The sequence below is a fragment of the Stenotrophomonas sp. YJH_SMC_54 genome (assembly GCF_059368435.1).
The window spans coordinates 1-113,879 of sequence record NZ_JCAFRS010000010.1; the positions used below are offsets into that span (position 1 = coordinate 1).

At 67.0% G+C, this 113,879-nt stretch carries 94 protein-coding genes, 1 tRNA gene, 1 other RNA gene, 4 pseudogenes and 2 riboswitches (1 of these 102 running past the window's edge); of the genes and pseudogenes, 34 read left to right on the forward strand and 66 right to left on the reverse strand.

Going from position 1 to position 113,879, the window contains the following annotated elements; translation table 11 throughout:
• Positions 1-122: pseudogene (locus AC5P5S_RS12630) on the forward strand (IS110 family transposase); the annotation flags it as partial.
• An 11-nt stretch (positions 123-133) separates the two neighbouring features.
• Here AC5P5S_RS12630 and AC5P5S_RS12635 read toward each other — a convergent pair.
• The 5 genes from AC5P5S_RS12635 to AC5P5S_RS12655 all read right to left on the reverse strand — a co-directional run bounded on the left by AC5P5S_RS12635 (position 134) and on the right by AC5P5S_RS12655 (position 5,604).
• Positions 134-1,060, reverse strand: a complete 927-nt coding sequence (locus AC5P5S_RS12635) for a DUF6607 family protein (RefSeq protein WP_062607785.1) — start codon at positions 1,058-1,060, stop codon at positions 134-136.
• Between the two features lie 73 nt (positions 1,061-1,133).
• Positions 1,134-1,733 carry a Hemin transport protein gene (locus AC5P5S_RS12640; RefSeq protein WP_495276321.1) on the reverse strand — a complete coding sequence of 200 codons (600 nt, stop codon included), beginning with the start codon at positions 1,731-1,733 and terminating at the stop codon, positions 1,134-1,136.
• 4 nt (positions 1,734-1,737) lie between these two features.
• A complete protein-coding gene (locus AC5P5S_RS12645) occupies positions 1,738-3,981 on the reverse strand; it encodes a TonB-dependent hemoglobin/transferrin/lactoferrin family receptor (protein WP_425528519.1) in 2,244 nt (747 codons plus the stop codon).
• 153 nt (positions 3,982-4,134) lie between these two features.
• Entirely contained in the window at positions 4,135-4,329 is a 195-nt protein-coding gene (gene hemP / locus AC5P5S_RS12650) for a hemin uptake protein HemP (RefSeq protein WP_005412278.1), read from the reverse strand.
• A gap of 303 nt (positions 4,330-4,632) precedes the next feature.
• Complete coding sequence (locus tag AC5P5S_RS12655; RefSeq protein ID WP_062607870.1) at positions 4,633-5,604, reverse strand: aldo/keto reductase; 972 nt, start codon at positions 5,602-5,604, stop codon at positions 4,633-4,635.
• Positions 5,605-5,797: 193 nt separating this feature from the next.
• Here AC5P5S_RS12655 and AC5P5S_RS12660 point away from each other — a divergent pair, with 193 nt between their 5' ends.
• Both AC5P5S_RS12660 and AC5P5S_RS12665 read left to right on the forward strand, forming a co-directional pair.
• The gene (locus tag AC5P5S_RS12660) at positions 5,798-7,096 is read left to right on the forward strand and encodes a NupC/NupG family nucleoside CNT transporter (protein WP_005408115.1); all 1,299 of its coding nucleotides are present in this window, start codon (positions 5,798-5,800) and stop codon (positions 7,094-7,096) included.
• A 25-nt stretch (positions 7,097-7,121) separates the two neighbouring features.
• Positions 7,122-8,087, forward strand: coding sequence for a ribokinase (locus AC5P5S_RS12665; protein WP_005408114.1), 966 nt, complete (start codon positions 7,122-7,124; stop codon positions 8,085-8,087).
• A gap of 65 nt (positions 8,088-8,152) precedes the next feature.
• Here AC5P5S_RS12665 and AC5P5S_RS12670 read toward each other — a convergent pair whose 3' ends face one another.
• Entirely contained in the window at positions 8,153-9,373 is a 1,221-nt protein-coding gene (locus AC5P5S_RS12670) for an MFS transporter (protein WP_049397448.1), read from the reverse strand.
• 92 nt (positions 9,374-9,465) lie between these two features.
• Between AC5P5S_RS12670 and AC5P5S_RS12675 the strand changes: the two genes are divergently transcribed.
• The 6 genes from AC5P5S_RS12675 to AC5P5S_RS12700 all read left to right on the forward strand — a co-directional run bounded on the left by AC5P5S_RS12675 (position 9,466) and on the right by AC5P5S_RS12700 (position 15,948).
• Positions 9,466-10,383: a LysR family transcriptional regulator gene (locus AC5P5S_RS12675; protein WP_049397460.1), complete on the forward strand. Its 918-nt coding sequence runs from the start codon at positions 9,466-9,468 to the stop codon at positions 10,381-10,383.
• 109 nt (positions 10,384-10,492) lie between these two features.
• On the forward strand, positions 10,493-10,924 hold the full coding sequence (locus AC5P5S_RS12680; RefSeq protein WP_005408111.1) for a hypothetical protein: 432 nt from the start codon (positions 10,493-10,495) through the stop codon (positions 10,922-10,924).
• A gap of 147 nt (positions 10,925-11,071) precedes the next feature.
• Positions 11,072-12,067 (forward strand): tRNA dihydrouridine synthase DusB, encoded by a 996-nt coding sequence (gene dusB, locus AC5P5S_RS12685; protein ID WP_012479176.1) that lies wholly within the window; start codon positions 11,072-11,074, stop codon positions 12,065-12,067.
• 57 nt (positions 12,068-12,124) lie between these two features.
• Positions 12,125-12,952, forward strand: coding sequence for a class I SAM-dependent methyltransferase (locus AC5P5S_RS12690; protein WP_043035378.1), 828 nt, complete (start codon positions 12,125-12,127; stop codon positions 12,950-12,952).
• A 255-nt stretch (positions 12,953-13,207) separates the two neighbouring features.
• A complete protein-coding gene (locus tag AC5P5S_RS12695) occupies positions 13,208-14,941 on the forward strand; it encodes a DUF3292 domain-containing protein (protein WP_223846472.1) in 1,734 nt (577 codons plus the stop codon).
• On the forward strand, positions 14,938-15,948 hold the full coding sequence (locus tag AC5P5S_RS12700; protein ID WP_049459457.1) for a glycosyltransferase family 2 protein: 1,011 nt from the start codon (positions 14,938-14,940) through the stop codon (positions 15,946-15,948). Before AC5P5S_RS12695 ends, AC5P5S_RS12700 begins: the two co-directional genes overlap by 4 nt.
• 50 nt (positions 15,949-15,998) lie before the next feature.
• Here AC5P5S_RS12700 and AC5P5S_RS12705 read toward each other — a convergent pair whose 3' ends face one another.
• From AC5P5S_RS12705 to AC5P5S_RS12715, 3 genes and pseudogenes are all read right to left on the reverse strand, one after another.
• Entirely contained in the window at positions 15,999-17,057 is a 1,059-nt protein-coding gene (locus AC5P5S_RS12705; protein ID WP_062607791.1) for a metal-dependent hydrolase, read from the reverse strand.
• 150 nt (positions 17,058-17,207) lie between these two features.
• A pseudogene (locus AC5P5S_RS12710) lies at positions 17,208-17,684 on the reverse strand (UDP-2,3-diacylglucosamine diphosphatase); the annotation flags it as partial.
• Positions 17,678-18,565, reverse strand: a pseudogene (locus tag AC5P5S_RS12715) (1-acyl-sn-glycerol-3-phosphate acyltransferase); the annotation flags it as partial. The pseudogenes AC5P5S_RS12715 and AC5P5S_RS12710, both read right to left, overlap by 7 nt.
• Before the next feature lie 323 nt (positions 18,566-18,888).
• On the opposite strand from AC5P5S_RS12715, the gene metK reads away from it, so the two are divergent.
• Complete coding sequence (metK, locus tag AC5P5S_RS12720) at positions 18,889-20,100, forward strand: methionine adenosyltransferase (protein WP_005408103.1); 1,212 nt, start codon at positions 18,889-18,891, stop codon at positions 20,098-20,100.
• 163 nt (positions 20,101-20,263) lie between these two features.
• Positions 20,264-20,770, forward strand: a complete 507-nt coding sequence (locus AC5P5S_RS12725) for an acyl-CoA thioesterase (RefSeq protein ID WP_005415314.1) — start codon at positions 20,264-20,266, stop codon at positions 20,768-20,770.
• 30 nt (positions 20,771-20,800) lie between these two features.
• Here AC5P5S_RS12725 and AC5P5S_RS12730 read toward each other — a convergent pair whose 3' ends face one another.
• From AC5P5S_RS12730 to AC5P5S_RS12750, 5 genes are all read right to left on the reverse strand, one after another.
• Positions 20,801-21,169 (reverse strand): hypothetical protein, encoded by a 369-nt coding sequence (locus tag AC5P5S_RS12730; RefSeq protein WP_140416085.1) that lies wholly within the window; start codon positions 21,167-21,169, stop codon positions 20,801-20,803.
• Between the two features lie 99 nt (positions 21,170-21,268).
• The gene (locus AC5P5S_RS12735; RefSeq protein ID WP_049419127.1) at positions 21,269-23,554 is read right to left on the reverse strand and encodes a hypothetical protein; all 2,286 of its coding nucleotides are present in this window, start codon (positions 23,552-23,554) and stop codon (positions 21,269-21,271) included.
• Positions 23,555-23,573: 19 nt separating this feature from the next.
• Positions 23,574-23,645, reverse strand: a tRNA-Lys gene (locus AC5P5S_RS12740).
• Between the two features lie 83 nt (positions 23,646-23,728).
• Positions 23,729-26,440, reverse strand: coding sequence for a phosphoenolpyruvate carboxylase (ppc, locus tag AC5P5S_RS12745; RefSeq protein WP_062607793.1), 2,712 nt, complete (start codon positions 26,438-26,440; stop codon positions 23,729-23,731).
• A 172-nt stretch (positions 26,441-26,612) separates the two neighbouring features.
• The gene (locus AC5P5S_RS12750; RefSeq protein ID WP_062607795.1) at positions 26,613-29,129 is read right to left on the reverse strand and encodes a S9 family peptidase; all 2,517 of its coding nucleotides are present in this window, start codon (positions 29,127-29,129) and stop codon (positions 26,613-26,615) included.
• 120 nt (positions 29,130-29,249) lie between these two features.
• Positions 29,250-29,333: riboswitch (S-adenosyl-L-homocysteine riboswitch) on the forward strand.
• A 36-nt stretch (positions 29,334-29,369) separates the two neighbouring features.
• Between AC5P5S_RS12750 and ahcY the strand changes: the two genes are divergently transcribed.
• From ahcY to AC5P5S_RS12765, 3 genes are all read left to right on the forward strand, one after another.
• Positions 29,370-30,815: an adenosylhomocysteinase gene (gene ahcY / locus AC5P5S_RS12755; protein ID WP_024957291.1), complete on the forward strand. Its 1,446-nt coding sequence runs from the start codon at positions 29,370-29,372 to the stop codon at positions 30,813-30,815.
• Positions 30,816-31,016: 201 nt separating this feature from the next.
• A complete protein-coding gene (gene ybaK, locus AC5P5S_RS12760) occupies positions 31,017-31,490 on the forward strand; it encodes a Cys-tRNA(Pro) deacylase (RefSeq protein ID WP_012479168.1) in 474 nt (157 codons plus the stop codon).
• A complete protein-coding gene (locus AC5P5S_RS12765; RefSeq protein WP_012479167.1) occupies positions 31,490-31,975 on the forward strand; it encodes a hypothetical protein in 486 nt (161 codons plus the stop codon). The genes ybaK and AC5P5S_RS12765 overlap by 1 nt, the downstream gene beginning before the upstream one ends.
• Before the next feature lie 75 nt (positions 31,976-32,050).
• On the opposite strand, the gene AC5P5S_RS12770 is transcribed toward AC5P5S_RS12765, so the two are convergent.
• On the reverse strand, positions 32,051-32,608 hold the full coding sequence (locus AC5P5S_RS12770) for a DUF3228 family protein (protein WP_049433190.1): 558 nt from the start codon (positions 32,606-32,608) through the stop codon (positions 32,051-32,053).
• Positions 32,609-32,745: 137 nt separating this feature from the next.
• On the opposite strand from AC5P5S_RS12770, the gene AC5P5S_RS12775 reads away from it, so the two are divergent.
• Positions 32,746-34,263 carry an amidohydrolase family protein gene (locus tag AC5P5S_RS12775; RefSeq protein WP_062607800.1) on the forward strand — a complete coding sequence of 506 codons (1,518 nt, stop codon included), beginning with the start codon at positions 32,746-32,748 and terminating at the stop codon, positions 34,261-34,263.
• A 6-nt stretch (positions 34,264-34,269) separates the two neighbouring features.
• Here the strand turns inward: AC5P5S_RS12775 and AC5P5S_RS12780 are convergent, their stop codons facing one another.
• Genes AC5P5S_RS12780 through AC5P5S_RS12790 form a run of 3 tightly spaced genes read right to left on the reverse strand, consistent with a single transcriptional unit; the run spans position 34,270 to position 36,995 of the window.
• Entirely contained in the window at positions 34,270-35,001 is a 732-nt protein-coding gene (locus AC5P5S_RS12780) for a LytR/AlgR family response regulator transcription factor (protein ID WP_062607802.1), read from the reverse strand.
• Complete coding sequence (locus AC5P5S_RS12785; RefSeq protein WP_062607872.1) at positions 34,998-36,044, reverse strand: sensor histidine kinase; 1,047 nt, start codon at positions 36,042-36,044, stop codon at positions 34,998-35,000. The genes AC5P5S_RS12780 and AC5P5S_RS12785 overlap by 4 nt, the downstream gene beginning before the upstream one ends.
• Before the next feature lie 24 nt (positions 36,045-36,068).
• Positions 36,069-36,995: an alpha/beta fold hydrolase gene (locus AC5P5S_RS12790; RefSeq protein ID WP_062607804.1), complete on the reverse strand. Its 927-nt coding sequence runs from the start codon at positions 36,993-36,995 to the stop codon at positions 36,069-36,071.
• A gap of 203 nt (positions 36,996-37,198) precedes the next feature.
• Between AC5P5S_RS12790 and metF the strand changes: the two genes are divergently transcribed.
• Together metF and AC5P5S_RS12800 are read left to right on the forward strand one after the other, a co-directional pair.
• A complete protein-coding gene (gene metF / locus AC5P5S_RS12795; protein WP_033834442.1) occupies positions 37,199-38,026 on the forward strand; it encodes a methylenetetrahydrofolate reductase [NAD(P)H] in 828 nt (275 codons plus the stop codon).
• 40 nt (positions 38,027-38,066) lie between these two features.
• Positions 38,067-38,651 (forward strand): DUF4124 domain-containing protein, encoded by a 585-nt coding sequence (locus AC5P5S_RS12800; RefSeq protein WP_005408090.1) that lies wholly within the window; start codon positions 38,067-38,069, stop codon positions 38,649-38,651.
• Between the two features lie 51 nt (positions 38,652-38,702).
• On the opposite strand, the gene AC5P5S_RS12805 is transcribed toward AC5P5S_RS12800, so the two are convergent.
• The 3 genes from AC5P5S_RS12805 to AC5P5S_RS12815 all read right to left on the reverse strand — a co-directional run bounded on the left by AC5P5S_RS12805 (position 38,703) and on the right by AC5P5S_RS12815 (position 43,729).
• Positions 38,703-39,659, reverse strand: a complete 957-nt coding sequence (locus AC5P5S_RS12805; protein ID WP_062607806.1) for a Nudix family hydrolase — start codon at positions 39,657-39,659, stop codon at positions 38,703-38,705.
• A 102-nt stretch (positions 39,660-39,761) separates the two neighbouring features.
• Positions 39,762-42,494, reverse strand: a complete 2,733-nt coding sequence (secA, locus tag AC5P5S_RS12810; protein WP_005408088.1) for a preprotein translocase subunit SecA — start codon at positions 42,492-42,494, stop codon at positions 39,762-39,764.
• 278 nt (positions 42,495-42,772) lie between these two features.
• A complete protein-coding gene (locus AC5P5S_RS12815) occupies positions 42,773-43,729 on the reverse strand; it encodes a M23 family metallopeptidase (RefSeq protein ID WP_005408087.1) in 957 nt (318 codons plus the stop codon).
• Between the two features lie 12 nt (positions 43,730-43,741).
• On the opposite strand from AC5P5S_RS12815, the gene AC5P5S_RS12820 reads away from it, so the two are divergent.
• On the forward strand, positions 43,742-44,191 hold the full coding sequence (locus tag AC5P5S_RS12820) for a DciA family protein (RefSeq protein WP_005408086.1): 450 nt from the start codon (positions 43,742-43,744) through the stop codon (positions 44,189-44,191).
• 282 nt (positions 44,192-44,473) lie between these two features.
• Here the strand turns inward: AC5P5S_RS12820 and lpxC are convergent, their stop codons facing one another.
• The 15 genes and pseudogenes from lpxC to mraZ all read right to left on the reverse strand — a co-directional run bounded on the left by lpxC (position 44,474) and on the right by mraZ (position 61,304).
• Positions 44,474-45,385, reverse strand: coding sequence for a UDP-3-O-acyl-N-acetylglucosamine deacetylase (lpxC, locus tag AC5P5S_RS12825; protein WP_005408085.1), 912 nt, complete (start codon positions 45,383-45,385; stop codon positions 44,474-44,476).
• Between the two features lie 192 nt (positions 45,386-45,577).
• The gene (gene ftsZ, locus AC5P5S_RS12830) at positions 45,578-46,813 is read right to left on the reverse strand and encodes a cell division protein FtsZ (RefSeq protein ID WP_005408084.1); all 1,236 of its coding nucleotides are present in this window, start codon (positions 46,811-46,813) and stop codon (positions 45,578-45,580) included.
• A 169-nt stretch (positions 46,814-46,982) separates the two neighbouring features.
• Positions 46,983-48,218, reverse strand: coding sequence for a cell division protein FtsA (ftsA, locus tag AC5P5S_RS12835; RefSeq protein WP_005408083.1), 1,236 nt, complete (start codon positions 48,216-48,218; stop codon positions 46,983-46,985).
• Positions 48,219-48,286: 68 nt separating this feature from the next.
• Positions 48,287-48,964, reverse strand: a pseudogene (locus tag AC5P5S_RS12840) (cell division protein FtsQ/DivIB); the annotation flags it as partial.
• Positions 48,961-49,923: a D-alanine--D-alanine ligase gene (locus AC5P5S_RS12845; protein ID WP_049397425.1), complete on the reverse strand. Its 963-nt coding sequence runs from the start codon at positions 49,921-49,923 to the stop codon at positions 48,961-48,963. The pseudogene AC5P5S_RS12840 and the gene AC5P5S_RS12845, both read right to left, overlap by 4 nt.
• Positions 49,920-51,356 carry a UDP-N-acetylmuramate--L-alanine ligase gene (gene murC, locus AC5P5S_RS12850; protein WP_005408080.1) on the reverse strand — a complete coding sequence of 479 codons (1,437 nt, stop codon included), beginning with the start codon at positions 51,354-51,356 and terminating at the stop codon, positions 49,920-49,922. The genes AC5P5S_RS12845 and murC overlap by 4 nt, the downstream gene beginning before the upstream one ends.
• 40 nt (positions 51,357-51,396) lie before the next feature.
• Entirely contained in the window at positions 51,397-52,485 is a 1,089-nt protein-coding gene (murG, locus tag AC5P5S_RS12855) for an undecaprenyldiphospho-muramoylpentapeptide beta-N-acetylglucosaminyltransferase (protein WP_005412247.1), read from the reverse strand.
• Complete coding sequence (gene ftsW, locus AC5P5S_RS12860; RefSeq protein ID WP_005408078.1) at positions 52,482-53,801, reverse strand: putative lipid II flippase FtsW; 1,320 nt, start codon at positions 53,799-53,801, stop codon at positions 52,482-52,484. Before ftsW ends, murG begins: the two co-directional genes overlap by 4 nt.
• Before the next feature lies 1 nt (position 53,802).
• Positions 53,803-54,888 (reverse strand): phospho-N-acetylmuramoyl-pentapeptide-transferase, encoded by a 1,086-nt coding sequence (gene mraY, locus AC5P5S_RS12865; RefSeq protein WP_004154219.1) that lies wholly within the window; start codon positions 54,886-54,888, stop codon positions 53,803-53,805.
• Positions 54,878-56,272, reverse strand: coding sequence for a UDP-N-acetylmuramoyl-tripeptide--D-alanyl-D-alanine ligase (locus tag AC5P5S_RS12870; RefSeq protein ID WP_231336764.1), 1,395 nt, complete (start codon positions 56,270-56,272; stop codon positions 54,878-54,880). The genes mraY and AC5P5S_RS12870 overlap by 11 nt, the downstream gene beginning before the upstream one ends.
• Positions 56,269-57,777, reverse strand: coding sequence for a UDP-N-acetylmuramoyl-L-alanyl-D-glutamate--2,6-diaminopimelate ligase (locus AC5P5S_RS12875; RefSeq protein ID WP_062607811.1), 1,509 nt, complete (start codon positions 57,775-57,777; stop codon positions 56,269-56,271). The genes AC5P5S_RS12870 and AC5P5S_RS12875 overlap by 4 nt, the downstream gene beginning before the upstream one ends.
• Positions 57,774-59,618 carry a peptidoglycan D,D-transpeptidase FtsI family protein gene (locus AC5P5S_RS12880; RefSeq protein ID WP_005412243.1) on the reverse strand — a complete coding sequence of 615 codons (1,845 nt, stop codon included), beginning with the start codon at positions 59,616-59,618 and terminating at the stop codon, positions 57,774-57,776. Before AC5P5S_RS12880 ends, AC5P5S_RS12875 begins: the two co-directional genes overlap by 4 nt.
• On the reverse strand, positions 59,615-59,878 hold the full coding sequence (ftsL, locus tag AC5P5S_RS12885; protein ID WP_005412242.1) for a cell division protein FtsL: 264 nt from the start codon (positions 59,876-59,878) through the stop codon (positions 59,615-59,617). Before ftsL ends, AC5P5S_RS12880 begins: the two co-directional genes overlap by 4 nt.
• Positions 59,875-60,843: a 16S rRNA (cytosine(1402)-N(4))-methyltransferase RsmH gene (rsmH, locus tag AC5P5S_RS12890; protein ID WP_231336763.1), complete on the reverse strand. Its 969-nt coding sequence runs from the start codon at positions 60,841-60,843 to the stop codon at positions 59,875-59,877. The genes ftsL and rsmH overlap by 4 nt, the downstream gene beginning before the upstream one ends.
• A 14-nt stretch (positions 60,844-60,857) precedes the next feature.
• Positions 60,858-61,304 carry a division/cell wall cluster transcriptional repressor MraZ gene (gene mraZ / locus AC5P5S_RS12895; RefSeq protein WP_004143635.1) on the reverse strand — a complete coding sequence of 149 codons (447 nt, stop codon included), beginning with the start codon at positions 61,302-61,304 and terminating at the stop codon, positions 60,858-60,860.
• A 323-nt stretch (positions 61,305-61,627) separates the two neighbouring features.
• On the opposite strand from mraZ, the gene AC5P5S_RS12900 reads away from it, so the two are divergent.
• Positions 61,628-62,404, forward strand: coding sequence for an NRDE family protein (locus tag AC5P5S_RS12900; RefSeq protein ID WP_062607874.1), 777 nt, complete (start codon positions 61,628-61,630; stop codon positions 62,402-62,404).
• A gap of 101 nt (positions 62,405-62,505) precedes the next feature.
• The gene (locus AC5P5S_RS12905; protein ID WP_049397418.1) at positions 62,506-62,976 is read left to right on the forward strand and encodes a DM13 domain-containing protein; all 471 of its coding nucleotides are present in this window, start codon (positions 62,506-62,508) and stop codon (positions 62,974-62,976) included.
• Positions 62,977-63,114: 138 nt separating this feature from the next.
• Here the strand turns inward: AC5P5S_RS12905 and rnpB are convergent.
• Together rnpB and rsmI are read right to left on the reverse strand one after the other, a co-directional pair.
• Positions 63,115-63,466, reverse strand: an RNA gene (gene rnpB / locus AC5P5S_RS12910) — RNase P RNA component class A.
• Positions 63,467-63,621: 155 nt separating this feature from the next.
• On the reverse strand, positions 63,622-64,440 hold the full coding sequence (gene rsmI / locus AC5P5S_RS12915) for a 16S rRNA (cytidine(1402)-2'-O)-methyltransferase (RefSeq protein WP_005408070.1): 819 nt from the start codon (positions 64,438-64,440) through the stop codon (positions 63,622-63,624).
• 81 nt (positions 64,441-64,521) lie between these two features.
• Between rsmI and AC5P5S_RS12920 the strand changes: the two genes are divergently transcribed.
• The 4 genes from AC5P5S_RS12920 (at position 64,522) to AC5P5S_RS12935 (ending at position 68,672) form a co-directional block, all read left to right on the forward strand.
• Positions 64,522-66,243: a penicillin-binding protein activator gene (locus AC5P5S_RS12920; protein ID WP_049459446.1), complete on the forward strand. Its 1,722-nt coding sequence runs from the start codon at positions 64,522-64,524 to the stop codon at positions 66,241-66,243.
• The gene (locus AC5P5S_RS12925) at positions 66,233-66,601 is read left to right on the forward strand and encodes a YraN family protein (protein WP_012479149.1); all 369 of its coding nucleotides are present in this window, start codon (positions 66,233-66,235) and stop codon (positions 66,599-66,601) included. The genes AC5P5S_RS12920 and AC5P5S_RS12925 overlap by 11 nt, the downstream gene beginning before the upstream one ends.
• Positions 66,602-66,711: 110 nt before the next feature.
• Entirely contained in the window at positions 66,712-67,290 is a 579-nt protein-coding gene (locus tag AC5P5S_RS12930; RefSeq protein ID WP_012479148.1) for a metal-dependent hydrolase, read from the forward strand.
• Entirely contained in the window at positions 67,287-68,672 is a 1,386-nt protein-coding gene (locus AC5P5S_RS12935) for an FAD-binding oxidoreductase (RefSeq protein ID WP_012479147.1), read from the forward strand. Before AC5P5S_RS12930 ends, AC5P5S_RS12935 begins: the two co-directional genes overlap by 4 nt.
• A gap of 102 nt (positions 68,673-68,774) precedes the next feature.
• Here AC5P5S_RS12935 and AC5P5S_RS12940 read toward each other — a convergent pair whose 3' ends face one another.
• From AC5P5S_RS12940 to AC5P5S_RS12955, 4 genes are all read right to left on the reverse strand, one after another.
• The gene (locus AC5P5S_RS12940) at positions 68,775-70,775 is read right to left on the reverse strand and encodes an acyltransferase family protein (RefSeq protein ID WP_087802842.1); all 2,001 of its coding nucleotides are present in this window, start codon (positions 70,773-70,775) and stop codon (positions 68,775-68,777) included.
• Between the two features lie 271 nt (positions 70,776-71,046).
• Positions 71,047-71,550 (reverse strand): fimbrial protein, encoded by a 504-nt coding sequence (locus tag AC5P5S_RS12945; protein ID WP_012479145.1) that lies wholly within the window; start codon positions 71,548-71,550, stop codon positions 71,047-71,049.
• On the reverse strand, positions 71,547-74,033 hold the full coding sequence (locus tag AC5P5S_RS12950) for a fimbria/pilus outer membrane usher protein (RefSeq protein WP_495276322.1): 2,487 nt from the start codon (positions 74,031-74,033) through the stop codon (positions 71,547-71,549). The genes AC5P5S_RS12945 and AC5P5S_RS12950 overlap by 4 nt, the downstream gene beginning before the upstream one ends.
• An 86-nt stretch (positions 74,034-74,119) precedes the next feature.
• On the reverse strand, positions 74,120-75,094 hold the full coding sequence (locus tag AC5P5S_RS12955; protein WP_158230231.1) for a fimbrial protein: 975 nt from the start codon (positions 75,092-75,094) through the stop codon (positions 74,120-74,122).
• Positions 75,095-75,289: 195 nt separating this feature from the next.
• Between AC5P5S_RS12955 and AC5P5S_RS12960 the strand changes: the two genes are divergently transcribed.
• Entirely contained in the window at positions 75,290-75,805 is a 516-nt protein-coding gene (locus tag AC5P5S_RS12960) for a fimbrial protein (RefSeq protein WP_043033817.1), read from the forward strand.
• 56 nt (positions 75,806-75,861) lie between these two features.
• Positions 75,862-76,584, forward strand: coding sequence for a fimbrial biogenesis chaperone (locus AC5P5S_RS12965; RefSeq protein ID WP_012479141.1), 723 nt, complete (start codon positions 75,862-75,864; stop codon positions 76,582-76,584).
• Positions 76,585-76,697: 113 nt separating this feature from the next.
• Here the strand turns inward: AC5P5S_RS12965 and thiL are convergent, their stop codons facing one another.
• The 5 genes from thiL to AC5P5S_RS12990 form a co-directional block, all read right to left on the reverse strand.
• Positions 76,698-77,660, reverse strand: coding sequence for a thiamine-phosphate kinase (gene thiL / locus AC5P5S_RS12970; protein WP_080334762.1), 963 nt, complete (start codon positions 77,658-77,660; stop codon positions 76,698-76,700).
• A gap of 202 nt (positions 77,661-77,862) precedes the next feature.
• Positions 77,863-78,342, reverse strand: a complete 480-nt coding sequence (gene nusB / locus AC5P5S_RS12975) for a transcription antitermination factor NusB (RefSeq protein WP_012479139.1) — start codon at positions 78,340-78,342, stop codon at positions 77,863-77,865.
• Positions 78,339-78,806: a 6,7-dimethyl-8-ribityllumazine synthase gene (ribH, locus tag AC5P5S_RS12980; RefSeq protein ID WP_012479138.1), complete on the reverse strand. Its 468-nt coding sequence runs from the start codon at positions 78,804-78,806 to the stop codon at positions 78,339-78,341. The genes nusB and ribH overlap by 4 nt, the downstream gene beginning before the upstream one ends.
• A 183-nt stretch (positions 78,807-78,989) precedes the next feature.
• Positions 78,990-80,090, reverse strand: a complete 1,101-nt coding sequence (ribB, locus tag AC5P5S_RS12985; protein WP_049397407.1) for a 3,4-dihydroxy-2-butanone-4-phosphate synthase — start codon at positions 80,088-80,090, stop codon at positions 78,990-78,992.
• Complete coding sequence (locus tag AC5P5S_RS12990) at positions 80,087-80,713, reverse strand: riboflavin synthase (protein WP_049397406.1); 627 nt, start codon at positions 80,711-80,713, stop codon at positions 80,087-80,089. Before AC5P5S_RS12990 ends, ribB begins: the two co-directional genes overlap by 4 nt.
• A gap of 74 nt (positions 80,714-80,787) precedes the next feature.
• Positions 80,788-80,933, reverse strand: a riboswitch (FMN riboswitch).
• 187 nt (positions 80,934-81,120) lie between these two features.
• Here AC5P5S_RS12990 and AC5P5S_RS12995 point away from each other — a divergent pair.
• From AC5P5S_RS12995 to AC5P5S_RS13010, 4 genes are all read left to right on the forward strand, one after another.
• Complete coding sequence (locus AC5P5S_RS12995; RefSeq protein WP_049397405.1) at positions 81,121-81,741, forward strand: hypothetical protein; 621 nt, start codon at positions 81,121-81,123, stop codon at positions 81,739-81,741.
• Positions 81,742-81,894: 153 nt separating this feature from the next.
• Positions 81,895-82,779 carry a hypothetical protein gene (locus AC5P5S_RS13000; protein ID WP_049397403.1) on the forward strand — a complete coding sequence of 295 codons (885 nt, stop codon included), beginning with the start codon at positions 81,895-81,897 and terminating at the stop codon, positions 82,777-82,779.
• A 129-nt stretch (positions 82,780-82,908) separates the two neighbouring features.
• Complete coding sequence (locus tag AC5P5S_RS13005; protein ID WP_133050600.1) at positions 82,909-83,820, forward strand: hypothetical protein; 912 nt, start codon at positions 82,909-82,911, stop codon at positions 83,818-83,820.
• 55 nt (positions 83,821-83,875) lie between these two features.
• Positions 83,876-84,289, forward strand: coding sequence for a hypothetical protein (locus AC5P5S_RS13010; protein WP_223846467.1), 414 nt, complete (start codon positions 83,876-83,878; stop codon positions 84,287-84,289).
• Between the two features lie 25 nt (positions 84,290-84,314).
• On the opposite strand, the gene ribD is transcribed toward AC5P5S_RS13010, so the two are convergent.
• The 7 genes from ribD to AC5P5S_RS13045 form a co-directional block, all read right to left on the reverse strand.
• Positions 84,315-85,400 carry a bifunctional diaminohydroxyphosphoribosylaminopyrimidine deaminase/5-amino-6-(5-phosphoribosylamino)uracil reductase RibD gene (gene ribD, locus AC5P5S_RS13015; RefSeq protein WP_049397401.1) on the reverse strand — a complete coding sequence of 362 codons (1,086 nt, stop codon included), beginning with the start codon at positions 85,398-85,400 and terminating at the stop codon, positions 84,315-84,317.
• Between the two features lie 78 nt (positions 85,401-85,478).
• The gene (nrdR, locus tag AC5P5S_RS13020; protein ID WP_049397400.1) at positions 85,479-86,000 is read right to left on the reverse strand and encodes a transcriptional regulator NrdR; all 522 of its coding nucleotides are present in this window, start codon (positions 85,998-86,000) and stop codon (positions 85,479-85,481) included.
• A gap of 136 nt (positions 86,001-86,136) precedes the next feature.
• Complete coding sequence (locus AC5P5S_RS13025; RefSeq protein WP_049397456.1) at positions 86,137-86,586, reverse strand: hypothetical protein; 450 nt, start codon at positions 86,584-86,586, stop codon at positions 86,137-86,139.
• 27 nt (positions 86,587-86,613) lie between these two features.
• Positions 86,614-87,030, reverse strand: coding sequence for a hypothetical protein (locus AC5P5S_RS13030; RefSeq protein ID WP_049397398.1), 417 nt, complete (start codon positions 87,028-87,030; stop codon positions 86,614-86,616).
• 6 nt (positions 87,031-87,036) lie between these two features.
• Positions 87,037-87,510, reverse strand: coding sequence for a hypothetical protein (locus tag AC5P5S_RS13035; RefSeq protein WP_049397397.1), 474 nt, complete (start codon positions 87,508-87,510; stop codon positions 87,037-87,039).
• Positions 87,511-87,576: 66 nt separating this feature from the next.
• The gene (gene glyA, locus AC5P5S_RS13040) at positions 87,577-88,830 is read right to left on the reverse strand and encodes a serine hydroxymethyltransferase (protein ID WP_062607814.1); all 1,254 of its coding nucleotides are present in this window, start codon (positions 88,828-88,830) and stop codon (positions 87,577-87,579) included.
• 187 nt (positions 88,831-89,017) lie between these two features.
• Positions 89,018-89,491 (reverse strand): RcnB family protein, encoded by a 474-nt coding sequence (locus AC5P5S_RS13045; protein ID WP_033834700.1) that lies wholly within the window; start codon positions 89,489-89,491, stop codon positions 89,018-89,020.
• 252 nt (positions 89,492-89,743) lie between these two features.
• Here AC5P5S_RS13045 and ettA point away from each other — a divergent pair, with 252 nt between their 5' ends.
• From ettA to AC5P5S_RS13060, 3 genes are all read left to right on the forward strand, one after another.
• On the forward strand, positions 89,744-91,408 hold the full coding sequence (gene ettA, locus AC5P5S_RS13050; RefSeq protein ID WP_005408049.1) for an energy-dependent translational throttle protein EttA: 1,665 nt from the start codon (positions 89,744-89,746) through the stop codon (positions 91,406-91,408).
• Between the two features lie 101 nt (positions 91,409-91,509).
• Positions 91,510-92,826, forward strand: coding sequence for an NCS2 family permease (locus AC5P5S_RS13055; RefSeq protein ID WP_024957255.1), 1,317 nt, complete (start codon positions 91,510-91,512; stop codon positions 92,824-92,826).
• A gap of 139 nt (positions 92,827-92,965) precedes the next feature.
• A complete protein-coding gene (locus AC5P5S_RS13060; RefSeq protein ID WP_062607816.1) occupies positions 92,966-93,970 on the forward strand; it encodes a DUF4434 domain-containing protein in 1,005 nt (334 codons plus the stop codon).
• Here the strand turns inward: AC5P5S_RS13060 and AC5P5S_RS13065 are convergent.
• From AC5P5S_RS13065 to AC5P5S_RS13100, 8 genes are all read right to left on the reverse strand, one after another.
• Positions 93,964-96,783 (reverse strand): NfrA family protein, encoded by a 2,820-nt coding sequence (locus tag AC5P5S_RS13065; protein ID WP_062607818.1) that lies wholly within the window; start codon positions 96,781-96,783, stop codon positions 93,964-93,966. The genes AC5P5S_RS13060 and AC5P5S_RS13065 overlap by 7 nt on opposite strands.
• Positions 96,780-98,927, reverse strand: a complete 2,148-nt coding sequence (locus tag AC5P5S_RS13070) for a glycosyl transferase family protein (protein WP_049461019.1) — start codon at positions 98,925-98,927, stop codon at positions 96,780-96,782. The genes AC5P5S_RS13065 and AC5P5S_RS13070 overlap by 4 nt, the downstream gene beginning before the upstream one ends.
• 6 nt (positions 98,928-98,933) lie before the next feature.
• Entirely contained in the window at positions 98,934-101,135 is a 2,202-nt protein-coding gene (locus tag AC5P5S_RS13075; protein WP_062607822.1) for a hypothetical protein, read from the reverse strand.
• Positions 101,132-102,316: a non-hydrolyzing UDP-N-acetylglucosamine 2-epimerase gene (wecB, locus tag AC5P5S_RS13080; RefSeq protein ID WP_005408042.1), complete on the reverse strand. Its 1,185-nt coding sequence runs from the start codon at positions 102,314-102,316 to the stop codon at positions 101,132-101,134. The genes AC5P5S_RS13075 and wecB overlap by 4 nt, the downstream gene beginning before the upstream one ends.
• A 267-nt stretch (positions 102,317-102,583) precedes the next feature.
• Positions 102,584-103,618, reverse strand: coding sequence for a fimbrial protein (locus AC5P5S_RS13085; RefSeq protein WP_005408041.1), 1,035 nt, complete (start codon positions 103,616-103,618; stop codon positions 102,584-102,586).
• Positions 103,609-106,173, reverse strand: a complete 2,565-nt coding sequence (locus AC5P5S_RS13090) for a fimbria/pilus outer membrane usher protein (protein ID WP_005412212.1) — start codon at positions 106,171-106,173, stop codon at positions 103,609-103,611. Before AC5P5S_RS13090 ends, AC5P5S_RS13085 begins: the two co-directional genes overlap by 10 nt.
• Before the next feature lie 92 nt (positions 106,174-106,265).
• Positions 106,266-106,994 carry a fimbrial biogenesis chaperone gene (locus tag AC5P5S_RS13095; RefSeq protein WP_231336761.1) on the reverse strand — a complete coding sequence of 243 codons (729 nt, stop codon included), beginning with the start codon at positions 106,992-106,994 and terminating at the stop codon, positions 106,266-106,268.
• A gap of 85 nt (positions 106,995-107,079) precedes the next feature.
• On the reverse strand, positions 107,080-107,619 hold the full coding sequence (locus AC5P5S_RS13100) for a fimbrial protein (protein ID WP_005408038.1): 540 nt from the start codon (positions 107,617-107,619) through the stop codon (positions 107,080-107,082).
• A 459-nt stretch (positions 107,620-108,078) separates the two neighbouring features.
• On the opposite strand from AC5P5S_RS13100, the gene AC5P5S_RS13105 reads away from it, so the two are divergent.
• Entirely contained in the window at positions 108,079-108,444 is a 366-nt protein-coding gene (locus tag AC5P5S_RS13105) for a hypothetical protein (RefSeq protein WP_005408037.1), read from the forward strand.
• 10 nt (positions 108,445-108,454) lie between these two features.
• On the opposite strand, the gene pncB is transcribed toward AC5P5S_RS13105, so the two are convergent.
• The 4 genes from pncB to gspD form a co-directional block, all read right to left on the reverse strand.
• The gene (gene pncB, locus AC5P5S_RS13110) at positions 108,455-109,633 is read right to left on the reverse strand and encodes a nicotinate phosphoribosyltransferase (protein ID WP_005412211.1); all 1,179 of its coding nucleotides are present in this window, start codon (positions 109,631-109,633) and stop codon (positions 108,455-108,457) included.
• Positions 109,634-109,742: 109 nt separating this feature from the next.
• The gene (locus tag AC5P5S_RS13115; RefSeq protein WP_062607824.1) at positions 109,743-110,582 is read right to left on the reverse strand and encodes a glycosyltransferase family 2 protein; all 840 of its coding nucleotides are present in this window, start codon (positions 110,580-110,582) and stop codon (positions 109,743-109,745) included.
• On the reverse strand, positions 110,579-111,430 hold the full coding sequence (locus AC5P5S_RS13120; protein WP_495276323.1) for a glycosyltransferase family 2 protein: 852 nt from the start codon (positions 111,428-111,430) through the stop codon (positions 110,579-110,581). The genes AC5P5S_RS13115 and AC5P5S_RS13120 overlap by 4 nt, the downstream gene beginning before the upstream one ends.
• A 338-nt stretch (positions 111,431-111,768) precedes the next feature.
• Positions 111,769-113,879: the 3' portion of a type II secretion system secretin GspD gene (gspD, locus tag AC5P5S_RS13125; RefSeq protein ID WP_033834384.1), read on the reverse strand. Its footprint extends 91 nt past the window's final position; 2,111 of the gene's 2,202 nt are visible here — the last part of the coding sequence; its start codon lies off the right edge, out of view — the gene reads right to left on this strand; its stop codon occupies positions 111,769-111,771.

The following is a 113,879-nucleotide window of genomic DNA, read 5'->3' on the forward strand; positions in this document are numbered from 1 at the left end:
ACGCTGGCCTGAAGGCCAAGGGCAAAGCGAGCAAGGTGGCGCTCGTGGCGGTCATGCGCAAAATGCTGGTGATCCTCAACGCCCGTAAGCGAGACGCCGAGGTGGCCCTCGGCTGCCCCTGACAAGACAGTTGCTACTGGGCCTTTTCCACGTACTTGGCGAACACTTCGTCGATCTGCGTGTCCTTCACCTTCTTGCCGGACTGGATCGCTTCGGCCTGGGTGAACAGCGGAATGATCATCGCCATGCCGTCGATCCTGGTCTTCAGGTGCACGCCCGGGGCCTGGGTCAGGAAACCGTCCCAGCGCTGGCGCACCTTGGCCCAGTAACCGGCGGTGGCCTTCCAGTAGTTGCGCGCCGGGGTGAAGTCGACCTCGGTGGTCTTCACGTAGTCGTTGAAGCCGAACTCGCGTGCGATCTCCACCTGGCTGCCATCGGCGTTGCGCTGCACCTTGGTGTTGAACTGTTCGTGGGTCCAGCCGTTCGGGGTCAGCGTATGGCGGTTGACCACAGCCAGCGCGTTGTAGTCGCTGCGCTTGGTGTACTCACGGCGCGGCAGCGGGCGCCAGCTCAGATCGCTGGTCCAGCTCGGCACGTTGTTGGTGTAGGTCCAGGTGCCGGTGCCGCAGTAGCGCGGTGCGTCGCTCACTTCGTACACGCACTGGGTCCAGGCGCCCTGGTTCACCGCCGACGGAATACTGCGCACCTTCCAGGTCTGGTCGGCGCTGAACTCGAAACGGTTCGGTGCTTCGTACACCCAGTCCTGGCGCCAGTGCTTGGTGATGTGGCCGCTCTTTTCATCCAGCAGCAGGTGCTGCAGCACGATGCGCTTCGGGGTGTCCTCAACCACGATGACCACTTCGCTGCCGCCGCTGCGCATCGCCGGTGCACGCTCGTAGCCCGGCTTCAGCAGCACGGTCTCGTCGAAGGCGAAGTCCACGGTGTACTCACCCTGCATGGCGAGGATGCTGTCGTGGTCGCGGGCGATATCGGAGGGCTGCGCGCTGGCCACGCCGCTGGCGGCGAGCAGCAGCATGGCGCTGGCTGTCTGGAGCTTCATCGGGGTCTTCCTTCGGGGTTGCAGATTCATTGAGGGGCCATCCGTGGCCAACGGGCGTTCCATCAGGAGAGGGTCACAGGCGGATCAGCGGCAGGTCGCCGGGAATCTGGGGCGCCGGACGCCGGGCGGCGTCGGCACAGCAGCAGTCGTCGATCGCCAGCTCGCCTTCAGCACCTTCCAGGCGTGCGATGCGGCGCGCGGTGGCCGCGCCCAGCGAGGACAGGGTCGACAGACTGGCGGCCAGCGTGCGTCCGGCGTCGGCGGCATGCAGGCGCAGCGCGCACAGGCGCCAGCGCTGGCCGCCAAGATGGCCGGCCAAACGCCGCCACAGGCGTTCGCCAACGCTCGCCTCGCTATCGTGTTCCGGTCCCGGCGGCAGCGCCGCGACCAGACGGTCCCAGGCCAGGAAATCGCTGTCGGGCAGCAGGTACAGGCGCCACACGCAGCGGCCGCGGCCATCAAGGAAGCACAGGCTTTCGCGCAGGCCCTCGCTGTCCACGCCCTGACAGGCGTGTACGCGTACGGCCTGGCGCCAGCCGCCCAGCTCGTTGCCGTCGGCGTGGTACAGGCACAACACGGTGCCGAGCGTGGCCAGCTGTGCCGGGGTCGGCCAGGCCGCGCTGTTCGGCGCGGCGATGGAGTCATTCCTGCGTGCGGACAGTGCTCGGCTCATGAGGTCACCAGGAAACGGCAAGGCTGGCGGAGAAGGTGCGGCCCGGGCTGCTGAAACGATCGCTCAGTGCGCGATCGCTGATCAGGCTCGGGGTGATCGACGACCATTCGATGTAGCGCTTGTCGGCCAGGTTGAACACGCCGACATTGAAGGTGGCACCCGGCGCGAAGTTCCAGTGCGCCATCAGGTCCAGCACGCCGTAGCCGGCCGGCTGGTAGACGAACGGCGCCGGTGCGTTCGGATTGGTCTGCGCCGCAGGCGGCGGCAGGCGCTTCTTGCGCTGCACGAAGGTACCGGCCAGTTCGACGCCCCAGGTATCGGTGTCGTACATCAGGCCCAGCGTGCCACGCAGCGGATCGACCGAGGCCAGCGGTTCGTCATCGGTCCGGTTGTCACCACGCGACCATGCCAACGCACTGCGCAGCGCCCAGCCCTTCAGCGCCGGGCTGAGTTCGCCGAACTCGATGCCGGCCTTCATTTCCGCGCCATAGATGCGCGCGTCGGCGATGTTCTGCGACTGGAACACGGTCAGACCCTGTGCGTTGCGACCGGTATCGACGTTGGACTGGATGAAATCCTTGTAATCGTTGTAGTAGCCGCTGACGCTGACGTACGCCGCCGGCGCGATGAAGCGCAGGCCCATTTCGTAACCGTCGCTGGTTTCCGGCTTCAGATCCGGGTTGGCGATGGCGGTATAGCGGAAGGCGACGTTGGTCAGGCCGATGTTGACGTCGTTGTACGGCGGCGAACGGAAGCCACGCGCATAACCGGCGAACAGCGACCATTCGTCGGTGAAGCGCCAGACCATGCCCAGCTTCGGCGACACGCTGGTCTTCTTCAGCTGCGCCACGGCCGTGGTCGGGTTGTCTTCGGCGAAGATGCTGTCCACTTCCGGCTTCAGCTCGTAGCGGTCCACGCGCACGCCCGGCACCAGCGACAGCCGGCCATCGGCAAAGCGCATCTCATCCTGTGCATACAGGCCCAGCTCGGTGGTCTTGCTGATCGGGAAGTCACGCACCGGGAAGGTGTCCGGCAGCACCGTGTTGCTGACCACGCCAGCCTTGCTGACCTGATAGCCGTCGCGCTTCTGGCGGATCTCGGTACGGGTGCCTTCGAAACCGTAGGTCAATGCGTGCTCGACGCTGCCGGTGGTGAACGCCTTGTTGAGCTGCGCCTGCAGGCCATAGGCATGCTGGTCGAAGGAGAACACGCGGTGGCGGCGGGTGCCGTCGGTGCGGGTCTCGTCGGTCTGCTGCCGGGTTTCGCTGTTCTGCGCGTACACCTGCCAATGCAGGCTGTCGGCGAACGGCTGGTCCAGCGCATCCATCTCGTGGGCGAAGGACACGCGGTTGCGCTTCTGGGTGTCGTGGGACTTCATGCCAGTGGCCACAGCCATCGCGCCGGGGCGCGGTGCAACGCTGGCAATCGCCGACAACACATTGGTATCGGTGGTGTCTTCGTTGCCTTCCACGGTCAGGCGGAAGCGCTGGTCCTCGCTGGGTGCATAGACCAGCTTGCTGAGCAGGCTGCGGCCGTCGCGATCCTGCGGATTGGCCGCGGTGCGGGTGTCGTTGTCGCTGCGTACCGTGCCCTTGTTGTCCGTTTCCTGGCCCTGATGGTGGTTGACGTTGACCAGGCCGCTCCAGTGGTCGCCACCGAAGGCGGCGGTGGCACCGCCGAGCAGGCCCTTCCACTCACCGTCGTAGCCGAACTTCAGGCCGAAGTAGCTGTTCTTGCCGTCCTTGAGGTAGTCGGCCGGGTCCTTGGTCACGAACGCGACCACGCCACCGAGTGCGTCGGAGCCGTACAGCGAGCTGGCCGGTCCACGCACGATCTCGACGCGCTTGAGCGTATCGAGGTCGGTGAAGTTGCGGTTGGAACTGGCGAACGAACCGATGTCGAACCGGGTCGGCATGACGATGCCGTCGGTCTGGATGCGCACGCGGTTGCCGTCCAGGCCACGGATGCGGAAACCATCCAGGCCGAAGCGGGTCGCGCTGCGGGTGACCGACAGGCCCGGCTCGTAGCGCACCAGATCCTTGATGTCCTGCACCAGGTGCCGGTCCATCTGCTCACGGTCGATGACATCCACCGTGGCCGCCACGTCGCTCACCGCCCGCTCGGTGCGGGTGGCGGTGACCTGCACCCGATCGAATTCGCGCGCATCGGGGGCAGCAGTGGCAGCAGCGTGGGCGGACAGCGGCAGCGCCATCCAGACAGCAAGGCAAAGGGCGGTATGGCGGGTCATCGGGTTCGTTCGGTCAGGCAGGGGAACCCCCGGTTACCGGCGCACCCGGAAGGTGCACGCGGTAGACCGAGGGGGAGAGAGCGGGAGCGGACGGGTCGCCCACCCTGTCGGCGCTGCCGGCAGGAGGGAGGGAGGCGGGCGACCAGACCGCGATTACTTGGTCAGGATCAGCTTGTCGTTGCTGGTGTGCCGCAGGCGATAGAAGCGGTCGCCGTGCTGGATCAGGATTTCACGACGGCCCTTGAGCAGGGCTTCGCTGTCGATGACCTCTTCCGGCGGAACGACGCGGACCGGACGATCGCGGAGGGTCAGTGTTTCGGGGCGCAGCAGTACAGGTTGAGCATTCATGAGCATCTGGACTCGTGCGAGGGACGAGTTAAATGATAATGATTCTCAGTTGACAATCAACAACCATTCTCAATTTGATTGATGGGATTAATGATCGAATTCCGTAATCCGATAGATCGCATCAATTAAATGGCGACGCAGGTGTGTAGAGTCGACTGTTGGTCGACTGCTGTTGCTCGAAGCAGTCGGTTATTCGAAGCAGTCGACTGACAGGCGACTCTACCGTTCCCGTTCGCGTTCCCGTCCCGTTCCCTCGGCCGAGCCGGCCCGACCGAGGCCCCCAGGCCCGGTCGGCCCCGGGGTTCAGGCGAAGACGGCTTCGACCTCGGCCCAGCCGGCCGCATCGACCTGCTCCAGCACTTCCAACGCCTGCAGGTTCTGCAGCAGCTGGCTGACCCGGCTGGCGCCGAGGATCACGCTGGAAACGTTCGGGTTGCGCAGGCACCAGGCGATGGCCAGCGTGGCCGGGGCGTGGCCCAGCGCGCGTGCCACCTCGCTGAAGCGCCGCACCTGGCCCAGGCGGGCCCCGGCGTCGGCCCCCAGCACCAGGTCCTGCAACCACTCCATGCCTTCCCGCCCCAGCCGTGCATCGGCCGGAATGCCCTGGTCGTACTTGCCGGTGAGCAGGCCCGACGCCAGCGGCGAGAAGATGGTGGTACCCAGGCCGGCACCGGCATACAGCGGCGCGTACTCGACCTCGACCCGCTCGCGGTGCAGCAGGTTGTACTGCGGCTGCTCCATCGACGGGCCCTGCAGGTTGCGCGCCTCGGCGATGTCCAGCGCCTGCTGGATCTGCGCCGCCGACCACTCCGAGGTGCCCCAGTAGAGGATCTTGCCCTGCCGCACCAGGGTGTCCATCGCATGCACGGTCTCGGCGATCGGCGCGTCCGGATCCGGGCGGTGGCAGTAGTAAAGGTCCAGGTAGTCCACCCGCAGGCGCTTGAGTGCAGCGTGGCAGGCGTCGGTCACGTGCTTGCGCGACAGCCCGCGCTGGGTCGGCCGCGGGTCCTTGGCGCTGCCGAAAAACACCTTGCTGGACACGCAGAAACCGTCGCGCGGCAGGCGCAGGTCGGCGATCACGTCACCCATGACCTGTTCGGCACGGCCGTTGGCATAGCCCTCGGCGTTGTCGAAGAAGTTGACACCATGATCCCAAGCGGCGGCCATCAGGTTGCGCGCCTCATCACGCGGGATCTGGTCACCGAAGGTCACCCAGGCGCCGAAGGAAAGGGCGGAAATCGGCAGGCCGGTGGAGCCCAGGCGACGGTATTGCATGCGAATCTCCTGCTGCGGGCCCGCATCCGGGCCGGGATCGACCCCCATTCTACCTGCCGCCGCCAGCCGCAAGCCCTTGCCGTTGCTGGCCTGATCGGTACCGTTGGCCGCGCGCACGCTGCTTTTTCTTGCCCCGGCCCCTGCCCTGCACTAGGCTTCCCGTTTTTCGCGACGCCCCAGGGGAGTCACTCACATGGTCGAAGGTTTGGGCAGGATCGGCTTCGGCCTGTTCGGGTTGGCGGTGCTGATCGGCATCACCTGGTTGTTTTCCAATAACAAGCGCGCGGTTGACTGGAAGCTGGTTGCCACCGGTATCACCCTGCAGATCGCCTTCGCGGCGCTGGTGATCCTGGTGCCGGGCGGGCGCGACGTGTTCGACGCGCTGGGCCACGGCTTCGTCAAGGTGCTGAGCTTCGTCAACGAGGGTTCCGGTTTCATCTTCGGCTCGTTGATGGACACCAAGAATTACGGCTTCATCTTCGCCTTCCAGGTGCTGCCGACCATCATCTTCTTCTCGGCGCTGATGGGGGTGATGTACCACCTGAACATCATGCAGGCGATCGTGCGCGTGATGGCGTGGGCGATCACCAAGGTCATGCGTGTGTCCGGTGCGGAAACCACCAGCGTCTGCGCCAGCGTCTTCATCGGCCAGACCGAGGCGCCGCTGACCGTGCGCCCGTACATCGCCAGGATGACCCAGTCCGAGCTGCTGACCATGATGATCGGCGGCATGGCACACATCGCCGGCGGCGTGCTGGCGGCCTACGTGGGCATGCTTGGCGGCGGCGACCCAGCGCAGCAGGCCTTCTACGCCAAGCATCTGCTGGCGGCCAGCATCATGGCCGCGCCGGCCACCCTGGTCGTGGCCAAGCTGCTGATCCCGGAAACCGGCACCCCGCTCACCCGCGGCACGGTGAAGATGGAAGTCGAAAAGACCTCCAGCAACATCATCGACGCGGCTGCGGCCGGCGCCGGCGACGGCCTGAAGCTGGCGCTGAACATCGGCGCGATGCTGCTGGCCTTCATCGCCCTGATCGCGCTGCTGAACGCCCCGCTGACCTGGATCGGTGAAGTGACCGGCCTGGCTGCGCAGATCGGCAAGCCGACCAACCTGTCGACCATCTTCGGCTACCTGCTGGCCCCGATCGCCTGGGTGATCGGTACGCCGTGGGCCGATGCCACCACCGTCGGTTCGCTGATCGGCCAGAAGGTCGTGATCAACGAGTTCGTGGCCTACACCGAGTTGTCGCAGATCGTGAACGGCCAGGTGGCTGGCGTCAGCCTGTCCAGCGAAGGTCGCCTGATCGCGACCTACGCGCTGTGCGGCTTCGCCAACTTCAGCTCGATCGCGATCCAGATCGGCGGCATCGGTGGCCTGGCTCCGGAACGTCGCCACGACCTGGCCAAGTTCGGCCTGCGCGCGGTGCTGGGCGGTACCATTGCCACCTTCATGACGGCGACCATCGCCGGCGTGCTGACGCACTTCAGTTGAACCCTTGGTTGAGAAAAGATTCCCTATGAGCAGCAGTGTCGTTGTCGTCGGTTCCTTCAATGTCGATCACGTGTGGCGGTGCGAGTCGCTGCCGGCACCGGGCGCGACCATTGCCGGCCGCTACAGCACCGGCCCCGGTGGCAAGGGCTTCAACCAGGCCGTGGCGGCCTGCCGCGCCGGTGCCGAGACGCACTTCGTGTGCGCGCTGGGCGACGACGCCGGTGGCGCCACCGCGCGCGAACTGGCGGCGCAGGATGGTTTCGGCCTCATCGCCGAAGCCAGCAGCGAACCGACCGGCACCGCCGGCATCTACGTCGATGCCCGTGGCCGCAACACCATCGTGATCGGCCCGGGTGCCAACGCTGCGCTGAGCACCGACTTCCTGCAACAGCAGCAGGCCCTGCTGACCGGCGCCAGGGTGGTGCTGGTGCAGCTGGAATCGCCGGTGCAGACCATCGAAGCGGCACTGGCCACGGCCCGCGAGGCCGGCGTCACCACCGTGCTCAACACCGCACCGGCCGATGCCCCCTCGACCATCGGCCTGCTCAAGCTGGCCGATGTGATCACCCCGAACGAGACCGAGTTCGCTGCCCTGCTCGGCCGCCATGTCGGTGAGCGCGTGGATGCCAACGACGTCGCCGCGCTGGATGGCGCCAGCCTGCACGCGCTGTGCCGCAAGCTGGTCGGCAACGGTACCGTGGTGGTCACCCTGGGCTCGGTGGGCGTGTTCGTGTCGCATGCCGACGAGAACCTGCGCGGCGATACCCAGCCGTACTACCGCGTGGGCGCCGAACAGGTACAGGCCATCGACACCACCGGTGCCGGTGACGCCTTCAACGGTGCGCTGGCCGCGTCGCTGGCGCAGGTGGCCGACGCCCCGTTCGCCCGCCACGTGCGCTTCGCCAACCAGTTCGCCGGTCGTTCGACCGAGAAGGAAGGTGCTGCAGCGGCGATGCCGCGCTTCACCCCGGCCGACGCCGAAGCAAAGTAGATCCACGCCATGCGTGGATGAAGAAGCCCGGGTGTGCAGACACCCGGGCTTTTTTTGTTTGCCTTTCAATGAGGCAGATCCACGCCATGCGTGGATGAGCGAGACCGGGCAAGCTGCCGCAGCAGCAGGCCCGCGACGATTGCCAGCAGCGCCACGGCAGCGGCCACCACGCCCAGCGAGGCAAGCCCGAAGCGTTCGATGGCCCCACCTCCCAGCAGCGCGCCGAGGCCGATTCCGGCGTTGGCCGCGGACACATTCAAGGTTCCCGCCAGCGCCTGCGCCTGGGGCGCCGCACGCATCACCCGCACCTGGCACAGCGGGAACAATGCCGTATGCGCCACACCCCACAGGGCCAGTGCGATCAGCACGAACGTGCCGTGGCCGGCCAGCCCGACACTGGCCAGCATGCCCAGCGCCAGCACCGCGCAGAACACCAGGGTCGCGCCCAGCGGCGCACGATCGACCCAGCGCCCACCCAGTGCATTGCCGATCAACCCGACAGCTCCGAAGCCCATCAGCCACCAACCCACCTGTGCCGCCGGTACCTGCATCAGCCGCTCCAGCACATCGGCCAGGTAGGTATAGGCAGCAAACATCGCGGTGAACACCAGCACGGACAGCAACACATCGCCCAGCAACTGCGGCTGGCGCAGCACTCGTGCCTGTTCGCCCAGCGCGCGCCGCGGTCCGGCCACGGTGTCCGGCATCCACACCGCCAGCGCGCCGGCCATCAACAGCGACAGGGCCGCCAACAGCCAGAAGCTGCCGCGCCAACCGAGGGCGTCGGCGGCCAACGTACCCAGTGGGATACCGAACAGCATTGCGGCGGTGATACCCAGGTAGACCCGCGCGACCGCACGACCGCCCTGCCCTGCAGGGGCCAGCTGCGCAGCAGTCTCACTGGCGGTGCCCCAGAACACCGGCAGGGCCAGTGCCGGCAGCACCCGCGCCAGCGCCAGCAGCCACGGCTGCGTGGCCATCGCGGCCAGCGCGTTGGAACCCGCGAACAACAGCAGGATGGCCACGAACAGGCGGCGCCGGCTGACGTGTGACAGCAGCGCGGTCAACGGTGGCCCGGCCAGCATCACGGTGAACGCGAACAAGGTGACCAGCTGCCCGGCGCGGGCGATGCCCAGGCCAAGGTCGCACGCCAGCGCCGGCAACAGGCCAACGATCAGGAACTCGGTGGTGACGATGACGAAGGCGGACACCGCCAGCAGGACAACCGAAAGGCGTGCGCGGCCGTTTGCGTGGACAGCGGCCGCGGCGGAATCGAGGGAGGACATGGGCAGGCATCAGAACAGGGGCCGCCAGCCTATTTCCTCCCCGGATTCCGATTTCTGCTATGTTTTCCATCGATTCCGGACAGAAATTCCCCATGCTTCCCACCGAGCGCCTGCGCGGCATCGAGGCCTTCGTCGCCACCGCCGATGCCGGCAGCTTCACCGCCGCCGCCGAACGCCTGCACCTGACCAGTTCGGCGGTGGGCAAGACCATCGCGCGGCTGGAGGCACGCCTGGGCGCGCGGTTGTTCGAACGCAGCACGCGCCGCCTTCGCCTGACCGAGGCTGGTGAGGGCTTCTATCGCACCTGCGTGCGGGTGCTGGGCGAGCTGGCCGATGCCGAGTCGGTGCTGGTCTCGCACGCAGACGCGCCCGTGGGCCGCCTGCGGGTGGATGCGCCGGCCACCTTCGGGCGCCTCAAAGCCTGGCCGTTGCTGCTGCAGCTGGCCGCCGAGTTTCCACAGTTGCATCCGCAGGTGACCTTCAGCGACCGCTTCAGCGACCTCGCCGAGGACGGCGTCGACCTCGCCGTACGCATCGGCGGTCCCGAGCCGCTGCCCGCCACGCTGGGCAGCCGCCTGCTCGGTTACGAATGCCTGCGCTTCTGCGCCTCCCCGGCCTATCTGCTTCGGCATGGCCAGCCCCGCTCGGCCGCCGAGCTGGCCGGGCATGACGGTGTGCTGTTCGGACGCGCGGACGGCAGCATCGGGCCGTGGCTGGTGGCCGATGGCAGGCAGCGCAGTACACCGCTGCAGGCCCGCGCGCGCCTGGTGGTTGGCAGCGCCGAGGCCCAGGTGGCGGCGGTCGAGGCCGGCTTCGGCATCGCGCAGCTGGCCACCTGGCTGGTCGATGACGCGCTGGCGCGCGGCAGCCTGGTCTCGATCCTGCCATCGCTGGACTGCCGCGGCCTGCCGCTGCGCCTGCTGTGGCCGCAGGGCCGGCAACGGCTGCCACGCGTGGACGTGGCCCTGGACCGTCTTGGCGCCGGGTTGCAGATCGATCCGCCGCGCTGAGCGAAGCGCCATCGGCGGCGGTCGCATCGAACAGCTGCGACTGCCGGTCGCATTGCCCGCATCCCGCCCCTCACCCACCATCCGCGCAGCGTTTCAGCGTGGGCAGGACATGGACGGATTCCCCTGGTTGCTGGTTGCCGCCGCCGGTAGTGCCATCGCAGCCTTGCTGCATATCGGCTGCATTGCCTTCGGCGCCGCGTGGTACAGGTACTTCGGTGCTGGCCAGCGCATGGTCCGGCTGGCACAGGCCGGGCATTGGTGGCCACCGCTGATGACCGCCGGCATCACTGCCGTGCTGGTGGCCTGGACGCTGTACGCACTGGCAGCCGCGGGCTGGCATTCGCCGCTGCCGGCCAGCCGTCTGGTCCTGTCGGGTATCGCCCTGCTGTTGCTGCTGCGCGCGGCGATGGGCTTCGGGTTGGCCCTGCTCCGGCCCGGCTACAACGGCCGGCGCTTCTGGGTGGTCAGTTCAGTGGTCTGCCTCAGCCTGGGGCTGGCCTTCGCGCTGGGTACCGGCCAGGCCTGGCAGAGCCTGGGGTAGCCGCCCACCATCGCCCGTCCGTGGGGGCGGCGGAAGCAACCGTCAAGCATCTGCTGATGCCGGTACGGCATGAGGTCGGTGCCGATCGGCCTGAACCGGACCGCGCCCGACGCGGCCGTACCGCCGCGCGCGCCCTACAATGGGCGCATGCAGATCGGCCCGTACACCATTGCCCCCAACGTCGTGCTGGCGCCCATGGCCGGCGTCACCGACAAGCCCTTCCGCCTGCTGTGCAAACGGCTGGGCGCGGGTCTGGCCGCCTCGGAAATGACCATCAGTGATCCGCGCTTCTGGAACACGCGCAAGTCGATCCACCGCATGGACCATGACGGCGAACCGGCCCCGATCAGCGTGCAGATCGCCGGCACCGAGCCGCAGCAGCTGGCCGAGGCCGCACGCTACAACGTCGACCACGGCGCGCAGATCATCGACATCAACATGGGCTGCCCGGCCAAGAAGGTCTGCAACGCCTGGGCCGGTTCGGCACTGATGCGCGACGAGCAGCTGGTGGCGCGCATCCTCGAGGCCGTGGTCAACGCGGTGGACGTGCCGGTCACGCTGAAGATCCGCACCGGTTGGGACTGCGACCATCGCAATGGCCCGCTGATCGCACGCATCGCCGAGGACAGCGGTATCGCGGCACTGGCGGTGCACGGCCGTACCCGCGACCAGCACTACACCGGCCAGGCGGAGTACGCCACGATCGGCGAGATCAAGGCCGCGCTGCGCATTCCGGTGATCGCCAACGGCGATATCGATTCGCCGCAGAAGGCCGCCTACGTCCTGAAGGAAACCGGCGTGGATGCGGTGATGATCGGTCGCTCGGCGCAGGGCCGGCCGTGGATCTTCCGCGAAGTGGCGCACTACCTGGCCACCGGCGAGGAACTGCCACCGCCATCACTGGCGGAAGTGCGCGACATCCTGCTTGGCCACCTGCACGCGCTGCATGCGTTCTATGGCGAGCCGCAGGGCGTGCGCATCGCGCGCAAGCACCTGGGCTGGTATGCCAAGGACCGGCCGGAGAATGCCGCTTTCCGCGCGGTGGTCAACCGTGCCGAGGATCCGGCCAGCCAGATCGCATTGACCACCGAATACTTCGACCGCCTGATCGCCGGGGAACCGGCGCTGCCTTCGGCGGCCTGAGCCACCAGCCCCGCGTTTGCGAACAGTCGAGCCAGCTCGACGCTACAAGAGCCCACCATGACCCCGCCGATTTCCTCCCCGACCTATCTGCACGGGTTTTCCGGCACCGAGCAGCAGCGCCTGATGACCCAGGCCCGGCTGCTGGAATCGAGCATCTTCGGCCAGATCGACTACAGCGGCGCGCGGCGCCTGCTGGAAGTCGGCAGCGGCGTGGGCGCACAGACCGAGATCCTGCTGCGCCGCTTCCCCGAGCTGCACGTGACCGGCGTGGACCTGAGCGAAACGCAGCTGGCCACCGCGCGCGAGAACCTGGCGCGCACGCCGTGGTGCAGCGACCGCTATACCCTGCAGCAGGCCGATGCCAGTGAGCTGCCGTTCGAGGCACGCAGCTTCGACGCGGCGTTCCTGTGCTGGGTGCTGGAGCACGTGCCGTCACCCGCACGTGTGCTGAGCGAAGTGCGCCGGGTGCTGGCACCGGGTTCGCCGGTGTACATCACCGAAGTGATGAATGCCTCGTTCTTGCTCGATCCGTATTCGCCGCACATCTGGCGCTACTGGATGGCCTTCAACGATTTCCAGTACGACCACGGGGGCGACCCGTTCGTCGGCGCCAAGCTGGGCAACCTGCTGCTGGCCGGCGGCTTCCGCGACGTGCACACCGAGATCAAGACCATCCACCTGGACAACCGCGAGCCGGCGCGTCGCAAGACGATGATCGCGTTCTGGGAACAGCTGCTGCTGTCGGCCGCCGACCAGCTGCTGCAGGCCGGCTCGGTGGACGAGGAAACCGTGGAAGGCATGCGCCGCGAGTTCCGCCTGGTGCAGAACGACCCGAACGCGGTGTTCTTCTACTCGTTCGTGCAGGGCCGCGCGACGGTGTATTGAGGCCTATCCTCGCCACAGGATGGCCTGCGGCTCCGGCGGCAACCGGCTAGAATCCCGCAGTCCCGGCCTCGGAACGGCGCGTGCCGGGATCCCCCTCTATTGCCCTCAGGCATCGGTGTGCGGGTACGTCGCGCATGGATGGACCTTACCTGCGAGCGCATGATGAGTGACAGCGGCCGAACGCCTTTCCCTGCCCAGGACCCGGGCCAGACGGGCGGACTTCGCCCTGGCCAGGTTCGCCTGCTTGCCGGGATCATGGCGCTGCTGTGCATCCTGTATGTCGCGCTCGCACTGACGCCTTCTTCCTACTCGCTGGCCTACGAGTACCTCGGCCTGACCCCGCAGCAGCCGCTGCTCGGTACCGCCCGCTACATCCGCACCGACGAATGGATGGTGTTCACGCCGTACATCCAGATCGCGGTCAACAACGACTTCGGGCAGTTCAATGCGCACTCGGCATACCACGAGTCACTGCGCACCTTCCAGGCGCTGCCGCTGCAGGACTGGGGGCTGCTGTTCAAGCCGTACCACTGGGCGTTCTTCATGCTGCCTGCAGCGAACGCCTATTCATTCTTCTTCATGTTCATGGCCATGGCCTTCCTGAGCGGATGGGCCCTGCTCCTGCGCCAACTGCGGATGCCGGCACTAGCCGCAGTACTGGTTTCGACCACGCTGTTCTTCGCGCCGTTCGTGCAGGTCTGGTGGACCAGTAATGCCGGTGCCTTCGCGCTGGCACCCTGGGCTGCGGTGGCATGGCTGGGCATCGGCCATCGCGCGCTGCGCATCGTGGCCTGCGCCTATGCACTGGCGGCATGGCTGATCGCGGTGTCCTACCCACCTTTCATCATTTCCTCGGTGCTGGCCCTGGCGGTGCTGGTGCTGGCGGTCCGGCGCGATGCCATCACCGTTGTACGTCTGGTCGATGCCGCCATCGCAGGCGCGATCGCACTGGCGGTGTTCGTCGGCTACTTCCACGACATCATCCCGATCGTGCGCAACACGGTGTACCCCGGCCAGCGCCAGAGCGCCGGTGGCGGTGTCGGCCTGACCAGCCTGCTCGCGCACCTCTTCCCGAACCTGATGACCTACCGGTTCGCACCGCTGCCGTTGTTCAAGGCATCCAACGATTGCGAAATCGCGGTGCTGGGCAGCCTGCTGCCACTGTTCACGCTGGTGCTGGCCGATGGCGCACGGCTGCGTGAATGGGCGAAAAGCCATCGCAGCTCCCTGCTGATCCTCGCCGCCGGCCTGCTGTTCATCGCCTGCTGGATCTTCCTGCCTGTGCCTGCCGTGGTTGGCAAACTGACCACCCTGTCGATGGTGCCCCCCGCTCGCGCACTGCTGGCCTTCGGCCTGTTGCTCAACATCGCCTGCGCGATGATCCTGGTGCACTGCGGCGTGCGCCTGCAGCGCTGGCGCCTGCTGCTTCTGGCGGCGTTGCTGATGGTCGGCAGCCTGGCCAAGTTCCTGTTCGGTGAAGGCCAGTTCAGTCGCCTGCACAGCGCTGCCGATGCCATTCCCTACCTGTGCCTGGCCGCACTCGCCGTCGCCGCGCGGCGCCCGCAGTTGTCGGTTCACGCCGCGAGCCTGGTGCTGGCCACGGCCGCGCTGGCCAACCTGCTGGGCAACGGCCTGTTCAATCCCGTGCAGCCGGCCGGCCCGATCTTCGCAATGGACCGCACTGCCGTCCTGCACTCCCTGCAGGCCCGCGGCTCAGCCACCACGACCGAAGGCGCGCTGGTGGCTCCCGGTGGGTTCGGGGCCCTCCTGCCGGGTGTTGGCATTCCCGCCGTGAACCATGTGCTGTACCTGCCACAGATGGATTACTTCCGCCGCTACTTCCCATCCCTGCCCGACGAGCAGTTCGACTTCACCTTCAACCGCTACCACCACATCACCGTAGCGCCTGAGGGCGACGCACCACGGGTGCTGCAGGGGGATCTGGTGGAACTGCCGGCAAAACCCCTGCTGGCCCACCCAGCCCCATGAATCCGATGACCACCACTTCGCCCTCCGCATCCACGCCGGCTCGGATCGCCGTGATCATCCCCTGCTACAAAGTGACCCGCCACGTGCTGTCCGTGCTGGCGGCGATCGATGATGCGGTAACGGCGATCTACTGCGTGGACGATGCGTGCCCCGACGGCAGCGGCCGCCTGATCCAGGCCGAAGCCAACGACCCGCGCATCACCGTGCTGTTCCATCAGCACAACCTCGGCGTCGGCGGCGCGATCAAGACCGGGTACCGCGCGGCCATCGCCGATGGCATGGACATTCTGGTCAAGGTCGATGGCGATGGGCAGATGGACCCGGCGCTGCTGATGGACTTCGTCGCGCCGATCGCCGACGGCCATGCCGACTACACCAAGGGCAACCGATTCTGGAACCTGACCCACATCCGCCGCATGCCCCCGGTGCGGCGCCTGGGCAACCTGCTGCTGTCCTTCATGACCAAGGCTTCGTCCGGGTACTGGCAGGTGTTCGATCCGACCAACGGCTACACCGCCATCCATGCCAAGGTCGCCAGCCACCTGAAACTCGAGGCGGTCAGCGACCGCTATTTCTTCGAGACCGACATGCTGTTCCGACTGAACACCGTGCGCGCGGTCGTGCAGGATGTGGCAATGGATGCCCACTACGGCGACGAAACCAGCAACCTGCGCATTGGTCGCATCCTGGGTGAGTTCACCTTCAAGCACCTGCGCAACACGCTCAAGCGCATTGCCTACAACTATTTCCTGCGCGACCTCAGCATCGCGTCGCTGGAGCTGATCGCCGGCAGCAGCCTGCTCGCCTTCGGGGGGCTGTTCGGGCTGTACCACTGGGTACGGTCGGCCCAGGCCGATGTCGCCACGCCGGTGGGTACCATCATGATCGCCATGGTCGCGCTGATCTCCGGGCTGCAGTTCCTGCTGGCGTTCGTTGGCTTTGACATCGCCAACGTGCCGCGCCAGGTGCTGAACCGTTCGATCAAGCTCAACCGCCAGCCGCAGTAGAGCCACGCCCTGCGTGGCTGTTGTTCGCGCCATCCACGCATGGCGTGGATCTACGGGTGCGCAGCGCCGGTCGCGGATGCTGCCGGCTCGTGCCAGATGCGTTGCCACATCGCGGCCAGCCGGCGCCCGGCGTCGGCGCGTGCTGCCGGGCTGCTGTAGTCCACGCGCAGCTGTTCGGGCACGATCGGCCGCCACTGCCCGCCCACCTGTTCGGCCACGGCGAAGTTGAAGGTGTAATCCGGTTCCAGGCCCATGCGCAGATCACTCAGCACCAGGCGCCCGTCAACGACCTGCGCACGCATGAAGCCGCGGTTGAACCACTGCAGTCGCTGCACCGCCGGAATCGCCTGCGCCTCGCGCAGTGCCTGCACGTTGGAGGGATGGCCTTCGAACTGCATCGGCCCATGATCGGCGACCAGCGAGCGGTCTCCGACCACGTAGCCATTGGGCGTCATCGCCACTACCCGCCATAGCAGCGTGTTGAACGGCATCGGTACCGAGAAGCGCGGCGCATCGGCCAGGCCCATCGCGGCCAGGCTCTGCTGCGCGACGCGGTCGACCTGCGCCTTGGCGATCAGGCCCCAGCCCAGGTATGCGCTGCTGACCAGCAGTGACACGCCCAGCACCTTGCCGACCCAGGGGCGCGCACGACCGAACCAGGCCACTACGCAGCCCAGCAGCAGCCACACAGTGTATGCAGGGTCGATGATGAAGACGCTGGAGCCCATGGTTGGATGTGGCCGCAGCGGCCACCACAACTGGGTGCCATAGACAGTGAACGCATCCAGCACCGGGTGGGTCACCAGCGCCAGCTGGATCGCCCAGAACCAGCGCACCGGTGACTGCGCGACCCGGCCATTTCCAAAGCGCTTGAACAACCACCAGATCAGCGCCGCCACCCACGGCAGCACCAGCAACGAATGGCTGAAGCTGCGGTGCTCGACCATGCTCGCTACCGGGTCGGTGGCGGTGAAGCCGAGCCACAGCGCGTCGAGGTCCGGCAGAGTACCGAGCGCGGCACCGGCCAGCAGTGCCGCACGGCGATGGCCGGGCGGAGCAATGGCAGCGGCGACGGCGCCACCAAGTACGATCTGGGTCAGGGAATCCATGGGCCGATGCTAACGGCTTACGGGCGTGCCGTCTCACTCCCGGACACCGTTTCTGTAGAGTCGACTGTTAGTCGACTGCTCTTCCATCAGGCTGCGGACACCGCGCGCTGCGCGCGATAGTCGACTAACAGTCGACTCTACGGAAACGGGTTACGCCGCCTGTGACAAGCGCGCGCCCGGTAGCTCCACCAAGGTCTGCCCGTTGTGGTCCAGCAGGCGCAGCGCGCCGTCGTGGTCTTCGACCAGCGCGGTCAGGCTTTCCACCCAGTCACCATCGTTCGCATAGACCAGGCCGTCGCGTTCGACCAGCGCGGCGCGGTGGATATGGCCACAGACGATGCCATCCAGGCCACGCCGGCGCACGTCGTCCAGCCCGGCCTGCACGAAGCGCTCGATGTAGCGTTCGGCCGCACCACTGCGCTTTTTCAGGAACTCCGACAGCGACCAGTAGCGCATGCCCAGCCGGCGCCGCACTGCATTCAGCGCCTGGTTGCCGGTGAGGATGCGGTAGTACAGCCAGTCACCGAACTTTTCCTGCAGGCCGCCGAAGTGGGTCACGCCGTCGTAGTCGTCGCCATGCGCGACCAGCAGCCGGCGGCCATCGGCGGTCACGTGGATGGCGCGGCGGCAATCCCAGCGGCGACCTGCGAGGGTGGCACCGGCGCCGCCAGCGGCTCGGGGCCTGCGAAGGCAGCGGCATTGCCGGCCGCGCCATTGCGGCCCAGCGCATACAGCGCGCGGCGTACCGACAGCAGCTGCGCGCCCGGGTCACCGCCCTTGCCCAGCTGCATCGGCTCACCGATGCTCAGGCGCAGCGGGCGGCCGCGGCGGGTGAACATCTCGCGCGCCAGCAGCGCGGTGCCGGCCGGCTTGAACAGGGTCGAGGCGCCGTAGAACAGCGCCGAGTTGCGCGCTTCCACCCGTACCGGCAGCACCGGCGCGCCGGCGGCACGGGCAAAGCGGACGAAACCGCGCTGCCAGCGACCATCGCGGATGCCTCGCAGCGAGAGGCGCGAGACCTCGCCGGCCGGGAACACGATCACGCACTGCTCGGCGGCCAACGCCTCCTCCACAGCGTGCAGGCTGCCACGCTGGGCCTTGCCACCAAGGATGCGCACCGGCAACAGCAGGTCCTGCAGTGGCGCAATCGCCCCCAGCAGGTCGTTGGCCACGATCCGCACATCGCGGCGGATGCGGCCGACCGCGTCCAGCAGGGCCAGCGCGTCCAGTGCGCCGGACGGGTGGTTGGCGACGATCAGCAAGCGACCGGTGGCCGGGATCTTCGCCAACGCGGCCGGATCCACCTGGTACTGGCCATCGATGAACTCCAGCCCGGCGGCGACGAAGCCGAATCCGCGCAATCCTGCACTGCGCTGCAGGAACGCTTCGATCTGGTCCAACCGCGACCAGCGCCCGACGCTGCGAAGCAATGGCCGCGCCAGTTGGCCACGACGGCCATGGAACCAATCGGGAAAGCGTTGCTGGAGACGCTGTTCAAGTTCCTGCATGGCGGATCCACTCATGCCCGGCGGCCGTATTGGCCGACAGCCTGCGCCCGGCAGGCGGCAGCCAGATGGCGGTTTCGGGGCAGAACGATGACGGTCGTCCCCGGCCGGAGGGGCCGCAACCGCCCCCCTCGCCACCCGGCCCGCCGTCACACTGGTGGAACACTGGGCCTCGAGGCCGGGGCCCAATCCCGTCAGGACGGCCCTTGCCGGGCCTACGCGGGCTTAACCACCGGCAACCGGTACAGGTTCACAATGCACAGGCGGCGCACCCCGTGTATCATGCGCGCCCATCTTTCCATCCGAATCAAGGGATATTACGCCTGATGTCCAGCTATCTCTTCACCTCCGAGTCGGTCTCCGAAGGCCATCCGGACAAGGTTGCCGACCAGATCTCCGATGCGGTGCTGGACGCGATCCTGACCCAGGACCAGCGCGCCCGCGTGGCCTGCGAGACCATGGTCAAGACCGGCGTTGCCATCGTGGCCGGTGAAATCACCACCAGCGCCTGGATCGACCTGGAAGCCCTGACCCGCAAGGTCATCACGGACATCGGCTATGACAGCTCCGACGTCGGCTTCGACGGCGCCACCTGCGGCGTGCTGAACCTGATCGGCAAGCAGTCGCCGCACATCGCCCAGGGCGTGGATCGCAAGAAGCCGGAAGAAATGGGCGCTGGCGACCAGGGCCTGATGTTCGGCTATGCCACCAACGAGACCGACAGCTACATGCCGGCCGCGATCCACCTGTCGCACCGCCTGGTCGAGCAGCAGGCCAAGATCCGCAAGAAGAAGAACTCGCCGCTGTCGTGGCTGCGTCCGGACGCCAAGAGCCAGGTCACCCTGCGCTATGAAAACGGCGTGGTCTCGGCCATCGACGCCGTGGTGCTGTCGACCCAGCATGCCCCGGGCATCAAGCAGAAGGACCTCATCGAGGCCGTCCGCGAAGAGATCATCAAGCCGGTGCTGCCGGCCAAGTGGCTGCACAAGGGCACCAAGTTCCACATCAACCCGACCGGCAAGTTCGAGATCGGCGGCCCGGTGGGCGACTGCGGCCTGACCGGCCGCAAGATCATCGTCGACACCTACGGCGGCTGGGCCCGTCACGGTGGTGGCGCCTTCTCCGGCAAGGATCCGTCCAAGGTCGATCGTTCGGCGGCCTACGCGGCCCGCTACGTCGCCAAGAACGTGGTTGCCGCCGGCCTGGCCGACCGTTGCGAAGTGCAGGTCTCCTACGCCATCGGCGTGGCTGAGCCGACCTCGATCTCGGTCACCACCTTCGGCACCGGCAAGATCAGCGACGACAAGATCGAGAAGCTGATCCGCAAGCACTTCGACCTGCGCCCGTACGGCATCATCAAGATGCTGGACCTGATCCACCCGATGTACCAGCAGACCGCGGCCTATGGCCACTTCGGCCGCAAGCCGAAGGAGTTCAGCTACCTCAACGGCGAAGGCGAGACCGTCAACGCCACGGCCTTCTCCTGGGAGAAGACCGACCGCGCCGCCGCCCTGCGCGCCGATGCGAAGCTGAAGTAAAACCGGCTGGTAGAGCCGACCGGTAGAGCCGACTGTTAGTAGTCGGCTGACCTTGAAGAAGGGCCGCGCAAGCGGCCCTTCTGCTTTCTGGTAGAGCCGGCCGCTGGCCGGCTTTTTCATGGCCTCCGGAAACAATCGCGCGGTTGCCGATACAATCCGCCGCATGTCGACCGAACTGAAAACCCACCAGCTGTCCATGACCGTGCTGATGTCGCCGGAAATGGCCAATTTCTCCGGCAAGGTCCACGGTGGTGCGATCCTGCGCCTGCTCGACCAGGTCGCCTACGCCTGCGCCAGTCGTTACGCCGGCAGCTACGTAGTCACCCTGTCGGTGGACCAGGTGATGTTCCGCCAGCCCATCGCGGTGGGCGAGCTGGTCACCTTCCTGGCCTCGGTGAACTACACGGGCACCTCGTCGATGGAGATCGGCATCAAGGTGGTGGCCGAGGACATCCTCAAGCGCAGCGTGCGCCACGCCAACAGCTGCTTCTTCACGATGGTGGCGGTGGACGAGGAAGGCCGGCCGACGCCGGTGCCGCCCCTGCAGCCGGCCACATCCGACGAGAAGCGCCGCCAGGCCGCCGCACAGATCCGCCGCCAGCTGCGCCAGGAAATGGAACAGCGCCATCTGGAACTGCTGGCGTCGAACCCGCCTTCGCCTGAAGAGTGATCGAGTGGCAGCGGTGCTCACTGCACGCCGCTACTCCTCTTCCTCCCGCAGATAGGGCGAACGGTAGCGCTGGATGTTCAACAGCGGATCGGCCTCCGCCAGCGCAGACTCAGCATCCACCGACGACACCAGGTACATGTAGTAGTCGTAACCGAAGTGAACTTCGGCGGTCTCGCTCACCAGCTTGCACCAGATGACGTTGCGCAGCGCATCGCGCGCCACCCGCTCGATGCCGTCCAGATCCAGCGGCTGGCCCTCGTGGTAGTCGCGTGACTCACGCCGTTCAAGTGAATGGATACGCAGCGAATCCACGCCAGCTGCCACGCAGAATCGCCGGATGGCATCGAGATAGGCGTTCTCCACGACCTGGTAATCCTCGAGGGTTACCAACCTGCCCACGTCGCAGAATTCGGTCCATTCAGAGGGAGGGGAGGACAGGTACCCCTCCGGCGTGTACTGCCAGTATTTTGTAATGCGCCAGGAATGAACGAGTTCCACTCAGTGCTCCATTGTCGCCGGCCGCAGCCAGGACTGCGGACTCCAGCCGAGCAGTACCTGCGCCGGCTGCCCGCCCTGGGACGCGACCACCAGGCCGTCCATCGCGGGCGCGAAACGCCGCTGGAAACCGGAGGGTTGTGCGGCGAACAGTGACCTCAGCGTCGCCATGGATTGCGCCAGGCCAGCGTCATCGAGGCGCGAGAGGAAGAACACCATCTGCCGCCACGCATAGGCACCACGCTTGCGGGCCGTCAGCCATGCATGCCAATGCGGAGCAACCTGCTGCAGGTCGGTACAGACCGCAGAAAAACCACGCTGGATCATGTCCGGCAGTTCCTCGGCCAGCACCGCGTCGAGCTGGAAACGGTCGAACAGGACCGCCAGGTTGTGGGTGGTCAGGATCTGCACCTGTTCGATCACTGCACCATTCGCAGCGGGCCCTGCCTGGCCCGGCGCAAGGTCTGCCCGAGCCAGGCACAGGCCCGCCAGATCGTCTACCCGATGCTGCGACCGTCGGCCCGTTCGGGGCCTCGGTTCGCCAAGCCGCTCGAGCAACATGCTGTCGATACCGTAGTAACGGGCGTACAGACTGCCTGCGGTGAACCGTCCGGCATGCCGTGCCGCTGCCGCGAAGCCGGGGGCGAACGCGCCCATGAAAATATCTGCGGCCAGCTCTTCCACCAGGGGCAGATCAGCACCAGCACTGTCCGCCAGGCTCCGCAGCTGCCGCAGCAGGGGGTTTGGCAAGGGGGTTTCCGGGTAGTGGCGCAAGGCAAGCGCTACGATGTCGGCCAGCATCCGCCGGGCCGCAGGCGTCCCGCGCTGCCGTTCGCTTTCCAGTCCAGCAGCCCATGGCAACTCCGCCATGCGCACCTGCGACTGCAGGTTCAACAGCAACAGTGAACGACGTGCATCGAAAGCGGTCCGGCAGGCGGCATAGAGACGACCATGCGCCGGATCGGTGAAGCCGCGCTCGGCAACCCGCGCACCCAACTGCGGAAGCAGCAGCGCGAGCGACTCGAGCGAAGGAACCAGGCCGGCTTCGATAAGCTGTTCAACGGTGCCCTGCTGGCACCGGGCCACATGCTGCCGCAGCGTGCGGGGCAGAACGCTACCCGCCGCAACCAGGGAAGTCGCTTCATCCGGCTGCACGTCCCGTTGCAGGGACGCAACATCCACGACACCGGCATCGGCAGGGAACAGGCGCAGGCGATTGGCGGCGATGCGTGCGAGCGCAGCATGCGGGGGTGCAGCAACACTTTCCTGCTCGAAGCGCATGCGTGCCGCGTAGGTGTCCGAGTCAGGCACGCCATGCTTGCCTACGTGATCGTTCACGATCTGGCCCACGCGTGACCTCTGGTGTGGCGTCAGCACCGCACCATCTACGCACAACGCCAGGTACTCCAGCAGTTCAACATCACGATGCCGGCTCGCCTTGCGCCCAGGTGATTGCCTGCGCAACGTGCGGAACGTGGCCACGGCCTGCTTCGCATCCGGCAACCAGTCCTGCGGGAACTGCATGCAGGGCTGGCCATCGCGCCAGGTCTGCAGGAACACCCCCACAGCGGTCGCGTACAACGGGCGCCATTGCATCAGCACGTGATGCTGCGTCTTCACCCGTGCCGAACTCGTACGCCGCTGCAACTGCGCAACGACGGCGCCGGCGGTCTCCACGAAGAGGGTGAAGTCTCCCCCGGCCGGCAGCTTTTCAGTCCCGGCCGCCAACGGTACCGGCTCCGGATAGAAGCGAAGGCTCGGGAACCAGCCGACGATGGCGGCCAGAATCGCTCCCACCTGCGCATGCGCCCCCTGCTGCAGGAGCCAGGCCACGGTGAGCAGCGCCGACTCTTCCGGTACGCCGACGCGATAGTCGCCCTGCTGCAACCGCGCGTGCAGCCAGGCCATGCCCTCATCGCCCAGGCACCATGCGTTCAGGCGCTGCCGCTCATTGCCGGTGCCCGTGTCCAGCACCTGGGCCGCAAGGTGCCTTTCCCAATCCAGCAGGGGCCCACCGGCCAACAGCGCACCGGTGGCGAAGCCGCCGGTAACCACTTCCGGCGTTGCCCATGCGGGCGCCCCCTCGATGGGCGTTCGAGAGCCGTGCTGCAGCAGGTCAAGCGCCTTGCCGTCGAGCAGCCGGCTCCAGCGATCGACACGTGCCTGTGCGGACTGGCGCTGCTGTCGATTGGCAGCCTCCTGCAACGCGCGCAAAGCCCGCGTCATCTGGGCGCCAATGTAGCCGCTCCCTATCGTAGGCGGAGCATCGCGTTCGTCGTCCTTGGCCATCGCTGCTGGAATCCGTGTGGTCCGGGGGCTGGAATCGAACCAGCGCCCACCCGGTTAAGAGCCAGGTGTTCTACCACTGAACTACCCCGGAGTAGAGCCCGCATGCTGCCCAATCGCAGACCGCAGGGCAAGCGATGGACGGCAGACGGGGATTCCCCGCCCCAGGAAAGTGGATCACCCCGTGTTCTGCACGCCCTGCGAAACACCGTTCACGCACGCAACCAGCGCGCGCAGCAGGTCGTCGTCCTCGCGGCCGCTGGCCCGCCAGCGCTGCAGCAGATCCACCTGCAGCACGCTGATCGGATCGACATAGGGATTGCGCAGGCGGATCGACAGCGCCAGTCGCGCATCGTGGTCCAGCAGCGTCTGCTGGTCCATCAATGCCAGCAGCCAGTGCCGGGTGAGTTCCAGTTCGCGCTGCACCTGCGGGAAGAAGCGCCCGTGCAACTCGCCGGACAGCTGCGAGAACTGCTCGGCGATGGTGATATCGCCCTTGGACAGCACCATCGCGATATCGTCCAGGAACGTACGGAAAAACGGCCAGTCGCGCGCCATATCGCGCAGGGTCTGTTCGTGGCCGGCATCCACCGCCGCCTGCAGGCCACTGCCCACGCCATACCAACCGGGAATCACCGCGCGTGCCTGGCTCCAGGCGAATACCCACGGAATCGCACGCAGGTTGCCCAGTGCTGCGTCCTGGCCGAGCCGGCGCGAAGGACGCGAGCCCAGCGTCATCCGTTCGATCACATCGATCGGCGTGGCGGTACGGAAGTAATCCATGAAGCCGGCCTGGCCAACGAACGCGCGATACACCTCGCTGCTGGCCGATGACACTGCATCCATCACCGGTCGCCACTCATCCTCGCGCGGCTCGGCAGCGCGCGGGCGCAGGCTGGCGCGCAGCACCGCGCCGGTGGCCTGTTCCAGCGAGCGCAAAGCCAGCGCGCGGATACCGTACTTGCGATGGATCACCTCGCCCTGCTCGGTCACCCGCAGGCGACCATCGATGCTGCCGCGCGGCGACGCATCGACCGCATGCGTGGTCTTGCCACCGCCGCGACTGATCGAGCCGCCCCGGCCATGGAAGAAGGTCAGTCGGATGCCGGCCTCGGCCGCCACTTCCAGCAGTTCCACCTGTGCACGCTGCAGGCCCCAGCGCGAGGCCGCGATACCGCCGTCCTTGCTGCTGTCCGAATAGCCCAGCATCACCATCTGCACGTCGTCGCGTGCTTCCAGGTGCGCGCGATAGATCGGGTCGGCCAGCAGGTCACGCAGGGTCGCGGTGCCGCGCTTGAGATCATCCACCGTCTCGAACAGCGGTGCGATATCCAGCGGTACTGATCCGTTCTCTTCCACCAGGCCGCCACGGCGTGCCAGCGCCAGCACCGCCAGCACGTCGCTGCGGTCGTGCGCCATCGAGATGATGTAGCTGCCCAGCGCATCGCTGCCATGCCGCGCACGCGCATCGGCCAGCGCGGCGAACACCGCATCCAGCCGCTGGTTGCCTTCGTCGTCGCCGTTGGGCAATGCCGTTTCACCGCTGGCATGCGGGCTCAGCAGCCGCGCACGGCCCGCCGCATCCAGCGCCTGCCAGGCCTTTTCGCCACCCAGCACGGCGGCCAGCGCGCGCGCGTGCACGCTCGACTCCTGGCGCACATCCAACCGCGCCAGGTGGAAGCCGAACGTCTTCACCCGCCACAGCAGGCGCTGCACGGCAAAGCCGCCGGCATGTTCGCCGCGATTGGCGCGCAGGCTGTCGAGGATCAGCTGCAGGTCGTCGATCAGTTCGGCGGGGCCGGCGTAGGCGCCCCCGCCATCGTCCAGCGTCGCCTGCAAGCGTGCGCGCATGCGGTCGTTGAGCAGGCGGTACGGCATATCGGCGTGGCGCGGGCGCGACTGCACCTGCGGCAGCAGCTGCTGGTACTGCGCCACGCGCGCCTGCAGCGCATCGCTCACCCCTACCCGCTCGGTGGACTGGCTGAGCAGGCTGGCCAGCTGCAGCAGTTCCTTCTGGTAGCGCCCGAGCACCGCCTGCCGCTGCGCATCCAGCGTATTGCGGATGGTGTGGGCATCCACGTTCGGGTTGCCGTCCATGTCGCCGCCCACCCACGTGCCGAAGCGCAGCAGGCGCGGAAGCGGCAGTTCTTCGCCGTACGTATCGCGCAGCGCCTGCTGCAGCGATTCGTACAGCACCGGGATCACCCGGTACAGCACCTGCACCAGATAGAAGCCCACATGCTCGCGCTCGTCATCGACGGTCGGCCGCACCGGTGAAGAATCGGTGGTCTGCCACGACGCGGTGAGCGCCATGCGGAAGCGCGCGGCATCGGCGGCAGCCTCACCCGGCGTGCGCTGGCCGTCGAGGTTGTCGACCAGGCTGGCCACCATCAGCTGCTCCTTCTCCAGCAGCGCGCGGCGCACTGCTTCGGTCGGATGCGCGGTGAACACCGGTTCGATGTCGATGCGCGGGAGCCACTGCGCCAGTTCGTCCAGGCCCACGCCCTGCGCCTTCAGGTGCTGCAGTGCATCCTGCAGGCCATCCGGCTGCGCACCCGCGGTACCGGCGCGCTGGTAGTCACGGCGGCGGCGGATGCGATGCACGCGCTCGGCGATGTTGACCACCTGGAAGTAGGTGCTGAACGCCCGCACCATGGTCTCGGCCTGCTGCGGCGTGCGCCCGGCCAGGCCATCGGCCAGCTCCGACAGCGGCGCCTGGTTCTCGCGGCGGGCGATGGCACGGGTACGCACGTCCTCGACGTCATCAAGAAACGCGGCCGACACCTGTTCGACCAGCAGGTCGCCGACCAGTGCGCCAAGCCGGCGCACATCATCGCGAAGCGGAAGATCGGGAGAAGCAAACTCGATGCTGCTGCGGTACTCGTTCATCGGCGACGCACAGGCCTCGGTCAACGGATCCAGGCCCCAAGCCTATCCCAGATCGGGCGTCGTGCTGCGATGCAAAAATGGTTTCATCTGGTAGTGCCGGCCGCTGGCCGGCAACCTCAGGTTGCACGTCTCCATGAGGTTGCCGGCCAGCGGCCGGCACTACCAGGCCCGGTCAGCGCTTCTTCTTCGCCTTGCCCTGCTCGGCCGGGCCGATGGTCTGCTCCAGCCAGCGCTCGCTTTCGGCCAGCATGGTCATGATCGATTCGCGTGCGCGGTAGGCGTGCGATTCGTTCGGCAGCATCACCAGCCGCGCGGTGCCACCCAGGCCCTTCACCGCAGCAAACATGCGCTCGCTCTGGATCGGGAAGGTGCCGGAGTTGTTGTCGTCCACGCCGTGGATGAAGAGGATCGGGTCCTTGATCCTGTCGGCGTAGTTGAACGGCGCCATCTTCTGGTAGACGTCCTGCGCCTGCCAGTAGTTGCGCTCCTCGGCCTGGAAGCCGAACGGCGTGAGTGTGCGGTTGTAGGCGCCGCTGCGCGCGATACCCGCCTTGAACAGGCGCGTATGCGCCAGCAGGTTGGCGGTCATGAACGCACCGTAGGAATGGCCGCCGATGGCGATGTGGTCGCGATCGGTCACGCCACGGCGCACCACTTCATCCACCGCTGCCTGCGCGTTGGCCACCAGCTGTTCGATGTAGGTGTCGTTCGGCTCCTTGTCGCCCTCGCCGATGATCGGCATCGACGGGCTGGCCAGCACCACGTAGCCCTTGGCCAGGAACGCCTGCGGGCCCCAGTAGCTGACCGCGTTGAAGCGGTACGGCGAATCGGTCACCTGGCTGGCCGCGGCTGCGCTCTTGAACTCACCCGGGTAGGCCCACATCAGCAGCGGGCGCGGGCCGTCGCGCTTCGGGTCGTAGCCCGGCGGCAGCAGCAGGGTCGCGGTCAGGTCGACGCCGTCCTTGCGCTTGTAGCGGATCTGCTCCTTCTGCACGCCCTTCAGCTGCGGCAGCGGATGGGCGAAGTGGGTCAGCGCGCGCGGTGCGCTCCCAGCATCGGCCAGCGACTGCACGTAGAAGTTGGCCGGCTCGTCCGGGCTCTCGCGGCTCAGCAGCAGCGAACTGCCCTGGTTGTCCAGCAATGCCACCGGCAGCGAATAGCTCGGCGCCTGCGAGTGGAACAGGCGGGTTGCCTTGCCCGTGGCGATGTCGAAGCGGTCCACGAACGGACGATCGCCTTCCGGCGATGCACCGGCACCGGCCAGATACAGGCTGCTGCCATCGGCGCTGGTCTGCAGCAGCGAGCGCCCGCGGTCGTCGCTGGACAACAGCGGCCGGCCCGGATCGGCATAGCGGTCCTGCGCATCGCGGTCCCACAGCAGGCGCGGCTCGGCACCGGCGTTGTCCGGGGCGATCAACCAGGTCTTGGTCCTGCGGGTCTTCCACCACGATTCGGTCAGCAGGACCAGGTCACCGCGGCCCCAGCTGATGCCGGCCAGGCGGCTGCCAAGCTGGGCCAGGGTGACCGGCGGTTTGTCGAACGGCGCGGCCTGCATCAGCACCGCATCGCGTACCTTGGCGTCCCTGTTCGGGTCGCCGCCGTCCTGCGCTTCGGCCCAGACCAGGGTGGCGTCGGCATCACCGCGCCAGCGGATGTCGCGCACGCCGGTCACTTCGGCGTCGTTGCCGGTCGGCAGCCCTTCCACCAGCGGGCGCACGGCCACGGTGTGCACCAGCTTGCCGCTGGCACGGTCGATCACTTCAATGCGGCGCGGGAAGCTGTCCACCGGCACCACGTACGAATACGGGCGCTGTACCGGCTGGCGCAGCACGAAGCGGCCATCCGGCGACACCGAGAAGCCCATGAAGATGCCTGCCGCGCCGATCGCGCGGGTACTGCCATCCAGGCTGACTTCCATCGGCTGGGTGGTCGCGTAGTAATCGAACTGGCGCGCATCGGCCTCGTTCTTCAACAGGTCCTGGTAGGTACGGATCGACACCACCCCGCCGCCCTGGCTGGTCTGCTGCACGGCCGGGCCGGTCGGAATGCCGTCGGCGGCCGGGGCCGCACCGAGGTTGGCCGGGCGGGTGAACACCACCAGTCCGCGGCTGTCCGGCAGCCACTGGTAGCCGCTGCCGATCACCGTGTTCAGGCCGGCAACCAGGCGGCGGGCACTGCCACCGGCCACGTCCACCAGCCACAGTTCATTGGCGCCACTGCCGGCGTCGACCTGGTTGAAGGCCAGCCACTTCTGGTCCGGCGACCACGTCACACTGGCGATCGACAGCTTGGCCGGCAGGCCGCTGATCTGCCGTTCCTTGCCATCGGCCACGTTCATCAGCCACAGCTTCTCGCCGAAGCTGAAGCGGCTGTCGGAGAACGTGCGCGGGTTGATGCGCAGGCCGGCCAGCTTCAGTTCCGGCTGCGCCACCACCTGGATCGACGGCAGCGACGGCATCTGCATCATCGCGGCCACGTCGCGGCGCGGCGACAGGTACAACGAGGGCGCACGGGGCGCGTCCACCACCGCCTGCAGCGCGGCCGACGGCAGTTCGTAGCCGTTGACGCCCTGGGCCTGTGCGGCCGCGGGCTGCGGCGCTGCCGCCCAGGCCAGTGGGGCCACTGCCAGCAGTCCCATCGACAGGACCAGGCCGGTCCAGCGCCGTGTGCGGCGCGCGTGCATGCTCATCGTTCCACCTGTGTGATACGTGAAAACACCGACCTTAACAGGCCGTGCACGCGGCCCCATCTGCCGATGGTTGGGTCATCCGGATGTCACGCCGGGGCCGCGATATAATGGGGGTTCTCCCCTGCCGAGGGGCGCTGCGACCGGATCCCACGAGGCCCGGCCAGGCTCGGTAAGGTGGCTTTGTAACAACGGCGCCCGGCTAGATGCGAGCATCCGCTCGTCCACAACCGGAGCACACGAATGAACGCTGTTGCCAAGACCTTCTCCACCGAAGGTGACTACAAGATCCGCGATATCACGCTGGCCGACTGGGGCCGCAAGGAACTGGACATCGCCGAGCACGAAATGCCGGGCCTGATGTCGATCCGCCGCAAGTACCAGGCCGAGCTGCCGCTGAAGGGCGTGCGCGTGACCGGCTCGCTGCACATGACCATCCAGACCGCGGTGCTGATCGAGACCCTGAAGGACATCGGCGCCGACGTGCGCTGGGCCTCGTGCAACATCTTCTCGACCCAGGACCACGCCGCTGCCGCCATCGCCGCCACCGGCACCCCGGTGTTCGCCTGGAAGGGCGAGACCCTGGAAGAGTACTGGGACTGCACCCTGGACGCGCTGACCTTCACCCTGGCCGATGGCACCCTGACCGGCCCGGAGCTGGTGGTGGACGACGGCGGCGACGTGACCCTGCTGATCCACAAGGGCTACGAACTGGAAAACGGCAGCGACTGGGTCAACACCCCCTCTGCCTCGCACGAAGAACAGGTCATCAAGAACCTGCTCAAGCGCGTCGCCAAGGAGCGCCCGGGTTACTGGGGCCGCGTGGTCAAGGACTGGAAGGGCGTCTCCGAAGAGACCACCACCGGCGTGCACCGCCTGTACCAGCTGGCCCAGGCCGGCACCCTGCTGATCCCGGCGATCAACGTCAACGACTCGGTCACCAAGAGCAAGTTCGACAACCTGTACGGCTGCCGCGAGTCGCTGGCCGACGGCCTGAAGCGCGCGATGGACGTGATGCTGGCCGGCAAGGTGGCCGTGGTCTGCGGTTACGGCGACGTCGGCAAGGGCTGCGCCGCCTCGCTGCGTGCCTACGGCGCGCGCGTGATCGTCACCGAAATCGACCCGATCTGCGCCCTGCAGGCGGCGATGGAAGGCTATGAAGTCAACACCATCGAATCGACCCTGGGCCGTGCCGACCTGTACGTCACCACCACCGGCAACAAGGACATCATCCGCATCGAGCACCTGAGCGCGATGAAGGACCAGGCCATCGTCTGCAACATCGGCCACTTCGACAACGAGATCCAGGTCGATGCGCTGGTGTCGTTCGCCGGCATCAAGCACGTCAACATCAAGCCGCAGGTGGACAAGTACATCTTCCCGAACGGCAACGCGATCTTCCTGCTGGCCGAAGGCCGCCTGGTGAACCTGGGCTGCGCCACCGGCCACCCGAGCTTCGTGATGTCCAACAGCTTCGCCAACCAGACCCTGGCACAGATCGACCTGTGGGCGAACAAGGACAGCTACGAGAAGAAGGTCTACCTGCTGCCGAAGAAGCTGGACGAGGAAGTGGCCCGCCTGCACCTGGAAAAGATCGGCGTGAAGCTGACCACCCTGAGCCAGGAACAGGCCGACTACATCGGCGTGCCGGTGGAAGGCCCGTTCAAGCCGGACCACTACCGCTACTGATGCCTGCGGGGTGCCGGCCAGCGGCCGGCACTACCTGTGCATGCAACACCACGGAACGGGCGCCTTCGGGCGTCCGTTCTGCGTTTGCGTGTGGTCGTACACCCCGCATCCAGTCCCCACTGGTAGATCCACGCCATGCGTGGATGCTCCGGCAGTAGCTTCGGTCAAGGCAACGCGCCCAGCGCGCGCTACGATGCAGCCATGACCCCGGCCATCAACCTGCTCAAGCGCGAGAAAATCGCCCACACCGTGCGCAGCTACGTGCACGACGCCCACGCCGAATCCTATGGCGGCGAAGCCGTGGACAAGCTCGGCCTCGATCCGGCCCAGGTGTTCAAGACCCTGCTGGCCAGCACCGAGACACACGAACTGCTGGTGGCGATCGTGCCGGTGGCCGGCCAGCTGGACCTGAAGGCACTGGCCGAAGCCGCCGGCTGCAAGAAGTGCGAGATGGCCGCCGCCGATGCCGCGCAGCGCGCGACCGGTTACCTGGTCGGTGGCATCAGCCCGCTCGGGCAGAAGAAGCGCCTGCGCACCTTCCTGGACGCCAGCGCCGAAGCGCTGCCCAGCCTGCATGTCAGCGCCGGTCGCCGTGGCCTGGAAGTGGAACTGGCGCCGGCCGATCTGCTGCGCCTGACAACCGGCAACTACGCTGCCATCGGCAAGTCACGCTGATGCGCTGGCCGTGGTCTGCAGCGCCGATACCCCGGCTCGACGATGCACAGGCCGATGTGCTGCTGCAGGACCTGTTGTCGCGCGACGCAACGCGCATCACCGATGCCGCCCGCGTCGTCGCACGACTGTTCAGTGCCTCATCGTTGGACGCGTTGAGCGCACATGTGGATCTGATCGAACAACGCTGCCAGGGCATCGCGCTTGGCGGCATGCTGATCAGCAACCAGGCGTATCTGAAGGCCGCCCTGCGTCGGCTGCGTTACTGGCGTGCACGCGAGGGTTGCCTGTGCGCGCTCAACCCCGGCTACCCGTTCTTCGATCCCCGTCGCCTGATTGAACAAGGACAGATGCAGCTGCTCTCGGTGGAAGAGGCTGAGGGCTGCTGGGGCGACTGCCACGCCGTTGCCTGCACGCAATGCGGCCAGCATTGGCAGGCCATCGACCGCGAGTACCATTACCCGTGGTGGGAATGGAAAGCTGCCTGAAGGCCAAGCGGCCACGCATGGCGTGGCTCTACTGCGGTCCGCACATTCACGCGATGCGTGGATGACAAATGTTGCTCACGGCCGCCAGTTCGCGTTGTTCTCCCAGAACTCGACGGAACGCCGGTAGGCTTCGCGGTCCAGCGGCACGCCGGATCCGCCCTCGTCCACGCCCAGCGCATTGCGCATCATCGTGATCGGTGCCATCGGTACCTCTTCCGGTTCGGCGGTGTAGATGCAGCCGACGATGCCCCAGTCGGCCTCGATCGGCGAGCCTTCCCTGGCCAGCTGCCCGGCGCTGTACAGGATCACCACCAGGTAGCTCGCACGCGGTGATTCCACGCCCTCGAACCAGCGCACCAGCACCGGTAGTTCCTCGCGGTTGCGCGCTTCGTAACCACTGCGCAGCAGGTGGCGGTTGGCCTCGGTGATCGGTACGGTCAGGCAGCGCGTGCTGGTCCAGTTCTCGTAGACGAACAGCTTGCAGAACGGCGCGTAGCCATCCAGCACCTTCAGCGGCGCATGCGCATTGAGGTGTGCCTCGAACTGCTCGGCGGTGCAGTCCTGGATGGTGTTGCCACGCGGCACGCGCGGGAACAGGCGGGGACGGGCGAAATCGGTGAGGACGATGGACATGGCGCGGGTGTGATCAGGAGTTCTGCTGCACAGGGTAACCGCCCCGGAGGCAGACAGGGCCGGATGCCGATGGTCACTGGCGCCCGCGTCCGGCTTGCAGCACTCTGCGGGCGACCCAATGCAAGGATCGCAGGCTCATGGATGCAGCACGCGCGTTGTCCCGTTCCGCCCGCCGTCGGCGATGGCCGATCGTCCTGGCCACCCTCCTGCTGGCGCCGCCATTGCTGTTCGCCGCCGCACTGCTCTGGCCGCTGTCGGCACCTCCGTTGCCCGAGCCGGGCAACAGCCGCGTGATCGTCAACGCGCGGGTGGTGGACGTGGCGCGCGGCCAGGTCAGCGAACCCACCACCGTGACAGTGCGCCACGGCACCATCACTGCCATTGGGGAAGATCCGCAGGACGCGCGGCTTCCCGTGCTCGACGCCGGCGGCCGCTGGCTGCTGCCCGGTTTCTGGGACATGCACACCCATGCACTGCAATTGTCGCCGCAGCTGCAGTTCCCGCTGATGCTGGCCAACGGCATCACCGGCACCCGCGACATGATGGACTGCCCGCAGACCACCGATCCGCTGATCGCCTGCGTGGCCGACAAGCGCCACTGGACCGCACAGGCCATTGCCGGGCAGCAGGTTGCACCGCGCTTCGTACAGATCGCCAGTTTCTACTTCGAAGATCCGTCACTCACGCCGGAGGCCGCCGCTGCGCGTGCACGGACGTACAGCGCGCGCGGGGTCGACGCGTTGAAGGTCTACAACCGGCTGCGTGCGGACACCTATCAGCGGCTGGCCACCGAGGCGCAGCAGCTGCGCCGTCCGTTGGTCGGCCACCTGCCCAAGGCGGTGCCTCTGGACGACGCGGTGCAGGCGGGCCAGCGCAGCTTCGAGCACGCCCATCTGTTCGTGCGCCACTGCTTCGACAACGCGGCGGCATGGCGGGGTGGCACGCTCGACGGCGAAGACCCGATCGTATTGGCCGAACGCATGGTTGCCAGCTATCAGCCCACGCTCTGCAACAAGGCGTTCGCTTTGATGCAGGCCAGCGGTGCCGCGTTCGTACCGACCCATGTCACCCGCGAAGAAGATGCGCGCGCAAGCGACCCCGCCTTCGTCGACGATCCGCGCCTGGCCTATCTGGACCCGCTTTCACGCTGGGCGTGGCGTGATGACCTGCAGGCCACCGCAGCGCGCTATCCCGGCCGACGCGGCCAAGACGCACTGAAGACCTACTTCGAGCATGGCCTGGCTCTCACCGGTGCGGCCCATCGTGCCGGCGTCACCGTGCTGGTCGGCACCGATACCGGATTGGGCGGCTTCCGCTACCACGATGAACTGCAGTGGCTGCGACAGGCCGGCCTGAGCCAGGCCGACGTGCTGCGCGCAGCTACGCTGCAGGCCGCACGTCATCTGCAACGGCAGGCATCGCATGGAAGCGTCGAGGTCGGCAAAGCCGCAGACCTGGTGCTGCTTGATGGCAACCCGCTGCACGACATCGCCAATACCCGCCGCGTGCATGCCGTGCTGCTGGCCGGCCACCTCTATGACCGCCCGCGGCTGGATGCGCTACAGACTTATGCGCGCAGGCAGGCACGCTCGCCCGCAGTGATGGCACGCCTGCTGTGGGGATTCATCACCAGCCCGGTCAGTGCCGAGCTGTAGCGGCAGCTACAACGCCATCCGCTCGCGCAGTTCACGTGCCTGCCGCCGCGATACCTCCACCTCGCTGCCGTCGTCCAGCGCCAGATCGTAGCCATCTGCAATGTTGGGCGTCACGCCACGAATGCGGCGCAGGTTGACCAGCGTGTTGCGGTTGGCGCGGAAGAACAACTCCGGCGGCAGGCGTGCTTCCAGCGCGCTCAGGCTGCGGGTCAGCAGGGCGTTCTCGTCGCGGAACCACAGTCGCGTGTAGTTGCCATCCACCACCAGCCGACGGATCTCCGAGACCGCGACGAACCAGCAGCGTTCGCCCTCGCGCACGAACACCTGGTCCTGCGCGCCCAGCGTGCTGCGCGGCTCCGGCGTTTCGCCCGCCACCACCTCGCGCTGGCGCGCCCGCTGCAACGCTTCCAGCAAGCGCGGCGCCTCGACCGGCTTCACCAGATAGTCCAGCGCGTTGGCCTGGAAGGCGCGCACTGCGTAGGTGTCGTAGGCAGTAACGAAGACCACCGCCGGCACCGTCTCCAGCCCATCCAGCACATCGAAGCCGCTGCCGGAGGGCATCTGCACATCCAGCAGCACCAGGTCCGGCGCCAGTGTGGCGATCGCCTCGCGTGCAGCGGGCACATCGTCGGCCTCGCCCACGCACTGCACCCAAGGCAGCGCCGACAACAGCGTGCGCAGCTCCTGGCGCGCCAGCCGTGCATCATCAACGATCAACACACGCAGCACGCCACTCATTGCGGAATCTCCAGCAGGGCCTGCATGCGGTCGCCGACCGGCTGCAGCATGAAACTCCCCTGCGTGCCAAGCTGCGCACGCAGGTAGGCAAGGCCGACGCCATGGCCATGGGCAGGCTCGCTGGCGCCGCCCAGCGGATTGTCGACCTGCAGACGCAGCACATCATTGTCCAGCGTGGCACGGATCTGCACCTCACCGCCGCCCGGGCGGCTGGCGATGCCATGCTTGATCGCGTTTTCCACCAGCAGCTGCAGCGCCATCGCCGGCAGTTGTGCCTGCAGGGCGTCGGCATCGATCTGCCGGTTCACCTGCAGGCGCTGTTCGAAGTGGACTGCCTCGATGGCCAGGTAGTCGTCCACTACCGCCAGTTCCTCGGCCAGCGTGACCTGCTCGCTGCGGTTGTGTGCCAGCGCCTGGCGCAGCGTGCGCGACAGGTGGGTGACCATGTCGCGCGCACGCTCCGGGTCTTCCAGGATCAGCGCGCGCAGGTTGTTCAGCGCATTGAACATGAAATGCGGGTTGAGCCGTGCACGCAGTGCATCGCGCTCCAGCGCGCTGCGCTCGGCCTCGGCACGCAGGCGGGCCAGTTCCGCACTGCGTATCCGGCGCAGGCTGTGCAGGCCTGCCCAGAGCGCTGCCCACAGGGCCAGCATCACCGCAGTGGTGTACCAGTAGAGCAGCAGCGCCTTGGGGCTGAAGTCGGCCGTCTGCCGCCCCAGGCTCACCCAGTTCCAGGCCAGCGCCGAGTGCAGCGCGATGTTCACCAGCAGCTGCGCCACTGCCGCGCCCAATGCCACCGACAGCGCCAGCCGCAGCAACAGCCCGGCCGTGCCGCGCGCCCACCACTCGGCACGCAGCGCCAGCGCGCGGATGGCACCGCTGCACCCGAACAGGGCCAACGCCAGGCCCAGCGTGATCAACACGCCTGCGCTTCCGGCATCGCTGAAATAGGCCTGGCGCAGGCCGATTCCGGCAACGCCATAGAGCGCCCACACCAGCGCATTGAGCAGCCAGAAGCGTACCGTCGAGGAGGAATCCGGCATGTCCATTCCGAGGCGTGTTGAAACTCAGTGGTGGTGGTCGAGGAAGGCCTGCACCTGACCGCGCAGCCAGCGCGGATCATCCCACATCAGGAAGTGGAAACCCTGCGCGCTCATCGCGATCTGCACGCCCTGCAGTTTCGCGTACTGCGCCTGGAACACCGCGCGCGTGCTGTCCTCGGTGCCGCCCATCGGCTGGTAGCCGGCCCAGCTGCCCAGCACCAGCGTCGGTGCGGTGATCGAGGCGATGCTGTCACGCAAGTCGGTGGTCATCACCGCATGCATGGCGTCAGCGGTGGTCTGGCGGTCGCTGGCTTCGCCCCAGCGGCCCAGTTCGGCCTGCCGTTGCGGATCGCGGGTCATGCCCGGCAGGCCGGCTTTCAGCTGCGCCTGCCACTGCGCGGCATCGGCGGCGAGCATGCCCTTGCGCAGCTGGTCGGCCATCGGCAGCACGCTGTCTGCGGTGGCGTTCGGGTCACGCGCCGCCGGCAGGAACGGCAATGCGTCGACCACCACCAGCGCACTGACTGCCTTCGGCTCGGCCTGCGCCATCTGCAGCCCCAGCAGGCCGCCAAGACTGTGGCCGATCACCACCACCGGGCCCAGCTGTTGGTCATGCAGGTAGGCAAGCAGCTGCCCGCGCATGGCCGGCAGGAATTCGGCCGGGCGCGGGTCGGCTGGCGCAGCGCCGGCAAAGCCCGGCAGCTGCACCAGATGGCACTGCACGTCCTTCAGCGCCAGGCAGGTCTCGCGCCAGACCTCGGCGCTGCTGTTCAGGCCGGGGATCATCAGCAGCGGACGGCCCTTGCCGACCACCTCGACCTGCACCTTGCCGGTGCCGGTGGCCGCCGCCGCATGCGCCGAGCCGGAACCGAGCACGGCCATCGCCATGCCGATCATCGCCAGCCGGGCCAGGGCCTTCATTGCGTACCAGAGTGCCAGGAAGATCTTCATCGTCTGCTCCTTCATTGGGTGGGTGGTGCCGGGATGGGAGCAGCGTGGGCCTGGCGGAGGCACCCCGGTTGCGATTTCGGAGCAGCGGCCGCACGGCGGGGCGAACGGTCGCGGGCTGGGGACGACGGGCTCTCACGCAATCATCATGCATCCATCTTGATGAAGAGATATACTGTTCCGCACCGACCGCCGCCATCCGCGCCATGACCGCCATCAGCTTCGAGTTCTATCCGCCCAAGACCGACGAACAGCGCAGCCAGCTGGACCGTGCTGCGGCCAAGCTGAAGGACTACGCCCCCGAATACGTGTCGTGTACCTTCGGCGCCGGTGGCTCGACCCTGAGCTATACCTCCGAGACCGTGCGCCACCTCAACCAGCACCATGGGTTCGATGCCGCGCCGCACCTGTCGTGCGTGGGCGGCACCCGCCAGGAGATCCGCGAACTGCTCAAGCTGTACCGCGCCATCGGCTGCCGTCGCCTGGTCGCGCTGCGCGGTGACCTTCCCTCGGGCATGGGCTTCCCCGGCGACATGCGCTACGCCGCCGAGCTGATCGACTTCATCCGCACCGAGCACGGCGATGCGTTCCACATCGAAGTGGGCGCGTATCCGGAAACGCATCCGCAGGCGACCGATGCGCTGGCTGACCTGAAGCACTTCAAGGCCAAGATCGATGCCGGTGCCGATGCGGCGATCACCCAGTACTTCTTCAACCCGGACGCCTACTTCCACTTCGTCGATGAAGTGCGCCGGCTCGGCGTGCAGGTGCCGATCACGCCCGGCATCATGCCGATCGCCAACTTCAGCCAGTTGCGCCGCTTCTCCGAGCAGTGTGGTGCGGAGATTCCGCGCTGGATCGGCCGCAAGATGCAGGCCTACGGCGATGACGCCGAGTCGGTACGTGCATTCGGCACGGAAGTGGTGGCCCGGCTGTGCCAGCGCCTGATCGAAGGCGGCGCGCCCGGCCTGCACTTCTACACCTTGAACCTGGCCAAGCCGACCACCTCGGTGCTGAAGCTGCTGCAGGGCTGAAAGCACGCCATGCGGACCGGATCGGCGCTACCCTGCGAGGATGATCCGGCTTTCCTTCCTGCTGTTGCTGCTGCCGCTATGCGTACTGTCGAGCGTCGCCCACGCACAGTCCACGCGCCTGAACCGCTGCACCGATGCGCAGGGCCAGAGCGTGTATACCGACCGGCCCTGCGACAGCGTGGGTGCACGGTCACGGCTGCCGCCGCCCTCCCCGACCGGCAATACCGCAGCGCGCGACACGCTGGGTGCACGCTGCCCGCGCCGGCTGAGCGAGCTCGTGGACGCATTGCGCAACGGCATCCTCAGCAACGACGTCAATCGGCTGTCTTCACTGTACCTGTGGGGTTCGGTGTCCGACGCGGGCGCGCAGCGCATTCTCGGCCAACTGGAATCGTTGGCGCGGCGGCCGCTGGTGGACGTGGTGCCGGTGTATCCGCGGCAGGACCAGGTCGCAGTGCCGGAGGAGGGTCAGAGCCCTGCTGCGCAGGGGTCCGACCCTGAGCCGCCGGCCGTGCGGCATCCGGTCGGCCTGCGCCTGGAGCAGACCTTGCCGGGCAGCGTGGCGCGCGCTTCGACGGTGCTTGGGCTGCGGCGGCAGTATGGGTGTTTCTGGATCACGCTGTGATCGGGAGGGGTCAGAGCCCTGCTGCGCAGGGATCTGACCCCGCATGCCGGCTCACTCCGGCCACAGCCCGCGAATGGCGGCGATGCCCTGCCCGCCATGGCGACGCGCTTCGGCGACGTGACCGCGGCCCATGCCGCCCAGCGCATAGATCGGCAGTGACACCTGCGCCCGCAGCTCGGCGAACGCGTCCCAGCCCAGCGGCACCGCGTCCGGATGGCTGGCCGTGGCCTGCACCGGGCCCAGCACGGCGAAGTCGCAGCCCAGCTGCTGTGCGGCCTGCAGCTGCTGCAGGTCGTGGCAGGACGCGGCCACCAGCTTGCCCTCGGGCAGCGGGCGCTGCGACAGCTGCAGCAGCTGTTCGCTGCCCAGATGCACACCCACGCCCAATGCGCGTGCCAGTTCGATATCGCGATTGAGCAGCCACTGCACCCCGCTGCGACGATGCGCGCGCACGGCCTGTTCGACCATCGCCTGCCGCTGCGGATGCGCCGTCGGCAACCGCAGCTGGATGCGCTGCTGGCCCGCGGCCACCACGCGCTGCAGCTGTTCATGCCAATCCTGCAAGCCGCCCTCATCATCGGCCGGCGCCGGGGTGATCAGGTAGCTGTCGGGCTGGCGCAGGGCAGCCACCACCGGCAGGTCGGCCGGTGGCATTGAATAGCGGCCCAGCTTGTCCGGCGCCACCCAGGTGATTGCCTGGCCCTCCCGCCCGCGCGGCGTCCCCTTCCAGCTGCGCACATGGCGCACCTCCAGGGTCAGGTGCTTGTCCGGATAGCGCTGCGGCACATCCATCAGCCACTCGCCGACATCGGCCTCGATGCCCAGTTCCTCGCGCAGCTCGCGCACCAGCGCCTGTTCGGAGGTCTCGCCGGATTCGCGTTTGCCGCCGGGAAACTCCCACAGGCCGGCCATGTCGCGGTTCTCGGTACGGCGGTTGAGCAGCACGCGGCCACGGGCGTCGGTGATGACGGCGGCCACGACATGGATCGATCGGGTGGGGGAAGGCATGGGGGGAAGCATGCCCAGAACAGGGCGGCCGGCGCAATCACGGATCCGCTGCAACTCCCCTGCCACAAACGAAAAGCCCCGCTTTCGCGGGGCTCTTCGGCATCAGCTCAGCTGGCCGTGGCAGTGCTTGTACTTCTTGCCACTGCCGCACGGGCACGGATCGTTGCGGCCGATCTTCGGCTCGTCGCGCTGCATCTGCGCCACGCCCTGCTGGGCAGCCTGCACCTGCGCGGCTTCCTCGTCGGCGCTGTAGCCGCCCACGTCCTGGTGCTGGAACTGCGACTGGCTCAGGCGGGCTTCGGCCTGCTGGCGTTCGGCCGCTTCCAGCGCCTGCACTTCCTCGTCGCTGCGGATGCGCACGCGCGACAGCAGGGTCACCACTTCGCGCTTGACGTTTTCCAGCATGTCCGAGAACAGCTCGAAGGCTTCCTTCTTGTATTCCTGCTTGGGCTGCTTCTGCGCGTAACCACGCAGGTAGATGCCCTGGCGCAGGTAATCCATGCGCGCCAGGTGCTCCTTCCAGCTCTGGTCCAGCACGGTCAGCATCACGTGTTTCTCCAGCGCGCGCATGGTCTCTTCGCCCACGCCGGCTTCCTTCTCGGCGAAGTGCTGGTTGACGCGTTCCTGCACCTTGGCGGCAATCGCCTCGGCGTCCAGCTCCTCGTGTTCCTTGACCAGGTCGGTCAGCGACATCTGCAGGCCGAAGTCCGACTCGAGGGTCGCTTCCAGGCCACGCAGGTCCCACTGCTCGTCGATCGAGTTCGGCGGCACGAAGCGGGCCACCACGTCGAAGATCACATCGTCGCGGATGCCGTCGACGTTGTCCTTCACCGACTCGGCGTCCAGCAGTTCGTCGCGCTGGGCGTAGATCACCTTGCGCTGGTCGTTGTTGACGTCGTCGAAGTCCAGCAGGTTCTTGCGGATGTCGAAGTTGTGGGCCTCGACCTTGCGCTGCGCCTTCTCGATCTGGCGGCTGACCAGGCGGTCTTCGATGACGTCGTCTTCCTTCATGCCCATCATGCGCATGGCCTTCTGCACCCAGTCGGAGGCGAAGATGCGCATCAGGTTGTCTTCCAGCGACAGGTAGAAGCGGGACGAACCCGGGTCACCCTGGCGGCCCGAACGGCCACGCAACTGGTTGTCGATACGGCGCGACTCATGGCGCTCGGTGCCGACGATGTGCAGGCCGCCCGCCGCCTTCACTGCCTCGTGGCGCTTCTGCCAGTCGGCCTTGACCGCGGCCTTCTGCTCGTCGGTCGCGTCCTCGCCCAGCGCGTGGAGCTCTGCTTCCAACGAACCGCCCAGCACGATGTCGGTACCACGGCCGGCCATGTTGGTGGCGATGGTCACCGCGCCCGGACGGCCGGCGTTGGCGACGATGGTCGCTTCGCGGTCGTGCTGCTTGGCATTGAGCACTTCGTGCTTCACACCGGCCTTGCTCAGGTGCTCGGACAGCATTTCCGAAGTTTCAATCGAGGTGGTACCGACCAGCACCGGCTGGCCGCGCTTGGCGCACTCTTCGATGTCGGCCAGCACCGCATTGAACTTGCCCTTGCGGTTGAGGAACACCTGGTCCGGGCTGTCCTTGCGGATGGTCGGGCGGTTGGTCGGGATCACCACCACTTCCAGGCCGTAGATGCTCTGGAACTCGAAGGCTTCGGTATCGGCCGTGCCGGTCATGCCGGACAGCTTCTTGTACATGCGGAACAGGTTCTGGAAGGTGATGCTCGCCAGCGTCTGGTTCTCGCGCTGGACCGGCACGCCTTCCTTCGCTTCCACCGCCTGGTGCAGGCCATCGGACCAGCGGCGGCCGGCCAGGGTACGGCCGGTGAACTCGTCGACGATGACCACTTCGCCGTCGCGCACGATGTAGTCAACGTCACGCTGGTAGATCGCGTGCGCGCGCAGGGCGGCGTTGAGATGGTGGACCACGGTCAGGTTCTGCGCCGCGTACAGGCCTTCGGTTTCGCCGTTGAGGATGCCGGCTTCCACCAGCAGCTGCTCGGCGTGCTCCATGCCCGCTTCGGACAGGTGCACCTGCTTGCCCTTCTCGTCGACCCAGAAGTCGCCTTCGCCGTCTTCCGCTTCCTGCTTGACCAGGTGCGGCACGACGCGGTTGACACGGATGTACAGCTCCGGGGAATCATCGGCCGGGCCGGAGATGATCAGCGGGGTACGCGCTTCGTCGATCAGGATGGAGTCGACTTCGTCGACGATGGCGTAGTGCAGGCCGCGCTGGTAGCGGTCGGCCTTGGACAGCGCCATGTTGTCGCGCAGGTAATCGAAACCGAATTCGTTGTTGGTGCCGTAGGTGATGTCGGCGGCGTAGGCTTCGCGCTTGTCGCTGTGCGGCATGCCCGGGTAGACCACGCCCACGCTCAGGCCCAGCCAGTTGTACAGCTTGCCCATCTGCGCGGCGTCGCGGCGGGCCAGGTAGTCGTTCACGGTGACCACGTGCACGCCCTTGCCTTCCAGCGCGTTGAGGTACACCGGCAGGGTCGCCACCAGGGTCTTGCCTTCACCGGTGCGCATTTCTGCGATCTTGCCCAGGTGAAGCACCATGCCGCCGATCAGCTGCACGTCGTAGTGGCGCATGCCCAGCACGCGGCGGCCGGCTTCACGGCAGACCGCGAAGGCTTCCGGCAGCACCTTGTCCAGGGCTTCACCATCGGCGATGCGCTGCTTGAACTCCGGCGTCTTGGCCTGAAGCTGCTCGTCGGAAAGCTTCTCGATCTCCGGCTCCAGCGCATTGATCTTGGCGACGATGCGGTTGAGCTGGCGCAGCTGTCGTTCGTTACGACTGCCAAATACGCGGGTAAGCAGGCTGTTGATCATTGAAGGAACCGGGTTGGATGGACACGACGCCCGGCCTCCCCCTTGGGATCCGTCCGCCGCAAACGAAACAGGGCGCCTGGCGCCCTGTCGATGGCAACACCCATTGTAGCTTGGGACGGGCGGCTGAGGTTTCAACCCCGAGAGGTAGTGCCGGCCGCTGGCCGGTGATCCGCGATGCTGCCGAAGATCATGAGGTTGCCGGCCAGCGGCCGGCACTACCAGATCAACCGCATCGGGTCAGAGCCCTACCGCGGCGCGGAAGGGATCCGACCCGGGCATCAGCCGCGGCTGATGCGCCCGACCGGCGTGTTGCCGCCGTCGCCGAGGAACTTGCGCGGGTTGACCACGTTGCCGTTCTCCCACACCTCGAAGTGCACGTGGGCGCCGGTCGAACGGCCGGTGGAACCGGCCTTGGCCACTTCCTGCCCGGCACGGACCAGGTCACCGGCCTTCACCACCAGGCGCGAATTGTGCGCGTAGCGGGTGACGTAGCCATTACCGTGGTCGACATCGACCACGTTGCCGTAGCCGCCCTTCACGCCGGCGAAGCTGACCACGCCTTCGGCCACGGCCATCACCGGGTCGCCGACCTTGGCGTGGAAGTCCATGCCCTTGTGGGTGGCGGCACCGCGGCCGAACGGGTCGGCACGGGTGCCGAAGCCGGAGGTCACGTAGCTGTTGCGGATCGGCATGCGCGACGGCACGGCGTTCTGCTGCAGCTGGTGGTCGAACATCAGCGATTCCATCACCGACAACTGGCGGCCTGAAGCAGCGAAACGCTGCTCCAGCACCTGTAAGTCGGCGTTGACGTCCTTGACCGGGATGTCGCTGGTCGGGCCGCCGGCATCGCCGTCACCGAGGCCAGGCGTCTCGTTGAAGTCGAACTCGCCGTCTTCCAGCTTGCCCATCTGGGTCAGCCGTTCGCCAAGGGCGTTCAGGCGGGTAGCCTGCGCCTGCAGCTCGCCGAGGCGTGCCGCCAGCGCGTTGACCTGGGTCTGCGCATCGCGCTTGACCTTGGCCAGTTCCGCATCCTGGCGCTCGACCTTGGCCTGCAGCCGGGAATCATTCAGCGCGCTGGCGCCAATGCCGCCAGCAAGGCCGATAATGCAGCCTACCCCGAGCACGCTGCCCAGCAGGGCGCGGGGGCGGTCCTCGAAATAGAACCGCAAACGCGCGATCGGCGACGACTTGGCCTGTCCTTCACGCGTTTTGATTACGATCTTTTTGAATGCCATCAGTGAGTTTTCATGTCTGAGCCGAAATCCAGCGTTCGCCCCGCGTCAGTGCCGAAGCCGGCGCTGGATGCGGTGATGGCGGACAAAAGCGGGAACCCGCTGCGGCGTGCCTTGTGGCTCGACGCGCTGGACCGTCAGTTGCGCCCCCAGTTGCCGCCACCTCTGCGCAGCCGTTGCCGGCTGGCCAATGTGGACGGGGAACACCTCGTTTTTCTCGTCGAGTCCCCGGTCTGGCATGCCAAGTTGCGGCTTGCCGAAGCCCAGTTGCTCGACGCGGCCCGTTCCATCGGGCTGAAGGCCACCAGGGTGACCATCAAGACTGCGTCTCCCACTCCCACGCGCTCCCCAGCGCTCGACAACCGGAATGGACCCCACGCAGTTTCAGCCGCCACGCACAAAGGGCTACGCGACGCCTTGGCTTGCCTGCAGGACGTTCCTTCGAAGCCGAAGAAGCGGTCCTGACGACAACGGAGCATCCGGCTCCGCTCCCCGTCGCACGTGTCACCACGGCGTGAAACATTTCGGGGGCCGGGTCGCATCCTAGCTGCCATCCGGGGGCCTGTCGTTAGATTGTTGTTAAAACTGCGTTAAATTCAGGCTTCCGATCCAACAGGTTCACAAAACCGTGACCTCGAACCGGCCTTGACGCGTATCAAGCATGCTGAATGCGCCGAACACGCCTGAAACGACAACGCCGCCCTGGAAGGCGGCGTTTTTGCCTTTAAATTCAACAGCCTACAGAAATCAGGCGTAGGCCGGAGTGGCATATTCGACCGGATCCGGCGTCGCCGGCGAGTCGAAACTGACCCATTCCCAGGCAGTGGCGTCGGCCATCAGCGCCCGCACCAGCTTGTTGTTGAGGGCGTGACCGGACTTGAAGCCTTCGTAGGCACCCAGCACCTGGCCACCGGCCAGGTAGAGGTCGCCGATCGCATCGAGGATCTTGTGGCGCACGAATTCGTCGGCATAGCGCAGGCCGTCTTCGTTGAGCACGCGGAACTCGTCCAGCACGATGGCGTTGTCCATCGAACCGCCAAGGCCCAGGTTGCGCTCGCGCATGTATTCCAGGTCGCGCATGAAACCGAAGGTGCGCGCGCGGGAGATTTCCTTGGTGTAGGCCAGCGTCGAGAACTCGATTTCCTGGCGCGACTGCTTGGCCGGAATCATCGGGTGGTCGAACTGGATGGTGAAGCCCAGCTTGTAGCCCTCGTACGGGCTGAAGCGGGCCACCTTGTCGCCCTCGGTCACTTCCACGGTCTTCAGCACGCGGATGAAGCGCTTGGGCGCATCCTGTTCCACGATGCCCGCCGACTGCAGCAGGAACACGAACGGGCCGGCCGAACCGTCCATGATCGGCAGCTCGGCCGAGGACAGTTCGACAATGATGTTGTCCACGCCCAGGCCGGCCAGCGCCGACATCAGGTGTTCGACGGTCTGGATCTTGGCGTCGTTGCAGGTCAGGCCGGTGCACAACGTCACTTCGGTGACCAGCTCGGCCTTGGCCGGCACTTCCACCACCGGGTCCAGGTCCACGCGGCGGAACACGATGCCATGGTTGACCGGTGCCGGGCGCAGGGTCATGTAGACCTTGTCGCCGCTGTGCAGGCCAACGCCGGTGGCGCGGATCGTGTTCTTGAGGGTGCGTTGCTGGATCATGGGGGATGGACCGGAAGTGACACATTAGATTAACACGCACGGTCCCCTACCCCGGCTGAAAGGCAGGCAGGACACACCGGCGCGCCAATGGGACGCACATGACGCAGGGCGGCCGGGCCCATCCTGGCCCGGCGCCCGCGTTTTCAGGACATGGTGGCGCAACCCGGGGAGGACAACCCCGGGCCGGCCCGCTCAGTCCGCCTGGCGGCGCAGGAACGCCGGGATGTCCAGGTAATCGTTCGGCAGTTCTGCCGCGGCCGGGGCCGAAGAGGACGGCGCCGACGGGGCCGAAGCCGCCGCGGTATCGCTGCTGGCGCGACGCAGGCCCAGGCCCATGCCGCCGACGGCCTTGGACACGGCGTCGCCGCCGTTGTCGAAGTCGCCGAACTCCGGCTGGCCGGTGGTGGCGTTGCGGACCAGCTTGATCGGCGCGCGCTCGCCCGGACGCTGGGCCTTGCTGGCCGACACGCGGTTCAGGCCGGTGGCAACCACGGTCACGCGCACTTCGTCCTGCATGTCCGGGTCGAGCACGGTGCCAACCACCACGGTGGCGTCTTCCGAAGCGAAGCCGTCGATGGTGCGGCCGATCTCGTCGAACTCGGCCATGGTGAAGTCCGCACCGGCGGTGATGTTGACCAGGATGCCGTTGGCACCGGCCAGGTTCACGTCGTCCAGCAGCGGGTTCTGGATGGCCGATTCGGCAGCGGCCTGGGCGCGGTCATCGCCACGGGCAGTGCCGGTACCCATCATCGCCAGGCCCATTTCGGACATGACGGTGCGCACGTCGGCGAAGTCGACGTTGATCAGGCCCGGACGCACGATCAGGTCGGCGATGCCCTGCACGGCGCCCTGCAGCACGTCGTTGGCGGCGCGGAATGCCTGGATCATGGTCGCATTGCGGCCCAGCACGGTGATCAGCTTCTCGTTCGGGATGGTGATCAGCGAGTCGCAGTGCTGGCTCAGTTCCTCGATGCCCTTCAGCGCCACCTGCATGCGGCGACGGCCTTCGAACGGGAACGGCTTGGTGACCACGGCCACGGTCAGGATGCCCATCTCCTTGGCCAGCTGCGCCACCACCGGTGCAGCGCCGGTACCGGTGCCGCCGCCCATGCCGGCGGTGATGAACACCATGTCCGCGCCCTGCAGGGCGTCCATGATGCGCTCACGGTCTTCCAGCGCGGCCTGGCGGCCGACTTCCGGGTTCGCGCCTGCGCCCAGGCCCTTGGTCACGTTGGTACCCAGCTGCAGCTGCAGCTTGGCACCGCAATTCTTGATGGCCTGCGAGTCGGTGTTGGCGGTGATGAACTCCACGCCGTCCACCGCCGAGTTGACCATGTGCGCCACGGCATTGCCGCCGCCGCCGCCCACGCCAACCACCTTGATCACCGCATTGGGTGCCATCTTTTCGATCAGTTCAAAATGCGCCATGTCCGTGTCCTCGTTGTATCCGCTTGTCGGTGGCATGGACGGTCGGGCCTCCTGCCTTCGCGTGTCATGTTGCCGTTGCGGCTGTGTGGGTTGTGTATTGCGTTGCTGCGTTGTGATGCGGGTACTGCAGGTGCTGCGCCGGGGTGACCCCGGTGTTACGGGTTCCGCGTCAGAACTCGCCGCGGAACCAGGTCTTGAGTTTCTTGAACATGCTTCCGGCGCGCCCGGTCGGTAGCGACGGCCGCCGCGGGTGCTCGATCTGGCTGCCCATCAGCAGCAGGCCCACGCCGGTGGCATGCACCGGGTTGCCCACCACTTCGCCCAGGCCGGTAACGTGCTGCGGGATGCCCACGCGCACCGGCATCTGCAGCATTTCCTCGGCCAGCTCGACCACGCCTTCCATCTTCGAGGCACCACCGGTCAGCACCATGCCGGCGCGCACCAGTTCCTCGAAGCCGGAGCGGCGCAGTTCGGCCTGCACCATCTCGAAGATTTCCTCGTAACGGCCCTGCACCGCCTGCGCCAGCGAATGGCGCGGCATGCGGCGCGGCGGACGGTCGCCCACCGACGGCACCTGGATGCTTTCCTCGGCGGTGGCCAGCTGGGCCAGGGCGCAGGCGTAGCGCACCTTGATCTGCTCGGCTTCCGGGGTGGGCGTGCGCAGCATGTGCGCGATGTCATTGGTGACGTGGTCGCCGGCGATCGGCAGCGAAGCCGTGTGGCAGATCGCGCCCTGCACGAACACCGCGATGTCGGTGGTGCCGGCGCCCATGTCGACCAGCACCACGCCCAGCTCGCGTTCGTCGGCGGTCAGCACCGCAACGCTGGAGGCCAGCGAGGACAGCACCAGGTCATCCACCTGCAGGCCGCAGCGCTGCACGCACTTGCTGATGTTGGCCGCGGCTGACTGCGCGCACACCACCAGGTGCGCATGCACCTCCAGGCGCACGCCGGTCATGCCGACCGGATTGCGGATGCCTTCCTGCGAATCGTCCAGCACGTACTCGCGCGGGATCGCGTGCAGGATCTTCTGGTCGGCCGGAATCGCCACCGCCTTGGCCGCATCGAGCACGCGATCCAGGTCGCCCCAGGTCACTTCCCCGTCGCGGATCGGCACGATGCCCGGCGAGTTCTTGCACTGCACGTGGTTGCCGGAGATCGAGGCGTACACCGAGCGGATCTCGCAGCCGGCCATCAGCTCGGCTTCTTCCACCGCGCGCTGGATCGACTGCACGGTCGATTCGATGTCCACCACCACGCCGCGCTTCAAACCGCGCGACTCGTGCGAGCCGATGCCGATCACTTCGATCGGGTTGCCCGGCGAGTACTCGCCCACCAGCGCCACCACCTTGGAGGTGCCGATGTCCAGGCCAACGATCAGCGATTTGTCACCCTTGCGATTCATGTCCTTTCCTGCGTGCTTCTGGCCGGGGTCGCCGGCGCTTTCGCCGGCGTGGCCGGGGTACCCCAGCTCAGCGTGAAACCATTGGTGTAACGGAGGTCGGCGCGCTCGATCGGCGCGTCCTGACGGTTGAGCTGCGGCAGTACCTTGACGAAGCGCTGCATGCGCGAGCGCGCGTCGTCGCGGCCGACCACCACTTCGGTGCCGTTGCTCAGCACCAGCGACCAGCTGCCGCGTGCATCCATCGTCACCCGGCGCACATCGACGCCGGCCGGTGCGAACAATGCACGCGAGTCGCTGTACAGCTTCATCACTTCTTCGGTCTGGCTGTCCGGGCCATCCAGTTCGGGCAGCGCAAGGTCGGCCAGCTTCTTCGGCGTGGGGAACAGCTTGCCCTGCTCGGAAACCAGGCGGTCGTTGCCCCAGCGCGCGAAAGGCTTGTGCTCGACCAGGGTTACTTCCAGCACATCCGGCCACTGCTTGCGTACCCGTGCGCTTTCCACCCACGGCAGCTTTTCCAGTGCGTCCTGGGCATCCTGCAGCTTGACCGCGAAGAACCCGGCGCGCGCATACGGCAGCAGCACCTGCTGCAGCTGTTCGGCCGGTACCCGCTTGAACTCGCCATGCACGCGCAGCTTCGCCAGCGGCCAGCGCTCGGCGCCGACCCAGCCATTGACCACGGCCACCACCGGCAGTGCAACCACCGACAGCGCCAACAGCCAGACGAAGATGCGCAGCACCGCGTTCATGCGTGCGAGGCCTCCAGGGTCTGTTCCAGCACGCGCCACACCAGCTCATCGAAGCTGATGCCGGCCTGGCCTGCGGCCTTGGGCACCAGCGAATGGCTGGTCATGCCCGGCGCGGTATTCACTTCCAGCAGGAAGAAGCGGCCGCTGCTGCGGTCGCGCATCACGTCCACGCGGCCCCAACCACGGCAGCCAGCAGCGCGGAACGCGGCCAGCGCGATGCGGCGGATTTCCTCTTCGTCGCCACCGTCCAGGCCCGGGCACAGGTACTGGGTGTCCTCGGCGATGTACTTGGCGTTGTAGTCGTACCACTGGCCCTTGGGCACGATGCGGATCGACGGCAGCGCGACGTCGCCGAGAATGGCCACGGTCAGTTCGTCGCCGACCACCATCTGCTCCATCAGCAGCTGGCCGTCGTAGCGCGCAGCCAGGGCCACGGCCTCATCCAGGCCGGCGTCGTCGGTGACCCGGCTGATGCCCACGCTGGAGCCTTCGTTGGCCGGCTTCACCACCACCGGCAGGCCCAGCTCGGCCGCCAGTGCATGCACGTTCGATGCGTCGACCTTGCGGTATTGCGGGGTCGGCAGGCCCAGCGACAACCACACCTGCTTGGTACGGATCTTGTCCATGCTCAGCGCAGAGCCCAGCACGTCCGAGCCGGTGTACGGCACGCCGAAGGCGTCCATCAGGCCCTGCACGATGCCGTCCTCACCACCACCGTTGTGGCCGTGCAGGATGTTGAACACACGGTCGATGCCGCCGGCAGCCAGCGCCTTGGCCAGCTCCGGAATGCCGTCCACCGCGAACGCATCGACACCGCGCGACTGCAGTGCTTCCAGTACGTTGCGGCCGGAATCCAGCGACACCTCGCGTTCGCTGGAAGTGCCACCGAGCAGCACGGCGACGCGGCCGAATACAGCCGGGTCGGTCACGCGCAGCGGCGGGAAAGTCAGCGCGCTCACGCCTCGCCCTCCCCCTTGAAGCCTTCCACCGCGATGTGGGTAGCCACGGCGCCGATGTCGCCCGCCCCCATCATCAACAGCAGGTCACCGTCCTGCAGTACGTCCGGCAGCACGCTGGCCAGCTCGGCGGCCTTGCCAACCACCACCGGTTCGCTGCGGCCGCGCGCGCGGATGGCGCGGGCCAGCGCATGCGAGTCGGCACCGGCAATCGGTTCCTCGCCAGCCGGGTAGACCTCGCTCAGCACCAGCGCATCGACGCTGGACAGCACTGCGGCGAACTTGTCGAACTGGTCGCGGGTTCGGCTGTAGCGGTGCGGCTGGAAGGCCACCACCAGGCGCTTGTCGGCCCAGCCACCACGGGCGGCGGCGAACACGGCTTCCAGCTCGCTCGGGTGATGACCGTAGTCATCGATGATGCGCACCTTGGCGCCACTGGCGGTGGTCACTTCGCCCAGATCGTTGAAGCGACGGCCGACACCGGCGAAGCCTTCCAGCGCACGCGCGATGGCGTCCGGGGCCACGCCCAGCTGCCAGCCCACTGCGGCGGCGGCCAGTGCGTTGAGTACGTTGTGCCTGCCCGGCAGTGCCAGTACCACTTCCTGGCTGGTGCCCTGCGGCAGGCGCAGGGTGAAGCGCATGCGCGACCCTTCCTGCACCACGTTCTCGGCGCGCACGTCGGCCTGCGGGCTCATGCCGTAGCTCATCACGTGGCGCGGGGTCCTGGCGGCCAGCGCAGCCACTTCCGGGTCGTCGATGCACAGCACCGCCAGGCCATAGAACGGCAGGCGCTGCAGGAACTCGGCAAACGCCGCCTGCACGCGGGCAAAGTCGTTGCCGTAGTTCTCCAGATGATCGGCATCGATGTTGGTGATGATCGACATCAACGGATTCAGGCGCAGGAAGCTGCCATCGCTTTCGTCGGCCTCGGCCACCAGCCACTGGCCACCACCCAGCTTGGCGTTGGCGCCGGCGGCCAGCAGCTGGCCACCAATCACGAACGTCGGGTCCAGGCCGCCTTCGCTCAATACCGCAGCGGTCAGGCTGGTGGTGGTGGTCTTGCCATGCGTACCGGCCACGGCGATGCCGCGACGGAAGCGCATCAGCTCGGCCAGCATGGCCGCACGCGGCATGATCGGAATGCGCTGGCTGCGCGCTTCCATCAGTTCCGGGTTGTCTTCGCGGATGGCGCTGGAGACCACCACGCAGTCGGTGCCCAGCACGTTGGCCGCCGAGTGGCCGCGCATGATGCGCGCACCCAGGCTGGCCAGGCGGCGGGTCGCCACGTTGTCGGCGTTGTCCGAGCCGGACACTTCATAGCCCAGCGTCAGCATCACTTCGGCGATACCGCTCATGCCGGTGCCGCCGATGCCGACGAAATGCACGCGCGGGAACGCGCGCACCAGGTCGTTGGTGTCGTGCAGGCGGCGGATCATGCGCGGCCTCGCGCAGGGCAGGCGCGGTGGCATGCCTTCTTCATACAGCTTCCTCGAGAATGATATCGGCGATGCGCTCGGCGGCATCGACCTTGGCCAGGGCACGCGCGGCTTGCGCCATCTGCATGCGGCGGGCGGGATTTTCGGACAGATCGCGCAGCAGTGCGGCAATGCCGTCGGCCAGCGTTCCATCCTGCTTCAGCAAAACCGCCGCGCCGCGCTCGACCAGGTACTCCGCATTGCGGGTCTGATGATCGTCGACGGCAGCGGGGAATGGCACCAGCACACTGCCGACACCGACCGCGCACAGCTCGGCCAGCGTGGACGCGCCGGAGCGGCATACGACCAGATCGGCCCAGGCAAACGCCTCGGCCATGTCGGCGATGAACGGGGTGATCTCCGCCTGCACGCCAGCCTTGGCATACGCCTCGACCGCTTCGGCATGCATCTTCTCGCCGCTCTGGTGGCGCACCTGCACCGGCACTGTGGCGCCCAGCGCAGCGATGGCCTGCGGCACGCCGGTATTGAGCGCGCGTGCACCCTGGCTGCCGCCCACCACCAGCACGCGCAGCGGACCCTGGCGGTCGGCGAAGCGCTGTTCCGGCGGTGCGATGGCGGCGATCTCCGCACGCACCGGGTTGCCGACAAACTCCTCGCCCTTGGCGAAGGTGCCCGGGAAGCCGGTCAGCAGACGGCGTGCATAGCGCGACAGGATGCGATTGGTCAGGCCCGGTGCGCGGTTCTGCTCATGCACGATCAGCGGCAGGCCATGCAGGCGCGTGGCCATGCCGCCGGGACCGGAGGCGAATCCACCGAAGGCCACCACCGCACGCGGCTGGCGCTTGCGGATGATCATGCCGGCCGCGCGCAGCGCGCGCATCAGCCGCCACGGCGCGCCCAGCAGGGCCAGCTTGCCCTTGCCGCGCAGGCCGGTGATGGCCAGCGTGTCGATCGGAATGTCGTGCTGCGGCACCAGACGGGTTTCCATCGCACCGTCGGCGCCCATCCAGGTGACCGGCACGCCGCGCGCGCGCAGCACGCGGGCCACGGCCAGGCCGGGGAAGATGTGACCGCCGGTACCACCGGCCAGGATCATCACCGGGCGCACGTTGTCGGTGGCTGTGCTCATGACAGCCTCCCGAAGGTCGGTTCGATGCGCGACTGCAGGCGGCTGGTGCCACGCGCAGCATTCGCTGCAGCGGCAGCCACCGGCTCGGCGCTCATCGGTACGCTGGCGGCCACCGGCGCGGCCGGCTCGTCGCTCGGCTCGGCAGCGGCGTCTTCGGTGCCGCCGATGCGCACGGCCTGGCGGCGCTCGGCGCGCTTAAGTTCATAGGACACGCGCAGCAGCAGGCCCATCGCCACGCAGGTCATCAGCACCGACGAGCCGCCGGAAGAGATCAGCGGCAGGGTCAGGCCCTTGGTCGGCAGGATGCCCAGGTTCACGCCGATCGAAACGAAGGTCTGCATGCTGATCCACAGGCCGATGCCGAAGGCGATGTAGCCGGAGAAGTGCCGCTTCATCTCCACGCAACGCATGCCCAGCCAGAAGGTCCGGCCGACCAGCAGCGCGTACAGGGCCACGATCACGCAGGTGCCCAGGAAGCCGAATTCCTCGGCGGTGACCGAGAAAATGAAGTCGGTATGCGCTTCGGGCAGGTAGTACAGCTTCTGCACCGAGTTGCCCAGGCCGACGCCGGTCCACTCGCCACGGCCCACCGCCATCAGCGCGTTGGACAGCTGGTAGCCGTCGCCCTGCTGGTCGGCCCATGGGTCCAGGAAGGACGTGATGCGGCGCATGCGGTACGGCTCGATGATCGCCAGTGCGCTCATGCCGACCAGGCCGATGATCACCGGCATCGACATGCGCGGCATGTTCACCCCGCCCAGCACCAGCATGCCGGCGGTGATCGCCAGCAGCAGGGTGGACGAGCCGAAGTCCGGCTGCAGCAGCAGCAGCACCACCAGCGCCCCGGCCACGCCCAGCGGCTTGAGCATCGCCGGCCAGGTCGCGTTGACCTCGTCGCGGAAACGCACCAGGTAGCTGGACAGCCAGACGATGTAGAGCACTTTCACCGCTTCGACCGTCTGGAACTTGGAGATGCCCAGGTTGATCCAGCGGCGCGCACCGTTGACCGTGCTGCCCAGGCCCGGTGCGAACACCGCCAGCAGCAGCACGAAGCAGCCCAGCAGCAGCATCTGGTTGTACTGCTCGATGGACTTCAGTTCAGTGCGGGCGGCGATGACCGCCAGCACGATACCCACCGCCAGGAAGATCAGGTGGCGGTTGAGGTAGTAGAACGGACTGCTCATCAAGGCGATCGAGCTGGACGCCACCATCACCACGCCCACGCCGGTGAGCGCGATGATCGCGCCCAGCAGCCACTTGTCGTAGCTGCCTTCGATGGCTTCAAGGCGTGTTGCCTGGCGGGACAGGTCGTTCATCTCAGCGCACCTTCAACGTGGCCAGGCCGATCAGCACGAGCACGACGGAGATGATCCAGAAGCGCACGATCACGCGCGGCTCGGGCCAGCCCTTCAGTTCGAAATGGTGGTGGATCGGCGCCATGCGGAACACGCGCTTGCCGGTCAGCTTGAACGAGGCCACCTGGATCATCACCGACAGTGTTTCGATGACGAACACGCCGCCCATGATCACCAGCACCAGTTCCTGGCGGGTGATCACCGCGATCGTGCCCAGCACCGCGCCCAGCGCCAGCGCGCCGATGTCGCCCATGAAGACCATGGCCGGATAGGTGTTGAACCACAGGAAGCCGAGGCCCGCACCGGCGATGGCCGCGCAGATGATGACCAGCTCGCCGGCGCCTGGAATCTGCGGAATCTGCAGGTAGTTGGCGAATACCACGTTGCCCGAGGCATACGCGAACACGCCCAGCGCGCAGGCCACCAGCACGGTTGGCATGATGGCCAGGCCGTCCAGGCCGTCGGTCAGGTTCACCGCGTTGGAGAAACCGACGATCCAGAAGTAGGCGATGGCCACGAAGCCGATGCCGGCCAGCGGCAACGCCACCGACTTGAACATCGGGATGTAGAAGGTCAGCGCCGCCGGCACGTCGGCCGTGTAGAACAGGAACAGGCCAGCAGCCAGGCCGAAGATCGACTGCAGCAGGTATTTCCAGCGCGACTTCAGGCCGTTCGGGTCGCGGCGGACGATCTTGATCCAGTCGTCATACCAGCCGATGGCGCCGAAGCACAGCATCACCGCCAGCACCAGCCACACGTAGCGGTTGCGCAGGTCGGCCCACATCAGCACCGACAGGGTGATGGTGAGCAGGATCAGCGAACCGCCCATGGTCGGCGTGCCGGCCTTGGAGAAATGGGTCTGCGGACCGTCCTTGCGGATCGGCTGGCCGCCCTTGAACTGGGCAAGCTTGCGGATCATCGCCGGGCCAAGCCACAGCGACAGGAACAGGGCCGTCAGCGCGGCAAGGATGGCGCGGAACGTCTGGTAGTTGAACAGCCCGAACAGGCTCTCCAACTGCTGCAACCATCGAGCCAGTTCATACAACATGCGGGGATTCCTCTCCTTGCGCCAGCAGCGCTTTGACGATCAGGTCCATGGCACTGCCACGGGAACCCTTGACCAGGCAGCGCACACCAGCGTGCAACTCGTCCTGCAGCACCTGCGACAGCGCACCATGGGTAGCGAAATGGCGTCCGCCTTCACCGAAGGCGGCCGCAGCGGCGGCACTGAGCGGACCCAGTGCATACAGCCGCTTCAGGCCGGCGGCGCGTGCACGGATGCCGGCCTGCGCATGCAGCGCCTCGCCGTCCGGACCCAGCTCGCGCATGTCGCCCAGCACCAGCCAGCCCTCTTCCGGCGCGGCGGCCAGGGCGTCGATGGCCGCAGCCAGCGAACCGGGGTTGGCGTTGTAGCTGTCGTCCACCAGCACCGCGCCATTGCGCAGCTGATGGGCAATCTGGCGGCCCGGCACCGGCTGCGCTTCGGCCAGGCCGGTCGCGATCAGCGCCAGGTCGACACCGGCGGCCAGCGCCAGGCTGGCGGCGGCCAGCGCATTGCTGACGTTGTGGCGAGCGGGCAGGCCGAGCACCACGCGGGCTTCGCCGCTCGGTGCGACCAGGGTGAACTGGCTGCCCTGCGCGCCGGCGCGGATGTCGCGCGCGGTCACCTCGGCGGTATGTTCCAGGCCGTAGCGCAGCACGCGGCAACGCGGCGGGGTGCCGACGAAATGCTGTTCGAACCAGCGGCCGTAGGCATCGTCCACATTGATCACCGCCACGCCATCGGCCGGCAGCGCTGCATAGATCGCGCCCTTGGTCACCGCCACGCCGAGCAGGCTGCCCATGCGTTCCAGGTGCGCCGGGGCAATGTTGTTGACCAGCGCATAGCGCGGGCGGGCGATGTCGGTCAGGTAGGCGATATCGCCCGGCTTGCCGGCGCCCATCTCGTAGACGGCGTAGTCGGCATCTTCCGGCGCATCGATCACCGCCAGCGGCAGGCCGATCTCGTTGTTGCGGTTGCCCGGGTTGGCGTAGACCACCTTGTGGGCGTGCTGTGCCACCTGCTGCAGGATCGACAGCAGCAGGCTCTTCACGCTGGTCTTGCCGTTGCTGCCGGTGATCGCGAACACCTCGGTGCCGCGGTCGCGCTGCATGCCGGTGGCGATCTTCGCCAGTGCCAGTTCGCTGTCGGCCACCAGCACCTGTGGCAGTTCGATCGGCAGCAGGCGCTCGACCAGCAGCGCACTGGCACCGCGCGCCTGCGCGTCGGCGGCAAAGTCATGGCCGTCGAAACGCTCGCCGCGCAGCGCCACATACAGGCTGCCCGGGCCGAGGCTGCGGGTGTCATTGCTGACCGCATCGATGGCCACGTCGTCGCCGTGGATCTCGCCGCCGGCCCAGTGTGCGATCAGCGAAAGCAGGGTGCGCTTCATGCGGTGCCCTCCCCGGCCTGCGCCTCTAGTACACCGGCCTTGGCCGCCAGTGCAGCGGCGGCCACTTCGGTGTCGTCGAAGTCATGGCGCACGCCATTCACTTCCTGGTACGGCTCGTGGCCCTTGCCGGCGATCAGGATGATGTCACCGGCACCGGCACGCTTCACCGCCAGGCCGATCGCACGCGCGCGGCTGCGCTGCACGGTCACGGCGGAGGCATCGGTGAAGCCGGCCAGGATGTCGGCCACGATCACGTCGCCATCCTCGCCACGCGGGTTGTCGTCGGTGACGATGACCTGGTTGGCCAGACGCTCGGCAATGGCCGCCATCTGCGGGCGTTTGCCGGTATCACGCTCGCCGCCGCAGCCGAACACGCAGAACAGCGTGCCCTGCAGGTGGCCATGCAGGCTGTCCAGCGCCTGTTCCAGCGCGTCCGGGGTGTGTGCGTAGTCGACCACCACGGTCGGCAGGCCGCCTTCGCCGCCCAGGCGGTTCATGCGGCCACGGATCGGCTGCAGCGCCGACAGTACTTCGGCGATGCGCGGCAGCGGCTGGCCCTGCGCGTGCAGGGTGCCGGCCACCGCCAGCAGGTTGTCCACGTTGAAGCGGCCCAGCAGCGGCGACAGCACCGCCGCGCGCTGGCCGTCGATGACCAGTTCGAAGGCAATGCCACGGCCATCCAGCTGCAGCGCCTCGGCGCGCACGCTGGCGTCAGTGGCACCGCGCGAGCTCAGGCCGATCGGCTGCACGCCCGCCGGCAGGCCGGCGAACAGCTGGCGGCCGAACGCGTCGTCCAGATTGATCACCGCGGCCTTCAGGCCCGGACGGTGGAACAGCCGCGCCTTGGCCGCGCCGTAGCTGGCCATGTCGCCGTGGTAGTCCAGATGGTCGCGGGTGAGGTTGGTGAACACCGCCACGTCGTAGTGCACGGCATCCACGCGACCCTGGTCCAGCGCATGCGAGCTGACTTCCATCGCCACCGCGCGCGCACCGGCGTCGCGCAGCTGCGCCAGCAGCGCGTGCATCTGCAGCACCAGCGGCGTGGTGAAGCCGGTCGGCTCGACCGCACCATAAAGTCCGGCGCCCAGCGTGCCGATACTGCCACTGGGCGTACCGAGCAGGTGCCAGGCCTGGGCCAGCAGCTGCACGGTGGAGGTCTTGCCGTTGGTGCCGGTGACACCGACCATCGCCATCGCCCGCGACGGCGCGCCATGGAACTGGTCGGCCATCGCACCCATGCGTGCGCGCAGGCCCGGCACGGCGATCGCATCGGCCGGTGCCGGCAGTTCGGCAGGCGCCGGCGGTTCAAACAGGATGACGCTGGCACCGGCGGCGCGGGCCTGCTCGACAAAGCCGAGGCCATGCGCGCCGAAACCGGCGATGGCGACGAAGGCATTGCCGGGACGCACGGCGCGGCTGTCCAGCACCAGGCCGGTCAGAACGGGGTCGTGCCCTGCAAGGACAACGTCCGGAAGCAACTGCGAAAGCAACATCGAAGGACTCATTGCGTGCCTCCCGTAGTGGGCGGCGTCTGGGCGTGCGCGCTCGGCAGCGCAGCATCGAATTCAGCGGCGGCATCCACCGGCAGCGCGGTCTCGGCCGGCGGCGCAGGCAGGATCGAGGCCGAGTGGCCGACCTTGCCGGACTGCTGTGCGGCCAGCCACGACTGCAGGTCGTCCAATGGCACGTCCATCAGGCGCAGGGTGCCTTCCATCACGTTGTGGTAGACCGGCGCCGACACCAGGCCACCGTAGAACTTGCCGGCCTGCGGATCGTTGATGACGATGACGGTGGCGAAGCGCGGGTTGGTGGCCGGTACCACGCCAGCGAACAGCGCGTTGTAATGGCCCCGCTCGTAACCACCCGGGCCGGCCTTGCGCGCAGTACCGGTCTTGCCGGCCACGCGATAGCCCAGCACCGCCGCCTGCTTGGCGCCGCCCTGGGTGACCACGGTTTCCATCATCGCCACCACCTGCCTGGCGACGTTCTCGTCGATGATCTGCTGGCCTTCGTTGCGCTGGCCCTTGACGAAGGTCGGCGCGATCAGACGACCGCCGTTGGCCAGTGCCGAATAGGCGGTAGCGATCTGCAGCGGCGTCACGTTCAGGCCGTAGCCGTAGGACATCGTGGTCTTGGTGGTACCCGACCAGCGCGCCGGGCGCAGCACCACGCCGCCGGATTCACCGGGGAAACCGCTGTGCGGTACCGAGCCATAACCAAAGCGGCGCACGCCGTCGTAGAACACCTGGTCCGGCATCTTCGCCGCGACCTTGGCCGCACCCACGTTCGAACTGCGGGTGATCACGCCGGTCACGTTCAGCACGCCGTTGTTGCGCGGCACGTCACGGATGGTGAAGCGACCCAGGGTCATGTAGCCCGGATTGGTGTCGATGATGGTGTCCTTGGTCACCGCACCGGCCTGCAGCGCGGTAGCGATGGTCAACGGCTTCATCGTCGAACCCGGCTCGACCAGGTCGGTCACCGCACGGTTGCGGCGCGCATCGGGCAGCGCGCCAGTCAGCGAATTCGGGTTGTAGGTCGGCAGGTTGACCATGGCCAGGATCTCGCCGGTGGTCACGTCCATGATCACCATCGAACCGCCCGCTGCCTTGTTGGCCACCAGCGCGTTGCGCAGTTCCTTGAACGCCAGGTACTGGATGCGGCGGTCGATGCTGAGGGTCAGGTCCTTGCCCGGCTCAGCGGCGCGCAGCAGATCGCTCTCGACGGTCTCGCCCTTGCGGTTGCGGATCACCCGCTTCGCACCGGCCTTGCCGCGCAGCCATTCGTCGAACGCCAGCTCCAGGCCTTCCTGGCCGCGGTCGTCGATGTTGGTGAAGCCCAGCACGTGCGCCATCGCTTCACCCTGCGGGTAGAAGCGGCGGAACTCGCGCTGCGCGGCCACGCCCGGAATCTTCAGCGCGACCACCTTCTCTGCCTCGTCCGGATTGATCCGGCGGCGCAGGTACATGAATTCCTTGTCCGACTTCTGCGACAGGCGGCTGCTCAGCTCATCCACCGACATGCCGACCGCCTGGGCCAGCTCCGGGATGCGCTCGGGCGAACGCAGCAGGTCCTGCGGATTGACCCAGATCGAGGCGACCGGCGTGGATACCGCCAGCGGCTCGCCGTTGCGGTCGGTGATCATGCCGCGCGAGGTCTTGATCGGCAGCTCGCGCAGGTAACGGGCCTCGCCCTGGCGCTGGTAGAAGTCGCTGTTGATGATCTGCACGTAGGCAGCACGACCGACCAGCGACACCGAGCACAGGCCGAGCGCGAGCGCGACCCAGCGCAGGCGCTGGCGCAGGTTGAAGGCATTGCGCGGGCGGTTGCGGCCGGCCTTGCTCATGGCCGCACCACCACGATGTCGGCGGCCTCGGGGAACTTCATGCCGAGCTTCTCGCGGGCGATGCGATCGACACGGTTGGCCTCGGCCAGGGTCGCCTGCTCCAGCTGCAGTCGGCCGAATTCCAGGTTGATGTCATCGCGCTTGCGCTCGGCGCGCGACAGTTCGATGAACGTCTGCCGATGACGGTGACGCACGAACACGACGCCGATCGCCGAGGCCACGGTGGACGCCAGCAGGATGATCAGCAGCAGCCGGCTCATGCGTCGGCCTCCCGCTTCTGCGCCACGCGCAGCACGGCGCTGCGCGCACGCGGGTTGGAGGCCAGCTCTTCGTCGGTGGCCTTGATGGCACCGCCGATCAGGTCAAGCGTCGGCACGAATGCCACCGCCTCGGGCAGGCGGCGGTTGGTCGGCGGCGCCTTGGCCAGGCGGTTCATGTACTGCTTGACGATGCGGTCTTCCAGCGAATGGAAGCTGATCACCGCCAGCCGGCCACCGGGCTTGAGCCGTTCCACGGCCGCATCGAGCCCGGCTTCCAGATCGGCCAGCTCGCGGTTGATGTGGATGCGGATGGCCTGGAAGCTGCGCGTGGCCGGGTGGATCTTGTCTTTCCCACGCGGCATCACCGAGGCGATCAGCTCGGCCAGTTCGGCGGTGCGGGAGAAGGGCTGCTTCTCACGGCGGGCCACGATGGCACGGGCGATGCGGCGGCTCTGGCGTTCTTCGCCATAGGTCCACAGCACGTCGGCAATTTCGCGCTCTTCCACGCGGTTGATCCACTGCGCGGCGCTTTCACCGCTGTCCGGGTCCATGCGCATGTCCAGCGGGCCGTCCTTGCCGAAGCTGAAGCCACGTTCGGCCACGTCCAGCTGCGGCGACGACACGCCCAGGTCGAACAGCACGCCGTCCAGGCCTTCGGCCGTCGCATCCCACTGCAGCAGCTGGGCGAAGCTGCCACGGAAGATGGACACGCGCGGGTCCGGCGCGAAATCGCGCTCGGCAACGGCGATGGCTTCCGGATCCTTGTCCATGACCAGCAGGCGCCCCTCGGGACCGAGCTGGGTGAGCACGCCACGTGCATGACCGCCACGACCGAACGTGCCATCCAGATAACGTCCGTTTTCGATCACCCTCAGGCCTTCAAGGACCTGGGTGTACAGGACCGGCAGGTGCACCGCCGGCGACTGCGACACCGGAAGGTGACCGGTCTGCGCTTCTGGGCGCATCCGGGCACCCCGGCTCACAACTTCAGGTCGAGCAACCCATCACCCAGATCCTCGTCAGACAACGTCTGCTGGATCAGGGCCCGATGCGCCTGCTCGCTCCACAATTCGAACTTGTCGCCCATACCGAGCAATACCGCCTTCTTCTCAATGCCCACCGCACCGCGGTGGCTGGCGGGGATGCTGATGCGACCGTTGCCGTCCAGTTCCAGATGGGCGGCCGAGCCGACCAGCTTCTGCTGCAACAGGCGCACGACGCGCTGGGTGTTGGGCTTGGACATGACGTCGTCGCGGACCCGCTCCCATTCCGACTCTGCATACAGCCACAGGCAGCCGGCTTCGAACGGGTTGTAGGTCAGCACGAGACGGTTGTTGCTGGCGCGCGCGACGAGGTCGCGGTAAGCGGTGGGAACCGCCATGCGCCCTTTATCGTCAACTGTGATGGCCGTCTCGCCCTGGAACACGACGCGTGCACCTATCCTTCGCCCGGTGAAACATTGAACCACGAAAACCCACAAAACACCCGGATTTCCCTCTGATGCCCACCTTAGCAGCGGCCGAAGGGTTGTCAACAACTTTTCAGCAGGGAAATCGCCAGCCGCATCAATGGCTTGCAACAACCTTTAGAGAATTGTTCAAGGCTTATCCACAAGTTGCTGATCCGTCTCAATTTTTGAGATTGAACGGAAGTTCAGGGCTGTGGACAAGGCGTGAAACATCGCCTGCGCATTCATCCGGAACCGGCCGGAAACGCCGCCGGACTGCGCAAACGATGCACAATGAGGCCATGTGCCTGCTCGCTCTTGGCTGGATGCACCACCCGCGCTGGCGGCTGGTGATGACCGGCAACCGTGATGAGTTCCACGCCCGCCCGACCGCGGCGCTGGCCCCCTGGCAGGATGAGACCTCCGTCATCGGAGGGCGCGACCTGCGCTCCGGCGGTGGCTGGGCCGGCGTCGGCGCCGGCGGCCGCATGGCCGTGGTCACCAATGTCCGTGATCCGCTGGCCGCACAGACCGGCCCGTCCCGGGGTGCACTGGTGGCCGACTTCCTGCGCGGCCGCGACCCCGCCGCCGTGCATATCGACCAGCTGGCCACCGTGGCGGGCGCGTATGCACCCTTCAACCTGCTGCTGGCCGATGGCGACAGCCTCGAGTACCTGGGCAACCACCCCGCCGAGCGCCAGAGCCTGGGCCCGGGTGTGCATGGCATGTCCAACGGCGCACTGGATGCGCCCTGGCCGAAGACCCGCCGGCTGATGGCCGCGCTTGAAGCCTGGCTGCAGGAAGACGGGGTCAGATCCCCTTCCCAAGGGGAAAGGGATCTGACCCCGCTCTGGAACGCCCTCGCCGACGAACACCGCCCGGCCGACAGCGACCTGCCCGACACCGGCATCGGCCTGGAACGCGAGCGCTGGCTGAGCCCGGCCTTCATCCGCGGCGACGATTACGGCACCCGCGCCAGCACCGTGCTGCTGATCGATGCCGATGGCCACGGCGAGATCCACGAGCGCCGCTTCGGCCCACAGGGCGTCGCACCTGGCCAGAGCCAGGTCGATTTCTGACCCTGTACCTGTTTTCTGTGTCTATAAATGTCTGCACACACGCCACACGATGACCCGGCGCGGTCCTGCCGCGCGCCCCACCGATCCACAGGGAGTCATCGATGCGCCGTGTTCTTGTACTTGCCGCCACCCACCTGCTCGCCCTCGGCCTGGGCTTCGGCCTGGGCATCTACCTGCTGCCGATCCTGATCGCCCCCGACGACCCGCCGGTCGCACAGGTGCAGGCCGCCATGGCCGAAGCCCGCTACCACACCACCTTCCGTCGCCACCTCAAGGGCAGCGACGCGGTGCACTGGGCCGAAGGCAAGGTCAGCGTCAGCCCGCGCCAGGTCGCCTTCGACGGCAAGATGGGCCCGGGACCGGATTACAAGGTCTACCTGGTCCGCGACTTCGTCGACAACAAGGCCGATTTCCTGAAGACCAAGGCGCAGGCCCAGCGCATCGGCGAGGTAAAGACCTTCAACCGCTTCCTGGTGGACGTGCCCGAAAGCATCAACGTGGACGACTACACCACCGTAGTGGTGTGGTGCGAACGGTTCGAGCAGTTCATTTCCGCTGGGCAGTACCGCTGATCAAAAAGGGGCCGGCTCCCTTTCCTGCGGAAAGGGAGCCGGCCCCGTAATGCTGGCGCACCGACGCCACGCATGGGCGCCGGTAGATCCCCCACGCATGGCATCAGTAGATCCACGCCATGCGTGGATGGAAGAAAGAGGCGGAGCCGGCCGATAAGCCGGGTTCTGTCGTGGACAGTCATTCCTCTAGGCGTTACGTCACCGCAACGCTCAAGCAACCTACCCGGATCCAACGCGGGCCGCGCCAAAGGATCCCTATTTGGTCTTGCTCCAGGTGGGGTTTGCCGTGCCGGTCTGTTGCCAGACTCGCGGTGCGCTCTTACCGCACCATTTCACCCTTACCGGCCTTCCGAAGAAGACGTAGGCGGTATCTTTCTGTTGCACTTTCCGTCGGCTTGCGCCGCCCAGGCGTTACCTGGCACCTTGCCCTATGGAGCCCGGACTTTCCTCGGCACCCCCGAAGGGATGACGCGACTGTCTGGCCGGCTCCGCCAGCGCATATTCTAGCGCACGCACGTCCTTCCTGCCGTGCCGATCGCGGCGTCCGGTTCATCCATCCACGCATGGCGTGGATCTACCGATGTCGCTGCCCTGGTGGGTGCAGATTCCGATCTGGTGGGTGCGGACCTTGGTCCGCACGATCCATCAACTCCCGTACAACGCCTTGCGCGGTGCACCGGTCAACTCGGCGGCGAGCTTGGCGGCGGTCGACGGCGGCAGGTGCTCGCTCAGCTTCGCGTAGACGCGGCGACCATGCGCCAGCTGCGCTTCCTCGTCGTCACCAGCACCCTGCACCATCACCACGAACTCGCCCTTGCGCTGGTTCTCGTCGGCTTCCACCTTGGCCAGCAGTCCCGCCAGATCACCATCGAGCACGGTCTCGAACAGCTTGGTCAGCTCGCGTGCCAGCACTGCCGGGCGCTCGCCGCCGAAGATCGCCGCCATGTCGGCCAGCGATTCGGCGATGCGGTGCGAGGATTCGTAGAACACCATCGTGCGCACTTCGCCGGCCAGCGCCTGCAGGCGGTCGCGACGGCCACTGGCCTTGGCCGGCAGGAAGCCCTCGAAACTGAAGCGGTCGCTGGGCAGGCCCGCCACGCTCAGCGCGGCAATGGCGGCGCAGGCACCGGGAATCGGGCTGACCTTGATGCCGGCCGCACGGGCAGCACGCACCAGGCGGAAGCCGGGGTCGCTGACCAGCGGGGTGCCCGCATCGCTGACCAGCGCCAGCGATTCGCCCGCCTGCAGGCGCGAGACCAGGCGTTGCGACAGGGCCTCTTCATTGTGTTCGTGCAGGGCCACCAGCGGCTGCTGGATGCCGAAATGGGACAGCAGCTGGCCGCTGCGGCGGGTGTCCTCGGCACAGATGGCCGCCACCGAGCGCAGCACCTCCTGCGCGCGCGGGCTCAGATCGGCCAGGTTGCCGATCGGGGTGGCGACGACGTACAGGGTTGGGACACTCATTTCAGCGGTACTCACGGGGCAAGGGTAGAATCGTAGCGTGTACCCGGCCAAGGCCGCTGCCCTCATCGCATGGACCCGATCATGAACAAGCCCGCCGCACGGATCTCCGCCCTGTCGTTGTCGCTGATGCTGCTGGCCGGCTGTGCCACCACCAGCCTGACCAGCGCGCCCGAATCGCCGGCCCAGAGCCAGGCGCTGGCGCTGATCGAACAGGGCAAACCGCGCGACGCCGCCCTGCAATTGGAAGCGCTGGCCGCAACCCTGAAAGGTGGCGCCCGCAGCAACGCCCTAGCCGATGCCGCCTGGGCCTGGCACCTGGCCGGCGACAGCGCTCGCGCGCGCAGCCTGCTGGGCCAGCTCACCGCCCGCCAGCTGACCGGCGCCAGCCTGCAGCGCTACCAGCTGACCGGCGCCGAGCTGGCACTGGCCGACAAGCAGCCGGCGCAGGCGCTGGCACTGCTGAAGGACAGCGGCGACAACGTACTGCCGGCCCTGCGCACGCGCTGGTACGTGGCACGCGCGAATGCCCTGCAAGGCACCGGCGACAGCTTCGGCGCCGCCGCCGAGCGCGCCCGCGCGCACGCCAGCCTGACCGGCAGCGCCCGCAGCGAAAACCAGGCCGCCATTGCCGGCCTGCTCGGCACGCTCGACGACGCTACCCTGCGCAGCCGTGCCGCCGCCCTGCCGGCCAACGACCCGCTGTACAACTTCGCTGGCCGTGCGCTGATCGCACGCGGCCTGCCGCTGCCGCGCCCGTTCGACCGCGACGGCGCCGCCCAGTTCGATACCAGCAAGCGCCCGCCGGCGATGAGCGACGGTTACCGCCCGCCGGCCAAGCTGGCCGTGCTGCTGCCGCTCAGCGGCCGCCTGGCCACCGCCGCGCAGCCGGTGCGCGATGGCCTGCTCGCCGCCTACTACGGCGAGACCCGCCGCCGCCCGGACATCAACTTCATCGACACCGCCGGTACCCCGGCCGGTGCGCTGGCCGCATATGACAAGGCCGTCGCCTCCGGTGCCGACTTCGTGGTCGGTCCGCTGGGCCGCGACGAAGTGGACGCGGTGTACGGCCGCCAGCAGCTGCAGGTGCCGGTGCTGGCACTGAACCGTGGCAAGGACGCGCCGCCGGCCGGCAGCGCCGGTTTCTCGCTGGCGCCGGAAGACGACGGCATCGTCGCCGCCGAATACCTGCGTGGCCGCGAGCGCGGCAAGGCGCTGGTGATCAACAGCGCCGACGATACCGGTCGCCGTGCCGCCGCCGCCTTCGCCCAGCGCTTCGCCCAGCGCGGCGGCCAGGTGGTGGCCACGGTCGGCGTCAGCGATGCGGTTGGCGATGTCGGTGCGCAGGTGCGCAATGCCGGCCAGGTCGATGCCGTGTTCCTCGCCGTGCGCGCCCCGCAGGCTCGCCTGCTGGCGCCGCAGCTGGCGCTGGCCGGTGCCGGTGGCGCCACCCGCGTCGGCACCTCGCAGCTGACCGTCGGCAGCGGCAAGATGGAAGAAGACGTGGCGCTGGACGGCATCGTCTACCCGAACGAAGCCTGGAACGTGCGCAGCGTGTCGGGCCTGCCGTCGGCCAGCCAGGTCGCCAGCACCCTGCCCAGCGCACGCGGTGCGGCCGGCCGCCTGTTCGCCTTCGGCGCCGATGCCTGGAAGATCACCGCCTACCTGGACAAGCTGTCCAACGAAGGTGGCCTGGACGGTGCCACCGGCACCCTGTTCCTGGACAGCAACGGCAACATCCTGCGCCAGCCGGCCTGGTCCACCTTCAATGGCGGCCGGCCGATGCCGATCGTCGGTGGTCGCTGAGCGCAGCCAACGGGGCTCGGCGGTGGAAGCCGCCGCCGAGCAGCATCTGCAACGGGCCGGACTGCAGCCGCGTGCGCGCAACGTGCGTTATCGTGGCGGTGAGCTGGACCTGGTGATGGACGACGCCGGCACCGTGGTGTTCGTGGAGGTGCGCTACCGCGCGCGATCTGATTTCGGTGGCGGCGCGGCCTCGGTGGATGTGCGCAAGTGTCGGCGCCTGGCACATGCCGCATTGTTGTACCTGCAGGACCATCCCGCGCTGGCCGATGCGCCGTGCCGCTTTGATGTGGTGGAAGCTACGGGCGAGCCGCCGCAGTTGCAGTGGCTGCGCGATGCGTTCCGGTTGGATGATTGCTGATGGCTACCGTTTGCTTTGGTAGAGGCCGACCTTGGTCGGCGCTTCTGTGCCAACCAAGGTTGGCAGCTACCAGAGCGCAGCCTGGCCGGCACGACCATGGTGCGTGACTGATGCCTTCGATCATCACCCATGCCGCTGTGCCTCTGGCGCTGTGGTGCGCCGCGGATCGTGGCCGCATTCCGGCATGGCTGCTGGCCGCCGGTGTGGTCGCCGCGATGCTGCCCGATGCCGATGTACTGGCCTTTGCCCTGCATATTCCCTATGCCGATGCGTTCGGCCATCGCGGTGCCAGCCATTCGTTGTTGTTTGCCGGGGTGTTGGCCGCATTGGCGGCGTTGTGGTCTGCATTGTGCCAACCCAGGTTGGCACCTACCAAGGCGCGGCCAACGGTGGCATCGACCATGCAAGCCACCGTGTTCGTCTTCATCTGCGCGGCCAGCCATCCCCTGCTCGACGCCATGACCTCCGGCGGCCTTGGCGTTGCCCTGGCCTGGCCGTGGAGCGAACAGCGCTTCTTCGCCCCGTGGCGGCCGATCCGCGTTTCACCGTTTGCCCCGCAGTTCTTCAGCGCGCGCGGCATCGCTACCCTGCTCTCTGAACTGCGCTGGGTCTGGCTGCCGCTGGCCGGCGCCGTTGTTGCCTGGAAACTGATCCAACCCGCTCCTGCTGCCCCACGAGATCTGTCATGAGTACTGCCCTGCCCGCCGCATTGATTGCCGAACTGTCTGCCCTGCTGGGCGCGGAGGGCTGGCGCATGGATGACAACGCGCTGGAGGCGAACGCGCAGGACAACTCGTGGCGCCACCAGCGCCCCGCTGCCGTCGCGCTGCCCGCCAGCGTCGAACAGGTGCAGGCACTGGTGCGTGCCTGTCGCGTGCATGGCGTAGCGCTGGTCGCGCGCGGCGCCGGCACCGGCACCACCGGTGCAGCCGTGCCGTTGCCGGGCAGCATCGTGTTGTCGTTCACCCGCATGGACCGCATCGTGGAGATCCGTGCCGGTGATCGCTGCGCCGTGGTGCAGCCCGGCGTGCTCAATGGAACGCTGCAGCAGGCGCTGGCGCCACATGGCCTGTTCTGGGCACCGGACCCATCCAGCGCGGAGATCTGCAGCGTGGGTGGCAACCTGGCCTGCAACGCCGGTGGCCCGCGCGCGGTGAAGTACGGCACCAGCCGCGACAACGTACTCGGTCTGGTCGCCGTCACCGGCACCGGCGAGGTGATCCGCTGCGGTGGTGCCTACACCAAGGATTCCACCGGCTACGACCTCACCCACCTGCTGGTGGGCAGCGAAGGCACGCTGGCGCTGATCGTGGAAGCCACCCTCAAGCTCACTCCGCTGCCGGTCAGCCAGGCCGGGCTGCGCGTGTTGTACCGCGATGCGGATGCCGCCGCAGCCGCCGTGTCGCGGTTGATGTCGCAGCCGGTGGTACCCACCCGCCTGGAATTCATGGACGCACGCAGCCTGGAGCTGCTGCGGCTCAATGGCGCCGATGTTCCGGAGGCCGGTGCGATGCTGCTGGTCGAGGCCGATGGTGACCACGACACCCTGCCCTATCTGTTGCAGGCATTGGCCAGCGCCGCCGAAGGCGACGGCATGATCGAGCTGGACGTGGCGATGGAAGGCCGCGCGCGCGACCAGCTGTGGGCGGCGCGCAAGGCGCTGTCGCCGGCACTGCGGACGGTCGCGCCCGGCAAGATCAATGAAGACGTGGTGGTGCCAGTGTCGCGCATTCCGGAACTGGTGGCCGGTGTACAGGCATTGGCGCGCGACTACACGCTGACCATCGTCACCTTCGGTCACGCTGGCAACGGCAACCTGCACGTCAACATTCTTTACCACCCGGACGACGCCGACGAGAACGCACGCGCGCATGCCGCACTGCCGAAGATCTTCGAACTGACGCTGTCACTGGGCGGCACGCTGTCCGGCGAGCATGGCATTGGTTTGGCCAAGCGCGATTTCATGGCCCAGGCGTTCAGCCCGGCCACGCTGGCGACGATGCGCGCGATCAAGGCCGCGCTGGACCCGGACGGCATCCTCAATCCAGGCAAGGTGCTGCCGCTGGCATAGGCCGCGTGCACTCCTTTAGGGCCGAGCCCATGCTCGGCTGCTCGTCGACCCGGTCCCGATCAAGCCCGCGCTGCGCGTGGCAAGCCGAGCGTGGGCTCGGCTCTACAAGGACTTGTCGCTTGCACTATCGATCAGCGTCTGCCGGAAGCTGGGCAGCAGCACGCGGTTGCCATGCCCACTCAGGTGATCATTGTCGAAGAACAGCGGTTCACCCTCTTCCACCGCCGAGCAGGTCTGCGGCCCGCACAGCAACGGTAGCGGGTCCCACACCGTGAGCCATGGATAGCGCGCCGCCAGCTCGGCCAGCAACGCCATCTGCGGCGCGCGCAGCCTTTCCAGATCGGCACGCGGCATGCTCAGGCCACCGGCACAGGCAGGATTGCGGCGGTTGAACCAATCCGAACAACGGTAGGCCCCGGCCTTGAACAACGGCAGCGGTGCATCCACAACCACGTGCACGGCCAGCTCCTGCAAACGCCCAAGAACACGATCAGCCTCGTCACGCGCGGCCTGTGCATGGGCCGGGGTGCGCTCGTCCAACAGCTGTTGATAGATCTGTTGTGCATCCTGGCGCTGCCAATCGAACCCACGCAGCTCCGGCATGCGCAATGCTGCCAGCAGCACGATGTCACCCGGACGCGCCTCACGCTCGATATTCGACAATGCGTTTTCAATGAAGTCCCGACAGTCGGCCGGGCTGGCCCGCAGTAGATTGACGAAGCTGCAACCACCGCGGTCATCCTGGCGCATCTCCATGCCGGTCTGGCGCGCGACCATGCTGGTCATGGTGCGGTAGGCCGCCGCATGCGAATCCCCCACCACGAACAGGCGCCGCCCTTCGAGCGCCGGCGCGCTCACCGGCTCCAGCGACCGCCATGCGGGATAGCGACGCGCCTGCCATGCGTAGCCATCGCGGGTAACGCTGAGCGAGATCTGCTCGTGGTATTCCACCGTAGCCCACGCGCCTGCGCCGCATAGCGCGACCACTGGCAGCCCCATCGCCAGCACCTTGGCCGGTGCCAGCCGCAGCAGCGGCGCCGCACTGCGCAGCGGGCGCTCGATGAAGTGGTAGGACGCGGCCGACACCGCCAGCAGCAGTACCGGATACAGCCACAGCGCAGCACCGTGCAGGCCGCAGGTCCAGCGCAGCAGCACCAGCAGCGGCCAATGCCACAGGTACAGCGAATAGGACAGCCTGCCCAGATACGCCAGCGGCGCGCACCCCAATGCGCGGCCGATGCGCGATGTACCCGGCGCCGACACACTCGCCAGCAGCATCAACGTGCCAGCCACGGTAGCCAGCACGCCCGGAACCGGCATCGCCAGCTGCGGTGCAATCACCACGCCTGCACCCAGCAGCGCCAGACCGGCCACGGCAACCGCATCCCCGTTCTGGCCCGGCGTGCGCGTGCGCATCCACTGGTACAGCAGCGCGCCCGCGGCCAACTCCCAGAACCGTGCGGGCAGCAGATAGAACGCCGCCGCCGGTGCCGTTTGCGCCTGCCAGCCTGCCCACGCCAGCGACAGCAGGGTCAACACCGGCAACAGCCAACGCGACCATGGCCAGCGCTCACGCCCACGCAACCACACGAAGAACAGCAGCGGGAAGACCAGGTAGAACTGCTCCTCCACGCCCAGCGTCCAGGTGTGCAGGAAAGGGTTCAGTTCCACGCCGGGTGAGAAGTAATCGTCCTGCTGACCCGCCAGCACGATGTTGCTGAAGCCGATCAGCGCGGCCCAGCCGGTCTGGTCGAACTGCTCGTTGCGCCACGCGCGGGGAATGAACAGCGCCGACAGCACAAAGGTCGCCATCAGCATCACCAGCAGCGCCGGCAACAAGCGCAGCACGCGGCGCCGGTAGAAATCAAGCAGCATTGCGCCCAGCGACGCATTGGCGCGCGAGGCCAGCGACTGGCTGATCACGAAGCCGGACACCACGAAGAACAGATCCACGCCGGTGAAACCGCCGGGCAACCACGCCGCATTGGTGTGGAAGACCACGACGGCCAGCACCGCCAATGCACGCAGGCCATCGATGGCGGCGTTGTGGGAACGTTCGGGAGGGGACATGCGCGTGGTCAGTAGCGAGCGATCCGGCAGCATCGCCACCGGCTGCACAGTCACTCAATGGACAATCACGACAGATGGGGCCTTCGTTCAGATACAGTCAAGACTTCGATCCTGCCATCTGCTTCTCCGCGCGGTGTACCCCAGTCGACTGACGACCATTCCCCCCCTCGCCGGCACATCGGCAAGGCGAGATAGGTCGTCATTGCCGTACGCGCACGTCATCCGGCATGGAGGTGAAGCATCCATTCGCAATGGCAAGCTCATTGGAACCTGAGTTCTTCCCCATGCAGCGACTGGATGAAGACTACTGGTAGGTTGCTGTGATGGTGATCTCGGTCTGCACCGAGCCCGCGTTGATACCACTGGTGGAGGGCAGGTAGTAGCCCGCACGCAGCGTGTAGCTGGCCGTCGCTCCAGTCACTATGACAGGAATGTCCTTGTCTCCCTTCTTCAGAGGTGTCGATCCGCTCGCGCCTGCCAGCAGCACAATGGAAAGGCCCTTGGCGGGCTCGCTCGTCGCCGTGTTCTTCCACCGCAGGGCATCGCCCTCCGCAGCGGTCCCATCAAAGGAAAGCAGTGCCTTGGTGACGCCGATGCATCCGGTGAAATTCAGATTGCTGGTCTTGAGATTGTTGTTGCCCACATTGAGTGCATCGGCCTTGACGCTGTCGAGCGTGATGGCGGGGGTGGCCAGCGCACAGGTACCCGGCAACACTCGGCCACTGATGGAAAGTGTCTGGCTGCTGGCCGGCGATGCGGCCATCAGCAATGCAAGCATGGCCGGCAGATGACGGTACTGATCGATCATGGAGATTCTCCTGGAGCAAGCGAAGATTGAATGTCAGGACCTGGAATCGCGGTCTCTACCCGCAACCCGGCGTCGCCCATTGGCGTGCACAGCGCCTGGGTCCAGGACAGGCCATAGGCGTCAGGTTTGGCGGGCATGCGGTACAGCAGTCGACAGCGGCTGGGGCCATCGGCATCGACGATCAATGCTCCTTCATCCTGGGCACCGCGCAGATGAATCACGCCCCCCTGCCCAACGGCTCCGCGCGGCGTGCCGTTCTCCTCCTGCACGCGCGCGGCAAACGGCAACGGCTGCCCAAGCGCGTCCGTCGCATCGATGAACAAGGAGCGCTCGCGTCGCACTTCGAACGGAACACGTACGATGCTGCCCGCTGTCGGCGCGATGCGCCGGGAGGTCTGTAGGAGTTCCACTTCCAGCGGCAAACCGGACGGGTCAAGATCAATGCGGTTCCAGCGGTAAGGGCTGATGTGCGGCAGCAGCGCATAACCACGGCGATCAACACGGAGATCAGCGCCGGCTCCGATGCGGGCGCCGTGCGCGCCGGGCGCCTGCACCAGCGCAAATCCCTCTCCCACTGGCTGCCCCAGGGTGATCCCACCACGGTGCAAGGCGATGCTGCCGGCGGCCCCCAGCGTGTGACTGCTGAAATGCCCGGCTCGGGTGAAGCCCGCGCTGAGATGTGCGTAGCGGCCTTGATAATCGGCGAATGCAGTGCAGCTGCGTACCCCGCCCGCCCGCTGCTCTCCAGACAGTGAATAGTTGAGCGCGCGACGCTCTCCCACCGCACCTGTCAGGCTCAGCTGGGCCTGGCCTCCACCGTCAGAGCGACCCACGCGGGTGCTGGTCCGCTGCGTGCTGCCGTGGGATCCCAAGGGCAGACTGACCGTGAGGTCGTAGCGGGTGTCCTGACGACCGTTTCCCTGCCGGAAACGCATGACGGATACGCCGTAGTTGACCTTCCCCGCAACGGTATTGAAGCTCAGCTGCAGATCATTCTGGCGCTGCGTGCTGTCCCAGTACGCGACGTGGCCGCCGTCGAGATGCAGGCTGCTGCGCTCCCCGATCCTCTGTGAGAAGTTCAGCTGGTAGCGCTGGCGCGCACGTCCCACTGGATGCCACTCGTCCGAGCGGGCCGTTGCCAGATCGTGCAGCGTGAGGAAGCCCCGGGTGCTGTAACGATACGCCGCAAGCCCGAAGTTGGTGCCACTTTCTGCCAGGTAGCGCTGATAGTTCACCCGGTAGCTGTTGCCGATCAGGGGCCGCCCGTCCGCCTGGCGGGCGCGCGAATGGGTGACGTCCATGCCCAGCGCGCCGACAGGAGTGTTGACCGCCACCCCCAGCAGGCCGGCACCGTATCCTTCAGCCAGCTGCAATCCCCCGAGAGCTGTCAGTCGATTGTTCAGTCCATGCGCATGGGTGGCCTCGGCGAAGCCCAGCCGCTGCAGGACGTGACGGCCTCTTAGTGCACCGGCGGTCACGCTTGAGCGGGACGTACCCGCGCGCAGCGCCTGTGGCACCGCCGAGAAGCTGACGGTGAACTGCTGCTGCCGGCCATCGGCTTCCATTACGATCACCTGCAGGTCACCACCAAAGTTGGTGGGATACAGATCGTCTATCGCGAACGGCCCTGGAGCGACGTTTACTTCATGGATGACAACACCGTCCTGCTCGATGCGCACCACTGCACTGCTGTCGGCAATGCCACGTACCACCGGTGCATATCCGCGCAGTGAATCAGGCAGCATCCGTTCATCACTGGCGATACGCACCCCCGTGAACGGCACACTGTCAAACAGCTGCCCACTGGTGTTGCCCTCACCCAGCAACAGCTGGCTGTTCCACCCGGGAATGTCACGCTGGGCGTAACTGTTGATGGTGGTACGGCGCACCTGCCCCCGCGCATGGTTGAAGGCGGTGCGATGGCGGAAGCGCCAGCTCCCGATGTTCGCACCCATGCGCAGGCCGAGGTGGCTGCGATCGACGCCTGCACTACGGCCATGGCTGGCGCTGTAGTCCACGAACAGGGCGTTGATGCCTGGATCACGTAGCTCAACCGGCACCAGGCCTCGTGCCGCCCTCGCCTGTGCAGCCTGCGGCACGGAGATCAGCAGCTGCAGCGTGCCGCTGTCGAATGTCACTGTTGCCCCCGCGATCACGGACGGCAGGTCGATACAACCCGTTGCCCGCTCCAGCGCCATTCGATAGGTGGCCTGCAGTTCCAGCTCCCGCAGCAGATCCGCAGACAGGCAGGCACCCGCCCGGTCAGGGTCGTCGCCCGCTACGAAGGTGATGTCGCGTGTCTGCAGGTACTGGCCGTTGACCAGCACATCAACGCGGTAGTCGCCTGCGGGCATGGGGTTGCCGCGCACATAGCGACGCATATCGATGGTTCGCCCACCCACGAGGAAGCCGTCACTGAATTCAAGGCCCGTTTCGGTCTCCGCGTGGGCAGGTAACGCCAGTCCCGACAGAGCGAATGCCATGGCCGATGCAAGCCGTGAAGCACACAGACCTGGACGCGGCGTAGTGGAAGGGATCATGCCCGCATTCCATTCATGCGCGACGCACCTCAGTAGTAATCTGCCAGCAACGTTGCTTCACCACGTATCGATCCGGTGCGCAGCGTCCCGGTCGTGCGCAGGTAGCGCGCACTGAATGGAACCGGCAGGGCACTGCCTGATGCGGCGCCATGGGTCCAGGGGGCTTTCATCCGCACAGGATTCCCTCCACTGAGGATCTGCACTGCCACACCATTGGCGGTACTGCCCGGCGCCGCCTTCAGCGTGTTTGACGTGCTGGCAGGATCGTGAACGTCCACCAGCTCCAGAACCAGTCGGCGCCCGGAGGCGGCACAGCTGACGCGCACATTGAACGACTTCTCGCCCGCGCTGCCGTTGCGCTGCAGGGTTACCGCGTCCACCGGATCCAGGTCGACGTTCTGCGGAGTGACCGCGCAGGTCTGGGCACGAAAGCGGAAACCAAGGTTGAAACGATGGAACCCACCCGTGCCGCCAGACGTCGTGCGCAGGGAGCCCGCAGGCCGGCGGGCCACGTCGTGCATTGGTCCGCCCCGTGAGAACGCGATGACCTGCACGGTGACGTTCTTTCTTGCTCCATTCAGCGAGTACCGGCTCGGAACACCGTCGCGCAGCGGAACGCCACCTTCCTCGACCTCCTCGATCGGGCATTCGGGATCGGATATTTCGCAGCCACCATAGCTGTAGCTGAAGGCCAACAAGGGCGAGGTGGAATCCATTTCGTAGGCGGCAATCGCGCGGCTCCCCCAGGGCACGTCGCGAACGTACTTCATTCCGGTCAGCTGAAGCAGCTCCTCCATCTGCGTTTCACCTGCGTCGCAGACCAGGGTCAGCATTCCAGAATGGAAGCCCAGAGTGATATCGGCACGGTCGGTAAAGGCGACGTCGAAAACGTGATCGAGCTGTGCGTCGCCCCCCGGTGCGCGGCAGGTCGCGCTCGCACTGAAAGCAACCGTCGCTCCCAACAGGGCGAGGCAGCCAGCGTATGCAGGACAGAGCGACATCATTGGCATCTACTGGGGCAAAGGCGGGGACACGCACCGTACGCGCTTGCCGAGCCATCGCCCATGCAGAAAGTTGCAATTGCCGCAATGACGGGCTTTTGCAACATTCTTCATATCGTTGGGGACTACACCCGGACAGACTCCCGCCAACCCACGACATCGCTGTCGTGCAGGATTCCATTGCAGAGAGAACAGTCCATGCCCCTTCAAACGCAACTGCTGTGCGGGGCCTTCCTGGCCCTGACGATTCCCTCCCTGGCCCACGCCGAGCGCCTGGAAATCACCGGATCGCTGGAAACGTCCACCTGTACGGTCGGCACGACCGGTGGCGCGATCACCGTGCCGATGGGCAAGGTTGATCTTGTCTCGGTGAACGCGGCAACACGTGCAGGCCAGAAGAACTTCACCATCAACCTTGACTGCAGCGGCTCCGGTGCCGCGCAGAAGGTTGGCGTCCGCTTCGGTGGTACGCAGCATGACAGCACCGGCAATCTCGCACTGACAGCGGCCTCGACAGCACGCAACGTCGGGGTTGCGCTGTATGACGCGGACGACAATCACCAGCGCATCGGTGATGACCCGACGCGGTGGCTGACGATTGCCGCCGGTGGCAGTGGACAGCTGACGTATAGCGCCTGGTACGCATCGCCCTCACAGAATGCGCAGGCCGGGCAGGCCAACGCATCCGGTGACTTCGTCGTTCTCTACGACTGACTTCCGTGGCAGCCTGGCCGGATGCGCCAGGCTGTCGTCGTCCAGCGAGGCGCCGCATGAAATTCTCATTCCTTTCGGGGCTGTCCGCGTTGCTGGCTGCCCTATTCGCCCTTCCCGGCCAGGCCGCCGTGACACTGCAGGGAACCCGCATCGTGCACGATGCCGCCAAGGGCCGCGATGTCACAGTGAAAGCGAGCAACGTCGGCGAGCAGCCTGCCATGACCCAGGTCTGGATCGACGATGGCGACAGCCACGCACGACCGGAAGATGTACGCACGCCCTTCCGGCTGACGCCGGCCGAACCGCGCCTGCTGCTGTCACAGCATGCCCAGGCATTTCGCATCACCTATGCACCGCGCCCCTCGGATCCGCCGGTGCCCATGGATCGCGAGTCGGTGTTCTACTTCAATCTGTTGGACATACCGCCCAAGCCTTCCGGAACTGCAGACCGCAACCTGCTTCAGTTCGCAGTGCGCACGCGGGTGAAGCTGTTCCATCGCCCGGCAGGGCTGCCGGGCAATGCGCGCGATGCAGCAGCTGCCCTGCTGTGGTCCGGCGATGGCGATGGCCTGCAGGTGCGTAACCCAAGCGCGTACCACGTGTCGCTGAGTTCGTTGACGCTTGCCGACGGCCGCAGCGTCGAGGTGGACATGATCGCGCCGGGAGCACAGGTACGCTATGCACTGCCGGATGGCGCAGTCATCCCAGCGTCAGTGTCATTCACATGGCTGGATGACTACGGCACACCTCGCGATTCGGAAGCCCGCGTTGAGCGGTAGACCCGTGTCGCTGATGCAGAGCCGAGCTTGCGCCCACCTTTCATGTATTGCGTAGAAGCAGCCGAGCATGACTCGGCTCTACAGGATACGAATCGTGTGCAGACCTTTGCCGGTCACGCGAAGTGCTGGTAGCCGCCGTCGGCGGCTTCGCCATCCACGTGCACGCCTTGCCCTTCGGCAATGCGGCCGATGCGGGTGAGCGGCAGGTCCAGCGATTCGGCCAGGTAGTGCAGTGCGTCGCGCTGGTCGGCGGCGGCGGTGAAGCACAGTTCGTAGTCGTCGCCACCGCGCAGTGCGCAGTCGCGTGCATCGTCGCGGCCGAGCAGCTCACGCAGCGCGTGCGAGATCGGCAGCGAATCGGCATCCACATGCGCGGCCACGTTGCTGCGTGCGGCGATGTGGCCCAGGTCGGCCAGCAGGCCGTCTGACACGTCCACCGCCGCATGCGCGAACGCACGCAGGCGCAGGCCGAGGGTGACGCGCGGCGTCGGCCGCAGCAGGCGCAGACGCAGGCTCTCGTAGTCGGCCAGCAACGTGGCGGTGGCCAGGTTCAGCGCGCCCTGCTGCCACAGGCGCAGCGCACCGGCGGCATCGCCCAGCGTGCCACTGACCCAGATGTCGTCGCCCACCTGCGCGCGGTCGCGGCGCAATGCCTGGCCACGGCCGACCTGTCCCATCGCAGTAACCGACAGCGACAGCGGGCCACGCGTGGTATCGCCACCAATCAGTGCAATGTCATGCTGGTCGGCGAGGGCGAAGAAGCCATCGGCGAAGGCCTCGATCCAGTCTTCAGAGGCTTCCGGCAGGGACAGCGCCAGCGTGCACCACGCCGGGCGCGCGCCCATCGCGGCGAGGTCCGACAGGTTGACCGCCAAGGTCTTCCAGCCAATGTCGAAGGCCCGGGTTTCCACCGGGAAATGCACACCGCTGTTGAGCGTGTCGGCGGTGACCACCAGCTGTTCGTTGGCCCGCGGCTGCAGCAGCGCAGCGTCATCGCCGATGCCGAGCAGGATGTCGTCGCGCTCGAGGGTGCGGGCGCGGATACGGTCTATGAGGGCGAATTCGGCCAGGGACATGGGGCGTTCCGGCGGGTTGCATGGATGGGCGGCGGGCGCGGATGCCGACCAGGTGAACCGGCTGGGGGGGGTAGAGTCGACTGTCAGTCGACTGCTCTCCGGTCCGACACTACGACTGCTGATCGAAAGGCAGTCGACTGACAGTCGACTCTACCGAAGCAGATTCCCGCGCCGTTCAATGAACGATGCGGGACGCAGCGGGTCAGTGACCCGATTCGACCTTGCGCCATTCCACGGCGGCACGATCCAGCACGCCGTTGACGTAGGTGTGGCCATGTTCGGAACCAAAGCGCTTGGCCGATTCGATGGCTTCGTTGATCACCACGCGGTACGGCACGTCCAGGCGATAACGCAGCTCGTAGCCGGCCAGGCGCAGCACCGCGCGCTCGATCGCGTCCACTTCCTCGATGCCACGGTCCAGGTACGGGCCGAGGGCTTCGTCAATATCACGACGGTTGTCGAGCACACCGTGCAGCAGCGCCTCGAAATACGCCAGGTCGGCGATTTCACGGGCCTGCTCGTGGGCGAACTGGGCGATCAGCGACTGGGCGTTGCCGCCAGAGATCTGCCAGGCGTAGATGGCCTGCACGGCGCGACGGCGTGCGCGCGAGCGCAGCACCGGGTCGACGCCATCGCGGCGGACGGGTTTACCGGAGGGCTTGCCCTGGGTGTTCTTGTTCATGGCAGCTGCTCCAGAAGGTTGACCATTTCCAATGCGGCGAGTGCGACTTCCTCGCCCTTGTTGCCGTGGCTGCCGCCTGCGCGGGCCTCGGCGTCTTCAACGCGTTCCACCGCCAGCACGCCGTTCAGCACCGGCACGCCGAAGTCCAGCTGCACGCGCATCAGGCCTTCGGCGCAGCGGTCGGCCACGTGTTCGTAGTGGCGGGTGTCGCCACGGATCACGCAGCCCAGGGTGAGGATGGCGGCGTGTTCATGGGCGGCGGCCAGGCGCGCGGCCACCAGCGGCAGCTCCCAGGCACCCGGCACGCGGATCACGTCGATGTTGGCTTCGGCGATGCCGTTGCCGGCCAGGCTCTGGCGGGCGCCGGCGACCAGCGTATCGGTGATGCGGGCGTTCCAGCGGCTGGCCAGGATGGCGAAGCGCGCCGATTCGGGAGTGCGAAGATCGCCTTCGTAGTGGCTCATATGCGGCTTGGGGGATTCGATTAAGGGGTAATTCTAGCGTGGATGGGCCCCGGCCGTGGCTGGCGGGGGCGCAAGGGCGTGCCGACCAACGGTCGGCACCCACCGGTGGCATGGGGTCGGCACCCACCGGTGGCATGGGGTCGGCACCCACCGGTAGTGCCGGCCGCTGGCCGGCAATTCCCATTACAGGGTGACCGTCTCCACCACTTCCAGGCCGTACCCGGCCAGGCCGATCTGGCGGCGCGGGGTGCCCAGCACGCGCAGCTTGCCCAGGCCCAGGTCGGACAGGATCTGCGCGCCGGCACCGTTGCGGCGCCACTGGCTCACGTCCTTGTCCTTGCCCGGCACCACCGGCGCCGGCTGCTGGCGCAGGCGGGCGAGCAGGGCCTCGCCATCGCGCGGGGCCTGCAGCACCACCATCACGCCAGCGCCTTCGGCATCGATCGCGCGCAGGGCATCGGTGGCAGCCACGCCGAAATCGTCACGGCGCCAGTGCAGCAGGTCGGCCAGCGGGTTTTCCACCTGCACGCGCACCAGGGTCGGGGTATCGGCATCCGGCGTGCCGCGGACCAGCGCGAAATGCAGGTCGTGGGCGATGCGGTCGCGATAGGTGACCAGCTTGAAGCGGCCGAATTCGGTGTCGATCTCGCGCTCGTCCACGCGTTCAACGGTCTTTTCGGTGGCCAGGCGGTAGGCGATCAGATCGGCGATGGAGCCCATCTTCAGCCCGTGCTCGCGCGCGAACACTTCCAGTTCCGGGCGGCGCGCCATGCTGCCGTCCGGGTTCAGGATCTCCACCAGCACGCCGGCCGGCTCCAGCCCAGCCAGCATGGCCATGTCCACCGCGGCTTCGGTGTGGCCGGCGCGGGTCAGCACGCCGCCCGGCTGGGCAATCAGCGGGAAGATGTGGCCCGGCTGGTGCAGGTCCGACGGCTTGGCGTTGGGCTTCACCGCGGTACGGATGGTATGGGCGCGGTCGTGTGCCGAAATGCCGGTGGTGACGCCCTCGGCGGCCTCGATGCTGACCGTGAAGTTGGTCTGGAACTGCGCGGTATTGGCCTGCACCATCGGCGCCAGGCCCAGATCGGCGGCGCGGGTACGGTTCAGCGGCAGGCACACCAGGCCACGCCCGTGGGTGACCATGAAGTTGATGTCGCTGGCCTTGACCAGCTCGGCGGCCATGATCAGGTCGCCTTCGTTCTCGCGGTCCTCGTCATCGACGATGACCACCATGCGGCCCAGGCGGATGTCTTCCAGGATTTCCGGAATAGGGGCGAAATTCATGCTGCATCTCCTTGCGGGTGCTGACCGTTGGCCGGCACGCTGATCAGGCGCTCGACATAGCGGGCGACCAGATCGATTTCAAGATTGACCGCGCTGCCCACGCCAGCGGCGGAGAACGCGGTGTTGGCCACGGTGTGCGGGATGAGGGCGACTTCGAAGCCTTCATCGTCCACTTCGTTGACGGTCAGGCTGACCCCATCCACGCAGATCGAGCCCTTCTTGGCGATGTAGCGGCGCAGCGAGGCCGGCGCGGCGAAGCGCCAGCGCTGGGCACGCGCGTCTTCGTGGATGGACAGCACCTGGCCGAGACCATCGACGTGGCCGCTGACCAGATGGCCGCCGAGACGATCGGTCGGGCGCATGGCGCGTTCGAGGTTGATGACCGCACCCTCGCCGAGCTGGCCCAGCGTGGTCAGGCCCAGGGTCTCGGTGGAGGCATCGGCCTGGAAGCTGCTGGCGTCGAATGCGATGACGGTGAGGCAGACACCGTTGATGGCGATGCTCTCGCCCATCTGCACGTTGTCGAACGGCAGATTCCCGACATTGAAGGTGAAGCGGACATCGCCGCCGATGGGTTCGCGAGCGGCCAGACGGCCGACGCCTTCGATGATTCCAGTAAACAAGAAACGTTCTCCGCAGGATGTGAGCGAAAAACGCCGCAAGGCAAACAGGCGCACGCAGGGCATTCGCCCTGTGGCACCGTCTTCTTTCATCCGGACTATGACCGTCGGCTCCGGCATTGGACCGGATCTGCTGACCCCCGGCCGTGGGCCGGGGCGCTCGCGGGCTCGTGCTTGCGCACCTACCGCCGGTGGGGAATTGCACCCCGCCCTGAAGACGTTTGTGTACCGGCGAACCGGCCTGGCCAGTGTACCAGCCCGGGCTGAACGGGGTCGGATGCCACAGCTGTGACGGCCGTCGCTCGCAATTTGTAAAACTTTCATTAAAATCCTGCCCTGGACGACATGATGTCGCCACGGGCAGCCGCAAGGGCAGGCCCGCCAATGGACTGAAATTCACAGGAATTCCCATGCGCAAGATCCTGATCGTGGCCGCCCTGCTGGCCGCCGCCCCGTTCACTGCGTCGGCCGACGCCCTGAGCTACACCTACGTTGAAGGTGGCTGGACGCAGGTCAAGGTTGACGACAACGCACTGGACGACCCGAAGGTCGACGGCGGCTACCTGCGTGGTTCGGTCGCGCTGGCCGAACAGGTCTACGTGTTCGGCGGCTGGTCGCGTACCAGCAAGACCCGCCATTACGGCGAAGATTCGCTGAAGCTGGAACTCAACCAGCCGGAGCTGGGCATTGGTTACCACATGCCGTGGTCCGATCGCGTGGACTTCACCGCCGATGCCGCCTGGGTGCGTCAGAACGCCGAATCGACCCTGCGCTATGACGGCGTGCGTTACCACGGCAAGGACCACACCAACCTGGGCCGCGTCACCATGGGTATCCGCGGCAAGCCGTCGCGCATGACCGAAGCCTGGGCCAAGGCCGGCTACATGGATGGCGGCAACAACTTCAAGGGCACCTGGGTTGGCACGGTCGGCGGCCAAATCAACTTCACCAGGACCTGGGGTCTGGTGGGCGAGATCTCCGGCTACCGCGACGTCACCCAGTACTCGGTTGGCGTGCGCGCCAGCTTCTGATCCAACGATCGCTTCTCGTCGAGCGATCGAACGGGCCCCGCAAGGGGCCCGTTTTTTTGGCCGGTGTGCAGCCACCATGTGACCGCTGGTCGCCATCGAAAGTACTGCTGGATGCGCTAGGCTTGCGCGCCTCTGGAAAAGGAAAACACCGTCATGAAGACCTTCACCCGTACCCTGCTGGCCAGCGCCCTGCTGTGCGCCCCGCTGATGGCCGGCGCCGCATCGGCCCAGCTGACCCCCGAGCAGGCCTTCGACCTGTACGCGCGCACCCTGCTGGAAGACGACGCGGCTGCTACCCGCACGCTCAACGATGCGCTGAAACCCGCCTTTGAAGGCCAGGACGCGGTGACCCCGACCCCGGGCGCACTGGCCAAGGCCCTGGCCGAACCGTGGCAGACCGTGCTGGCCAGCGCCGGTGACAAGACCGGCGCTGCGGCCACTGAAGCGCTGTACGCCAAGGCCCTGCGCGATTCAAAGTGCCGCGCGACCAAGAGCGTGGTCGAAGACAACGAATACGTTGAAGACCAGAAGCTGGCGCGCATCAGCTTCAGCTGCCAGGTGCCCGACCTGGGCAAGGTGCGCCCGCTGTTCGCCGCCAGCCTGGCCGCCGATGCCAGCCCGGCCTCGCGCAAGCAGTTCACCGATGCCTATACCCAGGCACTGCAGAGCGGCGCGCGCGTGCCGGTCAGCGGCACCTTCACCCTGTACCCGGCCAAGGACAATGGCTACTGGTACAGCGGCAACTTCGATGATCTGGTAGGCACCGTGGCCGGTGCACTGGCACCGTTCGAAGACTGGATGCAGGACGTGCAGGCCGCCAGCGCACCGAAGGTGACCGGCGTACCGGGCTGCGACCTGCTGCTGCAGCAGCACCGCGCCTGCGTGGCGAAGATCGCGCCGGACCAGATCAGCGGCGTGGATGCGATGGCCGAGGAACTGAAAACAAAGGCGCAGGTGCAGTCGGCCGAAGCGATGACGCAGGAGTGCAAGGCACTGCGCCCGATCGCCGAGATGATGTGGACCGACGAGTGCAGGTGAGGGCGCAGGGGCCGAACGCAGCCGCATTGGCGATATCCGGCTCGACCCCGGCCGCAGGTTCGGACGAGTTGCATGGACAGGCCTGGGGGCGGGGGGCATTCTCCCCCGCCCCGTCCCGATGGAATCACCGTGCACCGCCCTCTTCTCTGCCTGCTTGCCCTGGGCATGCACCTGCCTTTGGCAACTGCCCGCGACAGAACCCCGGAAGACGTCGTTTCCCAGCATCTGCAGGCCATGCATGAACGCAACGACTTCGCACTGCAGATGCTTGTCCAGAAGCAGCAGGCCGACCGGACCGGTGCAACCAGTGATCTCTTCAATGCTCCGCCCATGGCGGAGTTGCTGGCGACCTGGACGAGGAACATCGAGCGCCATGTCGATCCGATCGACGGCGTGGATTCGCCACATCTTGTCTGGGCGCTGCAGGTTCTGGCCAACAGCCGATGCAAGCCCTACCGAAGCGAGGCATGGCACAGTCTGACCGAAGGCATGCAGGTTGCCGACGTGCACTTCAGCTGCCGCGTGGGCGATGTCGAGCGTCTTCGGTACCTGTCCGAGGCTACGGTCTTCGATGGCGGTGAGCAGAGCGAGCAGCGCTTCTGGAGAGCCTATATCGAGACGTTGCGCGACGGCCCCTTCCACGAGATCGTTGGCACCACGCGCGTGGTATCGACCACTCGCGAACCCGCCTGGCACAGCGAGAAGTCGAGGCATCCGAATGAAGACTTCCCCTCCGGCCGCGTCGAACATGACATATACGTGGTTCTGACCGAAGCACTGATCGCACAGCCGCGCCACCTGGACCGCGCGGGCACGCGTGACGCCATCGCACAGATGACAGGCATCGTCGAGTGTGACGACCTGCTGCAACAGCATCGCCGCTGCATGGCACGCATTGCGCCGCAGGAACTGAAGGGGGTGAGTGACCTGGCCACTACCCTGAGCAAGCGGCGACAGCAGATTCCCGAGGCGGAGCTGCTGCAGCAATGCATGGCCTTGCGGCCCGCAATGCAGGCACTCTGGACGCATGAGTGCCACTAGGCCGCGAACAGCCGAACGCACTTTCAGAACCGTTGCATGGCCCATTGCGGTGTGCATGGTCAATGCTGTTGCTCTCTTCCACCGGGGCAACCGCATGAAACATCGTACAGGGTCGACCACGGTCATGCTGCTGGCGCTGATGGTGTGTGGGCAGGCCGAAGCGCACAGGCCCAAGACCTTCATCATCCGCCCATCGGTTGCCTTCGAGTCGAACCAGCTACGCGACAGGGACATCGATGCACAGCTGAGCGAAGACGACGACTGCCGTGCATTCCTGATATACCACGATGAATGTGCGCCGACGGTATTGCCGGACGAGTACGACGACGGCATCAGCCGGCGCAGGCTGCGGTCGAAGTCAACGCAACTGACGGGGGAAGCGCTCGGTGCCTACTGCCGGGACCTGCACATGCTGTGGAAGCAGCAATGGGCAGAGCAGTGCCCCGCCGACGAGGACGAGGGCACCTGACGACACAGGAGATGCCGTCATTCCCTCACGGGCGCAACAACAGTCTGATGTCCTCGCCCACCTGGCGCTGGTCAACCACACGCAGGCGGCGCTGCTGGTCCATTGCATCGATGCCGAGGCCGGCCAGCAGCGGGCGTCCGTTATCGCCCAGCAACGTGGGGGCCTGGTACAGCAGCAGCTCGTCCACCCAGCCGCCGCGCAGCAGCGCACCGGCCAGCGTCGCGCCGGCTTCTGTATGCACTTCGTTGATGCCGCGCTCGGCCAGCAGCGCCAGCACCGCGCCCAGGTCCAGCCGCCCTTCAACGCAGGGCACGCTGGCGAATTCGGCGTCGGCCGCATCCGGTGCACTCACCGCTGCATCGTGCAGGTACAGCGTCGGTGCCCCACCCTCGCGCACACGGCTGCACTCCAGTGAGCGCAGGCGCGAATCCAGCACCACGCGCAGTGGCGGCATCACCTCGGTATCGGCCAGGCGCGCGGTCAGCATCGGGTCGTCGGCCAGCACGGTATCGGCGCCGGTCAGGATCGCACCTGCGCGCGCGCGCCAGTGCTGCACGTCTTCGCGCGCGGCCGGGCCGGTGATCCACTTGGAGCTGCCATCGGCCATCGCGGTGCGACCGTCGACGCTGGCCGCCAGCTTCACCCGCAGCCACGGCCGGTTGCGCTCCACGCGCGATAGGAAGCCCTTGTTGAGCTCACGCGCCTGCGTCGCCATCAGTCCTTCGGCAACCTCGATGCCGGCATTGCGCAGCAGATCGAAGCCACCACCATCGACCTTCGGGAACGGATCGCGCATCGCGGCAACGACGCGCGACACGCCCGCTTCGATCAAGGCCAGCGCGCACGGCGGTGTGCGCCCGTAGTGCGCACAAGGCTCCAGGGTGACGTAGGCGGTGGCACCACGCGCCTCGCTTCCGGCCTCGCGCAGGGCGAACACTTCAGCATGCGGACCGCCGGCGCGCTGATGCCAGCCCTGCCCGACCACGCGTTCGCCGTGGGCGATGACGCAACCGACCATTGGGTTGGGGCGGGTGGTATAGGCAGCACGCTCGGCCAGGCGCAGTGCGTTGGCCATGTGCAGGTGGTCGAGGACGGAGAACGGGATGCTCATGCCACCATGGTACCGCCGCTGGCGTAGATCCATGCCATCAGTGCCAACCAAGGTTGGCACCCACCAAGGCAGAAGCGGTCAGCCCTTCTTCTTCTTGGTCAGGGCAATCACGTCGCCCAGCAGCTGCAGCTGTTCGGTACTGGACGGCAGGTCACGTTCCAGCTTCTCGATCTCCTCGCGGAAATCGGCAACGTCCTCGAAGCTGCGATAGACCGAAGCAAACCGCACATAGCCGACATGATCGAGCTTGCGCAGTTCGTTCATGACGAACTCGCCGACCTTGATCGAAGGCACTTCACGCTCGCCGCTGATGCGCAGCTGGTGAACCACCGCCCGCACCGCCGCTTCGATCTTGTCTTCGGCCACCGCACGCTTCTGCAGTGCGCGGTCGAAACCAGCGCGGACCTTGCGCTGGTCGAAGGCTTCGCGGGTGCCATCGCTCTTGATGATCGCCGGCAGCTTCAGTTCAACCGTTTCCATGGTGCTGAAGCGCTCGCCGCAGGCTTCGCATTCACGCCGACGGCGGATCGTCGCGCCGTCTTCGGAGACGCGCGAGTCGATGACCCGGGTATCGGCATGTTGGCAGAAGGGGCAATGCATGGAACGCCTGGCTCAGGGGGCAACCTAGATGCCACGGTCATGGCAGCGTCGCAAAGGTACCTGAGAAAGGGTCCAGCAGCAAATGCTGCCTGCGCGAAAGCCGGAATGGGCGCCTGATGCGCTCTTGGGCCGCCACTCAGCCGGCCGGGCCGGACGCCGGAGTATTCCCGCCCCAGCGCAACCACAACAGGTGCGCGGCCAGCACCAGCAGCAGTGGGCCAAACCCGAGAAAGCCCAAGGTCGAGATCTCCCCTTCCTTGAAGGTGAAATACAGCGTGGCGGCGACGACACCCAGCGCGGCCAGTATTCCCAGCACCAGGCCAATCCATGCGACCACCGGCGCCTGATGCAGGCCTGCGCGACCACGCCACAGGAAGAGGCCGCTCAGCCACATCCAGGACAGCAGGCCGAGCACTCCGGCCGATGACCAGAGCAGCAACAGCGAGTGCTCATCGCCAGTCAGATACTTGCCATCCAGCACGACCATCAACCCCAATACTGCCCCGGTGCCTCCTGCCGCCGCGGTGGGCAGGCCCACCAGCAGGCCTGCTATCCCCATCCATCGTTTGTGCTGCTGCTCATCCATGCGTTCCATTCCCTTTGATTGGCCGCGTCAGGCGCGGCGCTTGAGCCACACCAGCATGGCGGCCGGTACCAGCATCGACGGCCCCAGCAGCAGTAGTTCCAACGCGGCGCCCCCCTGCTGGAAGCCGAACCATGCGGTCATCCAGAGAACCGGCAGCGCTGCCAGCCCACCGGCCAGCAGCAGCCACCACCAGATCGCGCGCACCTGCAGGCCGGCCCGGCCCTGCAGCAGGTAGCCGGCGCTGAGCCACAGCCAGGCCAGGCAACCCGCCACGCCGGCCAGGCCCCACAGCAGTGGCACCAGATCGGGGGAGCGGTTGCCGCCGAAGGATTGCACGCCAACAACCAGGAACATCACCGCGACCGCGCCGCCCATCGCCAGGCCGGGCAGGCCGAGCAGTACCGCCAACGCGGCATACAGGTACTTGAGGCGGCGCTCATCCATGCGCGGTTACTCCGATGCCCGCGCTCGTACGGGCGGCACATCCACGGTATCGGCACGCGCACGCAGCAACATCAGCATGCCGGTGGGCACCAGCAGCGACGGCCCTGCGAAGAGACCGCTCACCACCGCCGGGCCCAACCCGGAGAAGGTATATATCGCCAATCCCAGCAACGGCAGGCCCGCCAGCACGCCCATGCCCAGCAACCACCACCAGCGTGGCGAGGCCGTGCGCAGGCCCTGCAGTCCATCACGCAACCAGATGACGCTGAGCGCGACCCAGGCCACCAGGCCGGCAAGCGCGGCCGTTCCCCAGACGCACATGACGGCAGCGAACCACAGCTTGTCAGCATCCAGCGAGACCAGGCCGATCACCCCCATGACCAGGGCGATGCAGGCACCGACGCCGCCCGCGAAAAGGCTGGGCAGGCCGAACAGCGCGGCCAGCACCACGTACAGATACTTGAGGCGGCGCTCATCCATGCGCGGTTGCTCCAATACCGGGGTCAGAGCCCTTCCCTGCGGGAAGGGATCCGACCCCTGTTTCGATCAGCCGTAGACCGGGTACTTGCGGCACTGCGCGCTGACGGCGTCGCGCACGCGGGCGATGACAGCGTCGTCGTTCGGTGCATCAAGCACGTCGGCGATCCAGTTGGCCAGGTCCACGCAGTCCTGTTCGACGTAGCCACGGGTGGTCACCGCCGGGGTGCCCAGGCGCAGGCCCGAGGTCACGAACGGCGAACGCGGGTCGTTCGGCACCGAGTTCTTGTTGACGGTGATGTGGGCCTTGCCCAGCGCCGCTTCCGCGTCCTTGCCGGACACGTCCTTGCCGATCATGTCGACCAGCATCAGGTGGTTCTGGGTGCCGCCGGAGACGATCTTGTAGCCACGCTCGATCAGCGTATTGGCCATCGCCTGGGCGTTCTTCACCACCTGCTGCTGGTAGGCCTTGAAGCCCGGTTCCAGCGCTTCCTTGAAGGCCACGGCCTTGCCGGCGATGACGTGCATCAGCGGACCGCCCTGGATGCCCGGGAACACGATCGACTGCAGCTTCTTGAACAGGTCTTCGTCGGCGCCCTTGGCGACGATGATGCCGCCACGCGGGCCGCGCAGGGTCTTGTGGGTGGTGGAGGTGACCACGTGGGCGTGTTCCAGCGGGCTCGGGTAGACGCCTGCAGCCACCAGACCGGCAACGTGGGCCATGTCGACGAACAGGTAGGCACCGACCTTGTCGGCGATGGCGCGGAAGCGCGCCCAGTCGATCACCTGCGAGTAGGCCGAGAAGCCGGCCACGACCATCTTCGGCTTGTGCTCCAGGGCGAGGCGCTCGACTTCGTCGTAATCGATCAGGCCCTGATCGTTCACGCCGTACTGCACGGCGTTGAACAGCTTGCCCGAGGCGTTGACCTTGGCGCCGTGGGTGAGGTGGCCGCCGTGGGCCAGGCTCATGCCGAGGATGGTGTCACCCGGCTGCAGCAGGGCGAAGTACACGGCCTGGTTGGCCTGCGAACCGCTGTGCGGCTGCACGTTCGCGTAGTCGGCGCCGAACAGCTGCTTGAGGCGGTCGATCGCCAGCTGCTCGGCGATGTCCACGTATTCGCAGCCACCGTAGTAGCGCTTGCCCGGGTAGCCTTCGGCGTACTTGTTGGTCAGCTGGCTGCCCTGGGCTTCCATCACCGCCGGGCTGGTGTAGTTCTCGCTGGCGATCAGCTCGACGTGGTCTTCCTGGCGCTGGGTTTCAGCGGCGATGGCCTTGGCCAGTTCGGGATCGTAGGATTCGATGCGGACGTCACGCGGGAACATCGGGTACTCCAGCAGGCAGGGAAAAGGGGTACGGCTCAGCCCTCGATTGTAGCCCCGCACTGGCCCGCTGGGGCCGAAACGGACGGGGCCGGCATTCCCTAAGGAATCCGGCCCCGTATGGTTTCGAGGGATGTTGTGGGGTCAGAGCCCTTTCCGATGGAAAGGGGTCCGACCCCGGCCGCGATCCTCAGCGGCTGCTGAGCACGTACTGGGCGATCACACCGGTGGCGATGGCCACCAGCAGCATGTTGCCGCGGTCATCGCGGATCCACTGGTGCCCGTAGGGCGGGCGACGCAGGTTGTAGCGCGGGTAGTCGTTCACCACGTAGATCGGGCCGCGGTAGTAGTCGCGATAGCGGTGGCCGACCTTCCAGCCATAGCCCGGGCCGTAGGCCGGACGATAGACCACGCGCGGCGGTGCCGGGCGGTAGTAGCGGTCATGGTCGCGGTGCCAGTCGCGACGGTCGCGTTCCCAGTCGCGACGGGCCTCGCGGCGGTCGCGCTCCCAGTCGCGGCGGTCCTGGCGCCACTCACGGCGATCCTCGCGCCATTCACGGCGGTCGTGGTCGCGGCGATGGTCGTTGTCGGCGAATGCCGGGGCCACGGCGCCCAGTGCCAGCACAGAGGCCACGGCACTGGCCATTACTCGATTGATGCGCATGTCAGACCTCTGCTTGGTGGGTGGTGAGCCCATATTGCGCAACCGATCTGAACCGTTTCCGGCTGGAAACGCTTCCCGCTGCAGGACTGTGACCGAGTATTCAGGCGATAGCCAGCCCGGCGGCGCCTCCCGGGAGCGGCCCGGAACCGGTTCCGGCTATAATTGGCGGTATTCCATTTCAGTCTGTGCCCGCTGCCGCAACGGGATCCACCCGTGACGGGTCGGGCGCAGGGCCGCGCCTACGGAGACCGCATGTCCTCGCAATACATCTACACCATGAACCGCGTGTCCAAGGTGGTCCCGCCCAAGCGGCAGATCATCAAGGACATCTCGCTGTCCTTCTTCCCGGGCGCGAAGATCGGCCTGCTGGGCCTGAACGGCGCCGGCAAGTCCACCGTGCTGAAGATCATGGCCGGCGTGGACACCGATTTCGAGGGCGAGGCCCGCCCGCAGCCGGGCATCAAGGTCGGTTACCTGGCGCAGGAACCGGAACTGGACCCGACCAAGACCGTGCGTGAAGCGGTCGAGGAAGGCGTGGGCGAAGTGCTGCAGGCCCAGGCCGCGCTGGAAGCGGTGTACGCCGCCTACGCCGAGGAAGGCGCCGACTTCGACGCGCTGGCCAAGGAACAGGAGCGCCTGGAGGCGATCCTGGCCGCTGGCGACGCACACACGCTGGAAAACCAGCTGGACGTGGCCGCCGACGCGCTGCGCCTGCCGCCGTGGGATGCCATCGTCGGCAAGCTGTCAGGTGGTGAAAAGCGCCGCGTGGCCCTGTGCCGCCTGCTGCTGCAGAAGCCGGACATGCTGCTGCTCGACGAACCGACCAACCACCTCGACGCCGAGTCGGTGGAATGGCTGGAACAGTTCCTGGCGCGCTACACCGGCACCGTGGTGGCCGTCACCCACGATCGCTACTTCCTGGACAACGCCGCCGAGTGGATCCTGGAACTGGACCGCGGCCGCGGCATTCCGTGGAAGGGCAACTACACCGACTGGCTGACCCAGAAGGACGAGCGCCTGAAGCAGGAAGACAACCAGGAAAAGGCCCGCCAGAAGGCGATCCAGAAGGAACTGGAGTGGTCGCGCCAGAACGCCAAGGGCGGCCGCACCAAGGGCAAGGCCCGTCTGGCCCGCCTGGAAGAGCTGCAGTCGGTCGATTACCAGAAGCGCAACGAGACCAACGAAATCTTCATTCCGCCGGGCGAGCGCCTGGGCAATGCGGTGATGGAGTTCAAGAACGTCTCCAAGAAGTTCGGCGACCGCCTGCTGTTCGACAACCTGAGCTTCCTGGTGCCGGCCGGTGCCATCGTCGGCATCATCGGCCCGAACGGTGCCGGTAAGTCGACCCTGTTCAAGATGATCACCGGCCAGGAAAAGCCGGATACGGGCGAGATCGTGGTCGGCCCGACCGTGAAGCTGTCCTACGTGGACCAGAGCCGCGACGCGCTGGAAGGCAACCACAACGTCTTCCAGGAAATCGCCGGCGGCCTGGACATCCTCAACATCAACGGCATCGAGATCCAGTCGCGCGCCTACATCGGCCGCTTCAACTTCAAGGGCCAGGACCAGCAGAAGATGGTCGGTTCGCTGTCCGGTGGTGAGCGTGGCCGCCTGCACATGGCCAAGACCCTGCTGCAGGGTGGCAACGTGCTGCTGCTCGACGAACCGTCCAACGACCTGGACATCGAAACCCTGCGTGCGCTGGAAGATGCGCTGCTGGAGTTCCCGGGCAACACCTTCGTCATTTCGCATGACCGCTGGTTCCTGGATCGCATCGCGACCCACATCCTGGCGTTCGAAGGCGACTCGCACGTGGAGTTCTTCCAGGGCAACTACCGCGAGTACGAAGAAGACAAGCGCCGCCGCATGGGCGACGACGCCGCGCCGAAGCGCCTGCGCTTCAAGGCGCTGAAGTAAGGCAACCGGAAAGGCCGCGCTCGCGCGGCCTTTCTCATTTTTGCAATGTGTACCGACCATGCATGCCGGCCAGCGGCCGGCATCTACCCATGAGCGACCCCATGTCCCTGTTCGAGCGCCTGTTCCAGCTGCAGCAGCACGGCACCACCGTGCGCACCGAGCTGCTGGCCGGTGTCACCACCTTCCTGACGATGTCCTACATCGTCTTCGTGAACCCCGAAATCCTCGGCACCACCGGCATGGACGCGGGCGCGGTGTTCGTGGCCACCTGCCTGGCCGCCGCACTGGGTTCGGCGGTGATGGCGCTGGCCGCCAACTTCCCGGTCGGCATGGCACCAGGCATGGGCCTGAACGCGTTCTTCGCCTTCACCGTGGTCGGCGCTGCCGGCCTGCCTTGGCAGCAGGCACTGGGTGCGGTGTTCATCTCAGGCCTGGTGTTCCTGGTGCTGTCCCTGACCGGAGTACGCGCGTGGCTGGTATCGGGTATTCCCTCATCGCTGCGCTCGGCCATCGTGGCCGGCATCGGCCTGTTCCTGGCGATCATCGCGCTGCAGAAGTCCGGCGTGATCGTCGGCAATGAAGACACACTGGTGGCGCTGGGCCCGTTGAACACGGCGCCGCCGCTGCTGGCACTGGCCGGCTTCCTGCTGATCGCGGTGCTGGAAGCGCGCCGCATCCGCGGTGCGATCCTGATCGGCATCCTGGCCGTGACCGGCGCTGGCTGGGCATTGGGCGACGTGCAGTACCAGGGCCTGGTCTCGCTGCCGCCGAGCCTTGCACCCACCTTCCTGCAGCTGGACCTGCCGGGCCTGCTGCACCATGACGGCGGCGCACCCATCGCAGTACTTCTGCAGGTGGTGCTGGTGTTCGTGCTGGTGGAGGTGTTCGATGCCACCGGCACGCTGTACGGCGTGGTCGGCCGTGCCGGCCTGCTGAAGCTGCCGGGCGCGCAGAAGCGTTTCGGCCGCGCGCTGCTGGCCGACAGCACCGCCATCGTGGCGGGTTCGATGCTGGGCACCAGCAGCACCACCGCCTTCGCTGAAAGCGCCTCGGGCGTGCAGGTAGGCGGCCGTACCGGCCTGACCGCGCTGGTGGTGTCGGCGCTGTTTCTGGCAGCGCTGCTGTTCTCGCCGCTGGCGTCGATGGTGCCCAGCTATGCCACCGCGCCGGCCCTGTTGTTCGTGGCCGGCCTGATGCTGCGCGAACTGGTGGAAGTGGACTGGAGCGACCTGACCGAATCGGTGCCGGCGGCGCTGTGTGCGCTGGCGATGCCGTTCACCTACTCGATTGCCAACGGCCTGGCGTTCGGCTTCATTGCGTATGCCGCGCTGAAGGCCGGTACCGGGCGCTGGCGCGAAGTGCATCCGGCGGTGTGGCTGGTGGCGGTGCTGTTCACCCTGCGCTACGCGCTGGAATAAGCGGTAGGCGATGCCGGCCAGCGGCCGGCACTACCGGGTGGTGATTCACCTGCCACCTTGGGCGCGATGCCGGCCAGCGGCCGGCACTACCAGGCGCGGGGTTCACCCGCCACGCACGGCGCTCTGGGATGATGCAGGCATGGTTCGGCCCGACCTTCCCGCGGATCCGTCTTCGCCGTTGCGCCGCCGGCTGCTGCGCGCGGCGGTGCTGGCGCCGTTGGCCGCTACTTTCGCCACCCTGCCCGGCTGCTCGCTGCCGGTGCAGGTCGATGGCACCTTCCTGCAGCCGTGGCGCAGCCACCTGCAGTGGTGCCTGGCCGACTGGCAGCGATCCTTGAAGCTTGCGCATACGCTGGGCTGCCGTCAGCTGGTGCTGCAGTGGACTGGCATCGTCGGTGGCAGCGACGGCGACTGGTCGCTGCCCGACGGCAGCCTGCAGCAGCTGTTCACCGCGGCCAGCGAGAACGACATCCGCATCCGCGTCGGCCTGCCCTTCCAGCAACGCTGGTGGCAGGCGATCGGGGCCGACGATGCCACGCTGCAGGCGTTCCTGGCCGACAGCCTCGCGCATGCACGCAACTGGTTGGCACAGGCCCCCTGGGCGCAGCAGCCGGCCTTCGAGGGCTGGTACCTGCCCTACGAACTGGAGCAGTACCACTGGGCTGACCCGGCCCGCCAGCAGTGGCTGGCGCAATGGCTGCACCGGCTGGTGCAGGCCGCCAGCGCGCGCGGCGGCGACTGTGCGATTTCCTGCTACTTCAGCCGCCTGCAGACCGACGGCAACCTGGTCATGCTGTGGCAGGCGGTGCTGGCACAGGCCACGCTGCGGCCGATGGTGCAGGACGGCGTGGGCGTTGCCGGCGCTGGCAACGTGCAGCAGCTGCAACCGCTGCTCGATCATTTCCACGCACACGGCATCGGTTTCGATGCGATCGTTGAGTTGTTCCGCGAACTGCCTGGCGGTCCCGCCGACGGCAGCGGATTCAAGGGCGAAACGGCCGATGCCGCACGCGTCCAGCGGCAGTTGGCATGGGCACGCGCCAGCGGCGCACAGCACGTGCTGGTCTATGCGCTGGAGCCATGGCTGACCCAGGACACACCGCAGGCCGCCGCGCTGCGACGACGTTGGGGCCTGCCTCAGTAGTAGAGGATGGCGGTGGCGAACAGGCCCTTGGCGCGCTGCGTATCGCCGCCACCGATGGCGAAGCGGTACTGCACGGTCAGGTCCAGGTAGGAACGCGGCGTGTTGTAGTGGTCCTCGCGGAACCAGTAGCGCACGCCCACGCCTGGCCCTGCGCCGAGTGACCAGCTGCGCTGCGTATCGTTGAGCGCGAACGACTGCGCCGGGAACAGCGGGTAACGGATGTCGCGCACCCGCGAGCGCTGGTCCAGCCAGTCCGCCCCCACCACGACATACGGCGTGACCACCCAATGGGTCTGCCCGGCACCAAAGCGGAAGCTGCGGCCGGCGCGTAGTTCACCGGCAGCGAACCACTGTTCGCGATGCAGGCGCCCGTTGGCATCGCCGATTCGACGCACCGGCGCGCCATTGGCATCGAGTGCATCGAGGGTGAAGTGCGCGCTGTTGTCATCCCAGGTATAGCCGCCCTGCGCGTAGCCGCTGACCATCCACCACCGGTTGACGTCGGTGCGCAGATCGGTGCCGTGGTAATAGCCATAGGTCAGGTAGGACATCCAGCCACCGGAACCGCTGGCCAAGCGGTAGCGGGCCAGCGTGCTGGCTTCCAGTGGCGGGTTCCGGGCCAACTGCAGGCGGCACTGCACGGCCGCCGAGGCGGGGTAGACCTCGCCCTGGCGGGTTGCGCTGCCGAGGAACTGGCGGCGCTCGAGGCCGGCGCTCAGGCCGGTCTGGCCGAAGGCGTAGCGCATGCCGAACGAAGCGATGGTGGACGGCCAGCCGGTGGTGGAACGCGAATGGCTGAGGCGTTCGGCGCGTGCACGCGCATCCGGCGTTGATTCGCCGGTGCACGGGTCCACCGCGCGGATCGATTCGTAAGTGCCACCCTCGTCGTACAGCGTGTTGAGCAGGCGTGCGTAGAGTTCCAGCGTGCCATGCTGGTCGTTGAAGGCCGGGGGCCGCCAGAACGCCTCCAGCGTGCTGAACACCGAATCGCCCGGCGTGCTGATCGCTGCACCGCCGACATTGGTCGCCGCCTGGCGCGCACCACGGAAACCCGCCGAGGCGATCACGCCCCACTCGCGCGAGTAATTGGCGATGGCATTGCGCACGTTGTAGCGTTGGCGCTCATCCAGTGGCAGCTCACCGGCATCGGTGCGATCAATGGCGCTACGCAGCAGCGTCACCGCCTGTGGATGGTCACCGTTGGCTGCGCTGGCGTAGGCCTGGTCGAGCACTACGCTTTTCGGTGCCCTGCCGGTGGCCTCGGCGGCCCGGAAGTCGGCCAGTGCGCGCGCCGGCTCATGGGCCTTCTGGTTGAGGTAGCCGCGCTGCATCAGCGCCCCCGCGTCATCAGGGTGCTGTGCCAGTGCCGCATCCAGGCGCTGCCGCGCTTCATCCTGCTGGGCACGGTTGCCCGCCGCCAGCGTGGTGGTCAGCAGGCCTTGCAGGTTCGCGTCGTCCGGCGCGAGTTGCACGGCCTGCCGTGCCTCACCGATGGCATCGGCGTAATCCTGGCGCGCATAGGCAGCGTAGGCACGCTGTGCGGCACCACCATCGCCCTGCAGGTCGGCCGGCATCAGCTCGCAGACGCTGCCGCTGTCAACGGACTGGCAGTGCTGGACTGGTGCCAGGTACGCTTCGGCACCGATGCGGGGAAGCTCGCGACTGGAGCGGATCGCCCGGCTGCGTTGCTCGATGCCCTGCTGCAAAAGCTGCTGTGACCGTGCATCGCCTTCACCTGCCGGTACCGCCGCCTGCAACGGTGCCAGCAGTGCAGCTGCGCGCAACCGATCGCCTGCGGCCAGCGCCGCATCCACCGCCAGCAGGCGCACGTTGCGCTGCTGCATTGCTGACCCCGGCGCAGCGAGTGCGGTGTCGAAGTCCTCATTGGCGAGCACGGTATTGCCCTGGCGCTGGCGCAGGTAGCCGCGCATCACCCGTGCATTGAGATCCTGGCCGTCGGCCTGCAACGCCTGGTCGGCACTGCGCTCAGCGTCGGCCAGCTGATCGCCCTGCAGCTGCGCGGTGATCAGCAGCAACCGGTATGAAGCAACGTCGGGGGCCAGCTCCACGGCAGCGTGCGCCTGCTCAATGGCGGCGGCATTCTCGCCTGCAGACAGCGATTGATAGGCCTGCTGGGCCAGCAGCAGCGCGCGTTGGCGGCCCAGTGCCACCCGCCGCGCGCGCAACTCCTCGACGTTCGGTGCGCCCAGCTGCAGCGCGGTACCGATGGCGGCGTCGGCCTGTCCGGGCTGTTGCTGTGCCTCCAGCGCCGCCACCCACAGCAGCGCCCATGCGCCCTGTTGCGGCTGCTGCCGGAACGCCTGCTCGGCCTTGCTGGCGGCGACGCCCATCTGGCCGGCGTCGTAGGCCGCATAGGCTTCGGTTGCCAGCATATAGGCCTGCCGGCTATTGCGGTCGGTCACCGTTGCGGGTGCACGCGGTACCGCTCCGGTACGCGCCGCACCTGTGCTCGTCCTGGGCGCAGCGGCCAGCGCCGGCAAGGCCGGATCCTTCAACCCCGCATCCAGTGCACGACGTGCCTGCTGCTGCGCCTCGGCACCCCGCCCCAGTTTCTGCAGCGCATAGATCTGCAGCAGGCGCAGCCGCACCACGTCCGGGCGCAACCGGATCGCTTCGCTGGACTGCCGGTAGGCCGCGGGGTAATCGCCACGTTCATAGGCGGCAAACGCCTGCTCGGCGATGCGGTAGGCGGCACCGGACAATGGCAGTGGTGCATCGGTCTGTGCCAGCACCGGCGCGGCGGCCGTGGCCAATGCCACGGTGATGACAGTGGACAGCAGCGTGGTCTTCATGCCGGCAAGGCTCCGGGCGGCGGTGACTGCAGCGTGGCCGCACGCCGGCGCTGCTCCTGCATGGCCTGGGCCACGGCCTCTTCAGTGGTGATGCCCTGCTTGACCAGGTAGTCGCCAATGCGGCCGTCGCGCTGCGGCATGTAGTCGTCCAGTGCGATCTCGAAGCGTGCGTGATCGATCAGGCGCATTTCCACCAGCAGATCGCCCAGCAGGGGCACGTTGTCCAGCTGCCATTGCCGGTCGCCACCGATCAGCCGCAGGCCGGCGTTGATCTCGCTTTCGCGGGCGATGCTCTGTTCAATGTGGTTGCTGCGCGTTTCCTGCTTCAGCAGGGCCAACGCGTCTTCGGGCAGCGGGCTGGCCACGGCCAGCCGCAGGGTGCCTTCCTGGCGCGGCGGCAGCGGCAGCATGCGCCATTGCACGCAGGCATCGGCACTGATCGGGAACTGGCAGGCGCGCAGGTAGTCCACGTCGATCACCGCGCGTGGCAGGTCACCCTGGAAGGCGATGGCCTCGGCCAGCGTTTCATCATCCAACCAGCCCTGGGTGAGCAGGATGCGGCCCAGCGGTTGCTGGCGGCCTGCCTGCTGCTGCTCCAGCGCCTGCTGCAGGCGTTCGGGTTCCACCGCCTGCCAGGTGGTCAACAGCTCACCGAGCTGCTTGCGGGTCTGCACCAGCTGCGCCGCATCGGGGAAGTCGTGCATGGTCTTGTCCCAGACCATGCGCTTGCCGAACAGCAGGTAGGCCAGGAACACCTTCCAGGCACGGGCGGTGGCCATGAAATTGATCATGTTGCCGACCACCATGCGCGGGATCGACATCAGCGCGTGCTCCCAGCCGTACAACCGGTTGACGAAGTAGAAGCGCTGCACGACCCGGGTCGCCAGCGCTGCGGTGGTCAGCAGCGCGACATTCATCTGCCAGGTACCGGCCTGGAACACGCTGGGAAACTGCATCGTCCACAGCCCGGTCATCTTCAACAGCCAGAACAGCAGCAGCTGCAGGAAGATGATGTAGGCGATGATGCTGACGAACGAGGTGATGATGCCCTTTCGGTCGCGCGCCAGCAGGTACTTGGTGGCCAGCGATCCGCGCCAGCCCAGCGACTCCCAGCTCTGCAGGCCGATGCCCAGCACCCAGCGCGCCTTCTGCCGGTACGACGCGCGGAAGTTGTCGGGGAAGTACTCGCGAACGCACAGCGCCATCTGCTGGGTGCGCTCGCGCACCGGCCCCCAGCCGAACCAGGATGGGCGGCGCACGCGGAACTGCACGGGGAAGCGGGCGAAGATCGACTGCATGCCCATGGCTGCCAGCCTCGCGCCGACGTCGTAATCCTCGGTGAGGCTGTCGGTGTTGAAAGGCTGGTTGTCGGTCTGCGCGCTCAATGCCAGCAGCGCGCGCCGCGAGAAACAGGTACCAACACCGGCCGACGGCACCATGCCGGACACGCTCTCGCGCACCACCAGATCCTTGGCGTGCCATTCGGCGAACTCGTCCATGTAGACCCCGGCCACCAGTTCGTACCACTCGCGGTCCAGCGAGGTGACCGGCAGCTGGATCATGTCCTTGCGCGGCAGCAGGTAGTTGTAGAAGCGCAGTTCCATCGGGTGCAGCACGTCCTCGCTGTCGTGCAGGATCACGCCGGCGAACTCGATGTCGTGGCGCTTCTCGTAATCGAAGATCGCCAGGATCAGCCAGTTCAGGCAGTCGGCCTTGCTGGTCGGCCCGTCATGCGGCACCTCCACGCGGCGCAGGCGCTTGTAGCGGCGGCGCATGCGCTCGACTTCATCGATGGTCTGCTGGTCGTTGGGATAGGTGCCGACGAACACGACGTACTCGCGGTAGTCGAGCACGTTGATCATGTTCTCCACCATCTGCGCGATGACGTCGTACTCCATCCACGCCGGCACCATGATTGCCAGCGGCTGTTGCGGCCGCTGCATCAGGTCTTCCTGGGTCAGTGGCCGGTACGCTTCGCGCCGCTTGATGGTGAGCGCGCGCCAACTCTCGCGCACCCAGTACCAGACGTCGATGAACAGATCATCGAGGCTGGAGATCAGGATCAGCACGGCCACCGCCGCCGCCGTGGTTTCCAGGACGGCGTAGTAGTTGGCCAGCTGGATGTTCCAGAACAGACCGTCCACGGTGGATCAGTGCCCTGTGTTGGCGGACTTGCGGCGGCGCACCTGGGTGACGCGGGCGGCCAGCAGCGCGAACACGATCACGCCGACCAGCAGCAGCAACCAGACCATGTGCCGTTCCCACTTCGATTGTGGATTGCCATCCTGGGCAACTCGGCCCCCGTAAGGATCCTGGCGATCGAACTCGCGCACGGCATCACTGCCGTCGAGCACCGCCAGATCACCGCGCAGCAGCCGGAACGGTGCGCCGAACGACGGTGCCTGTGCACCCAGATCGCTGTACAGCACGCCAAGCTGGCCGCCGGAGGTGCCGACCTGCACCACCGCGGCGCGATCCAGGCCGCTGACATCCAGCAGCGGCTGAGGCTTCCCGCCGATCAGCAGGTGGCCGTCCTTCAGGCCGGCCACATCGACACCCGACGGCGCCACACCGAAAGCCAGCCACGGCGCATCCGGGCTGATCGCCGCACCGGCATCGACCACCTTCAGCTCCGACGCCTCTGGCGAGGCCCCCACTGCACTGGCCACCGCGATCACCTTGCGCAGCGATGCCGGCGCGTCCTGCAGCCACGTAGCGGGCACGAACATCTGGTTGCCGCGTGACAGCTGGCTGCTGGCACCGACGAAGTCACTGCCCAGCGACCGTTTGGCCAGGGTCAGGTGGCTGCTGGGCAGGATCGAGACCGGATACGCGGTGGCCGGATCGTGGCAATAGGGGCGTGCCGGCTGGCGCAGGAAGCTGACGCGGATCTCGTTGCGTGCCGACAGCGCGTAGGCCGGCACCTTGGCCACCAGCCGCTGCGGCTGGCCGTTGGCCGACAGCACCTTGCCGCCCAGCAGATAGTCGTTGAAGTAGATCGTGGCCACCGCGCCCTGCCCGGCCGCGTTGGGGGCCGCCGAGACATCGATCACCACTTCCTCGGGCAGGCGGCCGTCGGCCGACAGCGCCCCCAGATCAAAGCTGGCGCTGCGGTCGGCGCGGGTCACCACATCCATGGAGCCGGCAATGTTGCCGAGCCGGCTCAGCAGCACCTGGTCACCGTCCAGCTTCGGCGTGCCCGCTGCGCTGACCTGCAGGCTACGGCCCAGCGCATAGCTACGCCACTGTTCGGCGAACAGCCCGGCGACCTTGCCCGCCGCCGCCGGGTCGACTACCAGCGTCGGACGGCCGGCAACGGCCACCACGCGGACCGAGGCGGTGGCCGCGGGCTTTTCCAGGCCGCCCATGTCGGTACCGCGCCACGCGGCGAACGCGGTGCCCGCATCGGCGCCGGTGGCGCCGACCTGTGCAGCGAGCGCATCCAGTCCCGCGCGCACGCCGGCCCGCAGCGCATCGCTGCCGATCATCACCTCGGCGGCCAGCGGCCCACTGTCACGCAGCGACAGCAGTGCCCCCACTTCGGCCAGATCCTTGATCGCATGCGCGCGCTCGCCAGTGGCCAGCGCGGCATAGGCCGGCACGACCTGCAGGCTGGCCGGGATGCTGATGCCGGTCAGGTCGACGCTGTCACCGACCTTGGGCAGCGCCAGCACCTGCACCTGCTTGCCACCGGCCTGCAGGGCCGTGCCAATGCGCCAGGCCGCGTCGTAGATGGGGGCCTGCAGCGCCTTGCCGTCCACCAGCAGGCGCACCTGCGGGGGCAGCGCGCCCCAGGCCTTGGCCACGGTGTCCACGGCGCGGCCGTCGAAGCGGTAGCTGAAGCGCGAGTCCGGCGACAGCCGCAGCACGTTGGCCGGCGCGCTCTGGTCGGCACATTGGTAGTCGGACACGATCGACCACCAGCCGACGCCGACCCGAACGAAGCCGTTCTGGCGGGGTTCGCCATCGATGGCCAGCAGCTGGCTGGCGTCACCCTGTGCATCGGTGATCGAGCGTGCGGCGATCGGATCGCCATCGACCGACCACAGGCCGGACGTGCGCCCGGCATGGCCGCGCACGTAGCGCCCGTCCAGCTGCAGCTGCGCATCGCGGGTGGCGACACCGGCCGGCACCGGCAGGTAGATCTCGCGCTGGCTCTCCTGCCCGCTGAGCACCAGCGGTTGGCGGAAACCGAGTTCGCGCAGGGTCATCTGCCGGCTGACCGTGCTGTCACCGCTCCACTCGGCGAACTGGCCGGCGACGCTGTCGGCGGCATGGGCACTGCCAACCACGCCCGACAGGACGAACGCGGCGGCGGATGCAAACAGGGGAGAGCGGCCGGTCTGGGTCATGGCGTCACTTCGCGTGGGTGGGGGTGGACGGCGCCGCTGCTGCGGAGGCCGGGCGAGAATTCGGGAAGCGGCGTGCCACGCAGGGCGGCGACGATGCGCGCGCTGGCACGGCCATCGCCGTAGGGGCTGGCGTGGGGATCGAAGCGGGTCGGGTGCGGTGGTTGTGCCAGTGCCGCATTGACAGCTTCGACAATGCGCGAGGGCGCGGTGCCGACCAGCGTCACCACACCGGCCTCGACCGCCTCCGGGCGTTCGGTGACGTCGCGCATGACCAGTACCGGTTTGGCCAGCGCCGGTGCCTCTTCCTGCACGCCACCGGAGTCGGTGAGGATGACGTCGGCGCGCTGCATCAGCCGCACGAAGCGCAGGTAGTCCTGCGGCGGCACCAGGTGCACGTTGTCGAGATGGCCGAGGTGGGCGTTCACCGGGCCCTGCACGTTCGGGTTCAGATGCACCGGGTACAGCACCTGCAGGTCCGGCCGCCGTGCCAGTTCAGCCAGCGCACGGCAGATGTCCTCGAAGCCCTGCCCGAAGCTCTCGCGGCGGTGGCCGGTGACCAGCAGCAGGCGACGATCGGGGTCAAGCATGTGGAAGGGTTCGTCAGCCCGCGCACGCAGCGCCGGGTCGGCATCCAGGCGCTCTACGGTCTGCTGCAGGGCATCGATGACGGTGTTGCCGGTGACCAGGATCTGCCCGCCCAGGTGTTCACCGGCCAGGTTGGCGCGCGAGCTGGGCGTGGGCGCGTACAACTGGTCGCCGACCACATCGATCACCCGCCGGTTCATTTCCTCCGGCCACGGCCGGTTGATGTCACCGGTGCGCAGTCCGGCCTCGACATGACCGATCGGAATGCGGTGGTGGAACGCGGCCAGCGCGGCGGTCATCGCCGTGGTGGTATCACCGTGCACCAGCACCCGGTCGGGACGGACCTGCGTGTAGAGCGCGTCAAGCCGTTCGAACAGCCTGGAACACAGGCCATTGAGGGTCTGGTTGGGCACCATGACATCCAGGTCATGGTCGGCGGTGATCTCGAACAGCGACATCACCTGGTCCAGCATCGCCCGGTGCTGGCCGGTGATGCAGACCACCGATTCGATGTCCGCAGCCTCGGCCAGGGCCCGCACCAGCGGCCCCATCTTGATCGCTTCCGGTCGCGTGCCAAACACCGACAGGACCTTCACCGCAGCGCTCCGGACAGCCGGTGCGGGGAAATGCCAGGAGCTGTAGCCACGTCTGGATCCTTTCGGCGTTCCCGTCCAATACCCGCAGGCAGGAGACGGTCACCTCATGAGGAAACTCCAAAATCGCGACGTACATCACATTCGAATGATGGTACGCGCGTCGTGGCATTGATCTTCATCGTTGGAAGATCAAGACGCAGTCAACGCCGCCCGTGTCACGGGCGACGTTGCGGTGGAACGCAGCAGTGGCTGCGGCCTGGGGCCGCCTTACTCGTACTGGATGGTGAAGGTGGCCTGGCCGTTCGCGACACCGGCACCGACCGTGCCGGCCTGGGTCTGCACATAGCGGGCGCGCAGCGGCAAGGTCATCGTGCTGGTGCCGGGGGTGGTGGTACCGACATTGACGGTCTGGCCGAAGCGCACTTCGCGCTCGGTGGTGCCATCGCGCTGGACCATCTGGATGCCGATGCGGGTGGCGCTGTTGGTGGCCGCACTGAGCTTCAGCACGCCCGGCATGTTCGAGCTGTCCTGATCGGCATCGAGGCGGATGCCGATCTTGCTCTGGTACTGCGCGACATTGCTGCCCTGGCAGTTCAGGCGGATCTCGAAATCGCGGTCAACGGCCTTGGAACCGACACCGGTGAAGGTAGTGTTGGGCACGCTGCCGAAATCGACGGCGATATTGCGGCTGCCGGCCTGCACTTCACAGGTCGGGCTGACCACGGTGGTGCCCGAGCCCTTGAAGGTCGAGGTCAGTTCCGGACGGCCAGGGCCGTCGCCGTCGAGATAATAGGTGGTGAAGCGGCCGTTAGGCGCGATGATGCCCGAGCCCGTCTGCGCGGCGGTCTTGATCAGCTCCACCCGGAAGCGGCCACCGTTGAGGGTCAACGTCCGGCTGCCCCCCAATTGCAGGGTATGCGGGTAGTAAGTCTGGATGGTGCCCGAATCACGATAGACACGAATGCCCACCCCGGCTACATCGGTGGCATAGACGTTGCTGAAACCCGGGACCGCGTTCTGCTGCGCGGCGTTGACGAAACGGCCATTGGCACTACCGCCCCAGCGATCGCAGTAACCGATGCTGTCGCGCTGGTTGATAGGCACGATCAGCTCCTTGATCACACCACCGACGGGCAGACTGGGCAGGATTACGATCTGCCCCATGTCCATCTGCACGTCCTGCGCGACAAAGCCCTGTTGGGTGATGTAGCAGGTCGCCAACGCCGGGCTGGCCACGGCAATACCAGCCAATATGGCCACCGCACTCAGCGCCTTGCGGCCACGGGAAGAGATCATCGGCATGCTGCCTCCAGCGGGATGAAGCCGGTCTTGGACGCATCGGCGCCCGCCGGAACCTGGTAATCGACGGTGCAGCGCTGGTCGGCGCCGGCGCCCCACTCCACCAGCAGGCGGCCCTGGTTCTTTTCACTGCGCACGTACAGGCGGCCACCCTGGCTGACCATGCCCACCGGCTGGCCCTGCTCATCCTTGACCTGCGCACCGAACGGCATGGTGCGGCCATCCGGGTTGCGCACCTGGATCAGCAGCGCGTTGCCCTTGCGGGTATCGAAGCGCAGGTAGCTGATGGCACCGGCGAACGGCGCGATCGACTGGCTGGTGCTTTCCAGCTCGACGTCGTGGGCCATGCCCTGCGGGTCGAGGGTGACGGTGTTGAGGCGGTACGGGGAAACGTACGGGACCACCGCGTAGCCGCGGCCATCGACGCGCAGGCCCGGGGCGTTGCTGACGATCGCATCGCGTGCGCCCGGCGCTTCCACCAGCACCATGGTGTCGCCACGCTGCGGGGTGAAGGTGAAGCCGCCCGGATGCACGACCACGCTGCCGTTGGCACCGACCGAAGCCTGGCGGAAATCGCGCGAGTGGCTGTAGGTCGCGTTCAACGCGGAGTAGCGGCTGCGGTACTCGGCGTTGCCGACCGCGGTGGTGCCACCTTCGCGGGAATCGGACAGCGCCACGCCGTAGCTGAAGTTGTTGTCGACACCGGCCGAACCGGTGATGCCGACGCGGCTGTTGTCGTAGCCACCGCGGTCGCGCACGCCGAGATCGGCGCTGAACGACACCGGGTGGGAACCACGACCCAGCGGCACGCTCATCGACAACAGGTACTGGGTGTCGGAACGGCCCAGCACGCCCTCTTCGGTGCGCAGCGCAGAGAAGCCGTAGTTCACCGAGCGCCAGGCATTGTTGTAGCCCACCTGGTACTGCTTGGAGGTGCCGGAACGGTCGTAGAAGTCACGCACCGAACCGGTCACGTACAGCGCGCCGCCGCGACGGCCCAGCGGCTGGTTCAGCGTTACCTGGAACTGGCTGCGCTGGCGGCCACGGGTGGTCGGATCGATGCCGCGCTTGTCCGAATCACGGCCGTACAGCGCGTCCTGCAGGCTGTAGAAGCCTTCGGTCGAATAGCGGTAGGCGGCCAGCGTCAGGTTGGTCCCGGTCTCGCCGATCATGTTGCTGTAGCTCAAGCGCACGCTGGCACCGGTGTGGTTGCCGTAGTGATCGAACGAGGTACGCGCATGGGTGACGTCGGCAGCGAATGCGCCGACCGGCGTGGACAGGCCGACGCCGTACAGCAGCGACAGGTAGCCATCGCTCAGTGCACTGCCACCGTACAGGGTCAGCTGGTTGCCGATACCGCGCTGGTAGGTGCCCTGCACCAGCCACGGCTCATCGGCCAGCAGCTTGTTGCGCACCTGGCCGGCCGTCAGCGAGTAACGCGACACGCCTTCGCGCAGCATCTGCGGCACCGAACCGAACGGCACCTTGAATTCGCGGCGGCGGCCATCGGCCTCGATCACGCTCACTTCCAGATCACCGCCGTAACCGGTCGGGTACAGGTCGTCGATGACGAAGCTGCCCGGCGACACGGTGGAGGAGTAGATCAGCTGCTCGTTCTGGCGCACTTCGATGCGCGCGTTGGTCTCGGCGATGCCGCGCACGACCGGCGCGTAACCGCGCAGCGAATCGGGCAGCATGCGGTCGTCGCTGGCCAGGCTGGCACCGCGGTAACCGATCGAATCGAACAGTTCACCGGTGGTGTAGGCCTCACCGATGGTGAGCATGCCGCGCACCTGCGGAATGCCGCGCTGCGCATAGGTGGCGATGCTCTGCCAATGGCGGCCGTCGCCCTCGGACCAGGTCAGGTTCGAATCGTGGCGGAACTGCCAGCCACCCAGGTTCATGCCGGCGTTGAGGCCGAGGTAGGCACTGCGGTTGCGCTGGCCACCTTCGACGCGACTGTCGCTGTCGATGGCATTGAAGCTGTAGCCGACGAAACCGGCATTGATGCCACGGTCCCACAGCGCCGGGTTGACGTAGCCACGCGCCTCGCGGCGCAGGAACACCTGCGGGATGCTCAGGTCGTAGCGCAGGTTGCCGCTGTCATAGACACCATAGGCATTGGCCATGCGCTGCTGGACCGGCACGCAGCTGGTCTTGTCGGTGGGCACGGACGGATCCTGCTGCAGCAGCACGGCCTCGCTGTCCACGCCCATTTCTTCCAGCATCGGCAGCGGCAGGCAGGCGTCGACACGGCCCTGCGCATCGGCCTTGAACTGCAGATCGCGACGGCCCTGCCAGGCACCGTTGACGTACACGTCGACACGATAGTTGCCGGCCACCATCGGGTTGCCGTTGCTGAAGGCCGCCAGGTCCACCTGCTTGGCCTGGCCAGACAGGAAGCTGGAGTTGAACTGCGCCGATTCGGGTGCACGCGCATTGGCCGCACCACTCTGCGCCATGAGCGCCTGTTCGCCGAGATTGGCCGGGGCAGCCAGCGCCCATCCTGGGCAGGCCACGCCAGCAACCAACAGGCAAAGCGCCTGATGGATCGACAATGTCAATCTGTTTCCGATCACACTGACATTCCTTCAATTCGCCGCACAGCGGCGGTGGCGGGATGCGCAGGCCAGGGGCCGGCGCGGCGCGTTCAGCCCCCGGTGCTGCCGAGGCGGATGGTGTGTTCCACCCGGCCGCCGTAGTCGTTGATGGTGATGAAGCGGACCTGGTCGGTGCCCGCCGGTGCGGCGAACTCCAGGCTCTGCTTCGGCGCGACCATCGCGCCCTTGTCCTCGACGGCCTTTTCACTGCTGCCGGTCACGGCATGTACTTCGGCCAGAGTGACGTGGAAGGGGCCCGGGTTTTCCACCCGCAGGCGGTCGCCATTGCGGGTCCAGCGCAGCGCTGCCGGCGCATCGTTGGCGACGCCCTTCAGGCCCTGCGGCCGGTAGAAAAGCTTCAGGCGCGAACGAAACGCGACCTGCAGGTAATTCTGTTCGCCGCTGTCAGCGTTGTCCGGGGACGGCGGCACATCCAGCACGTTGAGCCAGAACACCGACTCGCGGTCGGTCGGCAACTGCGCGCCGGAGAAGATCAGTCGCAGCGCCTGGCTGCGGCCCGGCTCGACACGCGCGATCGGCGGCGTCAGTACGAACGGGGCATCGCTGGTATCGGCGGTCTGGTTGGCGTCGCCGCTGTCGATCCAGGCCTGCACCAGCGCCGGCGAATCGCCCACGTTGTCGACCTGCACGGTGACTTCGCGCGCCTGCGCCGGATAGATCACTCGCGTGCCATTGACCACCACGCCGGCCAGAGCGTTCTGGCAGAAGGGCAGCGTGAACGCTGCCAGCAGCAGCGCCCGGGGAAAGAATGCTTTCATCGGAAGTACTACGCTCGAGGTATGTGGCCAGGGGCCGCGATGCACTGGCCGGCGCGTACGCCGGCCAGTGCGGGTACGGCTACGATCAGTTGTAGATGATCGTGTACTTGACGCTGCTGGTGACGTCGCCCGGGGTGGCGGCGGCAGTGGCGTAGTACTCAGCGTAGTAGTTCAGGTCGGCCGAGCCGTCGGTGCCGACGGTGACCCACTGCGAGTTGGTCTGGGCCAGGCCAGCGCCGGCAGCCTTGATCGGCAGGACCTGGTTGTTCGAGCCCAGCAGCTGCAGCTGCACGTTGGTGGCAGCGTTGGCCGAGGCCTGGTTCAGCAGGCGGCCGGTGTTGAAATCAACGGTCGAACCCGGCTCGAAGTAGGTCGCGACGTTGCCGGCGCTGCACTTGGTCAGGTTGATGGCGAACGGGGTACGACCGGCAACGGCACCGGCGGTGGCCAGGGTGTTCTTGGACACGGTCGGCAGGTTGACGGCGAAGTCCTTGCCGCCCGGGGTCGAGATGGTGCAGGTCTTGTCGGTCACCTTGCCGTTGAAGGTGATGGTGCCGTCGGCGGCGTTGGCGGCCAGCGGAGCGGCGGCCAGCATCAGAGCGGCAATGAGGTTGATCTTGTGCATTCGCTTTTACCTAACCCTACTGAAGAGATGAGAAGTAGAGGAGGAAGCAAGGAGCACTGCCGGGCTATCAAGACCCATCCTTGCGTCTCACCTGTGGCCGGACTCGGACATACCTTCCCCTGAATCCGTGACGCAAGTATAGGCACAACTGTGATGAAAGTCTCATTATTTTTCTGAACGCCAATTCATTGACGCCTCAAATGTGACGTGTTAGGCGAAATCATGATTGGGGGAGCGCAAGGAATTTGACGGTGGCCGGATCAGGCCACAAACGACCCTGCATGACGCACCTGGCGGCGCATTCGGCATGCGCGGAAACAGGCCTTTTTAAGGTGGAAATCACCTTATTTGATGCGCATCACTCTTTGTTGGTGATGGCCCTAGCAGATTCGGAATCGTCCTATTAAAGACGGATCGAACCTGTCGCTAACTAGGACACACCGAACCAGAGAACGTGTCATGAGAACCTCCCTTCTGCTGTGCGTGGCCCTGATGTCCGTCAGTGCGCTGGCCCAGGCCAGCAGCGGCAGCATTCGTTTCAGCGGCCGTATCGCCGAGCCGGGCTGCATGACCAACCTGTCCCAGGGCGAGCTGAGCCTGGCGGCCTGCCCGCCGTCGGCCAAGGGCTCGACGGTGGCTGTGACGGCGCTGGCCGATGGCCAGGCCGCGACGCTGCGCGACGGCAAGCGCCAGGGGCAGAAGCTGTCGGTGTCGGCCAGCGCGATGCGCGCCGGCGATATCGCCTTCTCCGAGCGCTACAGCGTGCAGGCTTCGAAGCAGCAGCCGCTGCAGGGCGCCTACCTGGTGGTGGTCGACTACCTGTAAGCCGACGTGTTTACGCCGGCGGCAGCTCGAAGACCTGGCGCAGGTAGGCCAGGTAGCCGGGGTCGTCGCACATGCTCTTGCCCGGCGAATCGCTGAGCTTGGCCACCGGCTGGCCGTTGCAGCGGACCATCTTGATCACGATGTTCAGCGGCGTCGGACCCAGATCATTGGTCAGGTGGGTGCCGACGCCGAACGCGACCTGGCAGCGACCACGGAAGTAGTCGTACAGGCGCATGACCTTGGCGATGTCGAGCCCATCGCTGAACACCAGCACCTTGCTGCGCGGATCGACGCGGCGCTGCTGGAAGTGCGCCAGCATGCGGTCGCCCCAGTCGAACGGATCGCCCGAATCGTGGCGGACACCGTCGAACAGCTTGCAGAAGTACATATCGAAGTCGCGCAGGAACGCATCAAGGCCGACCACGTCGGACAGCGCGATGCCGAGGTCGCCGCGATACTCGCGTGCCCACGATTCCAGCGCCGCCACCTGCGAGTCACGCAGGCGTGGGCCCAGCGCCTGGAAGGCCTGCAGATACTCATGGGCCATGGTGCCGTGCGGGGTCATGCCGTACAGGCGGGCGAAGTGCACGTTGCTGGTGCCGACCAGCTGCGGGCCCAGTGCATCGCGCAGCAGCGGCAGCAGGCGCGCGTGCCAGTCGCGCGAGTAGCGGCGGCGGCTGCCGTAGTCGGCGATGCGGCACTGTTCGAAACCGGGGGTATCGCGCAGCAGCGCGGCCTTGGCCTGCAGGCGGCGCTCGCCTTCGGCGAAGTCAGGCGTGGTGGTGTTGCGGAACCAGACTTCGTTGATGATCGCCAGCAGCGGCACTTCGAACAGGATGGTGTGCAGCCACGGGCCGGTGATGTCCAGTTCGATCTCGCCGGGCACGGTCTTCGACGCGCGCAGCTGGATGTACTTGCGGTCGAGGTGGAACAGGCCGAGGAAATCGGCGAAGTCGGGCTTCACGAAGCGCAGGCCACGCATGTAATCCAGCTCCGCGTCGCTGAAACGCAGGCTGCACAGGTGGTCGATCTCTTCGTCGATCTGGTCGATGTAATGGGCCAGGTCGATGCCGGGCGTGCGGCACTTGAACCGGTACTGCACCTGGGCACCGGGGTGCTGGTGGAGCACCGCCTGCATCATGGTGAACTTGTACAGGTCGGTGTCGAGCAGGGACTGGATGATAGGCATGGGGCGGATTATGCGCCCAGCAGGGTGAACCGGGGTGGCTGCGGCCACGCTCGGCTCTCCGCGGAACGGCATTGGTAGATCCACGCCATGCGTGGATGCCCTTCCGGCTCTACAACGACCTGCGCACCAGGCGCGGCACCAGCATCAGGGCGTGGGCCCAGATCGCGCCCCACACCGCCACGCGCACCGGCAGCGAACGCTGACTGGCCTCGAACTTCCGGAAATAGCGCCACAGGCCCCGGTGCTTGTGCCATTCCACGAAGAACGGCCGTGAGCGGCTGGAGACACCGCGCACATGGGTGACCTGCAGGTCGTTGGCGATCGCCACCACCGCGCCAGCCTCACGTGCGCGCCGGCACAAGTCCAGGTCTTCGGCGTGCAGGCGATAGCCAGCGTCCCAGCCACCGATGCGGTCGAACAGCGCACGCGGCATCAGCAGCAGCGCGCCAGACAACGCCGGCACCCGCTGCAGCGCCTGCTGCGGATCGCGCGGGACCGACAGCTTCGAGCCTTTGCCGGGCGAACGCAGCATCAACAGGAAATCCGGATCACGACGGCGCACGGCCTCGTCGGCATGGCCATGCTCGTCCAGCTGTTCGACACCCAGCAGGCAATCCCCCAACCGTTCGGCACGGCTGCGCAGCTCGGCCAGAGTATCGGGCTCGACCATCAGGTCCGGGTTGATGAAGGCCAGCCACGGGCTGTGCGAATCGGCCACCCCCTGGTTGTTTGCGGCGGCAAAGCCGGGATTGTCCGGATTGCCGACAAAACGCACGCGCGGGTCGTGGCTGGCATGGCGCTGCACGATATCCAGCGTGCCATCCATCGAGCCGTTGTCGATCACCCGGATTTCGGCCACGTCCCGCGCCTGGCGCAGGCGCGAGAGACAGGCATCGATGGTGCTGCCGCTCTGGTAGGTGACGACGATGGCGGCGATGGCAACATTCAAACGGGTGGCTCCGGCGCGGAAGGAACGAACAGGTCGCCCTGTTCCTTCGGCATTATCGCCTGCCGCATGCGCTGCTGCAGGTCGGCACGCAGCCCGCGCAGCGGGTCGTGCATCAGGAAGTCCGCCAACCGAGGCACCCAGCCCGGCCAGCGCGCAGCCAGCGCTTCAAGATCGCCGTCACGGCTGATCGCCTCCCCTGCCCGGCTGACGAAGGCGGTCTCGCACAGCACGTTGCGCCATCCCAGGCCGGCCATGCGCAGGCTCAGGTCCACCAGCGCCGCGTTCCAGCCGGCGTAGCTGTCCACGTCCAGGCCCCCGGCACGTCGACGCGCGTTGCCCCGCACCAGCACCGCATGGGTGACTGCGGACGGCAGCTCGGGGTGCAGGGTTGGCAATGTGGCACAGGTATGCGCCAGCAGGGCCGGATCATGGGGTTCGGGATTGATTTCGCCCAGCCGTGGCCACGCAGCGGTTTCGCCGGCATTGCACCACGGGGTTGCGGTGGCGATGGCGGCATCGCGGGCGAAGGTGTCCTGCAGCTGCTGCAGCCAGCCCGGCGCGGGCACGCTGTCCGGTGCCAGCACCGCCACGTCCATGCCATCGCAGGCGCGCAACATCTCGTCCAGGTGGGCCACCTCGCCCAGCGGCCGCGCGCGGCGGGTGTACTCGGCCTGCAGTGGCGTATGCGCCAACCAATGTTCCACCACCGCCTGCGCGCGCGGCCCGGTCTGCGCATCGTCGGCCAACCAGACCGCGGTGCCCGGCGCGGTGCCGGCATCCAGTGCGGCCAGGCAGCGGTCGAGCGCGGCATCGTCCACGCACAGCGGCAACAACACGATCGCCCCCATCCCGCCTCCGTGGTTGTCGTTAGCCACAGCCTAGCACCGGGAGGGTATCGGCCGGGTTGCACCCGGCACCCGCTTCAGGCCAGGGCAACAGCAACAGCCGAAGCAAGAGCTGGGTTCCTGGGGTTGGCGGGGTGGGTCCGGTTGCGGGGGACGCTGCAAGTCCCCCTTTCGGGGCCCGGCCCAGCCGCTGGCGGCTGGGCCGGCCTGTGGGTTTACGGCGTGTCCTGCCAACCCACACCGCCCCGCCACCCCTCAGTAAACCCGCTGTTGCCGTTGCTCCGGCTCTGGCTCTGGCTCCGGCCTCTGCGGGTGCCGGGCGCAGCCCGGCCGCAAACCCCTTACTTCTTTGCGCGCGGCTGGTTCAGCGGCTCCATCGCGCGGAAGCGCTGGCTGTACTCGTCGGTCAGATTCCGCGCTTCCTGCCCGTTACGCACGATGCTCGGGGTCAGCAGCACGATCACTTCCGAACGGCGGCTGGTGCGGCTCTTCTGCCCGAACAGCGCGCCGACCACCGGAATCCGGCTCAGGCCGGGAATGCCGCTGCTGCCATCGGTGGCCGAATCGGTGATCAGGCCGGCCAGCATGATGGTGTCGCCGCTCTGCACCGCCGCTTCGGTCGACAGCTTCTTGGTGGAAATCCGCGGGTTGCAGTTGCGCTCGGTCGGATTGCAGTTGTCGGGCACGTTCGAGGCGCTGCTCACTTCCTGCACGATATCGAGGAACACCGTGCCATCGCGGGTTACGCGCGGGCGCACCTTCAGGATCACGCCGGTGTCGATGTACTGCACCGAACTGTAGGTGCCGGTGCCGATACCGGTGTTGACCGTGGTGGTGTTGATCGGCACCTTGTCGCCCACGTTGAGCGTGGCCTCGGCGTTGTTGCGCACGAACACCGAGGGGGTCTGCAGCAGGCGTACATCGGTGACCTTGTCCAGCGCGCTCACCACCGCCGCACCATTGTGGCCGGTGAATGCCCAGCCCAGGCCTTCGCCACCGGTTGCGGCACCGGCGAAGCTGCTCCAGGAGCCACCCGCTGCTGCCGGCAGGGTCACGCCGCCCAATGCTCCCGTCAGGGCACGCCCGGCCACGGCATTGTCGAAGAACCAGTTCACGCCGTACTTCAGGTCACCATCCAGCGATACCTCGGCCACCTGGGCTTCGATGTGCACCTGCAGCGGCATCACGTCCAGCTTCTCGATCACCTCGCGGATCGAGCGCCAGGCCTGCGGGCTCGAACGCACCAGCAGGGTATTGGTCTCCTCCACCGCCGAGACGCCCACGCGATCGCCTTCCACTTCCAGGCTGACGCTGACGTTGCCGGACTGGCGCTGCGGCAGGTTCATGCTGCCGTTGCCGGCACCGCTGGAACCGCTGCCCGGGGTCGAACCGAAACTGCTGCTGTTGTTGCTGTCCATGCCGCGCTCGCCGTCGCTGCCCAGCTGCGATGGAATCGCGCCGGGTGCCAGCGATGCCGGGCTGGAGCCGCCGCGGTTGCCGCTGCTGGCGAAGGCTTCACTCAGCCGCTCGGCCAGGTCGCGCGCCTTGATGTAGCGCAGCTCGTAGGAGAACAGGCGGGCGCTGCCACCGGCGGTATCGATACGGTCCAGCCACTGCTGGATCTGGTCCAGGTAACGCACCTGCGGGGTGATCACCAGCACGGCGTTGGCGTTTTCCAGCGGCAGGAAACGGAACATGCCGGCGCTGGGGGTCTTGCTCTCCTCGCCGAACACCTTCTCCAGGTCGGCAGCGACCTGCTCGGCCTTGCCCGACTGGATCGGGAACACGCCCACCGACATGCCCGACAGCCAGTCGACGTCGAAGATCTCGACGGTGCGCATGTAGTTTTCCAGCTCGGCGCGGGTACCGCCCAGGGTGATCACGTTGCGGCCGCTGTCGACGTTGACGATGGCATTGGGCCGCGCATAGGGCTCCAGCACCTTCTTCATCTCGGTGGCGGAGATGAACTGCAGCGGGATCACCCGTACCTCGAAGCCACGCGCACTGGCTGCAGGCGCCGTGCTCGGCGCAACCGTACCGGCCAGCGCCTGGTCGGCAGCGACGATGTTGTAGCGGCCACCGCTGTAGACCATGCGGGCGTTGTTCCAGCCCAGCACCATCTCCAGCAGGTTCAACGCCTGGGCCGGCGACACCGGCTTGGGCGTGGCCAGGGTGACCGTGCCCTGCACGCCCGGTGCGATCACGTAGTTCTGGCCCAGCATGTCACCGAGGATGGCCTTGACCACCGCGTGCACCGACTCGCCTTCGAAATTGAAGGTTGCTTCACCGGTGCTGGCGCCATGCAGCGCCGGTGCCGGTGCACGTGCTGCTTCGCGGTTGATCATGGTGCCGGTGCCACGGCGGATCACCGCCTGCGGAGCGCCCTGGGCGTCACGGGCAGCATCTGCTGCGACATCAGCGGCCTGGCCGGCCTCGGCAGTGGGCGACAGAT

Bases quoted from the DNA above. Each gene is read 5' to 3' on its own strand.
- AC5P5S_RS12635 (WP_062607785.1), bottom strand. From the start codon at position 1,060: ATGAAGCTCCAGACAGCCAGCGCCATGCTGCTGCTCGCCGCCAGCGGC.
- ribD (WP_049397401.1), bottom strand. From the start codon at position 85,400: ATGAGCATCCCGTTCTCCGTCCTCGACCACCTGCACATGGCCAACGCA.
- AC5P5S_RS13010 (WP_223846467.1), top strand. From the start codon at position 83,876: ATGGTCAATGCTGTTGCTCTCTTCCACCGGGGCAACCGCATGAAACAT.
- AC5P5S_RS12670 (WP_049397448.1), bottom strand. From the start codon at position 9,373: ATGTCCTCCCTCGATTCCGCCGCGGCCGCTGTCCACGCAAACGGCCGC.
- ppc (WP_062607793.1), bottom strand. From the start codon at position 26,440: ATGAACGAGTACCGCAGCAGCATCGAGTTTGCTTCTCCCGATCTTCCG.
- AC5P5S_RS12765 (WP_012479167.1), top strand. From the start codon at position 31,490: ATGCGCTGGCCGTGGTCTGCAGCGCCGATACCCCGGCTCGACGATGCA.
- AC5P5S_RS13060 (WP_062607816.1), top strand. From the start codon at position 92,966: ATGGTTCGGCCCGACCTTCCCGCGGATCCGTCTTCGCCGTTGCGCCGC.
- AC5P5S_RS12675 (WP_049397460.1), top strand. From the start codon at position 9,466: ATGCTTCCCACCGAGCGCCTGCGCGGCATCGAGGCCTTCGTCGCCACC.
- secA (WP_005408088.1), bottom strand. From the start codon at position 42,494: ATGATCAACAGCCTGCTTACCCGCGTATTTGGCAGTCGTAACGAACGA.
- ftsW (WP_005408078.1), bottom strand. From the start codon at position 53,801: ATGAACGACCTGTCCCGCCAGGCAACACGCCTTGAAGCCATCGAAGGC.
- rsmH (WP_231336763.1), bottom strand. From the start codon at position 60,843: ATGCGCCCAGAAGCGCAGACCGGTCACCTTCCGGTGTCGCAGTCGCCG.
- nrdR (WP_049397400.1), bottom strand. From the start codon at position 86,000: ATGCATTGCCCCTTCTGCCAACATGCCGATACCCGGGTCATCGACTCG.
- AC5P5S_RS13000 (WP_049397403.1), top strand. From the start codon at position 81,895: ATGAAGACCTTCACCCGTACCCTGCTGGCCAGCGCCCTGCTGTGCGCC.
- AC5P5S_RS13095 (WP_231336761.1), bottom strand. From the start codon at position 106,994: ATGAAAGCATTCTTTCCCCGGGCGCTGCTGCTGGCAGCGTTCACGCTG.
- AC5P5S_RS12770 (WP_049433190.1), bottom strand. From the start codon at position 32,608: ATGTCCATCGTCCTCACCGATTTCGCCCGTCCCCGCCTGTTCCCGCGC.
- AC5P5S_RS12945 (WP_012479145.1), bottom strand. From the start codon at position 71,550: ATGATCGATCAGTACCGTCATCTGCCGGCCATGCTTGCATTGCTGATG.
- AC5P5S_RS13075 (WP_062607822.1), bottom strand. From the start codon at position 101,135: ATGACCCAGACCGGCCGCTCTCCCCTGTTTGCATCCGCCGCCGCGTTC.
- AC5P5S_RS12785 (WP_062607872.1), bottom strand. From the start codon at position 36,044: ATGCCGGATTCCTCCTCGACGGTACGCTTCTGGCTGCTCAATGCGCTG.
- AC5P5S_RS12750 (WP_062607795.1), bottom strand. From the start codon at position 29,129: ATGAGCATGCACGCGCGCCGCACACGGCGCTGGACCGGCCTGGTCCTG.
- hemP (WP_005412278.1), bottom strand. From the start codon at position 4,329: ATGAATGCTCAACCTGTACTGCTGCGCCCCGAAACACTGACCCTCCGC.
- AC5P5S_RS13085 (WP_005408041.1), bottom strand. From the start codon at position 103,618: ATGCCGATGATCTCTTCCCGTGGCCGCAAGGCGCTGAGTGCGGTGGCC.
- AC5P5S_RS12940 (WP_087802842.1), bottom strand. From the start codon at position 70,775: ATGCTGCCGGATCGCTCGCTACTGACCACGCGCATGTCCCCTCCCGAA.
- AC5P5S_RS12905 (WP_049397418.1), top strand. From the start codon at position 62,506: ATGCGCCGTGTTCTTGTACTTGCCGCCACCCACCTGCTCGCCCTCGGC.
- AC5P5S_RS12645 (WP_425528519.1), bottom strand. From the start codon at position 3,981: ATGACCCGCCATACCGCCCTTTGCCTTGCTGTCTGGATGGCGCTGCCG.
- AC5P5S_RS12725 (WP_005415314.1), top strand. From the start codon at position 20,264: ATGTCGACCGAACTGAAAACCCACCAGCTGTCCATGACCGTGCTGATG.
- AC5P5S_RS12870 (WP_231336764.1), bottom strand. From the start codon at position 56,272: ATGAAGCGCACCCTGCTTTCGCTGATCGCACACTGGGCCGGCGGCGAG.
- ftsL (WP_005412242.1), bottom strand. From the start codon at position 59,878: ATGAGCCGGCTGCTGCTGATCATCCTGCTGGCGTCCACCGTGGCCTCG.
- AC5P5S_RS13030 (WP_049397398.1), bottom strand. From the start codon at position 87,030: ATGGATGAGCGCCGCCTCAAGTACCTGTATGCCGCGTTGGCGGTACTG.
- AC5P5S_RS13120 (WP_495276323.1), bottom strand. From the start codon at position 111,430: ATGGGGGCGATCGTGTTGTTGCCGCTGTGCGTGGACGATGCCGCGCTC.
- ahcY (WP_024957291.1), top strand. From the start codon at position 29,370: ATGAACGCTGTTGCCAAGACCTTCTCCACCGAAGGTGACTACAAGATC.
- AC5P5S_RS12965 (WP_012479141.1), top strand. From the start codon at position 75,862: ATGAAATTCTCATTCCTTTCGGGGCTGTCCGCGTTGCTGGCTGCCCTA.
- pncB (WP_005412211.1), bottom strand. From the start codon at position 109,633: ATGCCTATCATCCAGTCCCTGCTCGACACCGACCTGTACAAGTTCACC.
- AC5P5S_RS12800 (WP_005408090.1), top strand. From the start codon at position 38,067: ATGATCCGGCTTTCCTTCCTGCTGTTGCTGCTGCCGCTATGCGTACTG.
- nusB (WP_012479139.1), bottom strand. From the start codon at position 78,342: ATGAACAAGAACACCCAGGGCAAGCCCTCCGGTAAACCCGTCCGCCGC.
- AC5P5S_RS12930 (WP_012479148.1), top strand. From the start codon at position 66,712: ATGCCTTCGATCATCACCCATGCCGCTGTGCCTCTGGCGCTGTGGTGC.
- AC5P5S_RS12875 (WP_062607811.1), bottom strand. From the start codon at position 57,777: ATGAGTCCTTCGATGTTGCTTTCGCAGTTGCTTCCGGACGTTGTCCTT.
- AC5P5S_RS13055 (WP_024957255.1), top strand. From the start codon at position 91,510: ATGTCCCTGTTCGAGCGCCTGTTCCAGCTGCAGCAGCACGGCACCACC.
- AC5P5S_RS12960 (WP_043033817.1), top strand. From the start codon at position 75,290: ATGCCCCTTCAAACGCAACTGCTGTGCGGGGCCTTCCTGGCCCTGACG.
- dusB (WP_012479176.1), top strand. From the start codon at position 11,072: ATGCAGATCGGCCCGTACACCATTGCCCCCAACGTCGTGCTGGCGCCC.
- mraY (WP_004154219.1), bottom strand. From the start codon at position 54,888: ATGTTGTATGAACTGGCTCGATGGTTGCAGCAGTTGGAGAGCCTGTTC.
- ftsA (WP_005408083.1), bottom strand. From the start codon at position 48,218: ATGAATCGCAAGGGTGACAAATCGCTGATCGTTGGCCTGGACATCGGC.
- AC5P5S_RS13100 (WP_005408038.1), bottom strand. From the start codon at position 107,619: ATGCACAAGATCAACCTCATTGCCGCTCTGATGCTGGCCGCCGCTCCG.
- rsmI (WP_005408070.1), bottom strand. From the start codon at position 64,440: ATGAGTGTCCCAACCCTGTACGTCGTCGCCACCCCGATCGGCAACCTG.
- AC5P5S_RS13035 (WP_049397397.1), bottom strand. From the start codon at position 87,510: ATGGATGAGCGCCGCCTCAAGTATCTGTACGTGGTGCTGGCCGCGCTG.
- AC5P5S_RS12640 (WP_495276321.1), bottom strand. From the start codon at position 1,733: ATGAGCCGAGCACTGTCCGCACGCAGGAATGACTCCATCGCCGCGCCG.
- AC5P5S_RS12880 (WP_005412243.1), bottom strand. From the start codon at position 59,618: ATGAGCAAGGCCGGCCGCAACCGCCCGCGCAATGCCTTCAACCTGCGC.
- AC5P5S_RS12700 (WP_049459457.1), top strand. From the start codon at position 14,938: ATGAATCCGATGACCACCACTTCGCCCTCCGCATCCACGCCGGCTCGG.
- AC5P5S_RS13045 (WP_033834700.1), bottom strand. From the start codon at position 89,491: ATGCGCATCAATCGAGTAATGGCCAGTGCCGTGGCCTCTGTGCTGGCA.
- murC (WP_005408080.1), bottom strand. From the start codon at position 51,356: ATGATCCGCCGCCTGCACGACACCAACGACCTGGTGCGCGCGTTCCCG.
- AC5P5S_RS12805 (WP_062607806.1), bottom strand. From the start codon at position 39,659: ATGCCTTCCCCCACCCGATCGATCCATGTCGTGGCCGCCGTCATCACC.
- AC5P5S_RS13105 (WP_005408037.1), top strand. From the start codon at position 108,079: ATGAGAACCTCCCTTCTGCTGTGCGTGGCCCTGATGTCCGTCAGTGCG.
- metF (WP_033834442.1), top strand. From the start codon at position 37,199: ATGACCGCCATCAGCTTCGAGTTCTATCCGCCCAAGACCGACGAACAG.
- AC5P5S_RS12695 (WP_223846472.1), top strand. From the start codon at position 13,208: ATGGCGCTGCTGTGCATCCTGTATGTCGCGCTCGCACTGACGCCTTCT.
- AC5P5S_RS12665 (WP_005408114.1), top strand. From the start codon at position 7,122: ATGAGCAGCAGTGTCGTTGTCGTCGGTTCCTTCAATGTCGATCACGTG.
- lpxC (WP_005408085.1), bottom strand. From the start codon at position 45,385: ATGATCCAGCAACGCACCCTCAAGAACACGATCCGCGCCACCGGCGTT.
- AC5P5S_RS12950 (WP_495276322.1), bottom strand. From the start codon at position 74,033: ATGGCATTCGCTCTGTCGGGACTGGCGTTACCTGCCCACGCGGAGACC.
- ettA (WP_005408049.1), top strand. From the start codon at position 89,744: ATGTCCTCGCAATACATCTACACCATGAACCGCGTGTCCAAGGTGGTC.
- metK (WP_005408103.1), top strand. From the start codon at position 18,889: ATGTCCAGCTATCTCTTCACCTCCGAGTCGGTCTCCGAAGGCCATCCG.
- AC5P5S_RS12920 (WP_049459446.1), top strand. From the start codon at position 64,522: ATGAACAAGCCCGCCGCACGGATCTCCGCCCTGTCGTTGTCGCTGATG.
- AC5P5S_RS12735 (WP_049419127.1), bottom strand. From the start codon at position 23,554: ATGGCCAAGGACGACGAACGCGATGCTCCGCCTACGATAGGGAGCGGC.
- thiL (WP_080334762.1), bottom strand. From the start codon at position 77,660: ATGTCCCTGGCCGAATTCGCCCTCATAGACCGTATCCGCGCCCGCACC.
- AC5P5S_RS12955 (WP_158230231.1), bottom strand. From the start codon at position 75,094: ATGATGTCGCTCTGTCCTGCATACGCTGGCTGCCTCGCCCTGTTGGGA.
- murG (WP_005412247.1), bottom strand. From the start codon at position 52,485: ATGAGCACAGCCACCGACAACGTGCGCCCGGTGATGATCCTGGCCGGT.
- AC5P5S_RS12780 (WP_062607802.1), bottom strand. From the start codon at position 35,001: ATGAGTGGCGTGCTGCGTGTGTTGATCGTTGATGATGCACGGCTGGCG.
- AC5P5S_RS12690 (WP_043035378.1), top strand. From the start codon at position 12,125: ATGACCCCGCCGATTTCCTCCCCGACCTATCTGCACGGGTTTTCCGGC.
- AC5P5S_RS12680 (WP_005408111.1), top strand. From the start codon at position 10,493: ATGGACGGATTCCCCTGGTTGCTGGTTGCCGCCGCCGGTAGTGCCATC.
- ybaK (WP_012479168.1), top strand. From the start codon at position 31,017: ATGACCCCGGCCATCAACCTGCTCAAGCGCGAGAAAATCGCCCACACC.
- AC5P5S_RS12820 (WP_005408086.1), top strand. From the start codon at position 43,742: ATGTCTGAGCCGAAATCCAGCGTTCGCCCCGCGTCAGTGCCGAAGCCG.
- AC5P5S_RS12775 (WP_062607800.1), top strand. From the start codon at position 32,746: ATGGATGCAGCACGCGCGTTGTCCCGTTCCGCCCGCCGTCGGCGATGG.
- ftsZ (WP_005408084.1), bottom strand. From the start codon at position 46,813: ATGGCGCATTTTGAACTGATCGAAAAGATGGCACCCAATGCGGTGATC.
- ribB (WP_049397407.1), bottom strand. From the start codon at position 80,090: ATGAATTTCGCCCCTATTCCGGAAATCCTGGAAGACATCCGCCTGGGC.
- ribH (WP_012479138.1), bottom strand. From the start codon at position 78,806: ATGAGCCACTACGAAGGCGATCTTCGCACTCCCGAATCGGCGCGCTTC.
- AC5P5S_RS12655 (WP_062607870.1), bottom strand. From the start codon at position 5,604: ATGCAATACCGTCGCCTGGGCTCCACCGGCCTGCCGATTTCCGCCCTT.
- AC5P5S_RS12815 (WP_005408087.1), bottom strand. From the start codon at position 43,729: ATGGCATTCAAAAAGATCGTAATCAAAACGCGTGAAGGACAGGCCAAG.
- AC5P5S_RS13025 (WP_049397456.1), bottom strand. From the start codon at position 86,586: ATGGATGAGCAGCAGCACAAACGATGGATGGGGATAGCAGGCCTGCTG.
- AC5P5S_RS12705 (WP_062607791.1), bottom strand. From the start codon at position 17,057: ATGGATTCCCTGACCCAGATCGTACTTGGTGGCGCCGTCGCCGCTGCC.
- glyA (WP_062607814.1), bottom strand. From the start codon at position 88,830: ATGTTCCCGCGTGACGTCCGCATCGAATCCTACGATCCCGAACTGGCC.
- AC5P5S_RS13065 (WP_062607818.1), bottom strand. From the start codon at position 96,783: ATGAAGACCACGCTGCTGTCCACTGTCATCACCGTGGCATTGGCCACG.
- AC5P5S_RS12995 (WP_049397405.1), top strand. From the start codon at position 81,121: ATGCGCAAGATCCTGATCGTGGCCGCCCTGCTGGCCGCCGCCCCGTTC.
- AC5P5S_RS12935 (WP_012479147.1), top strand. From the start codon at position 67,287: ATGAGTACTGCCCTGCCCGCCGCATTGATTGCCGAACTGTCTGCCCTG.
- AC5P5S_RS12790 (WP_062607804.1), bottom strand. From the start codon at position 36,995: ATGAAGATCTTCCTGGCACTCTGGTACGCAATGAAGGCCCTGGCCCGG.
- AC5P5S_RS12660 (WP_005408115.1), top strand. From the start codon at position 5,798: ATGGTCGAAGGTTTGGGCAGGATCGGCTTCGGCCTGTTCGGGTTGGCG.
- AC5P5S_RS12900 (WP_062607874.1), top strand. From the start codon at position 61,628: ATGTGCCTGCTCGCTCTTGGCTGGATGCACCACCCGCGCTGGCGGCTG.